Origin of the sequence: Halocynthiibacter sp. C4, from assembly GCF_028823805.1 — a bacterium.
Lineage (GTDB): Bacteria > Pseudomonadota > Alphaproteobacteria > Rhodobacterales > Rhodobacteraceae > Falsihalocynthiibacter > Falsihalocynthiibacter halioticoli.
In genome coordinates, this window is the sequence record NZ_JAPEIE010000002.1 from 850,383 (window position 1) to 964,450 (window position 114,068).

Below are 114,068 nucleotides of genomic sequence, written 5' to 3' on the forward strand. Positions count from 1 at the left end.
GACGCCATGGCGGAATGCGGGAATTTCCAAGCGTCCCTCGATCAGGAATTCCGCGAGAAACAGCCCGAAGCCTTTGCCGCGAAACCCGCGCTGTACCAGATTGGCGGCGTTGCCAACTCGACCATGATCCCGCTTTTGAACGCAGGCACAATCCGCCCGCTTGATGATCTTGTTGCGAAGTATGGCCAACACCTTGCTCCGAACCAACTCATCAAAGTTGACGGCAAGACATACGCAATCGCGATGATGGTGAACCTTCAACATCTGATGTACCGCGAAGATATCCTGAACGATCTCGGGATTGAGGTTCCAACAACATACGCCGAAATGATCGAAGCTGCGAAGAAGATCAAAGAAGCGGGCGTGGTAGATTACCCGATTGGCGGCACCTTCAAGACAGGCTGGAACCTCGGCGAAGAATTCATCAACAACTACCTTGGTGAAGGTGGCGAGTTCTTTACTGACGGAAACATGCCTAACATCAACAATGAGAAAGGCGTTGCTGCTCTCGAGGTTATGAAGGCACTCACAGAGTACATGGACCCAGAGTACCTCGTGTCGGACTCGACCTATGTTCAGCAGCAGTTCCAGCAAGGCAAGATTGCCATGGCGAACCTTTGGGCCAGCCGTGCCGCCGCGATGGATGATGAAGCCGAGAGCCAAGTTGTTGGCAAGGTCGTGATGGCCGCAGCGCCGATGGGTTCGGTGCGTCCAGCGTCTTCGCTATGGTGGGATGGCGTCGTTTTTGCCGCCAACATGACCGATGAAGAAGCCGAAGCAGCATTTCAGGTTGCCATGGAGGGCATGGACACAGAGATGGTCCAAGCCAACAACGATGCCGCTGTGTGGCTGATCGATGGCTTCACTGCTGGTCCGCTGGCCAAAGGCGCCTATCAAACCGCACAAGCTGGCACCGCGCCATACCCTGGCTCTGGCCCGATGGGCATCATGCACACGGTTCTGGGCAATGGCATCTCCGACTATCTGACAGGCGCCAAAGATGCAGCGACAACTCTCTCTGACATCGAAGCTGCCTACATCACTGCCGCCAAAGAATCTGGTCTGGTGGAATAACACTCCCTGTCGGGGGGAGGTTTCGGCCCTCCCCCGGCTTTAACGAAACTTTAGGATCACCAGAAAGGCAGAGCCATGAATTTCAAGACTTTCGCAGCTTTCGTCGGGCCCTCTGTCATTATGATGATCCTTTTCATCGCCTTCCCTCTCGCAAGCGTCCTGAAGCAAAGCTTCTATAATACCAAGCCGATTTACGAGACAGTCGAGGTTGAATCCTGCTCTCCGGGATTCCCCGACCAGATCTGCGTCACCGAAAAGAAATCCGTCCCGAAGTTGGACGACGAAGGCAATATTATTGAAACAACCGAATTCGTCGGGTTGCAAAGCTACTCCAATGTTCTTGAACTCGAACGCGCATGGAACGCGGTAAAGACCGATGGTTTGATTGCGCTTCAGTCGATTGATTTCTGGAAAGCCCTTCGTTTCACACTCACCTTTACGCTTATCACCCTGCCGCTCGTTCTGGCGGGTGGGCTTGGCATTGCATTAATGATCAACAATGCAACGAGCGCGATTAAAGGCCCTGTCATTTTTCTCTCGCTCCTGCCGTTTATCATTACGCCGGTCATTGGCGCGCTGAGCATCAACTGGCTCTTTCGTGGAGACGGCATTCTGACCGCGTTCATCGAGTGGTACCTCGGACGCGATGTATCCCTATTTGCGCAGGCTTGGACCATCGAACTATTGATGATGCTCTATCGGGTCTGGCACGTTGCACCGTTCGCGGGGATCGTCTTCTATGCAGGGCTTCAGACAGTCAATACAGACGCTCTTGAAAGCGCCGTTATTGATGGTGCGAGCCGTTGGCAGCGTTTGAAATACGTCGTCATTCCGCACCTCACGCCACTTATCGTTTTTGTATCGATGATCCACCTGATGGATTCCTATCGAGTATTCGAAGAGGTCGTTGGCTTCTCTAGTCAGGGATACGTGATCAGCTTGCAGTGGCTCACCTATGATTTCCTCGTGCCGGACCAAGCGGGCAACCGCTCCGTAAGCCGCGCATCGGCCTCCGCGATGATTACAATGATCGGGATTGCCATACTTCTGGTGCCGCTACTCCGCCGCACATGGAACGACCACAAAGGAGGCCACTAAGATGTCATCACGCGCGCTTCGTCAGCCACTGGCCCTAAGAATTACCTCCGCGACCTTCCTTGCCGTTTGGTGCCTTGTTGCTGCCTTCCCGATCTTCTGGATCATGGTGATGAGCTTCAAATCGCCAGTCGATGCATTCTCGTCGAACCCGCTGAATGTGATATTCGGGCCAAGTACCAGAGCAGGCGGCAACGGGCTTTCGCTGCTTGATATTATCTTCGGCATCATCGTGATCTGGGCCACCGTGCGGATCGCGACCAAGAAGCTGCCAGGTATGGTCGAAGCCTATTCTCCAGCGGGGCAAAAATGGGTCGGTTGGGTGATCGGCGGGCTTGCGTTGGTTCTGGGCTTCCTCGTGACGTTCTTTGCTATTCTTCCCGCAATCCTTGACGTTCTTAACCCGATGCTCGGGCCGCTCGGACGCGATATTATTGGCCTTACAACCGAACATTACAAAACGGTCTGGGTGGAACGCGGATTCTCAAATAACTTCAAGAATTCGATGATCGTGACAACCGGGGTTGTTGTCGTCTCGCTTACGTTCGGAACGCTTGCAGGATATGGCCTCGCGCGCTCCGGCTCACGTTTGGCCTTTGCCATCCTCATTACAGCGCTGATTTTCCGCGCCCTTCCGCACTCTGTATTGGTGGCGGGCTATCTTCCCGTATTCATCAGCTCCTCAGAATGGCTTGCGCCGATCCTTGGTGAAAACGCCCCGACCCTCTACGGCAAACCATTCGCGGTTATTGCGGTTTTGGTGGCCATCAACCAACCCTTCACCATCTGGATGCTGCGTTCGTTCTTCCAGAACATTCCGGCCGAGCTTGACGAAGCCGCGCGCGTTGACGGATGCAGCCATTTTCAGGCCTTCCGCCGTGTGATTATGCCGGTGATGTGGCCGGGTGTGATTACAACCGGGCTGTTTTCTTTCCTGCTCGGCTATAACGATTTCCTCGTGACGTCGCTTTTGCTTGATGCGCAAAACCAAACCATGGTGCCCGCAATCGCAGGCATGTTCAGCCGCGAAACAACCACCACCGATCAGGTTGTGGCGGTTGCGGCGGCGGTTTCGATTACCGCTCCACTGTTCTTCCTTGTGATGCTGTTCCAGCGTCAGATCGTCAGCGGCCTGACCGCAGGCGCCGTGAAAGGGTGATCAGATGAGCCGCGTTGCCCGACATAGCGCCCTGTCACGGCATCCCGCGTTAAACCGGATGCCACGGGATTTTCTGCTCGGTGATCTTCTCCCCGCAGAATTCCAAGGAACATTGACAGGAGAAGAGTGATGAAAGGTTCCCGCCCCGAACAAGCGGTGCTGACCCGAGACACGGACTTGAGCAAAACAGACGAAACCCGCCGCGTCATCGAGAGTATGGTCGACGGGTTGAACGATCACCGCATCAACGACATCGGCGAGTTTTTCGCTGACGGTTTTCGATGGATGGGCAATCAAGGTTGCGGCACGAAAACAGGCCTGCAAGAGTTTCAGGACAATTGGCAACGCCCCTTTCAGGCGGCGTTTTCCGACAAGACCTGTATCGACGAAGCCCGCCTCTACATGGGCGAATGGGCCGCCGCATTCGGACGACAAGAGGCCACCCATTCCGGCACGTTTATGGGCATCGCGCCCACAGGCAAGCGCGTTGAAATCCGCTACATGGATTTCTGGAAAGTCGTGGACGGCAAAATTGTCGACAACTGGGTGAACGTGGATTTCGCACATGTCGCCGCACAACTCGGCGTGGATTTTTTTAACGGAGAAGGCTGGGAAGCCTATGACCGGGGTGAACGTCTTGCCCCACGGCCCAACCAGCAAGGATAAAGCTATGACAATCACACACCTCAAAAACGGCAAACCCGCTGCAGACCGCGCCGAAGATGACGCGAAAACCGCAGAGGTTGTGGCCGCGACTTTGAAGGACATCGAAACGCGCGGCGACGTTGCGGTACGCGAGTTGGCCAACAAATTCGACGGCTATGACCGAGAGAGCTACCGTCTAACGCAAGATGAGATTGAAGCGCTAATTGCCAAGGTAAGCCCGCGTGATTTGGAGGACATCAAGTTCGCTCAAGAGCAGGTTGTGAATTTCGCTCAGGCGCAGCGCGACAGCATGAAAGATATCGAAGTCGAGACTCTTCCCGGCGTAATCCTTGGCCACAAGAATATTCCGGTGCAATCTGTTGGCTGTTATGTGCCGGGCGGTAAATTCCCGATGGTCGCCAGCGCGCATATGTCGGTGGCAACAGCCAAGGTCGCAGGTGTTCCGCGGATCATCGCCTGCACCCCGCCCTTCAACGGCGAACCAAATCCGGCAGTTATCGCGGCTATGCATTTGGGCGGTGCGGATGAAATCTATGTGCTTGGCGGCATTCAGGCCGTTGGTGCCATGGCGCTCGGCACGGAAAGCATCGCCCCTGTGCATCTGTTGGTCGGTCCGGGCAACGCCTTTGTCGCCGAGGCCAAACGGCAGCTTTTCGGCCGCGTCGGGATCGACCTTTTCGCAGGTCCGACCGAAACTATGGTGATTGCCGATGAGACCGTTGACGCAGAGATGTGTGCCACCGACCTGCTGGGTCAGGCAGAGCATGGATACAACTCCCCTGCTGTTCTCGTTACCAATTCACGCAAACTCGCTGAAGAGACATTAGCCGAGATCGACCGCATCCTTGAAATTCTCCCAACTGCCGGCACCGCACGTGTTAGCTGGGAGGACTATGGCGAAGTGATCCTTTGCGACACGTATGAAGAGATGCTCGAAGTTGCAGATGATATTGCATCAGAGCATGTCCAAGTGATGACCGACCGCGACGACTGGTTCCTTGAAAACATGACCTGCTACGGCGCCCTGTTCCTTGGCCCGCGCACCAATGTGGCCAATGGCGACAAGGTGATCGGCACCAATCATACGCTCCCCACCAAAAAGGCAGGTCGCTACACCGGCGGGCTCTGGGTTGGTAAATACCTTAAAACACACAGCTACCAGAAGGTCATAACCGACAAGGCCGCCGCCGAGATTGGCGCCTATGGTTCTCGGCTCTGTATGCTTGAAGGGTTCGTCGGCCACGCTGAGCAATGCAACCTTCGCGTTCGACGCTATGGCGGTGTGAACGTAGCTTATGGCGAAGGCGCACCGCATCAGGACACATCAAATTAATATTGCAACCGGAAGGCCATGCGTGCTTCCGAACTATACGAGACACCTAAAATGGATGTTCAAACCAAGAACAAAGACCTGATCGCGCCAATTCGCGCCGCGATGTATGATTTTAACGAAGCCGATGTGCGCAAGGCGCTCGCCAATGCATCAGCGCCTGACGCAATCTTCCATCTCTGCTTTCCCTTTGGCGACAGCGTCGGCGGTGACGCATTCTATGACACCGCCTACCGAGACTTATTGAATGCGTGGCCAGACCTTGAGCGGCGCGATTACATCGTCATGGCTGGCCCAGACGAAGATGGCGCGGAGTGGGTAGGATGTGGTGGATACTACACCGGAACCTTCGAGGCGCCTTGGCTTGATATCCCCCCGACCGGTCATCAGGTCCATATGCGTTTTCACGAATTCTTCCGTGTCGAAAACGGCAAGATCGTCGAATTTCAAGCGTTGTGGGACATTCCCGAAGTCATGATGCAAGCAAATGCTTGGCCACTTGCCCCATCTCTTGGGCGCGAATGGCATATTCCGGGACCCGCAACAAACGATGGCATCGTGCAAGGCCCGTATGACATGGGAAAAGGGACCCAAGCGCGTCAGCACATCATCGATATGCTCGAACACATGAAACGCCATCCAAGCGAGGGCGGCCCGGAAGTCATGGAGATGGAGCGGTTCTGGCACGAAAAGATGAGCTGGTATGGCCCTTCTGGTATCGGAACAGGGCGCGGCATTCGGGGCTTCCGCAACTGGCACCAAATCCCGTTTCTGTCCGGCATGCCGGATCGTGGTCAATATGTGGACGAGATCGATTATCATTTCTTTGGCGATGGCGACTACGCTGCCGTCACTGGCTGGCCGGACATGATCCAAACCGTCACTCACGGCGGCTGGCTCGGCATTGCCCCCTCGGGCAAGAAAATCACCATGCGCAGTCTGGATTTCTGGCGCATCGAAAACGGGAAAATCCGCGAGAATTGGGTGTTGGTTGATCTATTGGATGCGTATCATCAACTCGGTGTGGACGTGTTTGCACGTCTGCGAGAGTTCAACAAGGTGCGGCACATGCAGCGCCTGAATATCCCAGATGGAATGAGTTGATGCAGCAATTGCCCAAGACCCCTTCGTTTCGCCTTGATGGCAAACGCGCCCTCGTCGCAGGAGCCAGCGCCGGAATCGGCCTTGCTTGTGCTGCGGCTCTTGGTGAAGCGGGGGCCGAAGTCACCCTCGCCGCGCGGCGCTTAGAAACGCTTGAGGCTTTGGTCGAGAAAATGACGAACGCAGGCATGAAGGCGCATGCGCTGCCGCTTGATGTCTCCGATATTGAAAGCACGGGAGCCGCGATTGAGGAGAGCGGCCCATTTGACATCCTCGTCAACTCCGCTGGATTAGCCCGCCACAGCCCCGCGGTCGACACAACAGAAGCGGATTTTGACGCGGTCGCTGACCTCAACATTAAAGGCGCGTATTTCCTCACACAAGCCGTTGCAAAAGGGCTGATCAAGGCCGGAAAACCCGGCAGCCTTATCAACATATCCTCGCAGATGGCCCATGTGGGCGGGCTTGATCGCGCTGTTTACTGCGCAACGAAACACGCGGTTGAGGGGTTTACCAAATCCATGGCCATCGAGTGGGGCAAGGCGGGCATTCGGGTCAACACGATCTGTCCGACGTTCATTCTGACCGACTTAACGCGCACCACATTTGAGCAGCCCGAAAAACGAGCGTGGATCGAGGACAAGATCAAGCTCAACCGCGTTGGTGAGGTAGAAGACATCATGGGCGCCGTGCAGTTTCTCGCGTCTGATGCCTCAAGCCTTGTGACCGGCACGTCGCTCATGATCGATGGAGGATGGACAGCAGAATGAGCAAAGTCACCTCCTCCCAAGTCGCAGAGCGCGCAGGCGTCAGCCAATCCGCAGTTAGTCGCGTGTTTACGCCTGGCGCGTCGGCCTCCAAACGGACCGTTGAAAAGGTCAAGAAAGCCGCCGAGGAGCTTGGCTATCGCCCAAACTCACTTGCCCGCGCGATGGTTTCAGGCAAGAGCCGTATCATTGGCCTTGTCGTCGCGTATCTGGAAAACCACTTCTACCCTGAGGCGCTAGAAAAACTGTCAAATGCACTTCAGGAACAAGGATATCACGTTCTGATTTTCATGGCGTCAAACAATGCCGAGAACATCAACTCTGTGGTCGAGGAAATTCTTGATTATCAAGTCGATGGCATCATCACGGCTTCTGTTGCCATGTCATCGGAATTGACCAAACGGTGCCGCAATGCAGGCATTCCGATTGTCCTTTTCAACCGCTCGCAAGATGGGCCAGACCTCTCTTCCGTGGCATCGAATAATGTTGAGGGCGGGCGCAAAGTTGCGGAATTCCTGATTGCTGGGGGACACCGTAAAATTGGCTATATCGCAGGGTGGGAAGGCGCATCGACCCAGCGCGACCGTGAAACAGGGTTCTGTGCGGGATTGGCCGCGCACGGTCTTTCGCTATTCGCCCGCGCTGACGGCGATTTCAAATCAGAAAAAGCCGCCGAAGCCGCCCGCAATATGTGCCTAGGCGAAGATCGCCCAGACGCCATTTTCGTTTGTAACGACCACATGGCTTTTGCGGTTATGGATGTGCTGCGTTTTGAGCTTGGATTGTCTGTTCCCGGCGATGTTTCGGTTGTTGGATACGACGATGTTCCGATTGCCGCGTGGCCTGCCTACAGCCTCACAACGGTCCGCCAGCCTGCAAACCGAATGGTTTCAGAAACCGTCGAGTTATTGCTCGCCGAGATCGACGCAACGGGGCAAGGACCACAGAAAATAGAGATTGACGGGCCGCTCATCGTGCGCGGTTCGGCGCGTGTACCGGAAGGATGGAGCACATGAAGGGATTTGACAGCAAGTTCAAGGACTTTCCCGACTATATCATCGGGATAACCAAGGAGATTTGGGAAGATCGCGGCATCGCTACGCTGCATGACTACTACGCACCGGATATCATTGTCCGGTCGCCAGCCTCTGTTGTCGTCGGCAATCAAGATGTGATCGGTGCAACGATGGCGACGCTTGCGGAATTTCCCGATAGAACGCTGCTTGGCGAGGATGTGATTTGGTCCGGCACTCCAGAAGAAGGAATGCTCTCTTCGCACCGCCTTTTGTCGACAGCAACGCATCTGGGCGACGGGGTATATGGCAAGGCTACAGGCAAAACGCTGACGTATCGGATCATCGCTGATTGCCATGCTATCAATAACCAGATCAACGACGAATGGCTCATTCGAGATCAGGGCGCAATCGTTGCGCAAATGGGATGGGCCCCCAAGGATTTTGCACGCGATTTGATTACGCGCGAAGGTGGACCTGAGAAATGCGTAAAGCCTTTCACCCCCGCCAACGACAAGCCCGGCCCTTATAAAGGCAAAGGGAATGACAACGAATGGGGCGCTAAATACGCGGACATTCTCAACCGTATCATGAATGCAGACATGTCGGTCATTGAGCGCGAATACGACCGCGCCGTGCAATCGGAATACCTCGGCGGCATGACGGGGCATAGCTGGGGGCCAGTTGATCGCTTCTGGATGGGGTTACGTGCCTCATTCCCGAACGCAAAGTTCACCATCGAGCACCAAATCGGTCGGGACGACCCGATGATGCCGCCGCGCGCTGCGTTGCGCTGGACACTCCATGGCAAGCATGACGGCTGGGGCGTGTTTGGTGCGCCGACCGGGGCCGATGTTTATATCCTTGGTGCGAGCCATGCCGAGTTTGGCCCTTGGGGGCTGCGCCGCGAATACACACTGTTTGATGAAACCGCCGTCTGGAAGCAGATCCTGCTTCAAACAGGAGAGCTTTAAGGTGCTTGCGCGCGCGCCATATCTAGACGCAAGTCAGGGCAGCCGAAGGTTCCATGCCTTTCGCGCTTCGCGTCGCGCGCGACGCCTGAACAATCGTCCGCCCGGCCTTCTGGTTTGACCCGCTCAAATCAGAACCAATAGGAGACAAAACAATGACAACTATTCAAGACCGCATCGTACGTTATGGCGATCTGCGCCCCTGTAAAACAGCCTTTATCGACGCCCACACACCAGGTTCCGATCAAAAGGAAAACTTCACCATTATTGGCGGCGGCGTCAGCGAAAGCCCCGATCAACACGTTCACATCACCGACCAAATCGGCTTCAACATCGGCGCTGCAGGTCAGCCGCCCAAATGCCGAAACTCGCTTCATTCCCATACAACGGCAGAGGTATTCTTTGTTCTCAAGGGCCGCTGGCGGTTCTTCTGGGGCCGCTATGGAACTGCGGGTGAATTCGTGGCCGAGGAAGGCGACATTTTCAACATTCCAACCGGCATTTTCCGCGGGTTCGAGAACATCGGAACCGACTACGGAATGATCATGGCCGTCCTCGGCGGAGATGACGCGGGCGGCGGCGTAACTTGGGCGCCACAAGTTATCGAAGACGCCAGCAACCACGGGCTTGTGCTCGGCGAGAACGGCACACTGTACGACACTAAAAAGGGCGAGACATTACCCCAAGGCGTAAACCCGATGCCGCTTTTGACGGAAGAAGAGCTGAAGGCATTTCCCGAAGTTCCTGTTGATGGCGTAATCCGTGATTATGTCGCGCGGTATTGGGACCTGATGGCGCTTGCAGGCAAGCAGCCCGCCAAGGTGATCGGCGAGGATGCATTGCTCAAGGACAAGCCGGGTTTTGAAATTGACTTCTTATCCCGAGGCTCAATTCCAGACGAGATGCACAGCCATGACAAACCAACAGTTTTGATGCCAATGCGCGGACACTGGAAGCTCCGGTGGCAGGGTGGCGAAACTGTTCTGAACCCTGGCGATACGTGTCTGATTAACCCGGGAGAAGAACACGCACTCGCCCCATCGATGACTGGCGAAGCGAGCCTTTACCGCGTTCGCACCACCGATGACCCCGCCGGCCTGACCTGGACCGGCAGCTAACCTCAAGAGGAGCCCATTATGACCCGTATCAAAACAACCCATGTGGGCTCCTTGCCGCGCACGCAGGATGTCGTCGATTTTATTTTCGCCCGCGAGAATTGCGAGCCCTTCGATACAGATGCCTTTGACACCTGCATGTCGCAGGCCGTTTCCGAAACGGTTCGCAAGCAGGTCGAGGCTGGAATTGATATCGTCTCTGACGGCGAGACATCCAAGATATCCTACGCCACCTATGTCAAAGATCGCTACACCGGCTTTGACGGTGACAGCCCGCGCAATCCGCCAGCGGACCTCAAGATGTTCCCCGGATTCCTGAAGCGGTTGGCCGATGATGGCGGAACTCCGCAATACGCACGCCCTATGTGCGTTGGCGAGGTGCGTTCCAAAGGTCAGGGCGAACTTGAGAAAGACATCGCCAATCTCAAAGCCGCAATGAAAGAGCATGGAGCGGAGCGCGGATTTATGAATGCCGCAAGCCCCGGGGTGATCTCTCTGTTCCTGCAGAACGATTACTACAAGTCGCGCGAGGCTTATCTTGCGGCTCTAGCTGATGCGATGAAGGCCGAATACGAAACCATCGTGGCTTCAGGGCTTGATCTGCAACTGGACTGCCCTGATCTGGCCTTGTCGCGACATATGCTCTTTACCGATTTGAGCGACGACGAGTTTATCAAGGTTGCCGATATGCATGTCGAAGCGCTCAATCATGCGCTGTCTGATGTGCCTGCAGAAAAGGTACGCGTGCACATCTGCTGGGGCAATTACGAAGGGCCACATTGCTGCGATATTCCGATGGCCAAGATGTTTGATACCTTGATGAGCACCAAATCACGCTACGTGCTGTTTGAAACTTCAAATCCGCGCCATGGTCATGAATGGACCACGTTCCGTGACCGTCGCGGTGATATTCCTGACGATAAAGTCCTCGTGCCAGGCGTTGTCGACACAACCACCAATTTCGTTGAGCACCCCGAACTCGTCGCAGAGCGCATCGGTCGGTTTGCCGATATCGTTGGCGCAGAGCGGGTCATTGCTGGAAGCGACTGTGGGTTTGGGACATTTGCAGGCTTTGGTGCCATTGATCCGGACATTGCCTATGCCAAGCTCGCGGCACTATCGGAGGGGGCTGCGCTGGTTAAATGACACCGCTTGTGATGCTCCCTGGTATGATGTGTGATGCGCGGCTTTTTGCGCCGCAGTTTGCCGCGTTTTCCGGTCAACGTATGGTGGCCTGCGCGCCACTTGTTGAACGCGCCACCGTCGAGGGGCTTGCACGCGATATTCTGGCCAACGCCCCACCCCGATTTGCCCTAGCTGGGCTATCAATGGGCGGGATCGTGGCCATGGAGGTTCTGCGGCAAGAGGGCGAGCGTGTTGAACGCATAGCGCTTCTCGACACCAACCCGCTTGCCGAGCTTGAAGAGGTCAAGGCGCGCCGTTTTCCCCAGATGACGGCGGTGCGCGACGGTGGGCTCGCAACCGTAATGCGCGACGAAATGAAGCCCAACTATCTAAGCTCCGGCCCGCGTCGCTATGAAACGCTCGATCTCTGCATGGATATGGCTCTTGATCTGGGGCCGCATGTTTTCCTGACCCAATCGCGCGCTTTGATGGACCGGCCAGACCAAACAGAAACATTGCGTAACGCCAAGATTCCCGCGCTCGTTCTCTGCGGACGAGAAGATATCCTCTGCCCTCCAGAACGACACGAAATGATGGCGGATCTGATCGAGGGCGCGCATCTGGAAATTATAGATAACGCGGGGCATTTGCCCACGCTTGAACAACCCGAAAAAACCAACGCGGCACTGGCCCGTTGGCTGGAGGCATAATGAACGACACTCTTTTAAAGCTGCTTAAGCAGGTCGATACCCCTACAGTTTGCAACGCCATTGAGGTCGCTCAAGGCAAACGCGGCTTTAATGATTTCACGCGCAGTACAATGTTGGCGTCACATCCGGATGCTCCCGCGATGGTCGGCTATGCGCGCACCGCACGAATTGCCGCAGTTGCTCCGCCCACTGAAGCGCCAGAGGTGATAAAAGCGCGGCGCATGGACTATTATCGCCACATGTCAGAAGGTCCGCGCCCCGCCATTGCCGTGGTTGAAGACGTGGATTTCCCGCATTGCATCGGCGCCTTCTGGGGCGAGATAAACACCACCGTCCACAAGGGGCTCGGCCTATCCGGAACGCTTACAAACGGGGTTATGCGCGACCTTGGGGATGTGCCTGATGGATACCCAGTTGTTGCAGGATCCATCGGTCCGAGCCATGGATTTGTCCACGTCAAAGATATCGGGCAGCCAGTAACAATCTTTGGGATGCGCGTTGCCGATGGCGATCTGGTTCACGCAGACAGACATGGCGCACTGGTGATCCCACCAGAAGTAACTCCCGAATTGGAAGCTGCAATTCGCAAGTTGCTCGACACAGAAAACCTCATCCTTGAACCCGCGCGCAAAGAGGGTTTTGACTTCGAAGCCTTCGAAGCCGCATGGGCAGAATTCGAAGCCGCTAGAACTTAGGCAGCCGCTTCAATACCTTGCGATTACTTGATGGTACCAACAAATCTAGCGCCGCTTGTATTGATCAATGTAAGTTGCCGTTGTTGACGACATACAAATCATACCGCAGTTGCGAATAACCGATACAGCGAAGACCGTTATCATAGAACTTCTACTCCGGCACATCCCAACGATCCGTGCCCGCAAAATACACTTACTGGCTCACACGCGCCCCAGGCCCTGGTTCGGCATTCGGAGGACATTTCCCGAGGATAATCATACCAAGCACTTCGTCCTGAGTTACGTCATCTTTTTTGGCTGCCCCCACCACTTGCCCGTTCTTCATCACGACGAGTCTATCGGCAAGATCAAACACATCGTGCATATCGTGGCTGATGAGGAAGATGCCGATACCTTTGGCTTTGAGTTCGCGGATCAACTCGCCAACCATCGCGGTTTCATGCGGGCCAAGCGCGGCGGTTGGCTCGTCCATAATCAAAACGCGCGCCTCAAAGTGGATCGCGCGGGCGATTGCAATCGTTTGGCGTTGTCCACCAGACAGATCACGACACGGGGTGTTCAGGTTGGTAAAACGCGGGTTTAGCTGATTGATAACCTTGGCTGCATGGTCGCGCATTTGCGCGCTGTCCATAATCTTGAACGGCCCAACCCTCCACGCGATTTCACGCCCCAAGAACAGGTTGGCCGATGCATCGAGATTGTCCGCAAGCGCCAAGGTCTGGTGGATGGTTTCGATGCCCAAGTCGAAAGCCTCTGCCGGAGAGGATAGCTCTGCTGGATTGCCGTCAACCAACACGGAGCCCGTATCTCGACGATAGGCTCCTGCGAGCATTTTCATCAGAGTTGATTTACCCGCACCGTTGTGCCCTAAAACAGCAACAACCTCGCCTGGATAGAGATCGACATCTACATCTTCAACAGCATGGACTCCGCCGAAAGCCTTGGACACGCCGCGCATTTCAATAAGTGGCTTCATGATTGTGCCCTCCTCACTCTTCGCCCGACAGATATTTATCCGCCAGAACAGCAACCATCAGGACAAGGCCAATAGCGACCATCCGCTGCGAACTCGAAGCGCCAATCAGCACCATTCCGCTTTCGAGGCTCTGAATGATCAACGCCCCAACAACCGCACCCGCAATTGTTCCGCGACCACCAGAGAGGGACGCCCCCCCGATCACCGCAGCCGCGATGGCCGAAAGTTCCAACAATTCGCCAGTGCTTGACGTTCCGGCGTTCAGGCGCGCCGTGGTCACTACAGCGGCAATCGCACAGAGAACCCCCATCGCAATAAAGACCTTGAGCACGGTGCGACGTGTTGGAATGCCGTTAAGCCGCGCAGCTTCGATATTGCCACCTATAGCAAAAATGTAACGGCCGAAGGTGGTGAAGCGGGTAACGAACTCCATGAACAGCACGACCGATAGAAGCACAAGTGCAGGAACCGGAATGCCGCGCCCGATATCGCTCCGAGGTTTCATATAGGAGTTCATCGTGGCAACGAATGCGGCAGCAACTACGAATACAGCAAAGAAGCGCAGCAGTTTGGTGCGAACGGTCGAGTCAAACCCAAGCCGCATCTGGCGGCGATGGACTAAAATTTCGCCAAGACCGTAAAGCACCATGATAATCGCGAACAACGCCCAACTCGGTCCGACGCCGAGCGCGCCATCAATACCGCCGCCAAACAGCCGATAAACGGGATCAAACGGCGCAAGGGTTTTGCCCTGAGCAACTTCGAAGGCCGCGCCGCGAAAGATAAGCAAGCCACCAAGCGTCACAACAAAAGAGGGCACGCCGAAATAAGCAATCCAGACGCCGTGCCACGCACCAATCAAGGCGCCAAGCCCGATGCCGATAGCAACCGTGAGCGGCCAGTTCCATGCTGCATCTTGTGGGAAAATCTCGATCTGGAGCATCGCGATGACCATCCCGACACAGCCCAAGACGGACCCAACAGAGAGGTCAATATTGCGGGTCACAATGACCAGCGTCATACCGCATGCCAGAATGGCGACCACGCTGGTCTGAACAACGAGGTTATAAAGGTTCCGCGCCGAGAGGAACAAACCTCCTGACAAGAAATGGAACGTCACGGCAATAACGACGAGCAGACCAACAAGCGACAACGTACGAACGTTGAACCCGCGGTTGTTTGTCGGTTCTGCCAACGATGGCGGCTCTAGGGTCTCGGTGGTCATGGCGTTTCCCAAAATTCAGAACGGACCGGCCCAAAGGCCGACCCAATGGGTTTAGTTACATGCAGCAGGTGCGTTTTCCGTAACGCCAGCGCAGAGGTCTTCTTTGGAGATCCAGTCGGCATCAACCACCACATCGAGGTTCTCGTGGGTGATCGTTACCGGCGCGAGAACCGATGCGTTTTGCGCCGTCCCTTTGGGGCCTTTGTCCCAAACAACAGAGCCTTCAATATCTTCGGGCGCCGTGCCTTTGGCCAGTTCAAGCGCAACTTTCGCGCCAAGACGGCCAAGATCGCGGGCGTCCTTCCACGCGGTCACGGTTTGCGTGCCGAGCGCGATGCGGTTAAGCGCCGCGATGTCCCCATCCTGACCAGACACAGGAATGCCCTCTAGGCCAACGGATGTAAGCGCAGCAACAACGCCGCCCGCAGTACCGTCATTCGACGCAAGAACGGCATCTACTTTGTCGTTTACAGCGGTGAGGATATTTTCCATATTTTTCTGCGCGTTATCCGGCACCCAGCCATCGGTCCATTGCTCGCCAACAATTGTGATATCGCCGTTTGCGATAAGTGGATCGATAATCTCTTTCTGGCCCGTCAGAACATAGTGGGCGTATTGGTCTGTTGGGCTGCCTTTGATAATAACGTAATCGCCTTTGGGCTGCGCACGGACAAGCTCACGCGCCTGAATGCGGCCCACTTCGACAGGGTCGAACGCGACATAGTAAACGCCCGGATACTCGATTTGACGTTCATAGGCGATAACCGGAACACCCTCGGCAAGCGCGCGTTCAACTGATGGGATAATCGCCTCGGAATCCCAAGCAACGATGAGCAAAACATCAACGCCACGTGCCAACAAACCGTCGATATCGGATGCCTGACGCTCGTTAGAACTCTGGGCGTCTGCGGTTACCAATTCCGCTCCGGCTTCCTCAAGTCCGGCGCGCAGTCCGCTTTCGTCGATTTTCCAGCGCTCTTCCTGATAGTTGGCCCAGCTCATGCCCACCGTGATATCCGCGCCAGCGCAGGCGCAGTCATCAACGCACTCAGGCTCAAACCAGCCAAGAGGCTCATTACAGATCTTCTCTTCATCTTCTCTCTCCCTATTGTTGGGGCGGATTTTCCACCCCGATTGGCATTAGGCGCCGGGATTGTCGTCCACAGTGCCTGCAACGTATTGATCAAGATCGATTATTGCCCCCGTCATCATCGCCGCGTCCGAAGAGGCGAGGAACGAGATGAGGGCGGCGGGGTCTTGGGGCATCAACAAACGCCCGAAGGGTTGTTTTGCCCCGAGAGTGTCGGCCCAGTCCTCCGGCAGGCCATGCACCTTGGTTTGCACCTCTTGTTCGGCGGGCGTCCATGTCCAGCCGAGATTGATGCCAAAAACATGCAGACCATCACGCTTGAGCGTATTTGCAGCGCCCTTGGTCAGCCCTGCTAGCGCAGCCTTCGAAGAGGAATACGCCAAAAGGAAGGGCGGGCCGCCATAGGCAAGCATGGAGCAAATATTCACGATTACACCACCACGCCGCATTACGGGCGCAACGGTCTGCATTAGGAAAAACGGTGCACGCACATTGAGCGCAAAGATGCGATCAAAGGCATCGGGCGTTGTATCAGACAAGCCACCGCGTTCGGTTGTGCCCGCCGCATTCACCAAAATATCGACCGTGCCGAGCTTTTGAACCGCTGCGCCGATCTGGCTGGTTACGGTATCGATGTCGCGCAGGTCGATGCTTAGGCTCTGTGCCTCTGCGCCGTCGCTTTCAAGTTTGGCGGCAAGCGCATCAAGCGGTTCTGATTGCCAATCGATCAACAAAAACCGCTTCACGCCATCTTGCTTGAGCCGAAGCACTGCCGCCTCGCCGATGCCTTGCGCGGCTCCTGTTACGATCGCTGTTTTCGGATGTGTCATGTTCTGAGCCTCCTCACCCTACGAACCGTGGTTCGGCAATGCCGTGCGTATTCAAACCGTCGATCACGAATACAGCGCCACGCAGCGGGCCATCGCCGGGATATTTCGGCAGTGGCGGTTCGGCCATCGAAGTCACGAAAAGACGGTCAAGATCAGCACCGCCGAAGTTCAGGCTGGTGATTTTACAAACGGGCATTTCAATAATGCGATCAACCGAACCATCCGGCGCGTAACGGAAAATCCTCCCGTCAAAAACGCTTGCCGACCAAATAAAGCCTTCTGCATCAACAGTTGCTCCATCGGGGGCGCCGCCGCGTGACTTATCCATCTCGACAAAAACGCGCTTGTTGATGGCCTCGCCTGTTTCGACGTTATAATCGTAGGCGTAAATCTCGCTCTGGAAGCTGTCCGCGAAATACAACGTTGTGCCGTCAGGCGACCAACAAGGGCCGTTGGAGCAGATTATTCCGTCATCCAGCTTGCGAAGAGACATGTCCGAGCCAAGCTGCCAGAGCATGCCCGTCGGGTTCTCTTCGCCCGTATCCATTGAGCCACAAACAAACCGGCCAGCGGGATCAACCTTGCCGTCATTCAACCTGTTTTGCGCGGCATCTGGTTCAGGGTTGGCGATGAACGTTAGCTCCCCGCTGTCTAGCTCGAGCCAGTGAAATCCGTCGCGCAGCGCAACAAGCAAACGGTCTTCGCGCGCAAGTGCAATCGAGCCAATCTCCGACGGCATGATCCAAGACGTTATGTTTGCGCCGTTTCCGTCTATCCGAAAATCCGCTTACCCAGCCCATCTATGAAATAGAGGCGCTGCGCCTCGGCATCCCACAGGGGGCTTTCACCAAGAAGCGGTTTCACATCTGCGAAAACGGAAATCTGCATCAGAAGTTAACCTCCGATGCACCTTTAAGCCCAAGGTTATCGCGCGCTTCATCAGGAGTTGCCATTTCGGCTCCAACACCAGCGAGGATTTGGCCAACAAGCTCTACCTGCTGTGCGGATGACGTGGCCTTCTCACCCGGTCCAGCCCAGAGCGAGTCCTCTAGACCAACGCGAATGTGCCCTCCCATCGCCGCTGACATGGCCGCGATGCGCAACTGGTTGGCTCCAGCTCCCAAGACCGACCATTCATATCGGTCGCCCAAAAGCCGATCCGCAGTGCGGCGCATCATTTGAACGTCCTCGGGATGTCCGCCGATCCCCCCAAGGAGGCCGAAAACCGACTGTACAAAAAGCGTGCCTTCGATCCCTTTTCGCGCAGCCATATGTTGCAACGAATAGAGATGGCTTATGTCATAGCACTCGAACTCAAAGCGTGTGCCATTCTTGAGGCCGCCACCAAGAATATATTCTATATCGCCGAAGGTGTTCTTAAAGATCACATCCTTCGAATTCTCCAAATGCGCGCGCTCCCAGTCATGCTCAAACTCGGAGAACCGGTCGAGCATCGGATAGAGCCCGAAATTCATCGACCCCATATTGAGCGACGCCAGCTCAGGCTTATAGTGAAGCGCTGGCGCAGCGCGTTCGGAGACATCCATAAAAGGGCTGCCGCCTGTCGTTACATTAATGACGGCTCCGGTTTCCTTAAGCGCAGGCAAAATGCGCGAAAACGCCTCGACAGATTGATCTGGCCGACCTGTTTCCGGATCACGCGCGTGAACATGCAGAATGCTCGCCCCAGCGTCGGCCGCGCGGCGCCCTTCCGCGATGATCTCATCGGGGGTGACAGGCAGATGCGGCGACATAGACGGCGTATGAATCGCGCCAGTCAATGCACAGCTAATGATAACTTTTCTTGGCTTAGCCATGTATCTTGGTTCCTCTGTTCGTCCAGAACGCCGCAAGCTCAGCAAGCCTGTCGTCGCGCCAGTTCTGGCGGTCTTGTAAATCTTTGGCGGGGAGTTCGTTTCGACGCGATGCCACAAGCTGCTCAGCTACGGGCCCGTTCCAGTCGTAACGCGCGGGGCGTTCGCGTCCGATTGCGCGGTAAGCCTCTCCGTAGCGGTCAAAGAACTCGGCTATGCCACCGGGCGCATTCAAATCGATGGTTTCAAACGGCCCCATAAAGGACCAGCGCCGCGAAAGCCCGGCGCTCATTGCGCGGTCAACATCGGCTGGATCGGCAATCCCTTCAGCAACCAGCTTGACGGCCTCATCAAGCAAAGCCCCCTGAAGGCGGTTCATGATAAACCCTTCGGCTTCGTGCCGCGCCACCACTGGCGTTTGGCCAATCGACTGCATGAGGGCCGCAACTTGCTGAACAATCGCGGTATCGGTGTCCGCCGAAGGGACAATCTCGACGGCGGGGATCAGGTGAGGCGGATTAAGCGGGTGCGCAACAAGACAGCGCGACTTGCCCGCAGTATTCCGCGCGATCTCAGACGGTAAAATCGCAGAGGTCGAACTGGCAATCGGCACACCGGAGCGCGCTAAAGCATCGATTTCTTGGGTAAGCGCCTGTTTGACCGAGAGGCGTTCCGGGCCATTCTCCTGAATATAGTCGGCTGGCGCCACTGCATCTGCCAAAGTCTCAGTGGCAACAATTGCCTCAAGGATTTCAGATTGGGATCTGCTACCAAGCAGCCCTTTTTCGTCGAGTCCAACGAGTTGCTGCGCAATTTCAGAAATCGCCGCGTCGGCCACTCCGGAGGCAGCATCAAACAAACGAACCGAAATGCCAGCACGCGCAAAACATATCGCCCAAGATCGGCCGACAATTCCCGCTCCTATGATCGCAACAACACCTGTCACAGCTCCTCCTCAGTTGATGGCATGATCAGAGGAAACGTTTACACATGTCAACGAATTTTCTCTAACACCTGAAGAGGCGGCCACTTCAAAGCCCTTAAATCGACTGATCAAAACCATATATTTAGCATAAAAATAAGGGAAATAGTTGGGAGTTACTTGGTGCGCCACAATCACTTGCGCACCAACTCGCAATTGTAAACGTTTCCAATATGATTTACATATCGATAGCCAAATACGGGCGAATCGTACGGCGCAGACTTTGATCACTTGACTTGTTCTGCCGCGCCGTTTCTTTTGCCTAAACAGGAGGACGTATGGGAGCATCCAGCGACGACAAATCGAGAAATCCACGCCAGTCAGAATCTGGTACGGTTTCTATACGTGATGTCGCCAAGCGGGCGGGCGTTTCGATTGCCAGCGTTTCGCGTGCACTCAACTCCGGCTCAGGCAGCGTATCAAAAGCAACGCAGGAGAAAGTTGCGGCGGCGGCGCAAGCGCTCAACTATCGCCCGAACCAGGCAGGACGCGCTTTAAGATCGCAGTCGACCAACACCTATGCGCTGATAAATTCAAACATCCAAAACAACTTTTATGCCGCAATTGCTTGGGAGCTGGAGCGCCTTCTCTCTGCCGAAAAGTCCGCGCTTCTTGTCTATACGTCAAATGAAGATGCCGAGACGCAAGACCGCTGCATTGAAGACATTCGATCACGGCAGGTTTCCGGTGTTTTCTTTCTCTGCGCCGTAGATAGCCCAGGCTTGACCACTCTGACGAAGAACGACCCCGTTGTGTTTATCAACCGCCGACTTCGGTCCTGCCCTGAGATTTCGTTCGTCGGCATTGATGACGAAGCCGCCGCCCGCGCGCAGATGCGGTCTGGCGCACGAAGAGACCTTCGCAACATTGCAATCATTCACGGGCCAGAAAGTTCCGATACAAGCGCAAGGCGGCTGCGTGGTATGCTTGACGCCGCGCGTGATGCGGGTGCGAATATCGCGCCGAATGCCATAAAAGAAGCCCGCCTGTCGATGGAAAGCGGCTATGATTGCGCAGGCCCACTATTGGATGACAAGAATCTTGATGCGATTTTTTGCGGCAACGACCAGATCGCATATGGCGTTTACCGGCGCTGCTTGGAGCGCGGCATTGCCGTTCCGGATCAACTTCGGATTTACGGGTTTGATGACAACCCAATGAACGAATGGCTCGCCCCGTGGCTCAACACCGTGCGCGTTCCACATGTCGAGCTTGCCCGCACTGCCGTGGAGCAAATGCAGACTCTGACCGGCAATGGCGCGGCGCGCGAAATTCTTTTGCCGTACGAGCTCATCCAACGCGCCTAGCGCTCGCTTTCAAGTCATTCCAATAGCCTAGAGCCATCTTTCTGGTACCTGTTTCGTCCCTTCGCATTAGCGGAATTCGGGCATTCGAAAAATCATGTGAAGAAACTTATTGCATAGTGCATGCAATATTCGTAAGCAAAAGGCATACCCACTCAATCAGGACTACGAGATGCGCTTTCGCCAAATACACCTCGACTTTCACACCGCCCCTCAAATTACAGATATCGGTTCACAGTTTGATCCTGCCGACTTCGCCAAGGCGTTCAGTGATGCGAAGGTGGATTCGGTAAATGTTTTCTCCAAATGCCACCACGGATATTCCTATCACCCGACCAAAGTCGGCGAGATGCACCCCCATTTGGACAGCGACCTGATGGGCGCGCAAATCGAAGCATTGCAAGGCGTCGGGATCAAAACACCGGTTTATCTCTCTGCGATCTGGGACGAACTCGCTGCGCAACGCCACCCTGAATGGCGCGTCGTCGCACCGGATTTCAGCCGCCCGCTTCAGTTCCCGGGTGACAACAAACACGAAGGTGTTTGGAAGTATCTGGACCTGTCATCGCCCTACACTGACTACCTCTGCGCCCAAATCGACGAAGCCGTCACTCACTACCCACAGATGGATGGATTGTGGATCGATATCTGCTTCCAGAAGCCATCGGTTTCGGTTTGGGCGCAGCAAGGGATGGAGGCCGAAGGTCTAGACTGGACCGACGCCGAACATCGCGACCAATTTGCCGAACTGACGTCCATGCGGTTCTTTGAGCGCGTGAAAGCCATTGCCGACAAAGGCGATGTGCCGCTGTTCTTTAACCTTGGTCACATCCGCCGCGGGCGCTCTGAGGTTCTGCGCAAATACTTTAGCCACATCGAGATCGAGAGCCTGCCCACTGGACAATGGGGCTATGAGCACTTCCCCGTCTCCGCACGTTATGTCGAGCCTTTGGGCATGCCATTCCTCGGAATGACAGGCAAATTCCACCATATGTGGGGCGAAATGGGCGGATATAAAAAGCCTGAAGCGCTTGTGTATGAATGCGGCGCAATGCTGGCGCAGGGCGCGCGGATTTGCATCGGCGATCACCTGAACCCGTCTGGCAGCGTCGACCACTCAACCTATAAAATCATCGGTGAAGCCTATGACCATGTAGAGGCTTGTGAGCCTTGGGCGATCGGCAGCACCAACAAAGCAGAAATCGGTGTGATCTCGCACGAGGCAGTTGGTCACCCACTGTTCTCTGACGTCCCAAGCCACCACAGCAATGTGGATGATGGGACCGTGCGCGCGCTTCTGGAAAACCGCTTTACGTTCGATCTGTTGGATGACGATGCTGATTTCTCACCCTATCGCCTGATCATCCTGCCCGATGCGATCCCTGTTTCAGAAGACCTGAAAACGCGGCTCGATGCCTTTATCGCAAACGGTGGACGCCTATTATTGACCGGCGCGAGCGGCATTTCGGACGACGGCATGCTATACCCTGCTGGCGCAACGCACCACGGAGTTTCCAAATTCACGGGCGGCGATTATGCGCTTCCAATCGAAAGCCTGCGTGCCGAGTTTGTGAATGATCCGATGTTTATGTATCAAGCGCCGCAGCTTTTGGCCGCGGACGATGCGAAAAGCCTCGGAACACTGTTCAACCCGTACTTTAACCGCGAAAAACAATACTTTAGCGGCCACCTACACACACCAGCACGGCCGGAGCCAAGCGGGTTTGTATTTGGTGCGAGCGATGGCGCGGTGACGCGTTTGGCGCATCCCGTATTCTCGATCTATCACCAAACAGGTGCCGTTGCGCTCTTGCAGATTATCGGCAACGTCGTGCGGCAGGCGCTTGGCCAACCACAGATGATCCAGACATCTCTTCCAACTGCGGGGCGTGCGACACTGCGCGCGCAAGACGGGCGCGATGTACTGCATATGCTGTTCGCAACACCGGTCCAGCGCGGCAACCTGCGCGGCGATGCGATCCAACCCATTCAGGACATCATCCCGCTGCATGACATCGAAGTCGACGTCGAAGCAGACGATATCTCCGCTGTTAAAATCGTACCGGAGGGTCGCGAGCTTCCATTCGAGGCCAAAGACGGTCGCGTGAAATTCACTGTGCCTGTCCTAAAGGGGCATGCCATGATCGAGTTGACCCGCGCCTAACCACGGCAATACGGTCAAATCAAACACCCGCTGGCCTCCACTCCAGCGGGTGTTTTTTATGTCGCGATACCAAACAAAAAAGGGCAGCACGGATGCTGCCCCCTCATTTTAGTAAATTCTTTTCAGTAACTTAGATTTCTGCGCCGTAGGAAGCATTCTTCTGAATGGCGTCCCAGTCCCAAGCGATGCCGAGCCCGGCTTCATCTGATGGATAAGCGCGCCCATCTTTCATTGTAATGCCGTGCTCTGTGATCAGATCAAGCTGCGGAATATACTCAAGCCACTGTGCGTTGTTGATCCCGCATACGAGCGGCAAATGCAGCTCCATGAGGAAGTGCGGACAGACCACAACGCCATGTGCTTCCGCCAATGCAGCAACCTTGAGCCACGGTGTGATCCCGCCAATCCGCGCAACATCAACCTGAATGATGCTGGCCGCGCCATGCACCAGATATTCCTTGAATTGGCTAAGGGAATAGATGCTCTCACCAACAGCAATCGGAACCGATGTCGAACGCGCAAGTTCGGCGTGAGCCGTGACGTTATCGGCCTTGAGGGGTTCCTCGAACCAAGCGATGCCCTGCTCTTCGAGCATTTTCGCACGGCGAATGGATTCCGAGAGCGAGAAGGACTGGTTCGCGTCGGTCATGATGTCGAAATTATCACCTACGGCCTCACGCACAGCAGCCAGACGCTTGGCATCTGTTGCCACATGGGGATGGCCGACTTTGTATTTAGCCCCGCCGAATCCTGCGGCTTGTTTCGCCAGCGCATCCTCGACCAAAGCAGGCGTTTCAATCTGAAGCCAACCGCCCTCTGTCGAGTAAACAGGAATGCTTTCGCGCGCGCCACCAACAGCTTTCCACAGTGGCAACTTCGCGCGTTTACACGCCATATCCCAAAGCGCTGTGTCTACTGCAGCCAGCGCGAGCGATGTGATCGCCCCGACCGAAGTCGCGTGCGTTTGAAGCAGAAGTTCGTGCCAAATTCCGCCGATTCGCTCGGGGTCTTTGCCAATGAGCGCTGGCGCGAAACTCTTCTCAAGAAGCGCCACAACCGAGGGGCCGCCGGTACCGATGGTATAGCAGTATCCGGTTCCGCAGACACCGTCGCTGTCGGTGATCGTAACCAGCGGAGTTTCCTGACAAGTAAAGGTTTGAATGGCATCTTCGCGCAGTGTTTTTGGCGCAAGATTCACCATCGTTATCTCGACACGTTCGATTTTGGGCATAGTTCGTTTCCAGGCATCTAAATTCAAAGCTGCTGATCCAAATTTTCTGGCATCAGCTCATTTATGCTTATTGCATGCAATATGCATATTAGTCTATCCTGTTTTTGCCAGACAACACTACAGGATCAAAAAAATGCCCAATACTTTCGGGGCCACCCCCCAAGTCGATCAATTTATGGACATGCGCTACGGCCTCTTCCTTCATTGGAACCCGTCAAGCGTTGCAGGACACGAAATCAGCTGGTCGCGTGAAGGCGATAAGCCCGAAATCTACCTGAAAACCCGTGGTCGCGATGTATCCCCGCGCGTGATGATTCCCGCCGAGCTATATGATTCGCTCTACAAGTATTTCGACGCTCGTGATTTCGACGCGCCCGCTCTAGTGGCCAAAGCACAGGACTGGGGTTTCAAATACATTTACCTCACCACCAAACACCACGACGGCTTTTCGAACTTCGATACTGCGCACAACACCTACAAGGTGACTGCGCCCGAATGCCCCGCCGGTCGTGATCTGACCAAAGAGCTCGCGGATGCCTGCCACGAAGCGGGTATGGCGTTTGCTGTTTATTATTCACAGCCTGACTGGCACCACCCCGATTACCGGACCGAAAATCACCAAAACTACATCGACTATCTGCACGCGCAGGTCGAAGAGCTTTGCACCAAATACGGGAAGATCGCGGCATGGTGGTTTGATGGCCTTGGTGGAGAAGGCAACGTAACAGGTCGCGCAGCGCCAGAGCCGTTTTACAAGCCACACGACCCAACCCTCTGGGACGCTGAAAACCTCATCAAAAAGATGCGCAAATGGCAGCCTGACATGGTTATCAATGACCGTTGTGCTATGCCCTGCGATTTTTATACACCAGAGCAGCGCGTTGGGGACTACAACCCTGATGAGGCATGGGAAGCCACAATCACGCTTGGTGACCAGTGGGCCTATTCCTTTAACGAAGTCGTCAAAACACCCGAAACATGCATCAACAATATCGTTGATTGCGCCACTGGCGGCGGCAACTTTGTTCTGAACATCGGCCCAGATCGGCACGGCATTGTTCCCCCCGAACAAGAACGCGTGCTCAACACCGTTGGCGACTGGATGAAGAAATACGGTCACACAATCTATGGCACACGCGGCGGCCCATACCCACGCTGGACATGGGGCGGATCGACCCACACGGGGACAACCGTTTACCTTCACGTGAAGCGTTGGCCGGAAAAAGGCGACCTTCTGGAGCTTCATCTTGGCGGCTGTAACGTCAAGTCTGTTGAGATGGTAACACCCGGCACCGTGAACTGGTCGGTTGAAGGTGAATATCTCCACCTTGTTTTGCCGTTGAAATATCAAGACGGGCTGGACAATATCGTCAAGCTGGAGTTTGATAAGCTCCCAGTATTTAAGGGTTAAATTCATGTCAAATCGTTCCGAAAAGGCCGAAACCTATGCACCCACGCGGCGCAACCAAATGGTATTCGACACCCTTTGCGAAGCGATCAAAGACGGCACATTACCCAAGGGGCTTGTCCTCACACAAAGCAGCATCGGGCGCTTTTTCGGCGTAAGCCGCGCGCCCGCTGCCGATGCGCTGGAACGCATGGAAAAAGCTGGCCTGATCAGCCGTTTTGACGGCCGTGGGTTTATGGTCGGAAATGGCCGAGACAAACCGATCCGAATGGAAATGGACCAGACAGACCTCAAAAGCCCTGTCGACAAGGGAGAGGTGCTGGTCAACCGTTCTTGGCGCGACACACTCTATCCAACTGTTGAAATCACCGTTGCCGGCTGTGTGCGTTATGGCACGTTTTCGATCGGCAGCACCGCGCTGGCCGAGCACTATGGTTTCTCACGCACAACATCCCATGAAATGCTAAGCCGCCTGGAACGGGTCGGCTTGATCGAGCAAGGCGCAAACGGCCGTTGGCGCGCCCCGGCTCTCACGTCCAAAGACGTTAGCGATTATTACCAGATCCGCCGCCTGCTTGAGCCTGTTGCGCTCGTTGAAGCGGCAAAAGAGCTTGGGCCCGATGTTGTTGGCCCAGCGTTCGAATTTGTTGACCGCCTTCTGCAAAGTGGCGTCCGCCCAAAGAAAGAAGACATTACAACGCTTGAAGACGATCTTCACGGCAAGCTGGTCTTGGGCTGTCCCAACCGCCACATGAGCGAGACGCTCTATCGAAGCCAGCTCCTCTTGCTTGCTCCGCACAGCGTCACCGATCGTTACCTACGTCGCAACGAGATGAACCGCCTGATCAGCGACCACTACCGCGTCTTGCTTCCTCTGAGCGAAGGGCGGCTTGATGAGGCCGCGGACATGATGCGCGCGCACCTTGTACAGGCGGAGCGTGCTACGTTGGAGTATTTCGAAGAAGAGCCAACGCCACCAGAGGGGCTCATTCCGCCCTATATGAAGCGGATCTCCTAACTCACAAAGTTCGAAACACACAAAAACGGCGCCCATTTGGAGCGCCGTTTTTTGTTTTGTCTGACTGTCACCCAAAAGAATGGCCCCCTTCCAAAAAAGGGGGCCAGTTAGGGGAGGTAATTCTATTTTCCCATTCCAGCAAAGGCGCGCACAAAGTGCTTCTGGGCCAGGACGTAGATCACGAGAAGCGGCACCATCATCAGGTTCACGACTGCGAGAATTTTGGGCCAGTCGCTGCTGTATTCGCCTTGGAACTGCATAATGCCATTGGTCCAGAGACGGCGCTCCTCACCGCTAGTGGCAATAGAGGCCCACAGGAACTCGTTCCAAACGCTCACGGTCTGAAAGATCACGACACTCAACACCGCAGGAGCAGAAAGCGGAAGGACCACGCTAAACAGGATGCGCCAAGGAGAACACCCATCCAGCCGCGCAGCCTCTTCCAACTCCTCGGGGAAATCGAGGAAGAACGAATACAAGATCACCACAGAGAACGGGATACCAATCGCGATATGCGGCAAGATTAGGCCCGCAAAGGTGTTGAGCATGCCGAAGTCATCCACAATCCGATAAAGCGGGATCAAGATAGAGTGGATCGGAATCGCATAGGTCAAAACGATCAAGAGATAGATCGTTTTACGGCCGATAAACACACGCCGCGCCAGCGCATAGGCGGCCATGATCGACACGATCACCATCGGCACCACAGAACCAATCGTCACCACCAGCGAGTTCCAGATGTAATGCTGGAAGCCGCTTTCAAAGATGTTGAAATAGTTCTGCCATTGGATGCTGTCTGGCAAACCGAGTGGCGAAAGGAACACCTCGCGGCGGGTTTTGACCGAGGCCAACATAACCCAAACGATCGGAACCAGAACCACCACGCAGTAAGACACGAGGATAACATAGGGCACGTTCCGGCGGAGCCAGCGCACGACAGGGTGGCTCTTGTGGCTTGCGCGAACAACGGCGCGGTCGGTGTGTGTGACTGCTGACATGGGTTATTTCCGTTTGCGTGACGTGAGGACCTGAAGGGATCCGAATAAGATTGCGACGATGAGCACGACCACTGACATACCGGCGGCATAGTTTGGTCGGAACAGTGTAAATGCGCTCTCGACGATGTAGGTACCAAGGACCTGTGTCGTGTTACCTGGGCCACCGCGGGTCAGGACATAGACGATCTCGAAGGTTTTGAACGACCCAACAATCACGATGAGCGAACAGAGGATCAGCGCGCCCTTAACGCCGGGCAATGTGATGTGAAAGAACGTCTGGATCGCAGAGGAGCCATCTAGGCGCGCAGCTTCATAGAGGTCGCGCGGGATCGCCTGCATCGAGGCCAACATGATTGTCATCATGAAACCGATGTAGTTCCACGCACCAACAGCAACGATTGAGTAGAACGCGAGGTCGGGGTTTCCAAGGAAACCTTGGGACGGCAATTTGATACCGACAGTATTCGCCAGCTGACGCACCATACCGAAGTTCGGTTCAAGTAGCATGGACCACACCACACCAATCGCAACGGGCGCAATCACAAGCGGCGCAAAGATAATTGTCCGCATCGTTGTGGAGAACCGACGCACGCCACGGTCAAGTAGAGCAGCGAAGATCGTCCCTATCCCGACCTGAAACACTAGGTTGCAGAGGATGAACAACAGGTTGTTTTTCATCGCGATCCAGAACACAGGATCGCCAACCATCTCGCGGTAATTTGCAAGGCCGACAAAGTCACCGCCACGGTTGGGCGAGGCATAAAGCGACGTGAAAATGGCTTCGACTGCGGGCCAGACAATGAAGATTGAAAACAGCAACAACGCGGGCAAAACCATCACGAGGTCGAAGTAGGTTCCGTGTACTTTGCGGTTATAAATCATCATCGTATTCCGAATTGGGGAATTGGGATAAGTGGCGGCGCATAAAGGGATACTGCGCCGCCTGTTTACGCGATTACATCCGCGACTTTGCTTCCAAAGCCTGAGTACGCACGCGTTCCATGAACTCTTCTGGTGTGACCGTTCCGGCAACCAGATCCTGACCCGACTTGAGGATCACATCGCTTACCGAAGTCTCAACGATAGTGTTGAGTGGTGGCACCGATACGTTTGCCTGAGCAACACGGTTCAGCAGGTCAACCGACTCTTTCGGAAGGTCACCTTCTTTGAGCGCTGTTGCGTTCGCAGAGAGCTGACCTGCAAGACGCGCCTGAAGGGCGTGCATCTCTGGGCTCAGCAACCAGCTGAGGAACTTGAGAGTCGCCTCACGCTCTTCTGTCGCTGCAGAGACCTGATACCCCTGAACACCAACGAGCGCACCAGTTTGGTCTCCTGCTCCGCCTTCAACTTTCGGGAACGGGAATGCAGAGTATTTGCCTTCGAACCCTTCGGAGTTGAAGATCGGCGGGCACCAGCTTCCGCAGAATGTCATCGCCGCAAGCTCTGTAGCGAACATTGTGCGAGACACGCCAGGATCAACCGAGTTGATACCATCGTTGAAGCAGCCTTCGGTTTCCAAACGTTTGAAATCTTTCAACGCGTTCAGGTAACCCGGATGCGCCCAAAGGTTTTCTTCGTCGTTGGTCAGGTGCCAGTCACCTTGCATCGTCTCCAGATCAACATGACGCTGGAACAAGATGGTCAGGTAGTGGTTGATCGTCCAGCTTTCCGATGCACCGAAAGAAACGGGCGTCATCAACGGATCGATTTCGCGGATCTGGTGACACATGCCAATCAGCTCGTCGATTGTTTCTGGAGCTGTTAGATTGTTTTCCTCAAAGAACGCATCGTTCTTCCAGAAGTACTTTGTGTACAGCTGGCCAGGCGCGCCATAAAGACCATCTTTATAGCGGAACTGGTCCACAACGCCTGCGGGCGCTTCGCCCCAAGCATCGCCACGCTCATAGCTATCGAGGATATTCTCGGCAACGCCGCTATCCACGAAATCATTTGCAAAGGAACCAGCCCAAACAAAGTAAAGATCGGGCGGAGAGTTAGACTCAAGCATCACTTTGATGCCAGTCTTATATGGCTCGTTTGCAACCCAGCTATAGTCGATCTTGATGTCTGGGTTTTGCTCTTCGAACAGGCGGATCGCTTCCTTGTTAAAGGCTTCGCGCTCTGCGCCCATTCCTTGGAAAACAACTGTTGTTTCCGCAGTGGCCACATTGGCCAGCAACGCAGACATAGCGATGCCCGTTGCGTATAGTCCGTTCTTAATCATGAGTTCCTCCTCCGTTGAACGTGATGTTATTTCGTGTTGTTGATGCGTTTGCCCGAGGCGCGGTCAAAGAGGTGACAGCGCGACAGGTCGAATTGCAGGTCGATAGCTTCGCCCACCTTAAGTGCTCGTGGTTTCAGCATTTTTGCGATCCACTCGCTTCCGGCGAAGGGGAAGAATACAAGCGTCTCGCCCCCCAAAGGTTCAGATAGGTTGACGGTCCCCTTGCTGTTCCAAGGCTCGTTAACTTCCATACCGTGCCCACTTAGAACAATGTCATCGGGACGCAGGCCGAATGTCACCTTGTCACCAGCAGAGAGGCCCTCGAACCGCGCGAGATTGACAGGGAGCTTGGTGCCATCCTCAAGAACAAGGCCGCCATCGGCAACCTCAGCAGGCGTGAGGTTCATGGGCGGAGAGCCGATGAAGGACGCCACGAATTCAGATTCGGGGTGGTTATACACCTCGTCAGGCGCACCGGCCTGTTCGATATGTCCGCCACGCATAATGACAATACGATCCGCCAAGGTCATCGCCTCGACCTGATCGTGCGTCACGTAAACAGTTGTCGCGCCGACCTCTTGGTGAATGCGCTTAATCTCTGTGCGCATCTGGGTGCGCAGCTTGGCGTCGAGGTTGGACAGCGGCTCGTCAAACAAGAATACATCCGGACGACGCACAATCGCACGCCCCATCGCAACGCGCTGGCGCTGACCGCCCGAAAGATCCGCAGGGCGGCGATCAAGGTATTCTTCAAGGTGCAGAATACGCGCAGCCTCTTTGACGCGCGCATCAATCTCGGCTTTCGGCTTACCTGCCACCCGAAGCGCGAACGACATGTTCTTGGCAACCGACATATGCGGATAAAGCGCGTAGGATTGGAACACCATCGCGATACCACGGTCCGCAGGGTCAAGATCGTTGATCACTTGATCATCAATCGAGATGGTCCCGCCCGTAATATCTTCGAGTCCGGCCAGCATACGAAGGGTCGTCGACTTGCCGCATCCCGAAGGACCAACAAGCGCCACAAACTCCTTGTCACGCACATCAAGATCAATGTCGTGAATGACCTGTGCAGAGCCATAACTTTTTCTCAGAGCATCAATTTTGACTCGAGCCATGTTCGTTCCATCCGTCGTTTCGATGCTCGCTAGGTTTCCATAAATGATTACTGTATGCAATATGCATTTTTGTTGAAATCGACATTTTTTTCGATTATTCAACAAAAACAAGGCACAGGTCGCTTCGTCATATATGAATAGATAATTCTTATTTGCATTATGTATTGACCCAATATCCTGCCCCCTCTACCGTCCGGCCAAAAGGAAGGCACATGGCCCAGCAAAAGAAGCTCGAAGACCCAGTAAAATATCGCGCTCCGGCCCTTGAGAAAGGGTTGGACATTATTGAGTTGCTGGCCGCGCACGAGAGCGGAATGACGCAATCCGCAATCGCGAAATCGCTCGATAAATCACAGGGCGAAATTTACCGGATGCTCTCGACTTTGGTGCGCCGCGGCTATGTCTCGCGTGTTGCAAAAGACCAATATTCGTTGAGCTTGAAGCTATTTTCCACGGCCCAGCAGCACGCACCAATCGAGCGTGTTCTGGAGGTTGCGCAGCCTCTTATGCGGCAGTTCGCGCGCAGCATTCGCCAGTCCTGTCATATCGTCATGGAGAACGACGCAGCGATCGTTGTGATTCTCTCTGTAGAGGCACCTGGCAATTGGGGTTTGATGATTCGAACCGGCGCTGTGCTTGGGCTCTGGAACTCGGGCGCAGGTCGTGTTCTTGCGGCCTTCAGAAGCGAGGCCGAGCGCGAGGAGCTTATCAGCGGGCATGCGCCGGTATCTGGCGAACCGCCCCTCGACCGCGACAAGTTCCTAACCGAAGTCGCAGAGGTCAAACGACGCGGCCACTATAACAAGAAATCCGAAACGCTCTATGGCGTGACCAACCTGACATACCCGATATTCGACCCATCGGGGAATGCTATTGCCGCCCTAACCTGCCCTTATCTTGAGCGCGTTGACGGCCACAAAGCCGCCTCGCGCAAAGACGCCGCACGCGAAATCTCAAAGATCGCTGAAGAACTCAGCGCCTATTTCCGTGGCGAACACTTAACCGGAATGGAAACCAAATGACCAAACTTTCTCTCCCTGAACGCACATTAGCCAGCGGCGCCCTCAGCTTGCCAGTCCTCGGTTTTGGCGGCGCTCCGCTTGGTGGTCTGTTGCAAGCGAACGACAATACCGCAGCACGTGAAATGATGGCCCGAACACGTGACGTTGGCTATCGCTATTACGATACCGCGCCATTTTACGGCTTTGGCCGCTCGGAACGTATGGTCGGCGATGCCATTCGCGATACAGACTATATCCTCTCAACCAAAGTCGGGCGGCTTATGAAACCAGGTCTCCCTGCGGATGCAGGCGCGCTTGGCTGGCCTGATGCGCTGCCCTTCCATCAGGTGTTTGACTATGGATATGACGCCATTATGCGCTCGTTCGAAGATAGCCTTCAGCGCCTTGGTCTTGATCGGATCGATATGTTGTTGGTGCATGACATTGGTGAAATGACCCACGGCGAAGACAATGCTCGCCATTTCAAAGACCTCGAAGAGGGCGGTTATCGCGCGCTCGACGAATTGCGCAAGAACGGTCAGATCAAAGCAATCGGCATCGGTGTGAACGAAACGAAGGTCTGCCGCGATTGCCTCAAGATTGGTGATTGGGATGCGTTTCTCCTCGCGGGTCGCTACACCCTTCTGGAACAAGGTTCTTTGGACGATCTGCTTCCCGAATGTGAGGAAGCGAAAACCTCAATCATCCTCGGTGGCCCATATAACTCCGGCATTCTTGCTGGCGGTGATACATGGAATTATGGCGCGGCCCCTAAAGATATTGTCGCCCGCGTAAAGCGCCTAAAGGCCACCGCACAGGACCACGGCGTCCCGCTCGCTGCAGCAGCGCTTCAGTTCCCGCTCGCGCATCCACTTGTGGCGTCCGTAATCCCTGGCCTGCGCAATACAGCTGAACTCGACCAGACTCTCGAATGGGCCTTTACCGAAATTCCAGAAGCATTCTGGTCTGATCTCCGTGCGCAAGGCTTGCTTCACGAGCAAGCCCCAACGCCCACTTCAACGCCATACAAAAAGGGATAGATATGCGGATTGATGCACACCAGCATTTCTGGGCACTCGCCCGTGGCGACTATGATTGGCTCACGCCGGAGTTGGCGGATATCTATCGGGATTTTCTTCCGGCCGATCTCGCACCAATGCTTGAGAAAGCAAAAATAGACGGAACAATCGCAGTTCAAGCTGCACCAACAGTGGCCGAAACAGAGTACCTTCTGGAGTTGGCTGCAACCCACGAATTGATCAGCGGCATTGTCGGCTGGATTGATTTTGAGGCCGAAGACGCAATCGCTACGCTTGGGAGACTCGCCCGCGACCCGCATCTTGTAGGTGTTCGGCCGATGATCCAAAGCATTCCGGACCCTGACTGGATGCTAAACGAGCAATTCACATCTGTGTTTGACGCGCTTCAGGCTCACAATCTTGCCTTTGACGCGCTGACCTTCCCGATCCATCTCGACAACCTACACACGCTTCTCACGCGCCACAGCGGACTGACTTGTGTGATCGACCACGCCTCTAAACCGCAAATCCGCAACGCGGAATTCGACGGTTGGGCCAACGGCATGGCCAAGATCGCCAACGACACCACCGCCTATTGTAAATTGTCGGGCCTCGCCACCGAGTCCGATGATCGTTGGTCGTTTGAAGCGGTGAAGCCCTTTGTGGACCACCTACTCGAAACATTCGGACCATCGCGCCTCATCTGGGGAAGCGACTGGCCGGTCTGCACGCTGGCCACGACCTATCAGGAATGGGTCGGAATGACAGAACAGTTTCTGGCCTCGCTCTCTGAAGAGGAGCGAGCCGCGATTATGGGTGGCAACGCCCAACGCGCCTACAAATTAAAGGACAAATCATGACAAAACTCTCCCTTCCCGACGGTATTTGGCTCGGGCGAATCGAACGCACGGGTATTGGCCCAGCCATCGTGACGCTTCGCGACGGCCAACTCTTTGACATCACCAGCAAAGAAGCCCCGACCGTGCGTGATATTCTCGAACGCCAGGACGCTGCCGCCTATGTGAAATCCGCCAAAGGCTCGCTAGTTGGCTCTTTGGATGACGATCACTCATGGCTCGCACCCTGCGATTTGCAATCTGTCAAAGCATGCGGCGTGACCTTTGCCGGCTCTATGGTTGAGCGCGTGATCGAAGAGCAGGCCGCAGGCGACGCTTCTAAAGCACAAGACATCCGCGCTCGGATCGGCGCGCGAATTGGCGACAGCCTTTCAAACATCACGCCCGGATCGGAAGAAGCCGAAGCTGTGAAGCAGGCCTTGATTGCCGAAGGGTTGTGGAGCCAGTATCTCGAAGTTGGTATCGGCCCAGACGCAGAAGTGTTTTCAAAGGCGCAGGTCCTCTCCTCGGTCGGCCATGGCGCAGATATCGGGCTACACCCCATCTCAAACTGGAACAACCCGGAACCAGAAGTCGTGCTTGCCGTGAATTCTCGGGGCGAGATTAAAGGCGCAACGCTCGGCAATGACGTGAACCTGCGCGATGTCGAAGGTCGCTCCGCGCTCTTGCTTTCCAAGGCAAAGGACAATAACGCATCCTGCTCCATCGGCCCGATGATCCGCCTCTTTGACGATAGCTTCACGCTCGACAACGTTCGTAATGCCGAAGTTGACCTGCGTGTTGAGGGCGAGGATGGCTTCCTGCTCGAAGGCCATTCTTCGATGAACCAGATCAGCCGCGATCCCGCAAATCTTGTCAAACAGACAATCGGACGGCACCACCAATACCCCGACGGCTTCATGCTGTTCCTCGGCACGCTCTTTGCTCCGACCCAAGACCGCGACACACCCGGTGGTGGTTTCACCCACAAAATCGGCGACGTCGTGACAATCTCTTGTGATGATCTTGGAGCGCTCACCAACACGGTGAAACTCTCGACCGAATGCCCCGAGTGGACATTCGGCGCCCGCGCACTCATGACCAACCTCGCAAGACGCGGGTTACTTTAACTCATAGATTGGTGTGGGCGGGGTTCAATTTAACTTCGCCCGCGCTAAAAAACACTGCTAGCAGCAGTCCAGAGTTCACAGCTTCGTGATGATTTGATCCATAGCGAATTCGTCCGCGTATTAACCTTCGTTAACACATTTTGGAGGATATTATGAAAATCATCGCACTTACCGCCGCTTCGCTCATCGCGCTTGCACTCCCTGCCACTGCTGCAGAAGTTCAAACTAAATCCGGCAAAACTGTTTGGACAGTTGATAGCCTGAGCCCACCCGCCGGAACAAACAATGGCGGAAAAGGCAAGACAGACAAGGCCAGCAAAGGCTTGGTCAACGCCGTAACAAAAGGCGGTCTTGTTCTTAAGTAAGTTTCAGTTCCCGTCTTTTCGAACAAGCAAAACTGACCCAAAGAATACACTAAGGGCCCCTGTGAATTTCGCAGGGGCCCTTTCTTATTCTTTCAGATCTTATTCCGGATGGAAACAGGCGACGCCATGCGCATCGCCCTCAAGCGCGGGGCGGCCTGTGCGGCACTCCTCGGTTGCTTTCCAACAGCGCGGCGCGAATGCGCATCCGGGAAGGTTATCAAGCGGGGAAGGCAATTCGCCTTCAAGCTTAATGCGCTCCTTCGTGGCTGTAGGATCGGCTCGCGGCGTGGTTGAGAGCAGGGCCTTGGTATAAGGGTGCTTTGGCGCGGCAAAGATTTCCTCTTTGCTTGCGCGCTCAACAGCACGCCCCAGATACATCACGATCACCTCATCGGCGAAATGCTTCACAACCGAAAGGTCGTGCGAGATGAACAGATACGCCAACCCAAGGCGCTCTTGCAGTTCCACCAGAAGGTTAAGAATTTGGCTCTGGATGGAAACGTCGAGCGCGGAAACAGGCTCGTCGAGCACAACGACGCGCGGCTCAAGCATCAGCGCGCGCGCGATCGAAATCCGCTGACGCTGTCCACCGGAGAACATATGCGGGTAGCGGTCGTAATGTTCCGCACGTAGCCCCACCAATTCGATCATTTCCCGCGCCTTGGCTTCGCGTTCCTGCTTGGACATATCAGGACGATTGATGATCAGAGGCTCCTGAAGGATGTAACCGACTTTCTGACGCGGGTTGAGAGAGCCATATGGATCTTGAAACACGATCTGGACCGAACTTCGAAGCGAGGCCCAATTGTCAGGCGTCACATTGTTATCGTCGATCTCAAGCGTGCCTTCCGTCGGCTCTTCAATCATCGTAATGAGCCGCGCGAGCGTGGACTTACCGCAGCCGGACTCGCCCACAACCGCAAGAGTTTTGCCAGGACTAAGTTCAAAATCAACGCCCGAAAGCGCGCGCACGATTTTGCCTTTACTCAGAAGTCCGCCGCCCACTTCATAGTGACGGGCCAGCCCCTTTGCCTTTACAATCGGAGCATTCATGAGACACCTCTTTGTTCTTTTTCAAGTGGGAAGTGGCAAAGCGCACGGCCAAACTCGTCACCACTTGGGACAGGTGGCGTTGTGTGACACTTCTCTTGAGCGTAAGCGCAACGTGGCGCGAACAAACATCCTTTGGGCCGATCAAATTGTCCTGGAACAACGCCGGGAATGGTTGGCAGAAGCTTGCTCGTTGCCCGTTCCGGAAGCGCGTTCAACAGCGCAGATGTGTAAGGGTGATACGGATGCTCAAACAGGTCGCGAACTGGCTGTTCCTCGGCCCGTTGGCCCGCGTATTGCACGCTCACGCGCTCGGCGGTTTCAGCCACAACACCCATGTCATGCGTGATCAGCACAAGGCCCATCCCCGTTTCGTCACGAAGGGAAACCAGCAGATCAAGAATTTGCGCCTGAATAGTCACGTCGAGCGCTGTTGTCGGCTCGTCCGCGATCAGGAGTTTGGGCTTACAGGCGATCGCCATCGCAATCATAACACGCTGGTTCATCCCGCCAGACATCTGGTGCGGGTACACATTCAAACGGCTTTCCGGCGCGGGGATCCCCACATGCTCAAACAGCTCAATTGCGCGTTTGTGACGATCCGCACGGTTTAGCCCCATATGCAACCGCAGTGCTTCCTTGATCTGGAAACCAACTGTGAAACAAGGGTTGAGCGAGGACATTGGCTCCTGAAAGATCATGGCAAGGTCTTTGCCGATAATCTTGCGCCGCGCACGCGGGGTGATGCTACGAAGATCAATGCCCTCGAAGCTCAACTCGTCCGCGGTGATTGTTGCAGTCCACGGCAAGAGGCCCATAAGCGCCAGCATAGACACGGATTTGCCCGAGCCGCTTTCGCCAACAATTGCCATGACTTCGCCCTTCTCGACGGTCATATCAACGCTATCAACCGCGCGGAACTGGCCAGAGGCCGTTGCGAAATCGACCGAGAGGTTTCGGATTTTCAGCAGGCTCATATCATCAGCTCCGCTTGAGTTTCGGATCAAGAGCGTCGCGCAAGCCGTCGCCCATCAGGTTGATCGCCAGAACAGTGACGAGAATTGCAAGGCCCGGGAAGGTCACAACCCACCACGCCCTCAGGATGAATTCACGTGCTTCAGCGAGCATAGTGCCCCACTCTGGTGTAGGCGGTTGCGCACCCATTCCAAGGAAACCAAGCGCCGCCGCATCAAGGATCGCTGTCGAGAAGCTAAGCGCGCCCTGAACAATAATTGGTGCGAGACAGTTCGGAAGCACGGTTATGAACATCAGCCGCGATTTTCCGGCCCCAGCAACACGCGCGGAGGTCACGTAGTCCTTTTGCCGCTCTGCCAAAACAGACGCCCGCGTTAGGCGCACATAGTGAGGCTGAAACACAATCGCAATCGCGATCATCGCATTGGTCAGCGACGGCCCAAGGATCGCCACCAGCACAAGCGCAAGAAGGAGCGACGGGAAAGCGAGGATAATGTCCATCACACGCATGATGATGGTATCGATGATCTTGGGCGCAAAGCCCGAGAGCAGACCGATGATAATCCCACCCGACGCCGCAACAGACACAACGACGATCCCAACAAAGAAGGAATAGCGCGCTCCGTTGATGAGCCGCGAAAGCATATCACGGCCAAGCGGGTCAGTTCCAAGCGGGAACGCCCAGCTTCCGCCCTCCTGCCAAAACGGCGGTTGCAGGATATGGTCACGGAACTGCTCTGTCGGGTCATAGGGTGCGATCAGCGGGCCAAAGACCGCCAAAAATGCAAACCCAAGAAACACCCACATGCCGATAACAGCACCGCGGTTTTCGCTGAAATAGTACCAGAATTCACGCAGGGCACTCGGACGAATCTCCTTGACCTCCGCGGGTTCGGTGGTGTTGGCCACTTGATCTGTCATGACCGCCTCCGGATTTTAGGGTTGATCGCGCCATAGAGCAGATCAACAGTCAGGTTTACGATCATCACAATGACCGCGATCATCAACAGGCCGCCTTGCACAACGGGGTAGTCGCGGCGGAAGATGCTATCTACCATCCACTTACCAATACCCGGCCAGCTAAAGATGGTTTCGGTAAGAATAGCGCCAGCAAGCAGCGTACCAACACTCAGGCCGATCACTGTAACAACGGGGATCAACGCATTGCGCAGCGCGTGAAGGCCGTTAATCCGCGCAGGCGCGAGGCCCTTTGCGCGGGCGGTCCGGATGTAATCCTCGCCGAGAACCTCAAGCATGGCTGAACGCGTTTGGCGCGCAATCACCGCTAGCGGGATGGTACCAAGCACAATGGTTGGCAACACAAGATGATGCACCGCCGAAGCAAACGCGCCTTTCTGACCGGACAGCAAACTGTCGATCAGCATAAAGCCCGTCACATCGTCAAAGAAGAACATCAAGCTGATGCGTCCGGAAACCGGCGTCCAGCCAAGGTTGCCGGAGAAGACGATAATAAGCAGCAACGCCCACCAGAAGATTGGCATCGAATACCCGATGAGCGCAGACGACATTAGAGCACGATCAAAGAATTTGCCGCGGTTCACAGCTGCGATAACACCCGCCGGAAGGCCGAGCACAATCGCAAAGATCATCGCACAGATCGAAAGCTCAAGCGTAGCAGGGAATAGGGCAAAGAATTCGTCCCACACTGGCTTTTTGGTGATGAACGATTCACCAAGATCGCCTTGCAGCACGCCCGTCAGATAGCTCCAGTATTGCTCGATCACGGGCTTATCAAAGCCCAGCTTCACGACCATTTCCTGATAGCGTTCTTCGGTCATTCCGCGCTCACCGGCCATAACAATGATCGGATCGCCAGGAAGCACCCTGATGAACATAAACGAAATAAGGGTCACGCCGATAAACGTCGGAACGAACGTGGCCAATTTACTCAGTAAGAATCGTAGCATTAGCGCCCCACGATGGTCAGAGTTTTGGGGAAGGAGGTCAGAGACCTGCATCCGGTTTCGGTTACAAGCACGTCATCCTCGATGCGAACACCAAAGTTGTCGAGTTGATAGAGGCCAGGCTCGTTGGTCCAGACCATGCCTTCGCGCATGACCTCCGTATTGCCGCGCATGATATAAGGTGCCTCGTGAACCTCGCGACCCAGACCGTGGCCTGTTTTGGTGCGGATACGGTCCGCAAAAGGCGACGCCTCAAGCACACCGGTCACGGCATCATCAATGTCATGCGCCGTCACGCCTGGCTTGGTGACGTCAAAACCCTTGAGGTTGGCGGCAAGCACAGTTTCGTAAACTGCACGCCCCTCATCGCTCACGTCCCCAACGAAGAATGTGCGGGTGATGTCGGCGGCAAATCCGTTCTTGCGCGCTCCAAAGTCAAAGAGCAGAGCATCACCTTTCTTAACGCGGTAGTCCGTGCGGGCCTTTGCGTGCGGGCGGGCGGTGTTATCACCAGCGGCAACAATCGGCGTAAAGGCTTGATCGTCTGCACTTTCGGCAAACAAGGCCTGCACCAGCGCCTGTTCAATTTGTTTTTCTGTTTGGCCGATTTCAACGCCTTCGAGAACGCGGGCCAAAGCGCGTTCGGAGATATCAATCGCAACCTGAAGCGCGGCGATATCTTCTTCGGTTTTGATAACTCGAAGGCCCGAGATTGCCTTTTCCCCGTCAATGATCTCAAGATCCGGCTGCGCCTTTTTCAGAGCGTCTGATACGAAAAACCGCATCACCTGCCCTTCGACGGCAAGGGAGCGAATGTTGAGATGCTTGGTCAACGCGGAAAACGCCGCGTGATATCCATCCTGATCTCGCCAATCAAAAACCTCGCCCTCAAAACCGACAAGCGCCCAGCTTCCCAACTCTAGGTTCGGAACAAGCGCGGCCGCGGGGCCGTTCGCCGGAATAACTGCGAGAAACGGTCGCTCATGCGACATGAATGGCTTTTTGAATGCGCGGTTGAAATTCGGTCCTGGCACAAGGGCCACCGCATCAACAGACAGGTCGCGCGCAACCTGACGGTAATCGGACAAAGACGACATCGGAACCTCTTAACGAGAAACAGCAAAAGCCGGAGCCGCGCCTTTGAAAGGGCGGCCCCGGCGATTTCAAGAGAGTGATTACTCTACGCTTACGCCATAGAAGATGTGGCCACCGAGTGGGTGTACTTTGTAGCCTTTAACTTCGTTGCGCATTGGCATGTAAACAACCGAGTGAGCGATTGTTGCCCAAGGAGCTTGCTCTTTGAAGATAACCTGTGCTTCTTCATAAAGTTTAGCACGCTCGGCCTGATCTGTGACCTGCTTGGCCTTGAGAATCAGCTCTTCGAATGGCTCGTGGCACCACTGTGCACGGTTGGACGCTTCAACACCGTCACAGCCCAAAAGAACTGCGAGGAAGTTGTCAGGATCGCCGTTGTCACCAGTCCAGCCGAGAAGAACAGCGCCGTCACGGTTGAGGTCTTTGGAGCGGTCAAGATACTCGCCCCACTCGTAGGATACGATCTCTACATCAACACCGATCTTGCTGAAATCTTCTTGGATCAGCTCGGCCATACGACGTGCGTTCGGGTTGTAAGGACGCTGAACAGGCATCGCCCAAACCTTCATGCTCAGATCAGTTACGCCTTCAGCTTCAAGCATCGCTTTTGCAGCTTCTGGATCGTAAGCATCGTCAACGATTGCGTCGTTGTAGCCCCACATTGTTGGTGGGATCGGGTTCTTAGCAACTTCGCCGGACCCTTGGAAAACAACGTCGATGATCGCGTTTTTGTCAATCGCCATGTTCAGGGCCTTGCGGACCTTCGGATTGTCAAACGGAGCCATTGTTGTGTTGTAAGCCAAATAGCCAACGTTCAGACCCTCTTGCTCCATCATGGTGATGTCGCCATCTGCTTGCATCGCTTCGATGTCAGCTGGGTTCGGATATGGCATGATGTGGCATTCGCCAGCCTTCAGCTTCTGGTAACGAACAGAGGCATCCGGTGTGATCGCGAAGATCAGGTTTTCAACATCAGCAGGCTCTTTCCAGTACTCGGCATTCGCCGCATAACGGATAACCGCGTCTTTTTGGTAAGCCACGAATTTGAACGGACCAGTACCAATTGGCGCTGTGTTCATTTTTTCTGGTGTGCCAGCGTCAAGCATTGCCTGACCGTATTCAGCCGAAACGATCGAAGCAAAGTCCATTGCGAGGTTTGCAACAAACGGCGCTTCTGGCTTGGTCAGGGTAACTTTGATTGTGTAGTCGTCGATTTTCTCGATGGACTCTACAAGATCTGGCATACCCATCGCTTGGTAGTATTCCCAAGTACCGCCGGAGTAGCTGTTGTATGGGTGATTTTCATCGCCCTGACGCTGGAACGAGAAGATCACGTCATCTGCGTTGAAGTCACGTGTTGGCGTGAAGTCTTCGTTGGAGTGGAACTTAACGCCCTTACGGAGTTTGAATGTATACTCCAGACCGTCTTCGCTCGCCTCTACGCTTTCGGCAAGGCCAGGAACAACGTTGGTTGTGCCGGTTTCGAATTCCAGCAGGCGGTTATAGATCGGGTGCGAGGATGCATCAAAGGTTGTACCCGCTGTAAACAGCGCAGGGTCAAAACCTTCAGGCGAACCTTCCGAGCAGTAAACCAGATTGCTGGCGAATGCTGTTGACGCGGAAAGCGCCAATGCAGCGGTAGCCATGGTCAAGGTTGATTTCATGATTATCTCCCAAATGGATCCGTTCGTTTTTTTCAGATGCTTCAGAGCGCCCCTCCCGTCGAACGGTCACGTTAAAATGCACGGGCGGGTCTGAATTCTAGATTTTGGATACAATATCCATATTCAGAATCTACAGTCAAGCACTCCTAGGGTAACACAACTCGGCCAACAAGAGCCAAAAACCATGCTCGATTGACGCAGGTGAAAAGTCCCTTTGTTCATAGGGAGTTAACCGATGCATGCCATCAAAATTTTTTCCTGCCAATTCGCAGAAACGCAAAATCTCATTCCGCAGATTAGATATGTTGACGAAAAATCACAGCGATTCCGGCCTGACGTAGGGTAAATTTCCGGGGGCAAAACCACAGAATCGGACGGGCATTTAAGCGCAGATTCGGGGCGTTACGACCACTCCCCTTTGGTTCGCCAAGTGCACTCGAAAGCAAGCAGCATATCGCCCTGCAAAATCACAAAACCTCTATTTCACAACAAGTTAAGGACAGAAAAGCGTTTGCAATTCCTCTTTCTTGGCTTCGCCGTAAATTTTATATTGGATTTTGGATACAATCTGCACTATTAGAATTTCCACAACAAAAATTAGGGAGTTCTCAATGTATAAAAAACTTGCCGCAATCGCGGCCATCGCAACGCTTTCGACGGGCCCTGCCCTCGCTGACACTCTGGATGACGTCGTAGATCGCGGCACGCTGCGATGCGGTGTGGTCCTCGATTTCCCGCCTATCGGATACCGCGACGCCAACAACGAACCCGCGGGTTTCGACGTGGATTATTGTAACGATCTGGCCGAGGCTCTTGAGGTCGAAGCTGAGGTTCTCCCTGTGACATGGGCCGAGCGCCTGCCCGTTATTGTGACCGGTCGCGCTGATGTTGTTTTTGGCGCAACCTCTGACAGCCTCGCCCGCGCCCGTACCGTCGGCTTTACCATTCCTTACGCGATTTACTATGCGCAAGGCGTCGTAAACAAAGACAGCGGCATCGAAAGCTTTGAGGATATTCGCGGCAAACGCGTCGCCGCCGCTATTGGTACGGTTCCTGAACAGGAATGGCTCAAGATCGCGGCTGAGTGGGGCGAAGAGAAGAACTATCAGGGGTATCAGTCCGAGAACGAAGTGTTCCTCGCTGTCGCACAAGGCAAGGCTGATATCGGCATCACCACAAACACCGCCATTCTCCCGATTACCCAGCAATATGACTCGGTTGTCGCTGGCCCACGCATGCCTTGGACCACCGATTACACCTCGGTCGTTGGCAAACGCGAAGACGTTACCTGGCTCAACTATCTCAACCTATTCGTCACCCATCAGGTTCGCTCTGGTCGCTACGACGAACTGTGGGGGAAATATGTTGGTGGTGACGCACCTGAACTCCGCATCCCAGGCGTGATGTACTAAGCCCGCCACTCACGGAAACGCTCCTGCCCAGACTGAGGGCAGGAGCAACGGAAACCGAAATTATGTTTGATTACAACTTCCATTGGCGGCCCGTTATGAAGAGCCTGCCTGACCTGCTTGACGCAGCATTCCTGACGCTACAGGTGGCTGTATTGGCAATGGTTCTAGGCATCATCATCGGGCTCTGCCTTGCGCTTATTCGCATGCATATGAAGGGGCCCATTCGCTGGCTCGCCAGTTGTTGGGTCGAGCTTGCCCGCAACACCCCCGCGCTGTTTCAGCTCTTCTTCTTCGGGTTTGGTCTCGGCGCATTTGGCCTTCACCTCTCGCCTTACATGATCGTGCTTGCGGGGCTAACTTTTAACTGCGCAGGCTATCTGGCCGAAAATTTCCGTGGCGGGTTTAACGCGGTGCCTGACACCCAGCTCCGCGCATCCCGCAGCCTCGGTATGACCGCATGGCAGGCCTATACCCGCATTGTTATCCCACAGGTCTTTCGCATCGTTTATCACCCGATCACCAATCAGATGGTCTGGGCGGTACTTATGTCATCCCTCGGAATGCTTGTTGGCTTTCGCGAACTCTCTGGTGAGACGCAGTTTTTTGCCAGTCGGACGTTCCGCATTTTTGAATACTTCGCCGTCACGGCGGTCATCTACTACGTGATCGTCAAGCTCATCCTCATCGCCTCGCGCCTCTTGGCCACACGGCTCTTTCGGTACTAGGGGGCTGTCATGGAACCAACAATTAGCTTCTTCAGCGGGTTTACCCCGAACGATCTTCTGTTTCTTGGCGAAGCGGCGCTCCGGACTCTGTGGATATCGGTTTTGTCCATCACAATCGGAACCGCGCTCGGCGTGCTCTTTGGCTGGGTGCTCTATGAAGGCAAGCTTGCGGCCACTTTAACGGTCGCTCCGGTGCTGGATATTTTCCGCTCTGTACCGCTCATTATCCAACTGGTGTTGTTTTATAACTTCGCACCAATTGTCGGGCTGAACCTTGATCCTTTTGCATCCGGCGTGGTGATCCTCACGATCTATACCGCGTCTTTGGTGGCCAATGTGGCACGCGGCGGGATCGAGGCGGTCGAGACACCGATGCGCCGCGCTGCCCGCAGCCTTGGCATGACCTATTGGCAAGACCTGCGCTACGTGGTGTTTCCGATTGGCGGCCGCGCGGTTTTCCCAGCTTGGGTTGGCGTGGCACTTGGGGTCATGAAAGACAGCGCGCTTGTCTCGGTTCTTGGCTATGTCGAACTGCTCAAGGCCAGCCAAATTCTGATCACCCGAACACAGGAACCCTTCCTGATCCTTACAATTGCGGGCGCCTTCTATTTCGCGCTCAGCTATCCAATTTCGCGCTATGCCGCGTCGCTTGAAAGAAAGTGGGCCCAATGATCGAAATCCATGATTTGCACAAGTACTTCGGCACTTTGCACGTGCTCAAAGGTATCGACCTCAACGTCGAAAAGGGCGAAGTCCTCTCTGTGATCGGGGCGTCTGGCTCTGGGAAATCAACGCTGCTTTACTGCATCAATGGGCTTGAGCCCGTACAGCAAGGCCGTGTTGTCGTTGACGGCACCGATGTCCACGCCAAAGGCACGGATATCAACAAATTACGGCAGCGCCTTGGGATGGTATTTCAGCAATGGAACAGCTTTCCGCACCTCACCGCGCTGGAAAATGTCGCCCTTGCCCCCAAGATCGTGAAAGGCAAATCCAAGGCCGAAGCGCGCGAGATCGCGGCCCAACAGCTAAGACACGTGGGCCTTGGCGAGAAGCTGGACGTCTACCCCTCCGCCCTCTCCGGCGGGCAGCAGCAGCGTCTCGCCATTGCGCGCGCTCTGGCGATGGAGCCTGAATACATGCTATTTGATGAGGCAACCTCCGCGCTGGACCCTGAGCTTGTGGGCGAGGTGCTTGAAACCATGCGTATGCTTGCCGAAGAAGGGATGACCATGATTTGCGTCACACATGAAATGGGCTTTGCCCGCGACGTATCGGATCGGGTCGCCTTTTTCCATCAAGGTGTGATGGAAGAGATCGGACCGCCGGAACAGATATTCAGCAACGCCCAATCCGAACACACCCGCAAATTCCTCGCCAATGTTCGCTAGAAACGTACTGGCCGAATAGAAAGAAAGACCATGACCAAAAATATCTTCACTGGCACGATGCCGGCCCTCATGACCCCATGCAAAGCTGACCGCACGCCTGATTACGACGCCCTCGTGCGCAAAGGAAAAGAGATGATCGACGCGGGCATGTCCGCGGTTGTCTATTGCGGCTCCATGGGGGACTGGCCCCTTCTTACCGACGAAGAGCGCATGGAAGGCGTTGAGCGGCTGGTAAAGGCTGGCGTCCCCGTTGTTGTCGGTACGGGCGCGATCAATTCGAAGTCCGCAGTTGCCCATGCTGCCCACGCCCAAAAGGTTGGTGCTGTTGGCCTTATGGTCATTCCTCGCGTGCTGTCGCGCGGTTCCTCGATTGACGCGCAGCGCAATCACTTCAAAGCAATCCTGACAGCCGCGCCGGATGTGCCCGCTATCATCTACAACAGCCCAGTCTATGGCTTCGCCACCCGCGCAGACCTGTTCCTTGCGCTGCGCGCGGAGCATCCAAACCTCATCGGCTTCAAAGAATTCGGCGGCAAAAGCGACCTGCGCTATGCGGCGGAGCATATCACCTCCAAAGACGATCAGGTCACGCTCATGGTTGGCGTTGATACCGAGGTTTATCACGGCTTCGTCAACTGCGGCGCGACCGGCTCGATTACTGGTATCGGTACCGCCCTGCCCAAAGAGGCTCTGTTGCTCGCAGCGCTTTCACAAAAAGCCGCTGCAGGTCATGCCGAAGCTCGTATGCGCGCCCGTGAATTGGAAGAAGCCTTTGGCGTTCTGGCCAGTTTTGACGAGGGAACAGACCTTGTTCTGTATTACAAATACTTGCTCGTCCTGAATGGCGAAGAGGAATACCGTCTCCACTTCAACGAAACTGACGAACTTACTGACGCCCAGCGCAACTATTGCGAGCAGCAGTACACTCTGTTCCGCACATGGTTTGCCGATTGGTCCAAGCAAGGCGGAGTCATCGCTGAATGCATGTCATAGACAGCCATACTGGCGGAGAACCTACACGGGTTATTCTGGATGACGGCCCCGACCTTGGGAACGGGCCGCTTGCAGAGCGCGCGCAACGTTTGGCGCGCGATCATGCTGAATTTTATCAATCGGTGATGTGCGAACCGCGCGGACAGCCCGCAATGGTTGGCGCTCTTGTGGTAGAGCCGGTGGATCCAAGCTGCGTGACGGGCGTAATCTATTTTGACGCGGGCGCGGTGCTTGGCATGTGTGGTCACGGCACGATCGGCCTGACGGTAACGCTTGCGCATCTCGGGCGGATCGGCCTTGGCCGCCACAAAATTGAAACCCCAGCTGGCATTGTCGAAGTGGAGCTTTCCGATCCGAATACAGTAACTGTGACCAATATCGAGAGCCGCCGTATTCACAAGGATGTAACGCTTGATGTTCCGGAACTTGGCCCGATCACTGGCGATGTTGCCTATGGCGGCAACTGGTTCTTTATCGTTGATCCGGCCCCCCTACCCGTTCATCCAGAGAATATTCGCGCCCTCACTGACACCGCAATCGCCATACGCACCGCCGCCATTACTGCGGGGATTGGTGGTGAGAACGGCGAACCGATTGATCATGTGATCTTTCAGGACACACCCGACGACCCGACCATCCATAGCCGAAATTTCGTACTCTGCCCTGACGACACATATGATCGCTCACCTTGTGGGACAGGAAGCTCTGCGCGGCTGGCTTGTTTAGCGGCTGATGAAGCGCTCGCGCCTGAAGAAGAGATCATCCAAGAAAGCGTGATCGGCAGCGCGTATCGGCTCTCCTATACCGCGGGAAACTCAGGCGGCGTAATCCCCCGCCTGACGGGGCAAGCATATGTTATGGCAGAATCCCGTTTACTGTTTGATGTAAAAGACCCATTCAAAAACGGAATTCCATCGGCTCCGGTCAATCCGATCGACGGCTAAGGCGACCGCAAAAAGAGGCAGGCTATGAACAGCGAGATCATCGTCATTGGCGCCGGGATAATCGGTATCTCCGCCGCGCTTGAACTTCGACAACGTGGCTTTGACGTTTGCGTCGTAGATCGCGAAGGTGTTGCGGCGGAAGCCTCGCAAGGTAACGCAGGCGCCTTTGCATTCTCTGATTTTGAACCCCTCGCCACGCCCGGTATCATGCTCAAGGCACCCAAATGGTTGCTTGATCCAACTGGCCCGCTCTCTATACCGCCCGCTTATGCCACGAAGATCGCGCCTTGGATGTGGCGCTTTGCTATGGCGAGCAACAAGCGGCAGTACGACAGGGCTGTTTCGGCTCACGCGAGCCTTATGGCCCTGTCGCGCGAGGCGTTGAAGCGTCAAATTGAAACCACAAATGGCGCAGATTTCATCCTACCCAAAGGCGAGCTGCAACTGCACGAAAGCGAAGCCGAATATCGCGCGGCACTTCGTGTTTGGGAGGCGCGGAGCACGCATGGCGTCACCTATACCAAGCTTGAAAGCCCCGATGCGATTGCCGAAGTCCAGCCGGGACTAAGCCCGCGCTTTACCCATGGGGTATTCACCCCAGATTGGCTCGGCGTAACGGATCCGAAGCTCTGGACAGAGCATCTCGCAAAGGCCTTCATCAACGCGGGCGGTCGCATCGCGCGCGCAGAAGTTCGCTCCGTAGAGCACAGCAGCGAAGGCGTTTCCCTCACAACTTCGAGCGAGAAATTACAGGCCAGGCAAGTTGTCATTGCCTCTGGCGCATGGTCCCATTTCCTTACCCGCACGCTGGGAGACCGTTTGCCACTTGAAACCGAGCGCGGCTACAACACAACACTTCCTGCTGGCGCGTTTGACCTAAAGACGCAGATTACGTTCTCTGCCCACGGCTTCGTTGCAAGCAAGATCGGCGAAGGCATTCGCGTTGGTGGCGCTGTGGAGCTCGGCGGCCTCAAACTTGCGCCAAACTATAAGCGCGCTGAAGTCCTTCTGGACAAAGCCAAACAGTTCATGCCCGCACTAGATACCGAGGGCGGCAAACAGTGGATGGGTTTTCGCCCTTCTATGCCCGATAGCCTTCCCGTCATTGGCACCGCACCAAAAACACCAAATGTGCATTACGCCTTCGGACATGGGCATCTCGGCTTAACCCAATCCGCGGGAACAGCCGAACTCATTGCCGATATGGTTGAGCGCAAATCTTCCAAGATTTCTTTAGAGCCGTTCGCGCCCAATCGCTTTTAATCCACGCCAAGAAAGACCCCGCAATGCGCAGCAGCAAGACAATTCATGTGATTTCGGCCCATGCCGAAGGCGAAGTTGGCGACGTTATTGTTGGCGGCGTTACCCCACCACCAGGTGAAACGATCTGGAATCAACGGAGCTTCATCGCCAATGACGGAGTTCTACGCAACTTCGTTCTGAACGAGCCGCGTGGTGGCGTATTTCGCCATGTGAACCTACTGGTGCCACCCAAACATCCAGACGCCGACGCGGCCTTCATAATCATGGAGCCAGAAGACACACCCCCAATGTCCGGCTCGAATTCGATTTGCGTTTCAACGGTGCTGCTTGATGGCGGGATAATCCCAATGCAAGAGCCCGAAACCCACCTAACACTCGAAGCACCGGGCGGACTGGTTCGAGTGCGCGCACTCTGCAAGAACGGCAAGGCCGAGCGCATTTTCGTACAAAACCTCCCCAGCTTTGCCGACAAAATCGAGGTGCCGCTTGAAGTTGACGGACTTGGTACAATCACCGTCGATACGGCCTATGGCGGAGACAGCTTTGTTGTTGTGAACGCGGAGGCGCTTGGCTTTGAGATCGTCGAAAGAGAGGCGAAGGAGATTGCAAAACTGGGCGTCAAAATCACCGATGCCGCCAACGAACAACTTGGCTTCACCCACCCCGAAAACTCGGATTGGGATCACATCTCTTTCTGCGCGTTCTGCGGCCCTGTTAGCAAAACAGAAACTGGATTAACCGGAAAATCTGCCGTTGCAATCCAACCAGGCAAAGTCGATCGATCCCCAACAGGAACAGCCGTTTCTGCGCGGATGGCACTGATGGCGGCAAAAGGGCAACTGCAGCAAGGGCAGACTTTCGAGGCCGTCTCAATCATCGGTTCAAGGTTTACGGGCCAAATTGTGGGCCCCGCCAAAGTCGGAGGCCGCGACGCAATTGTTCCGGAAATTTGCGGGCGCGGCTGGATTACTGGCACCCACCAACACATGCTTGACCCAAGCGATCCGTGGCCCGAAGGCTATCAGCTCTCGGATACTTGGGGCGCGTGATCTAAGCAGTTAGATTACGCAAATCGTCCAGCAACGCGGCAGGCACTTCGACATAGCCGCGCTCTTGGTTACGTTTACGCGCTTCAAACCGCCGTTGCGACGGGAGCCGCGCGCCCTGATCCACGATATCCGCGAAAAGTCGCTCTGCACGCGCGTCGTTTGCTGCTGCTTTGCCGCCACTGAATTGCTCTGGATCAAACGCCAGAATGATTTGCCCATGATAAGGCGCGCCGCCCTTCCCCTCAGCAAACTCCATGCTTTCCATGCTGGTCAGATCGTCGATCAACGGTCCCGCAAGCAGCTCGATCATGATCGAAAGGGCAGAGCCCTTGTAGCTCCCAAAGGTTAACATCGCTCCATCAAGCGCCGCCTGTGGGTCTGTTGTTGGCGCTCCGTTTGCGTCTACCGCGACACCCTCTGGAAGCGGCTTACCCGCGCGTTTGTAAAGCTCGATCTCTCCGCGAGCAAAGGCGCTCGTGGCGAAGTCGAATGTGAAAGGAGACTTCCCAGACCGCGGCCACGAAAACGCCAGCGGGTTTGTCCCAAGCGTGCCGCGCGTTCCGCCAGCCGGCGCAACCCAAGAGTGGCTCGGCACCATAGACATGCCCGCCAATCCAACCGCTGAAAGCTGTTCGACTTCCGGCCAAAGCGCCGAAAAGTGGAAGCAATTATTAACGGCCATCGCCGCAATCCCAAATTTCTGCGTTTTGGTGATCAAGTGCGGCATCGCCTTCTCGACCGCGAGCAGAGACATCGCGCCCCGCGCATCAACCCGCACGATTGCGTTGTCTGACTCCGCTAAAACAGGCTCTGCATTGCCGTCTATTTTACCGGCTTTCATTGTTTCATGACACATGAACAAACGAAACAGCCCGTGCGACTGACAATCATCCAGTTGGCACGTATACAGCATATCCGCAATCGCCGAGGCATGGTTGCGGCCGTATCCGACTTTCTCCAGAATTTCTGTGGAAATTTCCCGAATATCATTCAGGTTGATCCGAACCGTATCTGCCATTTGTGTCTCCGCCCTTGCATTTATGGATACTGGATACAATAATCCGGCAACGACAGGCAATCGCCTTAACAGCAAAAAAGTCGCCATTTCAGTTGGAAAATCAGCGCTGAGGCGGTATTTGTATCCAAAATTCAAGACGAGGGAGAAGACCCAATGGCCGGAAAGCGCTCCGTATCCAAGCAAAGCCTGCCGGAGCAGATTGCGAACGACCTTCGGGAACGGATCCTAAGCGGGGAAATGGCAGAAGGCGAGCCGATCCGGCAAGAGGCCCTAGCCGAAGAGTATGACGTTTCGCGCATGCCGATCCGCGAGGCGCTGAAGCGGCTGAATGCGGAAGGCTTGATTCAATGGGCCAATAACCGTGGCGGCACCGTTACCAAACACTCTCTTGAAGAAATCGGCGAGATATTTGATTTGCGCATTCTGATCGAAGTGGATCTGTTTCGCCGTGCGATCCCATCAATGACAAAAGAGGATTTCGACGATTGCGATCAAATCCTGACCCAGATGGAAACCTCGTATGACGAAGATGATGTCGCTCGCTGGGGAACGCTTAATCACGCCTATCACACCGCGCTATATGCAGCAGCAGATCGTGGCCTGACAACAGAATTGCTTGACCGGATCAACGTTCAATCCGACCGCTATATCCGCCTGCACCTTAGCGTGATGAAACAGCGCGAACCTGCAAAAGCCGAACATCGGCAGCTTTTGGAATTCGCGCGAAATGGCCAAATTGAAGAGGGCTGCGCGCTCCTCTCTGCTCATATCGGGCGCACCAAGGACCAACTCCTCGAAATGATCGAGGCAAAACGCACCGCAGAAGAATAAGCGAATTTCAGAATGAACGCGCAACAGAGGATAAGTTCGCTCTGCGGTCCATTTTGATCACGATCCATAAGAGGCAAAATACAACATGGTAAATTCTAAGGCCCAGAGCTGGTCATTTGAATGGGATCGCGGGCGCGGCGAAGTTGCGGCACTTGGTGGTATGCTTGGCCCAGTGAAGTTCTCGCTGGCGGATGGGCGCATTGTTCAGCCCTTCGCGATTGCGCCATGGGGCGATGAGCCCGACGCTCCAGCGGATATGCCCGGAATTTTGCGGCGTTTGCGGGGGGAGTGGCCATGCGTGCCTTTTGGAATGACTACGCCACCAGATAACCTTGTAAACGGCTGGGAACCGGCAGCGGACATAAACACCGAATTTCACAAAGACCCCCACGGTGTTTCCTCAAACGTCGACTGGAGCCTGCGCAAGCATTTCGGCACTGGCGTTGAAATTGAAGTTAGCTACCCATCTAATCATCCCGTGGAAAAGCTTGTTCGTCGCATCGAGGGCCGCAAAGGCGAGGCCGCCTTAGACATAACGCTCGAAATCTACATGAAAAAAGAAGCAAGCCTGCCAATCGGATTGCATCCCGTTTTCGCACTCCCGCGGATGCCCGGCGCGGCGCGTCTTGATATTCCGTCTGCAAAGAGCGGGCATATCTATCCAACCGAGGTTGAACCGAATGTTTCAAAACTCTTGCCTGGCGGGGTTTCAACCGACCTAACCGCAATGCCCACTGCAGATGGTGACGCAATCGACATTACCGCCCTGCCTTTCGCCTATCAAACCGAGGAATTGGTGCAGGTTGCCGTTACTGAAGGGTTTGCGAAGCTGGCCAATACAGATGAGGAATATTCCGTCGACCTAAACTGGAACGCAGCGCATTACCCGTTCTGTCTTCTTTGGATGTCAAATGGAGGCCGCGGCTTCGCTCCGTGGAACAACCGCCACTATGCCCTTGGGATCGAGCCGGTTGCCTCTGTCTTTGACCTTGGCCCCAGCCATAGCTGCAACCCCGATTCCGCGTTGGCCAAGCACGGCCCTACTTCGCAACGCCTCACGCCGTCCGAACCATTCCGCACGGCGTATTCCATTTCGGTTTCGCCGAGCTAGCCCTCGACGCGCCGTTTCCATTCAGAGGCGTAAGTTTGCAAACGATCAAGAGCAGCGCCGCTTGGCTTTTGCACAGGAGCGGTGTTTGTTCTGCCCTTAACAGGCAACAACATCGCCGCACCGACGCTTGTTCCTGTTGCGGAGGATGCCGTTTCAATCCCGCCGCTGCGCAAGACAGAAAGCATCGCAAGATAGTCTTGGTTGCGTGCGAACGGCCCTTCGATGATCGTCGGTCCAGCGCCGCCAGCCAGTTCAAGGCATGTGTGCGTCATTAGCGCAAGATAGAGCGACAACGCATAAATGCGCGCGCCGTCCGTTTCGGGCGGGTTGATCCACTCGGCGGTACGGCCCGCAAACGGGCCACTGTTATCAACAACTGCAGGAAGCAGCATCGTACCAGCGTCATGAACCGCATCGCGGTCCGCATCCGTTGGAACCGCGTCAGACCCATCACGGATGAGCTCGAACTCGCGCCCTCCCATGAACCGTGCGGATGGAACCGGAGACCCAAAGGCATTCACATTCACCAACGAATCCCGCTCAGGATCAAGGTTTTGCGCCGACCCACCAATTGCAAGGCACACGACCCACGTTCCTGTTGAAACCACACAGAACTGCCCCTGCTGTTTACGCAGATGGGGCACAAGAGAGGCGTTGCTGTCGTGGATGCCACACGCAACCGGCGTGTCTTGCGGAATGCCCGTTGCCGCCGATACTTCGGGCAAAAGAGGGCCAAGAATATCAGATGATTTTTGTGCGGGCGCGATCTTGTCGGCGATGCCAAGGTGCTCCGCCAGCGCAGAAGCTTCGCCTGTCCACGGGTTCCAGAGATCAGTATGACACCCGAGCGAGGTTACATCACAAGCCCAGCGCCCCGTGAGCCGCTGCCCCCAATATTGCGGATAGGTTATGACATGTGCGGTGCGGTCTTTTAAGGCTGGGTCTTGGTGAAACAGCCAATGAATTTGCGCCCCGACGTTCAATCCGCCAGGCAGTCGCGCAGAGCCAGTCTCGGCAAACGGCGGGCGCAGCGCGTTGTATTCCTCAGCCACTCCATCCGGCCCATCGTGTTCATAATCCAGCATTGGCGTTGCCAGATCACCTGCTTCATCGAGCAGAACAATCGACGCCCCATGCGTTGTGATCGAGATCGCATCAATCCCGTATTCAGCATGGAAGGCTTTGAGCTGCTCAAGGAAAAACTTCCAATGACGCTCAAGATCGAAATGCGGATAAGGCGGACCTGCGAGAACCGTATTGGGCTGGGTCACGACCGCTATCTCGTTCAGGGTTTGCCCATCAACGAGCGCCAGTTTCGCGTTGGTTTTGCCCACATCGATAACGGCGATATGTTCGGGGTGCGCGAGGGGCTGTGTCATGCCAGATGAAAGACCTTTTCCAAATCCGTAACTACGGGGCTGTTGTCAGGGTTGCTTTCCATGATGTCCGCCATATGCGCCCACCATTTCTTCATAACGGGGTGATTGGGAAGATCGTCCATCCCGTGATCACCGCTCCGCCACAGGACACCGAAAAGCTGCCGCGTTTGTGGATGATAGTGAATAGAATAGTCCTCGATACCCGCGTCTTTCAGAAGATCGACCAACTCTGGCCAGATTTCGTCATGGCGCCGGCGATATTCGTCGAGTTTACCCTCGTGAAGGGTCATGCAGAAAGCAACTTTTTCCATGCCTAACCTCAAGATTTGCGCCGCATCGCCCAAAGGCGCGGCAATGCAATTACTCCGATTAACAACAGGCCGATAAAGATCGACATCACAATCCCCGGCACATTGAGCAGCCCAAGTCCGAAGGTCACGAGGCCCATAACGAAGGCCGCAATCACAACACCGGGAATAGAGCCAGAGCCACCGAGGATATTAACGCCACCAAGCACAACCATCGTGACGATCTCCAGCTCCATACCGGAGGCGATTGAAGGCCGAGTCGAGCCAAGCCGCGAGGTCAAGCAAACTGCCGCAAGGCCAGACATAAGGCCCGTCAGCAAGAACAGGATCATCTTAACCCGATCCACACGGATACCAGAGAACAGCGCGCCTGTTGGGTTATTACCAATCGCGTAAACCATGCGCCCGAAATTGGTTTTATGAAGCACTACGCCAAAGATTACCGCGAGGATAGCAAAGATCACGAACTCGACGGTGATGACCCAGAAGACATAGCCCTGCCCGAACCACGAGAAGCTCTCGGGATAGCCACGGAAGGCTCCGTCGCCAAGGATGATGTAACTGATCCCGCGAAACAGGCTCATCGTACCGATGGTCACAACGATCGACGGCAAGCCAAGTTTGGTTACAAGCGCACCATTAAACGCGCCACAAAGCAAACCCGTACCCAGCCCAACCAGCACAAGAACTGGCGTCCCTGCGCCCATCTCCATCGCGACACCCATCGCCGTAGAAGCAAGCGCAATAATCGCCGCAACAGAGAGGTCAATCTCGCCAGAGATGATGAGCAGCGCCATAGCAAAGGCGATCATCGCCTTTTCGGTAAAGTTGAATGTCGCGTCCGACAGGTTCCACGCATTGAGAAAGTACGGAGACGCAAGCGAGTTGAAGATAAAGATGCCAATCCCAACCGCGAGGAGAAGGCTTTCCCAGCTTACGAGTTTCGCCTGAAGAGGAGAGCGCAGCCGGTCTGGGATGTGACGGGGTGTGTTTTCAGCAAGGCTCATTGTGCATGCTCCGCAGATTTAAGGATAACACGGCCTTTCGAGCGGCCAGATTTTGCGTTGAACGCAACGGCGATGATGATCGCAGCGCCAGAGATCGCGAGCTGCCAGAACGGTGAAACATCGACGACCGGAAGCGCGTTTTTGACGACGCCAAGAAAGAGCGCGCCAAGCAACGTGCCAACAACGGTTCCTGCGCCCCCTGCAATAGAAACGCCGCCAATCACACAGGCCGCCACAACATCAAGCTCAAAGCCGCCCGCGATATCAACATAGGCCACCGAATACCGAGCAACCCAGAGGTAGCCAGTCAGACCAGCCAACATTCCAGAGATCACAAAGGCTTTGAATTGGGTCTTACCCACATCAATACCCGTATAGACCGCCGCATGAGGGTTGCCGCCAACAGCATAAACCGCGCGGCCAAGTGTAGTTCGCGCCATGACAACCATCATGACAATCGCAATCACAACGCCTATCCAGCCAAGCACCGGCATGCCGAGGAATTCGGCGCGCGGGAACCCTGTAAAGGTCGGGCTCATCTCGTGGGCGTTGATCCACTTTCCTTCAGTCAGAAGGAAGATCACGCCACGGAAAATTGTCATCGTACCAAGCGTTACAACGATTGGCGGAATGTTAAGTTTCCAGACCAGAATACCGTTGATCGCACCAAGGGCAGACCCCATCACAAGCGCAATCACAAGAATAACTGCCACGGGAAGATCGGGCGCGGCCACGTTGATCATGGCGCAGACCATACCTGTAAGCGCAAGGTTCGCGGCCACTGAAAGATCAATACAGCGGGTAAGAATAACCACCATCTGACCCATCGCGAGGATCATGAGAGGCGTTGTATCGGTGAACACCGCAACGAGATTTCCCGGAGCAACAAAGCCCGGAAACCGCGTTGCGATCAGAGCCACGAGGGCAAAGATGGCGCCAAATAGTATGGCTTCGCGAGATTTGAGCGCGCTCATGCTGCATCTCCTGTTGATTTGATGCCAACGGCGTGGCGAACAAGGGTTTCCGGCTTCATGTCATCCCCTTCAAGCTCGGCGACCATCCGGCCCTCTCGCATCACGATCACACGATCGGACATACCAAGAATTTCAGGAATTTCAGAACTGACCATAATGACCGAAAGCCCCTCGGATGCGAGCTCGGACATGAAGTCATGAACAGCGGCCTTAGAGCCAATATCAATCCCCTTAGTCGGTTCATCCAAAATGATGACACGCGGTTTCGTTGCCAGCCATTTGGCAATCACGACCTTCTGTTGGTTTCCGCCAGAGAGCGCACCCACGTTGGTATCAAGTGACGCCGCCCGAAGGTCGAGCCGCTCGGTATATTCGCGTGCCAGAGCGAATTCATTGGCCAGTTGAATAAAGCCATCGCGCGACGTTTTCTTCAGCGACGGAAGCGTCACGTTCTGGAAGATCGGCATATCAAGGATTGCGCCCTGTTTGCCGCGATCTTCGGGAACGTAAACGATACCCGCATCGATCGCCTCGGCCGGAGAGCGGATCACCCGCACATCGCCATTGATATTCACTGCGCCTTTGGACGGGCGGGTGATACCGATAAGCGACTGCATAAATTCTGAACGACCCGCGCCAACAAGCCCGTAGAACCCGAGGATTTCGCCTTTGCGGAGCGTAAAGTTGATGTCTTCAAACTCTGTTGGGTGGCTATAGCCAGCAACAGTAAGAACTTCTTCGCCAATTTCGGCTTCACGCTTGGGGAATAGCTGCTCAACCGCGCGGCCAACCATCATCTGCACCAAGTCAGCCTCTTTAACGTCTTTCATAAGACCCGCACCAACATATTGCCCATCGCGGAACACAGTGTAGCGATCCGCAATACGGAAAATCTCGTCGAACTTGTGCGAGATAAAGAGGATCGCTTTACCCTGCGCTTTCAACGTATCGACCAATTCGTAAAGTTCTTCGATCTCGGTCTGGCTGAGCGCGGCGGTTGGCTCGTCCATTATCACGACCTGCGCCTCGACCGACAGCGCGCGAGAAATCGCAACAAGATGTCGGGAAGCAATACCTAGGTCTTTTAGTTTCACATGAGCGTCGATCTTGGCGCCGATGGAATTAAGAATTTCGGTTGTCCGGTCAAACATCGCCTTCTTGTCGATGAGGCCGAACTTGTTTTTGGGGGCATGGCCGATAAAGACGTTTTCGGCAACGCTCAACTCGTCAAACAAAACCGTTTCCTGATGGATCGCCGTAACGCCCGCATCCGCTGCATCCTGCGGCGTGGTAAAGCGAACCGGCGCGCCATTCAAAAGAATGCTGCCGCCATCAGGCTGGTAAATCCCAGTCAGGGTTTTCACCACAGTCGATTTACCCGCACCGTTTTCGCCGATGAGCGCCGTGACTTCACCTGCGTAAAGCTCCAGCTCTACGCCATCCAGCGCTTTGACACCCGGAAAAGACTTGGTGATGCCGTCAAGCTTCAGAACGGCTCCGCCCTGCGTTTTGACATCTGGTTTTTGTGTAAGGTCTTGCATGAACACATCCCCGTAGCGGCTCGCATTGAGCAGCTTGTTCGTTTGGGCAGTGGGGCGGCGAAATGCTACGCCGCCCCTGCCAATCGATTTAAGTAATCAGAATATCTTAGAAGATATCCTTGAAGTCATCGATGTTGCTGGAGTCGTATACAAACGGATCGGCCATCGCGGCGGCGTTTGTGTCGTCCAGCGTGATGGTACCCATGCGACCAATGGAGATTTCCGCACCTGGCTCGGCTGTTGCTGCTTCAGTTGCAAGCTGGTGAGCAAGCATTGTTGCAGAGTAACCGAGATCAATCGGGTTCCAGATTGCGAAGGACTTGGACGCACCGCTTTCGATCGCACCCGCCATTTCAGACGGCAGACCGAGACCAGTTACGTTGACTTCGCCGATCTTGCCAGCATCAGCAACGGCTTGTGCTGCCGCAACGATACCAACAGAAGTTGGCGCGATGATCGCATCAAGATCCGGGTGGGATTGCATAAGGCCAGTGGCCTCACGATAGGATTTATCGGCAAGGTCATCACCGTAAACAGTCGCAACAACTTCGATGCCAGGGTAATCGCCCATGACCTTGTTCATCTCTTCGATCCAGACGTTCTGGTTTGTCGAAGTTGTAGTCGCCGAAAGAACAGCAACTTCACCACCATCAGGCAGGTGATCAGCAGCGAGTTTGATGATCATGTTGCCGATGAGTGGGTTCGATGACGGGTTAAGGTGCGCCTGACGGCCATCCTCTGCAACGCCAGAGTCCCAAGACACAACAGTGATGCCGCGCTGCATGGCTTTCTTAAGTGTCGGCACAAGAGCGTCAGTGTCGTTGGCGGAGATTGCAATCGCATCAACGTTCTGCGCGATCAGCGAGTTGATCACTTCGATCTGGCCTTCGGCAGTTGTGTCGGTTGGACCAGTGTAAATGATCTCTACACCGCCAAGCTCTTCGGCAGCTTCTTCAGCGCCTTTCGCAGCAGCCTCAAAGAAGCCGATGCCAAGAGCCTTTACAACAAGCGCAATGCGCATGTCTTCGGCGGATGCGGGGCCTGCAAACAAACCTGCAGCAACGGCCGCAGATGCGAGAAGTTTGGTTAGTTTCATTGGATTTCCTCCCTTTGGTTCCAAAACATTTGCAGCTCCGCTTTCATGTCGGTGATTACGAAGCCACCTCTTCTTTCGAGGCGCCAACTGGCACCACGATCAGTTCGATGTCTGCCGATTCCACCATTGCGGCGTCACGGTCGCTGATACCTTCATCGGTAATCAGCACATCAATCTTATTCAGCGGGCACAGCACGAGGCTGGAGCGCGCTTTGAATTTGCTTGAGTCGACCAAAAGCACGAGCTCATCGGCCTGCCCGATCAGCTTTTGCTCGGCCTGAATGATCAGCGGGTCCGCTTCCATCACGCCAAGTGGCCCAACGCCCTGTGCGCCCATAAACATTCGGCGCGCATAGAAATTGCGGGTCACGTCATTATCGAACGGCGAAAGCACAATCTTTTGCTCCCGATAGATCACCCCGCCTGACATCAAGACGGTGTTTTTCGAGTTCTGGAGAAGGTGCTCGGCAATCGGAAAAGAGTTGGTAAAAACCTGAAAGCGCTTGGTTGTCAGGGGGTGCACCATCTGGAAAGTCGACGTACCGCCATTGATAATGATCGGCTCACCTTCGTCGCACAACTCGACTGCCTTGCGGGCGATTGCTTGCTTTTGCGCGATATTGATCGTTTCATTCACTGCAAAAGGACGACCTGCCAAACCAAGGAATTGATTTGGATGTAACGCCTCTGCTCCGCCACGCACGCGGCGCAGCTTCTTGGCTTTATGCAAAGCAGAAATATCGCGCCGCACTGTCGCCTCGGACGCTCCAGTCATGCTGCACAGCTCCAAAACCGTCGCAACCGGACGGTCCTGTACCGCGGACAGAATGATCCTATGGCGTTCCTTTTCGTGCATTCTTCTCCTCCTGTTGACAGCAACGGTGCCGCAGATGACACACGCATGTCAATCACTAATTGTCATTTTCTTTCATTTATGCCCAAATTTGATCGTTTATGACTATTTATGATTGACATCTTGTCGCAACACGCTCAGTCTCTGACCAAATTTGACCAGACTATCCACGGATCGGGAGGAGATCACAATGACCACCGAAACAACCCAGCTAGCTTCGCTCTGGGATGACGCGAAAGCCGCGAATATGAGCGAGCCAGAAAAGCTTCTGTATCGCTCAAACCTGCTTGGCTCTGACAAGCGCGTAACCAACTATGGTGGTGGCAACACCTCAGCTAAGGTTTTTCAAGCTGATCCGCTTTCCGGCGAAGAAGTCGAAGTACTTTGGGTCAAAGGCTCCGGCGGCGACGTTGGCTCGATCAAAATGGACGGTTTTTCAACACTGTACATGGACAAACTCCGCGCCCTTAAAGGCAAGTATCGCGGCGTTGAATTTGAAGACGAAATGGTCGGCTACCTGCCCCATTGTACGTTCAACCTGAACCCGCGCGCGGCCTCAATCGATACGCCGCTGCACGCTTATGTTCCCAAAGCGCACGTCGATCACATGCACCCTGATGCGATCATCGCGATTGCGGCCTCCAAAGACAGCAAGGCCATGACCAAAGAGATTTTTGGTGACGATATCGGCTGGCTGCCTTGGAAAAAACCGGGCTACGAATTGGGTCTGTGGCTGGAGAAATTCTGCCTAGAGAATCCCGACGCAAAAGGCGTTGTTCTCGAATCACACGGGCTGTTCACATGGGATGACGACGCCAAGACCTGTTACGAGCTGACGCTTGAGATCATCAACAAAGCCATCGCTTACTTCGAAGAGAAAACTGCTGATGTGCCCGCTTTCGGTGGTGCAGTTCACGAAAGTCTTGAAACGAAAGCCCGTCGCGAAGTTGCAGCGAAGCTGATGCCCGCGATTCGTGGTTTTGTTTCCGGTCAGCAGCACATGGTCGGCAACTTTGTAGACTCCGACGCTGTTCTGGAATTCGTGAACGCTAAAGATATGCCTGCCCTCGCGGCACTCGGCACGTCCTGCCCCGATCACTTCCTCCGCACCAAGATTTGCCCGCTGGTTGTTGATTTCGACCCGGCAAAAAACAACATCGACGAAGTGCTTGAAGGTCTCGAAGCTCAGATCGCCAAGTATCGCGAAGGCTACGCGGCATATTACGATCGCTGCAAACACGACGACAGCCCCGCTCTGCGCGACCCGAATGCAGTTGTTTACCTCATTCCTGGCGTGGGCATGATCACCTTCGCCAAGGATCGCGCAACCGCGCGGATTTCGGGCGAGTTCTATGTCAACGCGATCAATGTGATGCGTGGCGCTTCCGCTGTCTCCGAGTACTGCGGCCTTCCCGAACAAGAAGCTTTCGACATCGAATACTGGCTACTTGAAGAAGCCAAGCTCCAGCGGATGCCGAAACCCAAGAGCCTCGCTGGCCAAGTTGCGCTTGTAACTGGTGGTGCTGGCGGCATTGGTTCGGCCACTGCTGAACGCTATCTCTCCGAAGGGGCCTGCGTGATGCTGGCCGACATCAACGAGGATAGCCTCAAGGCAACCTACGACAACCTAACCTCGCGCTATGGCAAAGATGTTGTACGCACCGTTGTCATGAACGTTACCGACGAGGACGCTGTTGCCGCGGCTTACGCCTACACGGCGGTTGAATTTGGCGGCGTCGACATTCTGGTTTCCAATGCAGGCATCGCCTCTTCTGCACCTGTTGAAGAGACAACGCTCGACCTTTGGAACAAGAACATGGATATCCTCTCCACAGGTTACTTCCTCGTGTCGCGTGAAGCGTTCAAGATGATGCGCGTTCAGGATATGGGCGGCTCTGTTGTGTTTGTTGCATCGAAAAACGGTCTCGCAGCCTCGCCGAATGCTGCGGCCTATTGCACAGCCAAAGCATCTGAAATCCACCTTGCCCGCTGCCTCGCGCTTGAGGGTGCAGAGGCTGGGATCCGCGTTAACGTTGTAAACCCTGATGCGGTTCTGCGCGGCTCTAAAATCTGGGAAGGTGAGTGGCTTGACCAACGTGCCGGTACATATGGAACCGACAAAGAGGGCCTTGAGGAGATGTACCGCAACCGCTCCATGCTGAAGCGTTCTGTTCTTCCTGAAGACATTGCCGAGGCGGCCTATTTCTTTGCCTCCGACAAATCGGCAAAATCGACAGGCAACATCGTGAATGTCGACGCAGGCAACGTTCAGGCCTTTACACGCTAAACTATCCCCTCGTGCGGCGTCAGGCTCTGGCGCCCGCGAGGTTTCGGGAGGACATTATGCTAGACAAATCTATTATCGAGGCCGAAAACGCCAAACGCGCCGCGGACCTTGAAACAGACTTCAACCAACTTGCCGAGCGGCTTGACCGCAAGGGCATTGATATCAACGCCATCGTAAAGCGCGCGCAAGGCTTCGGCGTTGCGGTACCATCCTGGGGAACCGGCACGGGCGGAACCCGCTTTGCCCGCTTTCCCGGTGAAGGCGAGCCCGCCAATATCTTCGACAAGCTCGACGATTGCGGTGTGATCCATACGCTCACGTGCGCCGCGCCGTCGGTTTCATTGCACATCCCATGGGACAAGGCCGATCCTGCAGACCTTAAGGCAAAAGCTGACGAATACGGCCTTTCCTTTGACGCGATGAACTCCAACACCTTTCAGGACCAGCCAGATCAGGCACAGTCCTATAAATACGGTTCACTCAGCCACACCAACGAAGAAACTCGTGCGCAGGCGGTCGAGCACAATCTTGAATGCATAGAGATCGGCAAGGCTATCGGTTCCAAGGCGCTGACAGTCTGGATCGGCGATGGCGCGAACTTCCCTGGCCAAACCCATATGGGACGTCAGTTCGAGCGCTATCTCGATTCGATGAAGGCGATTTACAAAGGTCTCCCAGATGATTGGCGGATCTTCTCGGAACACAAAATCTATGAGCCCGCCTTTTATTCTACCGTTGTTCAGGATTGGGGCACCTCGCTACTGACAGCGCAAGAGCTTGGCGAGAAAGCAATGTGTCTCGTTGATCTTGGCCACCACGCGCCGAATGTAAACATCGAGATGATCGTCTCGCGCCTAATCCATGCAGGTAAGCTCGGCGGCTTCCACTTCAACGACAGCAAGTATGGCGATGACGATCTTGATAGCGGCACGATTGACCCCTACCGCCTCTTCCTCGTCTGGAACGAGTTGGTCGATGCCGAAAACACTCCTGGCCTCGACCTCGCGCATATGATCGATCAGTCGCACAATGTGACTGACCCGATTGAAAGCCTGATGGTGTCGTCTATCGAAATCCAACGCGCCTTCGTTCAGGCCTCCTTGGTGGATCGTAAAGCGCTTGCCGGATACCAGTCCGACAACGATGCGCTTATGGCTTCGGCAACCCTGCGTGCGGCCTTCCGCACAGATGTTGATCCGATCCTTGCCAAAGCACGCGAATTGTCTGGTGGTGCGATTCACCCCATCGAGACTTACCGCGCCTCTGGCTATCGCGCCGAAGTTGCCGCAAAACGGCCAAAAGCTGACGGCTCGGGCGGCGGTATCGTCTAACACGGGACCTTCACTCACCGAACACGAACAAACTCGGAGCCAATCAAATGGCTTCGGGTTTTTCGTTTGTTGAGAACGATCGCTCGATCTGTAAATCTAACTGCTTGAGGGGGCGTCAAAACTGCCAGCTTCTGATGGGCAACACCTAGCCCTCCAACAACGCTGCCTGGAACAAGATGCCTTCGCACTTCCCTGATCGCCACATGGAAGCCTACCTCGATTACGACGAGCCGACCTGCGTTACGATCCTGAATGGAACGGCGAAATCCTCGCGCGTATGCCCGCTGGTCGCTGGGGAGTCCTTGATGACATCGCTGGCACCACAGTTTCGCTCGCCTTTCCAGCGGCGGATGACATCCACGAGGCGATCCAGAACGCCAAAGATGGCTTGCTCGCCCGATAGGAGCGTGATGAATAACGCCCCTGCCAAAACGCGGGCGAGGAACCCATTTCAATTGCAAAAATCGGGTAGGCGAATTCTCGGCCCAGAGCCGCCAGCAAGAAAATTCTGCCCTGCCGCAAAAATCAGTGTAAACCCACTTGACGCCCAAAGCGGACGGGCCTAAACACCCCCACGGTTTGGCGGAGTAGCTCAGGTGGTTAGAGCAGCGGAATCATAATCCGCGTGTCGGGGGTTCAAGTCCCTCCTCCGCTACCAAATCCCAAAAGTTTGAATGCATCGGCTCCGCACTCTGGCGGCTTTTGCCGCGCTGCTATGTCACCGCTTCCATTTCACAGTATTTCGCGATGTTCCAAACTTCGCGCGTCAGAGCATCTTCGAGCGCAGCAACCGCATCAAATACATCAACATAGCGCAGGTAGCACGGCGCGAAGCCGAAGCGCATTACATCAGGCGCGCGGAAATCGCCAACCACGCCTTTCTCGATCATCGCTTTGACAACAGGGTAGCCATTCTCAAACGCATATGAAACTTGGCTGCCACGGATCGCATCCTCGCGTGGCGAAATCGGACGCATCACGTTGCAAATCTCTGATTGCGCCACGAGGTCCATGAACAAGCCAGTAAGCTTCTGGCTCTTGGCGCGGGCGTCTTTGATGTCAAACGTGTCAAACACATCCAGCGCGGTCTCAACTCCGGTCATCGACAAAATCGGCTGTGTTCCACAAAGGAAACGCCGAATGCCGCTTGTGGGGCGATATGCTGTTTCGAACGCGAATGGCGCCGCGTGGCCCCACCACCCCGAAAGCGGCTGAGTCGTTCTTTCTTGATGACGCGTCGCCACATAGATATAGGCGGGCGCTCCTGGGCCTGCATTGAGGTATTTGTACGTGCACCCCACGGCGAAATCTGCGCCGATCCGGTCAAGCTCCATTGGTATGACACCCGCAGAGTGGCACAGGTCCCAGATCACCATCGCACCAGCGTCGTGGGCGAGCTTTGTAATCCGCTCCATATCATGCAGCGCACCGGTTTTGTAATCCACGTTCGACAGAAGAACAGCGGCGACATCGCCATCGATCAACTCGGCAATATCATCGCCATCACGGCCCAACAGCCGCGAGGAATACGCATTCCCCTGCCCCGCTAACGCGCCCTCGATCATATAAAGGTCAGTCGGAAAGCTCGCAGTCTCCGAAACGATCACCTTGCGATCCGGCCGAGCTGCCATAGCTGCGTGCAGCGCTTTATAAATGTTGATTGAGGTGGAATCACAAACGACGATCTGCCCTTCCGCTGCGCCGATCAACCGCCCGAGCCGATCGCCAAGCCGTTCGGGCATCGTGAACCATTCAGCTTTTCCCCAGCTTCGGATCAAATCAACACCCCACTCTTGCTCAACAGCCTTCGCAATCCGTGCCGGAGCCGCCTTTGGCAATGCGCCAAGCGAGTTGCCATCGAGATAAATCTCTCCCTCTGGCAGGGTAAACAAATCACGTACGGCCGCCATTGGGTCTGTGGCGTCCATTTTCTCACAATCGCTACGGGTAATCATGTGCGTCTCCTGATCTCGCTATTGCAGACCTTCATAAATCTTATAAAATTTCTTGCAAGAGGAAATATTTTATAAGATATTCGCCGCAAACAGGAGACTTGCCCCATGAGTCTGTCAAACGCAGATCGTGTTTACCAAGAGATCAGACAGCAAATTCTTCGCGGAACATTGCCCGCCGGAATGCCTCTGCGCGCAGCGACTCTAGCGCGCGAGAACGGTTGGGGACTCACTCCGATCCGTGAAGCGCTCACGCGGTTACAGGCCGAGCGCCTCGTACAGATGGCGCATAACAGCGGGTTCGCAGTTGCCGCGATGTCCGACGAGGGTCTCACCGATCTGAGCCAAAGCCGCCTTTTGATCGAAAGCGAACTACTCACCAAGTCCATTGAAACGGGCGGCGAGGAGTGGGAAGGGCGCATCGTTGCCGCCTTCTACCAGTTCCAACGTATTGAAACCCCAAATCTGAGGACCGATGACGCCGAATTCACCAATTGGGAGACCCGCCACGCCGCATTTCATGCCGCGCTTTTGTCGGGCTGCGCATCAGACTGGCTTCACCATCTCAACGCCCAACTCGGCGCACACCTTCAGATGTATCAACGCAATATCATGAGCGGCCTCCGCCAGATTGCGGAAACCGCGCCCGAAATTGCCGACAAGGTAAACGGCTTGCTCACTGAAGCCACGGGCGTTGCGGACCACGAGACCCTGATGACATCCGTGCTTGACCGCGATACGACTGCAGCCCTCCCAGCGCTCGCACAACACTCCCAAAAATCCATGGAATGCTACACCGAGATGCAAAAACTCCTTGTGCAGCACCCAAGCAAGAAGAAAGCCCGCGCATGAGCAAGCCACCGAAAAAAGACCGTATCCTTGAGCGTGGCGTTGAAGAAACGCTCGTTACCGACTTCAGCGAGAAGAAGCGCAGCAGCTATGGCGATTTTCTAAATCTCGACACGCTTTTGAACATTCAGGACACGTTTCAAGACCCTGCGCAGCCCGATGAATTGCTCTTTGTGATCATTCACCAAGCAAGCGAACTGTGGCTCAAACTGATGCACCACCAGATCGTTGTAATGCGCGATCACCTGCGCAACGACCGTTTTGGCCCTGCGATCAAGAACGTGGCGCGGATAAAGTCCATTCAGAAGCAACTCATCGCCTCTTGGGAAACTCTGCTTACGATGACGCCTTCGGATTACATGCTGTTCCGTGACGCGCTTGGCAACAGCTCCGGCTTTCAAAGCTATGGCTATCGCCGCATTGAGTTCATCCTCGGCAACAAAGATCGCGCGACCATGGGCGTTCACAAACACGATGCCGCCGTGACCGAAATGCTGGAGCGCGAAATTCGTGAGCCATCGGTCTATGACGAAGTTATCCGCCTGCTCGCGCGGCAGGGATTTGAGGTTCCTGAAGAATTGTTAGAACGCGATTTTAGTGAACCTTATGGTGGTGACGCGCGGATCGTGGCGATCTGGAAAGAAGTATACCTCAACACCGACGATCACTGGGATCTCTATTGCCTTGCTGAAGCGCTGATGGACATCGAGACTTTATTCCAACGCTGGCGGTTTGATCATGCTTCCGCCGTAGAGCGGGTGATCGGGATGCAGCACGGAACGGGCGGCTCGTCTGGGGTGGCTTTCCTCAAGCGCGCGTTAAACCTGCGCTTTTTCCATGATCTTTATGATGTTCGGTCGGAGTTGTTTTACCCGAAGGATCAAACACCCAAATAGCGGTCTGTGATTTCAGGGGTTAGTGCATTTGGCGCGCCGTTCCACACGGTTTCGCCCCGCGCCATGACCACGATTTTATCCGCCACAGCAGAGATTTCCTTAAGCGTTTTATCGACGATCAAAAACGATAGCCCGGACTCGCGCTTGAGGGTCGAGATTGCGTTCCAGATGTCTTGCCGCACCAATGGGGCCAGCCCTTCGGTGGCCTCATCAAGCACCATCAATCTCGGGTTTGTCATCAACGCGCGGCCAATCGCCAACATTTGTTGTTCACCGCCCGAAAGCGACCCCGCGGATTGTTTGCACCGCTCAAGCAGGCGTGGGAAAATTTCACCAACGCGCGCGATATCCCAATGCCCTTTACGAGCCGCAGCCAACAGGTTTTCTTCAACCGATAGCGAGCGGAAACACCGCCGCCCTTCTGGTACGAGCCCGATCCCAAGTCGCGCGGCCTTGTGAGACGGCAAGGCACGAAGGTCCTTCCCATCAAAAGCAATCTCACCGCCCGCAGCGGGCAACATTTGAAGGATCACCTTAATCGTCGTGCTCTTGCCCATGCCGTTGCGGCCCATCAAGGCAACAAGCGCGCCTTGCTCCACATCAAGATCGACACATGAAAGTGCCTGTGACTGGCCATAAAACGCACTTACATTCCGCAGTGACAAAAGGCTCATGCATCCTCTCCTAAATAAGCCTCGCGCACGGCGGCATCCGCACGGATTTCATCGACTGTCCCTGTTGCAATCACCTTGCCATAGACCAAAACGCTTATGCGGTCCGCGAGCGCAAAAACCGCATCCATATCGTGTTCCACCAGCAGGATCGGCGCGTCATGGCGCAACTCGCTTAGGATTGGCGTTAGGTCTTTGGTCCCGCTTGCACCAAGCCCCGCCATTGGTTCGTCCATCACGAAGAGCTTGGGTTGCAAGGTAAGCGCGACGGCGATTTCAAGCTGGCGGCGCTGGCCGTGGCTTAGGTCGGCGGTGCGTTTATCCGCGAACTTCAGCATATCCACGCGCGCAAGAGCTTCCTCTGCACGCGCAACAAGCGCAGCGTCTTTTAACACCGGCCTAAAAAACCGAAACGGCGCGCCATGACCGCCAAGCGCCCCTAATACTGCGTTTTGTAAAACGGTATCTTCCATCGCAAGTGACGAAATCTGGAAGGTTCGGCCAAGCCCCATGCGCGCACACTCGGCAACGGATAACGGGGTGACGTTCTGGCCATCAAACCAAATCTCCCCCGTGTCAGGACGAAGCGCGCCGCAGATTTGTTGGATCAACGTCGATTTACCAGCACCGTTCGGACCGATCAGAGCGTGAATTTCACCAGACCGCACATCAAGCGTAATGTCGTTTGATGCCCGAAGAGCGCCAAAGCGTTTCGAAAGGCCGTGCACAGAGAGAAGCGGATCAGACATTGGCTTTCCTCCATGAACACAACAGGCCGATCACCCCGCCACGCGCAAACAGCACGACCAAGAGCAGAAGCGCTCCGAGGTAGATATGCCAGTAATCCGAAACACCGCCGAGCAGATGTTCGAGCGTGATAAAGATCGCAGCGCCAACCACAGGCCCAAACAACCGTGCCACGCCACCAAGAATTACAAAAACCATGATCTCGCCACTGGTTTGCCACGAGAACATGGTCGGGCTAACGAAACGGTTAAGATCGGCAAAGAGCGCGCCAGCCAGCCCTGTTATCATGCCCGAGATCACGAACCCAACAAGCCGGATACGAAATGGAGCAATGCCCACAGCTTCGACTCGCGTGGCCTGTTGGCGCGTCGCATTGAGCGCAAGCCCAAATGGCGAACGCACCAGAGCAGCGGAAAACCCGAGCGCCAACCCCAGCACCGTAAAACAAATCAAAAAGAACTGGATCGGGTCGAGCGTATTTAGCCCAGGGAAGGAATTGCGCACATAGATCGGCAAGCCATCCTCGCCACCATAGGCGGGCCAACTAACGGTGAAATAGAAAAACATCTGGCCGAAAGCGAGCGTAATCATAATGAAGTAAACGCCAGAGGTTCGAAGCGACAAGAACCCGATCACGAGCGCAGCAAGACCTGACATCAGTAGAGCCGCAAGCCATATCACCGGCATTGATTTCGTCCCTTCAATTAGGAACGGCCACTCCATAAGGGGGCTATAATCCTGCGCGTGGCTGGCGAGAATACCCATTGCATAGCCGCCGATCCCGAAGAACACAGCATGACCAAGGCTCACCATCCCTCCCAATCCAAGCGCAATGTTCAGCCCAACTCCAGCCAACGCCAGAATGGCAATCCGTGTGGCGAGGGTAATGATAAAGGGCGCATCCGCGACCCACGCCCAAAGTGGAACCGCCAGCAAAACAGCAATTACTATGGCGTTGATATAGGCTTCGCGGCTCATGTTGATGCTCCGTAAAGGCCGGTTGGTTTAACCACAAGGATCAGCGCCATCAGGATATAAATCGCCATTGTCGCAAGCGCGGTTCCGGTTGCTGTCGCGGCTGCATTGTCCATGAACAACTTGAAGAACGAAGGCAGCAAAACCCCGCCAAGCGTATCGGTCAGCCCGACGAGAATAGAGCCGACAAGCGCGCCCTTGATAGAGCCAATTCCCCCGATCACGATCACCACAAAAGCAAGGATCAAAACAGGCTCCCCCATTCCCACCTGCACCGATTGGATCGCGCCGACGAGTGCGCCGGCAAATCCTGCGAGCGCCGCACCGAGGGCGAAAACGATCGTATAAAGACGCGAAATATCGATGCCGAGCGCGGCGATCATCTCACGGTCATTCTCGCCAGCGCGGATTTGAATTCCGAGGCGCGTTTTGTTGATTAACAAGAACAGCCCCAGCGCCACAGCAAGGCCAATGCCGATCAAAACTAAACGGTAAAGCGAATACTGGATACCACCTGGCAGCGTAACGGGGCCGGATAGAGCCTCTGGAATGTTGAGGAACAGCGGGAAAGACCCGAAAATCCAACGCGTCCCTTCAGAGAAGATCAGAATAAGCGCGAAGGTTGCCAGAACCTGATCGAGATGGTCACGATTATAGAGCCTTCGGATCACCACAACCTCAACGATTGCACCCGCCGCCGCTGCCGCAGCCAAGCTGGCCATAAGCGCGAGGAAGAAAGACCCCGTCGCCGCTGCAACCGCGGCCGCAGCGAAGGCCCCGACCATGTAAAGAGATCCATGCGCAAGATTGATGAGGCCCATGACCCCGAAAACGAGCGTTAGCCCTGCAGCCGTCAAAAACAGCATGACGCCAAATTGCAACCCGTTCAAAATCTGCTCTATCAACAGGATAGCGCTCACATACCCCTCCACGACGTGTTTTACGCTTTGTGACGCCCGCGCCTGCGGAAATCCAGAGGGCAAGATCGGCAACAGCGCAACTGCATGAAAACGGCCACAGTTCGGCGCGGCAATTTCGCGCTTGAACCACCCGCCTTTCTCCTGTTCAGTTTCGGCAACCTCGGCCCATTGGAGTTCCCCATGTCGCAAAAGCTCAACACCCCCGAAAACGCCCGCGCACGTTTGGCCAAACCGGAATGGTCGGATCTGTTTCTTCTAGAGGATCAGCTAGAGGAAGAAGAGCTCTTGATCCGTGACACAGCCCATGCGTTTTGTCAGGATCGCCTCGCTTCACGGGTGTTGATGGCCAACCGCAACGAAACTTTCGACCGTGAGATCTTCAACGAGATGGGAGAACTCGGCTTGCTTGGCTCTACCATTCCCGAAGAATTCGGCGGTGTAGATGCAAGCTATACCTCTTACGGGCTCGTCGCGCGCGAGGTTGAGCGCGTTGACTCGGGCTATCGCTCGGCCATGTCGGTGCAATCGAGCCTCGTGATTCATCCTATCTTTGCATATGGCGCCGATGAGCAGCGCGCAAAATTCCTGCCAAAGCTAACAAGCGGCGAGTATGTTGGGTGCTTTGGATTGACGGAACCTGATGTCGGCTCTGATCCGGCGGGGATGCTCACACGCGCCAAGCCTGTCGATGGCGGGTATATGCTTTCGGGCGCCAAAAACTGGATCACCAACTCACCGATTGCCGATGTGTTCATCATCTGGGCCAAGTCCGACGCGCATGACGGAAAGATTAAGGGCTTCATCCTTGAGAAAGGCATGAAGGGTTTAAGCGCGCCAAAGATCGAAGGGAAATTCTCGCTCCGTGCATCTGTCACGGGAATGATCCATATGGACGAGGTGTTTGTACCCGAAGACAACCTCTTGCCCTATGCCGAAGGGCTTGCAGGGCCGTTTGGCTGTCTTAATCGTGCACGCTATGGCATTGCGTGGGGAGCGATGGGCGCGGCGGAATTCTGTTGGCATGCGGCGCGCGACTACACGCTCGAGCGCAAACAATTCGGCAAACCTCTCGCCGCCACACAACTTGTTCAGAAAAAGCTCGCCGATATGCAAACAGAGATTTCCCTTGGCCTCCAAGGTTGTTTGCGGATGGGGCGTTTGATGGACAGCGGTAAGGTCTCGTCTGATCTGATTAGCTTGATGAAGCGCAACAACTGCGGCAAGGCGCTCGACATTGCCCGAACCGCCCGCGATATGCACGGCGGTAATGGAGTGAGCGACGAATACGGCGTAATCCGGCACGTGATGAACCTTGAAGCGGTCAATACCTATGAAGGAACCCACGATATCCACGCCCTCATCCTCGGGCGCGGACAAACCGGGCTACAGGCTTTCCAATAATCGAGCCGCGGGCACAAAAAAGCCGGCGATACCGCCGGCCAAATTATCTCATGCAATTTGTCGTCTGTTAAAACATTCCTGAAAGAGCCCGGCCCCAAACGGGCCAGACTCTCCGGGAGGAACTAGAACCGAAGGCGCGTGCCGCCAAAGACTGCGACGCCATCGTAGTAATCTGTCGTTTCGCGATCGTATGTGAACTTTCGGGCAATGAACCAAAGCTGCTGATAACCAAGGTTTTGCACAACAGCAGCGCCGACCGAGCCGGAATTGTCGCCATCCTCTGAAATGCTATTGCCTGCATAATAATCAAGCGAGAAGGCCGTAGAGCCAATATCAAAGAAATCGGTTTCCCAACCAACCTTCGTGTATCCGTAGGTCCCTGTGAGGCCGTCCTCTGAGTTTGTACCCGCCGCAAGCGTAAGACTCAGGCCAGAGTCCAGATGAAGGCCGGAAATCGATCCTGAAAACACGTCGCGCTTGGTGTCTAGGTTGTGGCCATACCCGATTCCGCCATTGATCAGGTATCCATTGCGTTCTTGCGCATAGTAGCCCGCGATATCAATCAGGCCCTGTTTTTGACGGTCTGGATCATCGGAAAGGAGGTCTTGACCATAAGAAACGCCACCACGGAAGCCGTTGTATTCTGGTGTATCGTAACGCAACCTTACCCGCCGGCCGAGACCGTTGAAGTGATCAGTCGCTTCACCCACACTTTCGTCAGAGAGGATGCCATCTTTTTGGCGGAACAAACTCGCACCTGCGGAGTCAGCCGTCGCCGCACCGGCAATTGTGCCTGTTCCTGATACGTCTTGGCCAGCAATCCCATCCGAAGCCATCGAGCCTTGGCCAAGCCAAACGCGACCGTATTCATCATTGGAGAACCGTATTTCAATTTTCCGAATGTTCGCCTTGGTGATTTCGGTGCTGCCGCCATCTGGGTTGATTTGGCTCACGTTGGACGTGGACTTCGGATTGTACTGAAACTCCATGTTGCCCATTGTCGTCCATCCGGTGCTGCCGGCTTGGCCATTATAGAACACGCCGATCCGCGTGCTGGAGTTGTCATTATCTACGAGGCCATAGTTCGTGTTTACTTCGCCGTCGTCGAACGAGAGGATACCAACGTTAAGCTGTCCATATGCTTTCCAAGGGCTTTCAGTTTCCACCTCTTGCGCGACAACAGCGCCTGCACTGAGCGACAGCGAAAGGCCCGCTACGATATTGAAAATGAAGTCTTTGCGCTCTTTGGCAACGGGCATAAATAATTCTTTCGCTCTTATTTGGCATCTTCGAAACTAAAGCACTATTCACTCTTCGAATCTGTAAAAAGGCAGAACTAATAGCCCCATGTTATCCGTTTTTCGACGAATCGGATAGGCGTAGCTTTCAGTTCACATTAAAGTGAGAAAACACACAACTGATTAATAAATAACTCAAAAAACGCGCCTCACAGACGCCTCTAACCCTCTGTGACACAGTTGCAATAGCCAACAACCCTCTTGCAATTGCGAAAAATACCTTCTAGCCCATCGCTATCCGTCGGGGTGCCCATTGGGCTGAGAGGTGCTTGCACTGACCCGTCGAACCTGATCCGGACAATACCGGCGTAGGGAACGGGTAAGCACCGCGCAACATGCGCAATCTGTGCCGTTTTTCTTGCCGTAAGTCCCCGAAACGAGTGACTTTGATGCAAGACAAAACAACGCCCCCTATTGCTCTGACTATTGCAGGATCGGATTCCGGCGGCGGCGCGGGAATTCAAGCAGACCTCAAGGCTTTTTCGGCAAACGAGGTTTACGGAACGAGCGTCATTACCGCCGTCACTGCGCAGAACACTTGCGCCGTTACTGCGGTTCACGAGATTCCCGCAGATGTCGTTGCTGCACAAATTCGCGCGGTTCTGGATGACATGGACGTGGGCGCGATCAAGCTCGGAATGCTGTTCTCGCCCGAGATCATTCATGCCGTGGCCGATGCTCTTCGCGGCTTTGACGGGCCGCTTGTGGTTGATCCGGTGATGATCGCGAAATCCGGCGACAGGTTGTTGCAATCCGAAGCGCTGGCCGCGCTCAAGGAGCTACTCCTTCCGCGCGCGGATGTTCTTACGCCGAACCTACCTGAAGCGGCGGTGTTGCTCGGAACCGAAGAGGCCAACTGCCCCCAAGAGACTCTCGCACAGGCCGAAGCACTAACCAAACTGGGGCCAAAATCCGTTTTGCTGAAAGGTGGGCATGGCAAAGGTGAAATCTGTGAAGACATTCTACTTTCACCAACTGGCAACCAAACATTAGCCGCCGCACGCGTTCATACTCAAAACACCCACGGCACGGGGTGTACCTATGCCGCGACGATTGCGGCGAACCTCGCCAAGGGCCTCCCGCTCAACGATGCCGTGAAACAAGCGCATGGCTATCTTCAGAAAGCCATCCTTGCCGGCGCGGACTTGTCGATCGGCAAAGGTCACGGACCGGTTCATCACTTCGCTCAGGTTTGGGCGCAATGACGGAAGTTACAGTAATAGGCGCCGGAGTTGTTGGGCTCTGCGTTGCGCGGCAGCTTGTTGATCGAGGCGCAACTGTGCGCGTAATAGACAGCGGCGGTGAGGCAGGAGAGCAAAGCTGCTCTTGGTGGGCTGGCGGCATGCTGGCGCCATTTTGCGAGGGCGAAAGCGCTGAAGAGCCCGTTGTGCGGCACGGCGAGGAGGCCTTGGGGTGGTGGCAGGAGAAAACCAACGCCGTTGAAACTGGTGGCTCGCTCGTTGTCTCCGCGCAGCGTGATCGGGCAGATATGAAGCAATTCGCGCGCCGAACGAAAAACCACCGCACCTTGAACCGCGCTGAGATCGAAGCGATGGAACCGGAACTTCCCGACGGCATCCAGCAAGCGCTCTACTTTGAAACCGAAGCCAATCTTGCCCCGCGTGAGGCATTGTCAGCTTTGAAAACGGGCCTCGAGCGCGACGGCGTTAGCTTTGAAACGGGTTGGGCCGATCCAGAAGCTCTGGCGCGCGACGGGATGACCATTGATTGCCGTGGCCTCGCGGCCGCTAATGCCTTTCCGGATTTGCGCGGTGTCAAAGGCGAGATGCTGATCGTCCACGCGCCAGATGTGACCCTCAAACGCACCATCCGGTTATTGCACCCGCGCATCCCGATTTACGTCGTCCCGCGCGAAGGGAGTGAATACATGATCGGCGCCACGATGATCGAAAGCAAAGACAGCAACCGCGCCTCCGTGCGTTCGGTTCTGGAGCTGCTCAGCGCGGCCTATGCGCTCAATCCAGCGTTTGGCGAAGCGGAGATCGTTGAGATTGGTGTCGCCAGCCGCCCTGCCTTTCCCAACAACCTGCCGCGCATTACGCGAAACGGCAATCTTATCCGCGTGAACGGTCTTTATCGCCACGGATTCCTACTCTCGCCAGCGCTTGGCGGTATGGTGGCCGACCTCGTTTTCAACAAGAACACCCGACCGGAGTTTCTCTATGACTATTCTGATTAACGGCGAAGCCACGCCCTTTGATGGCGCAACGCTCGCTGATGCGCTCAATGCAAACGGATATGCCGACACGGTTGTTGCGACTGCGGTGAATGGAACGTTTGTCCCGGCGGAGGCGCGTTCTGACTTTGCGATCAAAGCAGGGGACCAAATCGAAGTTCTTGCGCCGATGCAGGGGGGCTAAGGATGCTATCGGTTTACGGAACAGAGCTTTCTTCGCGCCTTATGCTTGGCACGGCGCAATACCCCTCTCCGGCAATCCTTGCGGATGCTTTTGCAAAGAGCAACGCCGGGATCGCCACTGTCTCCCTGCGTCGTGAAAGCGGACAAGATCGCGCAGGACAGGATTTCTGGTCTCTGATACAGTCGCTCGGCGTTCAAATCCTGCCGAATACTGCTGGCTGTCATACGGTGAAAGAAGCCGTCACAACCGCCCATATGGCGCGTGAGGTGTTTGGAACCAAATGGATCAAGCTCGAAGTCATCGGCGAAGAAGACACACTACAACCTGATGTCTTCGGCCTTGTCGAAGCAGCGCGCATTCTATCTGAGGATGGGTTTCAGGTTTTTCCCTACACCACCGACGACCTTGTGGTTGCCGATCGCCTTCTTAACGCAGGATGCGCGGTTTTGATGCCGTGGGGAGCGCCGATCGGCTCTGGCCTTGGGTTAAACAACATCTTCGGATTGCGGGCCATGCGGGCACATTTTCCCGATGTGCCGTTGGTCATTGATGCGGGTCTTGGCCTTCCGTCACAGGCAGCGCAGGCGATGGAAATGGGATTTGACGCTGTCCTGCTGAATACAGCAGTTGCCAAAGCTGGCTCCCCTGCGGAGATGGCCCATGCCTTTGCCCTAGCGCTTGAGGCCGGACGCGCCGCTTACCTCGCCGACCCGATGGAACCACGTGACATGGCCGCGCCCTCAACCCCTGTTATTGGCAAGGCATTTCTCTCATGAGCATTCCTCGTTTTTATCCGATCTTCGATAGCTCTGACTGGATCGAACGGCTTGTTCCGCGCGGAATTAAGCTGGTTCAGCTGCGGATCAAAGACGCCGACACAAACCAAATCCGTGCTGAGATCCGGCAAGCGAAGAAAGTTTGCGCCGCTCATGGCTGCACGCTGGTTGTGAACGACTATTGGAAATTCGCCATAGAAGAAGGTTGTGACTTCATCCACCTCGGGCAAGAAGACCTTGATACTGCCGATGTACCTGCCATCCGCCGCGCGGGTCTTCGCCTTGGCCTAAGCACACACGACCGCGCCGAACTTGACCGCGCCTTGGCCCTGACACCTGATTATATCGCGCTTGGCCCAGTGTACCCGACCATTCTCAAGAAAATGAAATGGCACGCTCAAGGGCTTGAGCGACTAAGCAAATGGAAAACCCGTATCGGAGATTGCCCACTCGTCGCGATTGGCGGCATGACCGTTGATCGCGCAGCGGGCGCATTCGAAGCGCGGGCAGACTGCGTTTCAGTGGTTACTGACATTACGCTCAACGAAAACCCCGAAGCGCGCGTTGATCAGTGGCTCGCCGCCTGTGAGGCGAAAGGATGAGCCGTTACCAGCGCCAGATACAATTGCCAGAGATTGGCGCGGACGGTCAGGAGCAACTTGCCGCCGCGCATGCGGTGGTCATTGGTGCGGGCGGGCTTGGTGCGCCGGTGCTGCAATATCTCGTGGGCGCAGGGGTTGGCAAAATCACCGTGGTTGATGATGATCACATTGCTCAAAGCAATCTGCACCGCCAGACCCTATTCCGCGAAACAGACGTCGGGAAACCCAAGGCCCAAGCGGCCGCCGCAACCCTCGCTGGCCTTAACCCAGATTGCGAGATCATCGCCGTACAATGCGCGCTTTCCTGTGACAATGTTCAAACCCTGCTCCGCGATGCCACGGTTGTGTTGGACTGCGCCGATAGTTTCGCCGCGAGTTACATACTTTCTGACCATTGCTTTACTGAAGGGATTCCCCTGTTTTCCGCATCAGTCTTGGCATTCGCGGGGTACGCGGGCGGGTTTTGTGGCGGCACGCCGAGCCTGCGCGCCGTTTTTCCTGATCTTCCTACACAGGCCGCGAGCTGTGAATCCGCAGGCGTCCTTGGCCCTGTTGTGGGAATGATCGGCAGCCTTCAGGCGACTATGGCGCTGAACTACCTTCTCGGCCTTTCGCCCTCTCCGCTTGGTCAGTTGGTGCAATTTGATGCCAAAACCTACAGAACCTCTGGATTTCGCTTCGATGGCGCTCCCGAACCCGAAGGGCCAAAGCTCTGCTTCATCGCCCCCAGTATGATTGCGCCGGGTGACATGCTGGTCGACTTGCGTGGTGTCGAAGAGGCGCCCAACCTTTTTCACCCATCTGCGAAACGCATTTTGCCAGAGAACATCACGACAATACCGCACCCAATTGAAACGCGCGTCGTTCTTGCCTGCCGCTCAGGCCTGCGCGCGTGGCGTGCGGCCAAAACCCTACGCGAAAACGGGCATCAAAACCTCGCGCTTGTTGCCCTTGGAACCACAGACCCGAAAACGGAAAATTAATATGAAAAAGCTCTCTCTCCTCGCCGCATTCTCCCTTGCGCAACCTGCCTTTGCTGCTGACGAAATAACGGTCTTGCTCGATTGGTTTGTAAACCCTGACCACGGTCCGATTATCATTGCACAGGAAAAAGGTTACTTCGCCGATGCAGGGCTTGAGGTCGAGGTGATTGCGCCCGCCGACCCGTCTGACCCACCCAAGCTTGTGGCCGCTGGTAAAGCCGATCTCGCTATTTCCTATCAGCCGCAACTTCACCTCCAAATCCACGAGGGGCTGCCACTTAAACGCGTCGGCACATTGGTTGCCACACCGCTAAACTGCCTCCTTGTCCTTGAAGATGGGCCGATCAAATCTCCCGCCGACCTCGCGGGCAAGAAAATCGGCTTCTCTGTTGCTGGCGTCGAAGAGGCCATGCTGACTGCAATTCTGGAGAACCACGGCGTTGCATTTGATGAGATCGAGCTCGTGAATGTGAACTGGTCGCTATCCCCCTCGCTCATGAGCGGTCAGGTGGATGCGGTCATCGGTGCGTTCCGAAATTTCGAACTGAACCAGATGGAAATCGAACGCGTTGACGGCAAGTGTTTCTACGTCGAGGAAGAGGGGCTCCCCCCGTATGACGAGTTGATCTATGTGGCCAAGTCCGACGAGATTGATGCCGATAAAATCACGCGCTTCCTACAGGCCACTGAGTTGGCAACCCAGTTCATCGTGAACCACCCAGAAGAAAGCTGGGAGATTTTCGCCAGCACCTCGCCGGAGCTTCAGGACGAATTGAATGAGCGCGCATGGGCAGACACGATCCCGCGTTTCGCCCTCCGTCCGTCTGCGTTTTCGGCGGGTCGCTATTCCGCGTTCGAGGCGTTTCTCGTCGACGCAGGCTTGGCGCCGTCAGCGAACCCAGTAGACGTCATCGCCGTTGATGTGACCAAGCCATGAGCGCCGCACCTGACTATGGCGAGACCTTTGCGCATTGGCGTAGCGGCGCGGGTGAAGCATGGACGGCATATACCGATCATGCCTTCGTGCGCGGGCTGCGCGATGGCACCCTGCCCCGCGCGGCATTCCTGCATTATCTGGTGCAGGATTACGTCTTCCTTGTGCATTTCTCGCGCGCATGGGCGCTTGGCGTTGTGAAATCCGAAACCATGAAAGAGCTGCGCAACTGTGCGGCTACGGTAGACGGCTTGGTAAACACCGAGATGGCGCTGCACATCGAAGTTTGCGCGCAGGAAGGCATTCGCGAAGCCGAACTGTTTGCCGCGACTGAAGAGCCCGAGAATCTCGCCTATACGCGTTATGTGATTGATGCAGGACTATCTGGCGACTTCCTCGACCTTATGGCAGCCCTCGCCCCTTGTGTCTTGGGGTACGGCGAAATCGGACACAAGCTAGGCTCCGCAGTTCGCGACCAAGCTCACCCATATGCCGAGTGGATCAACACTTATGCGGGCGAAGAGTACCAATCTGTTTGTCGCGATGTCGGCGCGATGCTGGATCAATCCGTCGCAAACCGCATTGGAGGTCTACCACAAAACTCGCCGCGTTGGGGTAAACTGCAAAGCCGCTTCACCACTGCATGTCGGCTTGAAGCGGGCTTCTGGGGCATGGGATTGCGGGGCAGATGATCACACCGCCTGCGATCCATTTTACTGGCAAAGTGCAATTCAGTGGCAAGCCCTTGTTTGGCCCCGTGGATATCACATGCCCTGCGGGCCAACGGACCAGCATCCTTGGCCCCTCGGGCGTAGGCAAAACAACGTTGCTGCGGCTTTTGCTCGGCCTAGATACAGGGGCGCAGCATGACGGAAAGATCTCGGCCAGTGATGGCGCACCCCTTGCAGGTCGTATCGCCTACATGGCGCAGAGTGATCTGTTGTTTCCGTGGCTTTCGCTGCTCGAGAACGTGGTAACTGGCGCGCGCTTGCGGAATGAAACGCCCGATCTGGACCGCGCGCATGAGGTGATCGCGCAGGTCGGTCTGGCGGGGCACGAACACAAAAAACCACGCGCGCTCTCTGGTGGAATGCGCCAACGCGCCGCGCTTGCGCGCACGCTGATGGAAAACCGTCCCATCGTAATGCTGGACGAACCGCTCTCAGCACTTGACGCCTGCACGCGCGCAGAAATGCAAGAGCTACTTGATCGCGCTCTTCGTGGCAAAACCGTTATCATGGTGACGCATGATCCAGCAGAGGCCTGCCGCCTATCGGACCAGATAATCGTGATGTCACGCGGCGGCGCAGAGCTTTGGGCTGACACAGCGTCATCTGATCTCCTCATGACTCATATGCGCGGACTTGCAGCATGATCGCGCTTCGTTTGCTCATCACGCTTTGCATCGGGCTTACCATTTGGCAGGTCACGGTCTGGCTTACTGGGGTGCCACCTTTCATCCTACCCTCACCACTCCGCGTCGCCACTGCTGCGTTTGATAACGCCAGCCTCATCGCGTCTCACGCGGGCATCACTGCGCTTGAGGTTCTGCTCGGCCTGCTCGCCGGAACGGCTCTTGGGATCGCGACGGCGGTGGCAATGACCTATTCCAAACGGTTCCATGAGCTTTTCTTCCCCCTGCTCGTTTTTACGCAAGCTGTTCCCGTATTCGCACTCGCACCAATCCTGACGCTCTGGTTTGGCTATGGCATGGGCTCTAAAGTCGCGATGGCGGTGTTGATTATCTATTTTCCTGTCACATCGGCCTTTCGCGATGGGCTTGCAGAAACAGACCCAGCACTGCTTGATCTTGCGCAGACTTTGGGCGCGAAACCCTTGCCGACGCTTCTTCGCCTTCGGCTTCCGGCGGCACTTCCATCCCTCGCCAGTGGATTGCGGCTCGCGGCTGTCTATGCGCCGATTGGGGCTGTTATTGGGGAATGGGTCGGGGCCTCTCGGGGGCTGGGGTATTTGATGCTCTTGGCGAACGGTCGCGCCAAAACAGATTTGATGTTTGCCAGCTTGATAGTTCTCGCGCTCGGGGCGATCCTATTGCGCATAGCGGTGAACAGTATCGCCGTGCGAATGGAGGCTTATGCGCGCGGAATAGCCGCTTCTGGGTAAATCCATATTGCGCCACCGCGCCCAAACCGCCATTCTCTACGAAATTGATCTAAGAAGGTTCCTTTCGGGATATTCCAAAGCCATGTTCAAAACGCCCCTATCCGCACTCGCCCTCGCAACAATCTCGGCGGCCATGAGCCCCAGTGTTCAAGCGCAGGGCATCGTGGATTCTGTTCCGTATCTCACAGTGCGCAACGTGAATCCGAACGAGTCCCCCAAGAAATACTACGGCAAAACACGTGGCCCCCTCAGCGCTGGATTTTGCGATGTCACCCGCTCAGAGAACAGCTTTTTGAAGCCACTGGCAGAGATCGCACCGTTTTATATTCCAGAGGATGATGTCGAGCTTTCAACCATCCGATTGTTCGAGATGGACCAAGTGATCGAAACCCTCAAAGAGACAACCGGCGCGCGCAACCCGCTCCTTTACACGCATGGCTACTACATGAACTTCGAGCGCAGCTGTAAGCGCGCTGTACATCTTCAGCGGAATGTTGGCCTTGAAGGGAAAGTCATGCTGTTCAGCTGGCCCTCTGCCGGAGATATTCTGAACTACACCGAAGATGTTTCCGATGTTGAGTGGAGCAGCTATGAATATGAGCGCACTGTGCGCCGGCTTGTTGAAGAATTCGGCGAGGGGCGTGTTGACCTTGCCTCTCATAGCCTCGGTGGACGCGCGCTTTTCAATGCATTGCGAAGCATGGCGCATGAACGTATCGGGATGCCGCCGCTCCTTAATAATGTGATCTTATTGGCGCCCGACGTAGACGCAGAGCTATTTGCGCTTTACCTCGACCAAATTCGCCCGTTGGCCAATCGAATTACGCTCTATGCAACGGATACAGACCGCCCGCTTTCCTTGTCACGAAGTGTAAACGGTTACCCACGGCTTGGCGAACTGGGGCCGCACCTTAACCGAATGGATGGAATTGAGATCATCGACATTTCTGAATTGTCGCTGCAATCAGTTTCGGGCCATGTGTACCATCTTTATAACCCAGAAGTTGGAAGAGACCTCTCCCAACTCCTGAACGAAGGCAAAAGTGCCGCCTCGCGTTCAGGGCTGGAACAGGTCTCTACAACGATGTGGAAACTTCGTGCCGACGTGAAGCCTTAGCGGCCCATCCAACCACCATCGACCGTCAAGACAGTGCCGTGAACATAGTTCGCGGCATCAGACGCAAGGAACACTGCAGGTCCTGAGAAATCTTCCGGTGTGCCCCAGCGTGCAGCGGGAATACGCTCAAGGATGGAGCGCGAGCGATCGGCATCATCCTGAAGGGCTTGGGTGTTATCCGTCGCAATATATCCAGGAGCGATAGCGTTTACGTTGACGCCTTTAGACGCCCATTCGTTGGCCAGAGCCTTGGTAAGCTGCGCTATGCCGCCTTTGGATGCGGCATAGCCCGGAACCGTGATGCCACCTTGGAACGACAGCAGCGACGCCGTGAAGATGATCTTGCCCGATCCGCGTTCGACCATACCTTTGCCGATTTCGCGCGACAAAACGAACTGTGCGTTGAGGTTAACTTCAATCACCTCGTCCCACATCTCGTCCGGATGTTCGGCCGCTGGTGCGCGCTTGATGGTTCCTGCGTTATTCACGAGAATGTCGATCACCGGATTCTCGGCCTGAACCTTATCTGCAAATGCCTTGACGGACGCGCGATCAGAAAAATCGCATTGATATGCGGTGAATTTGCGGCCAAGCGCCGTGACCGCTTTTTCAATGTCGCTGCCGGATGCTTCAAGGCTCGCGCTTACGCCGATAATGTCGGCGCCAGCTTCGGCGAGGGCTTTGGCCATACCCATTCCGATACCGCGCTTACAGCCGGAAACGAGGGCAACTTTTCCGGAGAGATCAAAGAGAGAAGTGTTTTGCATGTCTAGACTTTCTCGTCAGAAGTGGCAGGCGCCACAATTAAGGTTAACCCGAACGCACAGCGAAGCGCAGAACGGGCAAATTTACATGGGCCTTTCAGGCGGCAGTCCGGCGCGGAATTGACTTTCCGCGCCGGTGTTCGCCAGAAGTTAGTTCGTCGCCTAGCGGTACAAGGTTGTTGGCAACCACATAGACAGCGACGGAATGAAGGTCAGCATCAGAAGCACAGCGACCAGCGGAATGAGGAACGGTGCCGTCGCAACCACACAGCGTTCAAACGGAACGTCCGACACCTTGGCCAATACGTAAAGCACCATGCCAACCGGCGGCGTCAGCAGACCGATCATCAGGTTAAGGATCAGGATAATCCCGAAGTGCACCGGATCAACGCCCACCGTGATCGCTACAGGCAGAAGCACAGGCGTCAGGATTGTGATGGCTGCGATGGTTTCCATGAAACAGCCAACAATCAGCACAACCAGCATCATGATGAGAAGGATCGCAGTTTTGTTCTCGGTAAAGCCAAGAAGCTCCGTCGCAAACATTTGAGCCACCTGATTTGCCGTCAAGATCCAAGCAAAGATGGTGCTGGCGGCAACGATCATCATGATCGACGCAGTTGTCTCTACGGTGTCCATCGAAACGCGCAAGATGCGTTTGAATGTCAGGGTGCGATAGACAACCAAACCGAGGAACATCGAGTAAACCACAGCGGCAATCGCGGCCTCTGTTGGCGTGAAGATACCAAAGAGAATACCGCCAACGATGATAATCGGCGTGAACAGCGGGAAGATCGCCTGCACGAATGCACGGGCAAATACGCTGATGCTGAACCGCTCATCACGAGGGTAGTTGCGGACCTTGGCATAGAAACCGACCATAACCATGAGCGAGAACGCCATAAGCATGCCCGGAATAAGACCAGCGGCAAACAACTGACCGATCGAAGTGTCGGCGATGACGCCATAAACAACAAGCGGCAGCGATGGTGGAATGATTGGCCCGATGGTCGAGCTTGCGGCCGTAATGCCAACGGAGAAATCTGTGTCATAGCCCGCTTCGCGCATGGCTTTGATCTCGATATTGCCGAGGCCACCCGCATCTGCAACAGCCGCACCAGACATACCGGCAAATACCACGCTCGCGCCCACATTTACGTGACCAAGCCCACCATACATCCAACCAACACCCGCACGGGCAAAAGCAAAGATTTTGGTGGTGATACCTGCGGTGTTCATCAGGTGGCCCGCCATAATAAAGAACGGAACCGCGATAAGAGGGAAACTGTTAATCCCGTTCACCATGTTATGCAGCACAACAACCGGTGGCAGGCCATCAAGCAGGACGAACACAAGAGAGGAAACCCCGAGCGCAACGGCAACGGGCGCCCCTGCGATCAAAAGGAAAAACAGGATGACGAAAAGAAGGACTAGGGTCATTTGTTACTCGAAATTTCTTCGTGAATCTCATGCAACGCATGTTCTTCGATTTCGCGGAGGACGTCGTCGGGCGACTGGCGGATTTTGCGGATTAGCCAGTACAGCGAATAGACCGTCATGATCGCTAGAGCGATGGCAATAGCGTAGTAGAGAATGTTCTTTGGGATCGCGATCGACGCCATTTTGGTTCGCGTCTTTGCCGCAAGTATCCAGCCAAGATAGGCAAGGTATCCGTAGAACACCATCGACAGAGCTTCCATCGCAACGGCGAGGTATTTACCCGCGCGTGGGCTCAGATATCGATAGAAAAACTCAAGGAAGATATGCGTGCCTTTCCGCGTGACCGAAATGGCCCCGAAATAAGCAACGATAATCAAAACATATCGGGCGATTTCCTCGGTCCACGCGAGGCTGTCATTCAGCACATAGCGGGTGAAGAACTGGATAAACACGATAGCCGATAGCCCCCAAAGGGCAATAAGGCCGGGAATATCCATGAGCCCGAAATCCGATACATCGACTTCGTTATCGGCAAATGTGATCTCAGGGCGCGCGGGTTGCGCGTCCTGAGGGTCTTTTTCAGATTGATCCATTTCCGGAGTCAACTTTAAACCTGATTACAGTTCGCCGAGGCGCTTGAAGTGATCCATGGTGTAAGGCACACCGTCACCTGTTAGCATTGGCAGTACAGCATCTTGGAATGGTTTTTTGTCAACAACATTCACTGCAATGCCCTGCTCTTCGAACCAGGAAACGAGGTCCTCTTCGGACTGACGGATTTCTTCGGAAGCCTTGAGCGCAGCAGCGTCGAGTACTTCGCGCAGAACAGCTTCGTCATCACCAACGCGTGCCAAAGCATCGTCAGACGCAATTGTAAGCAGCGAGTTCAGGATGTGACCTGTGAGGTTAATGTTGCTTTGAACCTCATAGAACTTCTTGAACTTGATGGTTGGAAGTGGGTTTTCCTGTGCATCAACCACACCCTGCTGAAGGGCAAGATACACTTCGGAGAACGCCATAGGTGTTGGGTTTGCGCCAACTGCGTTCGGGAACATCAGCATCAGCGGCGAGTTAGGCACGCGGATTTTGAGACCTTCCATGTCAGCCGGTGCGAGGATCGGTTTGTTCGATGTAACGTGTCGCTGACCGTAGTAAACAAGGCCAAGAACCTGGTTGCCTGTGGCGTCATGGTAACCCTCGGACAGCTCAGCGAAGAGGTCCGAACCACGATACGACAGCCAGTGGTCGTAATCGCGCATGATGAACGGGTAATCCGAAATCGCGATCGGACCATAGTAACGCTCAACAAAGCTTGGGCCAGTATAGATGATGTCTACGGAACCAAGACCAAGGCCTTCGTTGATTTCAACTTCTTTACCGAGCGAGGATGCAGGGAAAACCTGAATCTCAACACGGCCATCTGTGCGTGACTTGATTTCGTCAGCGGCCCAGAGAGCAACCTGATGATAGGACGAGCCCTCTTCGTAAACGTGTGCCCACTTGAGAGTCTCAGCGGCAAATGCAGCCGTTCCCGAAGCCAGCGCGAATACGCCCGCTGCTAAAGCTGCTTTAAAATTTGTGAATTTCATAATTTCCTCCCTTGATCCCGATTCTTCGGGGTTACTCAATAACGTCATGCCAAAATGCAAAATTTGACGGCTATCGCAATATCTAATATACAAGTTAAAACCGTCAGGCAAGTGTCGATTACAAACACGGCTTGGTACGGCGGGGAGGAGTAGGAGCTACAATGCAATGATGGATGGGTCCAAACCAAAGGTCTCGACCAAGTCGAAGCGACGGCAACGCGCACCCAATGCGCCCCCGACAGGCGAGGCAATGTTTGCCCAACGCCCAGTGAAATCACTCGCTGAAACTTTGTATCAAGACCTGCACAAATCCATCGTGGCAATGGATATCCTGCCAGGAACTCCGCTTTCCGAAAACGAGATCGCCGCCGCCATGGGCGTGAGCCGCACGCCGGTCCGCGAAGCGATTCTACGTCTATCCGATGAAAAACTGGTCGAGGTGGTTCCGAAATCCGGCACATTTGTTGCACGGATTCCCGTATCAGCTCTGCCAGCAGCGCAAATCGCTCGTCGCGCGCTTGAGATTGAAACCACCTGCGCCGCGGCTCGACGTGCAACCAAAAAAGATATCGTCGCGTTGCGCGATATTATCTCTCGGCAATATGCAATCGTAGAAACGGGTGACAACAGCGACTATCACGTGGTGGACGATGAGCTTCACGCTAAGATTGCTGAAATTGCCCGCCTCGGGAGCCTCTGGGACATGGTGCAGCAGGTAAAAACCCAAATTGACCGCTGCCGCAAACTTACGCTCCATGACCCGGGCCGCAAAAGCTTTGTGACAGTGCAGCATGAAAAAGTCGTGGACGCGATCGAAGCAGGCGACGAGGAGCTCGCGAGCCAACGTATGTGGGATCACATCATGGGGCTACAGCTTGACCTGCCTTCAATGGTTCAAGAATACCCCAACTATTTCATTCCGGACATGGATCTAACGGCAACCTAACTACGTTTCCGTGCGTGGCTCGCGGCGCTCAACGAGATAGAGGTGATCGCAGACCAGAACCGTTTCGTCGCGCTGGTTTGTAATCTTGATCGCCTCATGCACGATGCCATGCGTAAGGCGGCGTGGATGGTCTTTTTTCTCGGAGATCGTAGCGGTGACTGTGATGGTATCATCAATGAAAACCGGTTTGATAAATCGCATTTTGTCATAGCCATAAGACATTGCGCGCGGGTTGATCGTTGTGGCTGTCATCCCGATCCCGACAGAGAAAATCAACGTACCATGCGCGATTCGCTGTTTGAAATCTTGCGTGGCACACCATTCTTTATCCATATGGTGGGGAAAGAAATCGCCTGTCTGCCCTGCGTGCGTCACGATATCGGATTCGGTAATTGTTCGACCGAACGTGGTGCGGGAGAATCCAATCTCATAGTCTTCGTAATATTCCTCGACGATCATGTTTCGTCCCTTTTCTGTATCTCGGCCAAACTAGAGCGCATAATGGCTCCTCTCTGTGAAACTATCTTTTATATATAAAATGTCAATTCATCCGGCGGAAAATTCGGCCCCTAATCCCTTGTTGCGACCCCCCGCGATCCGCCGTAAAACTTCGCGGACACCTTGAGCCGAGGAGACATCCGTGACCAATCCGAAATCCCCCGCAACGCTGCACCTATCGGTTGAAAACCAGACGTTGGAGGGGGTTGCACAGGTTCCCGGCTCAAAATCCATCACCAACCGCGCGCTTTTGCTCGCCGCGCTGTCCAAAGGAGAAACAACCCTGAGCGGCTGCCTTGTAAGCCACGACACGCTTCTGATGGCCGAGGCCCTGCGCCAGTTCGGGGTTGAAGTTTCCGAGGTGAACCCAGAAAGCGTGACAGTTAAGAGCGACGGAACGTTAAAGCCGCCAGCCGCGCCGATTTTCGTTGGCAACGCCGGAACAACAGCACGGTTCCTTACAGCAGCGGCGTGTCTGGCCGATGGCACAACGGTCATTGATGGCGACGAAGACATGCAGCGCCGCCCAATTCAGCCGCTCATCACCGCGCTTAACGAGCTTGGCTTTACTGCCGAAAGCGCAACGGGTTGCCCACCAGTCACAGTCACCGGCGGCGCAAAAGAAATAGCAGCGAAGGTCGGCGTGGATGCGGGCCTTTCGACGCAATATATTTCTGCCCTCATGATGATGGCACCGAAGCTCGCTAATGGGTTGCGCATCGAGCTAAAGAACGCTGGTTCGCTTGACGGTGCCGGATACCTTGATGTCACAACCCGCATAATGGCGGAGTTCGGTGTTAACGTTGCCGAAGAGGGCGCGGGCTGGAATGTTCCGGATGGAGTATATGCCTCCCCGACCTATGCGGTTGAGCCGGATTACTCCGCATGCACCTATTTCTGGGCCGCAGATGCGCTTTCGGCCAAGACGATTACGATCGGCAACTCCAAAGAAGGCGAAACAGCCCAACCCGACGCCAAGGCGCTTGATGTGATCCGTATGTTCCCAAACATGCCCGCAATTGTCGACGGCTCGCAAATGCAGGACGCTATTCCGACTTTGGCTGTTTTGGCGGCCTTTAACGAAACGCCAGTTCGCTTTGTCGGCCTTAAAAACCTTCGGGTAAAAGAATGTGATCGCGTCGAAGCCCTTCGCGAAGGTCTGGTGCGGATCAACGCGAACCTTGCCACCGTCGATGGAGACGACCTACTGGTGAACGGCTCGCCCTATCTGGTTTCTGACAATCCAACCACGCAAATTCGGACGTTCAACGATCATCGCATCGCCATGTGTTTTGCGCTCGCCGCAATTCGCATCGACGGGATCATTATCGAAAACCCGGATTGCGTACAGAAAACCTTCCCGAACTACTGGGACGAAATGGCCAAAGTCGGAATGGTTTCAGAACTTACTGACTAACGAAAAAAGGCGCCACAATCGGGCGCCTTTTCTAATTTCAGACCCGTTCAGTTCAGGTCACACGCGGGAACAGCGCGACAACCTCGCCAAAGGTTCCACCCTCTTCCAAACGATCCAACTCAGGGGACCAAACGCCCTCTTCAACCGGTGCCGCGAGAATGGCGAGCGCCTTATCCGCAGAGGTTGGAATGATCTGGCGGAAAGCTTCAAGCAAGACCCGCAGGCTATCGAGCGTGACATAAAGTACGGTCTGCGCACGGTCAGCAGTTTCAGGGTCTTTGATCAATTTCCAAGGCGCCTGAGCGGTGAAATAGTTGTTCAACTCATCCGCAGCCTGCACCAGAGCCTCTGTCCGCGCTGGAATATCGGTTAGGGCAAACACCTCTGCAAATCCTTGCGCAGCCTTAAGCGCAATCGCTCGTGCGGCTTCGTCCTCTGCGGTCAACGTGCCTTTGGTCGGGATTTTCCCGTCAAAGCGATCAACCGAGAATTTCGCCGCCCGCGAAAGCAAGTTCCCGACCTTATTGCCAAGCTCGCCATTATACGCGCCCTGAATAAGCTCTACCGAAATCTGGCTGTCATTCTCTGCACGCATGTGGCGCGCGAGATAGTAGCGCAGCGCATCGGCGCCGAACTTCTCAACGATTTCGAGCGGATCAACCACGTTTCCCAGCGATTTTGACATTTTCACACCGCCGGAACCAAGCCAATGCCCGTGCACCGAAATCCGTTTGGGTAGCGTTTCCCCCATACCCATCAGGATAATCGGCCAGTAAACGCCGTGGGTTTTGAGGATGTCTTTACCGATCACATGCTCAACTTCAGACCAATAGTCTTGGTAATCGTTCCCTGGCCAGCCAAGGTTGGTCAGGTAGTTGATGAGCGCGTCGAACCAAACATAAGTCACGAAATCCTCGTCAAACGGCAGTGTCACACCAAGCGACACACGGCTTTTGGGCCGCGAAATACAAAGATCCTCAAGCGGTTCGGCGAGCATGTTTTTCAACTCGGACAAGAATTTCGGCGGCTGCACGAAATCAGGGTTCGCCTCGATATGATCCAGAAGCCGCTGACGGAACGGCTCTAGCGGGAAGAAATAGTTCTTCTCGTCGATCTCCTCGACATCCATATTCGGGTGGTCAACGCAGCGCCCTTCGTCGTTCAGGTCAGACTCTGTTTTGAACTGCTCACAGCCTTTGCAATAGATGCCGGTATATTGCTTCTCGATGATAAGGCCCGCGTCCATGAACTTCTGCTCCATGGCGGCAACCTGCTCCTTGTGGAACGGGCGGGTGGTGCGCACGAAGTAGTCGTAATCCACATCCAGAAGGTCAAAAGCCTTCTTGAACTCGCTGCTGCGCAGATCAAGATACTCCATCACGTCCATGCCGAGCTTCTCGGCGCTTTCCTGATTTTTCTGCCCGTGCTCATCACAGCCGGTTGAAAGGCGTGTATCCACACCGTTGGCCTTGCGGTTACGGGTCATGATGTCACACATCACCGTAGTATGCGCGTGCCCAAGATGCGGCGCGGCATTCACATAGTAAATCGGCGTGGTAATGTAGCTTTTTGTCATCATCTCAACCCTATTTTCCTGCACCCGCCGCTGCGGGGCTTGGTTGTGCCTGTCTTATACAAGCTAATCAAAGAGGCAACACCGAAAACCGGAATTGCCCCTTTGCGGGCCGAGTTTAGCGCAGTTTTCAGCCCTTACAGGCGGTCATCCCTTCGGCCAAGTTCTGAAGAACGCCGGAATAGAGCGTACCATCGAGCGGTTGCTCCACACCAAGTGGATCAACAACAATAACCGTCGCATCACCCTTGGCAAAGACTGCATCAATCAGTTTCTGGCGCCCGCCAACCTCCGTGAGAATGCAGGTAATGCCGTGGTCGGCAATGTGCTCTGCCAGTTCCGAGATATGCGTCGGGCCAGGTTCGGCAGCGTCAGAGAACGAGATCGCACCAAGCGCGGTCTGTCCGAAGCGTGCCTCGAAATATTGGAATGCATCGTGGTTCACAACAAAATTGACGTCGTCCAGCGCCTCGAAACTGCCAGAGATTTCGGCCTCTAGAGACACTAGCGCCTCTTGCGATTTGGCCGCATTTGCGCGGTAGGCCTCGGCATTTTCAGGATCGAACGCGGCGAGTTCTTCGGCAATAAAGCCAAGCCAAACAACTGCGTTTTGCGGGTCGAGCCAGCTGTGGGGGTCGTGATCTCCATGATCGTGGTCATGCTCGTCTTCGTGGGCGTGATCATCATCTGCATGATCATCGTGCGCATGCTCTTCCTCGTGGTCATGGTCGTCATGACCATCATCATGCTCTTCGTGGTCCTCATGATCATGGTCATGGTCGTCGTGGTCGTGATGATCGTCCTCAAGCTCCTCTGCAAAGTCGAAACCATCGCGGTTTGGCAAAAGCGTTGTGCCGTCAACTTCCGAAAGGAATGCAAACTTGCCTTCGGGCCCTAGCGCTTCTTTCGCCCCTTCAATCCAAGGCGTCAGCCCTTCATCGAGCGCAAAGACATGTGTCGCCTCTTGCAAAGCTCGCGCATTAGAGGGGCGCATAGAATAGTGATGCGGCGAAGCATTGGCGGGCACAAGCAATTGCGGTTCTCCCACTCCGTCCATGACCTGCGCAACAAGGCTATAGACAGGCGCAATATCGACGACGACCCGCGGTGTTTCTGCTGTCGCTGCGGTTGCCGCAAGGCCGCCGAGCGCCAAAATGAACGAACGCTTCACATTGAACTCCAGTTTGATTCGGAAAATTTTCGCTAGACTTATCTGTGATAATATAACATATCAAGCCCCAACAAGGAGGCCCCATGGCGCATATCGGATTCGAAACCCACGATCATAAAACATGCATTCGCAAAGGCGTTGCAGAGGTCGATGCTCTCTGTAAGGACCGCAAGCTCCAGTTCACGCCCGTACGCAAACGCGTGCTTGAGATATTGCTTACCGAACACCGTGCGGTCGGGGCGTATGAAATCCTCGACACCCTGCGAAAGGAAGACATGGGAAGCCAGCCGCCTGTAGCTTATCGGGCGCTTGATTTTCTTGTGTCTAACGGGTTTGCCCACAAAATCGAACGGCTCAACGCCTTTGCGGCCTGCATGCACCCCGGCGAAAATCATTCACCGGCATTCCTCATATGCAGAACTTGCGACAGCGTCGCCGAAACCCAGTGCGAGCCAATCCTGATAGATGCCGCTGCTGAAACTGGATTTATCGTCGAGCGCACCGTGGTTGAAGCACTGGGCACTTGCCCGAAATGCAACAACGAGGCATCCGCGTGAGGCTCATAGAAACCAGCGGCCTTACCGTACGCTATGGCCGCAAGGACGCTTTGGTTGATGTTGATTTTCATATCGATCGCGGCGAGATCGTAACGCTCGTTGGCCCCAACGGTTCGGGAAAATCGTCGCTCGTGCGGGCACTGGTAGGAGCGATTCCACCGGCCAAAGGCAGCGTGAAGCGCAAAAACGGCCTACGCATCGGATACGTCCCGCAGAAACTCCATATTGATCCAACGCTGCCGATTTCGGTGAAGCGCTTTCTTGGCCTACCCAAACGAAAGCCTAGCGCCACAATTGAAGCCGCACTTGCGAGCGCCGATGTCGCCCATATTGGCGACTCGCAAATGACAAACCTCTCCGGCGGACAGTTTCAACGGGTTCTCTTGGCGCGGGCGCTACTGGAAAATCCAGACCTGTTGCTGCTTGACGAGGCCACTCAAGGATTAGACCAGCCAGGGGCCGCCGCCTTTTATCGCAAGATCGAAGACGTGCGCACGGAACTCGGCTGCGCAGTTTTGATGGTCAGCCATGATCTACATGTGGTGATGAGCGCTTCAGATCGCGTTGTTTGTGTAAACGGGCATGTTTGTTGCCACGGCACCCCTGATATCGTGGCCTCTGCGCCAGAATACCGAGCGCTTTTTGGCTCTGGAACCGGTGGTGCGCTGGCGCTTTATCGCCATCAACATACCCATAGCCACGATGACGGCTGCGATCATGATCACGATCACAGCCACGCAAACTCCGCAGAGAAAGAGGGCGCCGATGCTTGACGATTTCATGATGCGCGCGCTTTTGGCGGGCTTGGGCGTTGTCATTGCTGCTGCGCCGCTTGGTTGTTTCGTCGTCTGGAGACGCATGGCCTATTTCAGCGACGCGACCTCACACGCCTCGATCCTTGGGGTGGCCTTGGCACTTGGCTTTTCTGTTCCGATATTTGGCAGCGTTCTTGTCGTGGCGCTTTTGGTGGCGCTCCTTGTCTGGTTTGCCAGCGATAAGGGTCACTCGGTCGATACGATGCTTGGCGTCGTCGCCCATTCCGCGCTTGCCTTCGGGCTCGTAGCGGTGGCCTTCATCGATGGTGTGCGCATTGATCTTATGGCCTATCTCTTTGGCGAAATCCTTGCCGTGAGCAAAACAGACCTCCTCTGGATTTGGGGCGGAGCACTGTTGGTGCTGGCGCTTTTGGCATGGCGGTGGTCCGCACTGCTGACCGCAACGCTCAACCGTGATCTGGCCTACGCGAGCGGCATCGACCCAAGGCGCGAACAACTTATCTTAACCATCGCCTTAGCGCTTGTTGTGGCTGTCGCCATCAAGGTTGTGGGGGCGCTTCTTATCGGGGCTATGCTAATCATTCCCGCCGCCGCAGCGCGCCCTTTGACCAAGACTCCAGAGCTAATGGCCGTCGGAGCAACACTGATTGGCGCCGCCTCCATGGCAGTAGGATTGCGCGTTGCATTTATTTATGACACCCCCGCCGGACCAACAATTGTGTGTACTGCCGCGCTCTTTTTCCTCATTTCAAACGGCATTTCTTGGGCGCGGCAAGCGGCATAAAAACCCGCGCTAAGAGACACTTGCTCCTAAACGCATGCCTCCTCCACTTACGTAATAACTTCGCAATGCTCTGACTGTTGATCTAAGTCAATACTGCCAGAGCATTGCTTCTTTAGAGTGTGCGCGACTCTAATTCGTTATGTGATATATGTTTGCGCACCCTAAATTCTCCACGACCATGGTCGTCCGGCTGGACGGTCGGAGAATTGCGGCTTTCGCGCATATGCTCCTTATCACGACCCTCGCGTTGTTCATTTCTCTTGCCAACAGTGGCATGGCAATGGGGCGATCCACTTCCTTTATAGAGATTTGCGCAGACGGCGGGACGCAGCTGATTGCCCTTGAAGCCGATGAAACAGAGCCGAACGCCGAATGTATCCACTGCTCGGTCTGTATGCTCAATGCATCAAGCCCAATCCTCGACACCGCACAGCACTTCGACATCTCATTTAACACCATGCCCACTCAAAGCGTCGCGTTAAATGCGCGTGACATTTGCGTGCTTAAACCTGCCTTGCAACATCCAAGCCGTGCGCCGCCAGTGCAGCCATTCAAAAGAGATTTCCATGCCTGATTGTTCTGCCACTCTATTATCTCCCCTACCCCGCGTCCAAAGCCTATTCCAACGGGCACGCGCGGCGAGTCTTACCGCTCTCTTTTGCCTTGCATTTGTATTGGCCAGCGTGTTGGCCTCCACTGCACAAGCGCAATCAATCCTCGAAAAATTCATTACCGACATTCCCGCGTCCGAGTTTATCGAAGGCGCGACCGCCTATGGTGAAATCCGCGACGACGTGCCGGTGGCCCCGATCCTTAATGGCAGCGATCTCCTTGGGTACGCCTACATAACCTCTGATTTCGTTTCGACCACGGGGTACTCGGGCAAGCCCATCCACGTGATGGTCGCGATTGACCCTGATGCCAAAATCCTTCGCGCCGAACTTGTGAAACATTCCGAGCCGATTGTTCTGATCGGGATACCGGATTCCAAGATCAAGGCGCTTACTGAATCCTACAAAGGCATTGATATCGTCGCAGAGGCGGCGGCTGGTGGATCGGCCCATGATCTCGAGATCATATCCGGCGCAACCGTGACCATCATGATCATCGACGACTCGATTGTGCGCTCCGGCCTAAAGGTATCGCGCGCGCTTGGATTGGGCGGCCTTGCAAATGATGACGCCGAGAGCGGCCCGACTCACGTGCTCAATATGGATGAACGTAGCATCAACGACTGGGCAACAATGTCGGGCGACGGCACGATCCGCAGACTGACAATCGACGTTGGCCAGATTAACGCCGCGTTTGAAGCAACCGGCGATCCGCGCGTCTTGAAATATGCCGAAAAGGGCGATCCAGAAGACACCTATATCGACATGCATACCGCCCTTGTTTCGGCGCCGAGCATTGGCCTGAGTCTGATGGGCCCAAACGAATACGGCAACCTTGAGGATTGGCTCGAAGAGGGCGAGGAGGCCATCCTGATCGTTGGGCGTGGAATCTATTCTTTCAAGGGCTCCGGTTTTGTGCGCGGTGGTATTTTTGACCGCATCCAACTTATTCAAGGCGATATTTCGGTGCGCTTCCATGACCGACAGCATCGCCGCCTCGGAAGTATTGCCGCACCAGATGCGCCAAGTTTCACCGAGCTTGATGTTTTCAAAATTCCGGCTGATGCAGGGTTTGACCCAACAAAACCATGGCGCATTCAGCTTTTGGCCCAGCGCGCCGTTGGCCCGGTCGAGAAATCTTTCCTGACCTATGATCTAGGGTACATCATCCCCGATCAATACCTCACACCGCTCGCGCCCCCTGCCCCCGCTGTCGAAATCAGCACTCCTGACGACGATCAGGCCGCTCGCGCGGAATTGTGGCAACGTATCTGGAAATCCAAGACGCTGGAAATCGGCATCCTTGTTGGCATGCTCGTTGTTCTGACCGGTGTGTTCTTTTTCCAAACCCAAGCAACCCGCAATGCGCGCGCCTTCTACTGGTTCCGCATGGGCTTTCTTGTGGTCACGCTGGTATTCCTTGGCTGGTCGCAGAACGCACAACTCTCTGTCGTGAACTTGATGGCGCTCGGACAATCGCTTGTGACTGGGTTTACTTGGGATGCCTTCCTGATGGACCCGCTGGTGTTTATCCTCTGGACGTCGGTTGCGGTGACTCTTCTCTTCTGGGGACGTGGCGGTTTTTGCGGCTGGCTCTGCCCCTTCGGGGCGTTGCAGGAACTCTCGAACCAGATCGCGCGGTTCTTCAAAGTGCCGCAGTGGACCCTTCCTTGGGGGCTGCATGAGCGGCTCTGGCCAATCAAATATATCATCTTCCTCGGGCTATTCGGCGTTTCGATCGTGTCGATCCCGCTCGCCGAACAGCTGGCAGAGGTCGAACCTTTCAAAACCTCAATCATCCTTAAGTTTGTGCGCAGCTGGCCATACGTTCTGTTCGCCACAGTCATCCTTGGGCTCGGGCTCTTCGTCGAACGGTTCTACTGCCGCTACCTCTGCCCGCTTGGCGCGGCTCTCGCCATTCCGGGACGTCTGCGGATGTTTGACTGGCTCAAGCGCTACAAGGAATGCGGCAATCCCTGTCAGACCTGCGCAAACGAATGCTTTGTTCAGGCGATCCATCCGACAGGTGAAATCAACCCGAATGAATGCCTGTCCTGCCTGCACTGTCAGGTTCTGTATCAGGACGACCAGAAATGCCCCGTCGTCATCAAAAAAGTGAAACGACGCGCAAAAATGGCCAAAGGTTCCGCCGCTGACGGCGAAACACTGGGCCGTTTCCCAGACCACCCAAACACACTCGCAAGTAAGGGAGAAAACCATGTCTAAAGACAATGAAGTAAAAGAAGGCGTCTCACGTCGCGACGTCCTGACCGGCCCACTGAGAGGTGCGGTTGCTGCTGGTGCAGTCGCCGCTGTCGGCGGGGTTGCACTTACACCCCAACAAGCAAAAGCAGCTGGCGGCGAAGTCGCTCCTGGCGAGCTTGACGAATACTATGGCTTCTGGTCCTCGGGCCAGACAGGCGAGCTTCGTATTATGGGCTTCCCGTCCATGCGCGAACTGATGCGTGTGCCTGTGTTCAACCGTTGTTCGGCAACCGGTTGGGGCCAAACCAACGAGTCGCTCAAAATCATGACCGAAGGCCTTTTGCCGGAAACCAAAGAGTTTCTCGCAAAACGCGGCATGAAAACCTATGACAACGGCGATTTGCACCACCCGCATATGTCCTTCACTGACGGCACATATGATGGCCGCTACCTCTTTATGAACGACAAGGCCAACACGCGCGTGGCACGTGTACGCTGTGACGTGATGAAGTGCGACAAGATCATCGAGATCCCCAACGCCAAGGCGATCCACGGTCTGCGTCCGCAAAAATTCCCACGCACAGGGTATGTCTTTGCCAACGGCGAAGATGAAACACCGCTAATCAATGACGGCAGCATTCTCGACGATCCATCGCAATACGTGAACATCTTCACAGCGATCGACGGCGACACAATGGAAATCGCGTGGCAGGTGATGGTCTCGGGCAACCTCGACAACACCGACTGTGATTATCAGGGTAAATATGCCTACTCCACTTCGTACAACTCGGAAATGGGTATGAACCTCGCCGAGATGACAGAGAACGAAATGGACCACGTTGTTGTCTTTAACCTCGCCGAGATCGAAGCGGGTATCGAAGCGGGCGATTATCAGGAAGTTAAAGGTGTGAAGGTGATTGACGGGCGCAAAGGCTCGAACAAGAACTACACACGTTATATTCCGATTCCCAACTCGCCCCACGGCATCAACACAGCACCGGACGGCAAGCACGTTTGTATCAACGGGAAGCTCTCGCCCACCGTGTCGATCATGGATGTGACAAAGCTCGACGCCTTGTTTGAAAGCGACGTTGATCCGCGCTCTTGCATCGTTGGTGAACCAGAACTGGGTCTTGGCCCGCTTCACACCGCGTTCGACGGTCAGGGCAACGCCTTCACCACTTTGTTCCTCGATAGTCAGATCGTAAAATGGAACATCGACAAAGCCATCGCTGCCTTTAATGGCGAAGAGGCCGACCCGATCATTTCCAAAGTGGACGTGCATTATCAGCCCGGCCACAACTCGACTTCGATGGGCGAGACCAAAGAGGCCGATGGCAAATGGCTGATCTCGATGAACAAGTTCTCCAAAGACCGCTTTATCAACGTTGGTCCGTTGAAGCCGGAGAACGAGCAGTTGATCGACATTTCCACCGACCAAATGGAAGTGGTTCACGATGGGCCGACATTTGCCGAGCCACATGACTCGATCATTGTGCGGGCCGACATCGTCAATCCCGTCAATGTATGGGATCGGAACGACGTAACTTGGGAAGACGCCCGCAAACAAGCCGAAGCCGATGGCGTCGTCCTTGAAGATGGTGCCGAGGAGCCGATCCGCGATGGCAACAAGGTGCGTCTCTATATGACCAGCCAAGCGCCGATGTTCAGCCACGAGAAGTTCACCGTCAAACAGGGCGACGAGGTTACAATCTTCGTAACCAACCTTGATGATGTGGATGACGTGACCCACGGCTTCTGCCTTGGCAATTATGGCATCGCATTCGAGATCGGACCAATGGCCACCGCCTCGATCACCTTCACAGCCGACCGTCCAGGCGTTCACTGGTTCTATTGCCAGTGGTTCTGTCACGCGCTCCACATGGAGATGCGCGGCCGGATGCTCGTAGAGCCAACAGGCGCATAAATCATGCGTTGGTCCCTGCTCATATCGCTCTTGTTTGCGTCGCCTCTTTGGGCGGCCGACTGGGACGTGCCAAATGAAGCAGGGGCCATCGCCCGAACACTGGCGCAGGCGGCGAATGGAGACACTCTCCGCCTGAGCTCAGGAACATATTTTGAAACCCTCGTACTTGACCGGCCCGTTACAATCGACGGCATGGGCAAGGCCACAATAGATGGCCAAGGTGAAGGCAGCGTTATTACCGTCACTGGCGCTGATGTTACCATTCGCGGTTTAACCGTAATCGGCTCCGGCTCTGACCACCAGGAAATCGATAGCGGCATTCAGCTCAAGAAAACAGCCCGCGCTGTGATCGTTGAAAACAACTCCATTCTCGGCAACCTCTACGGCGTGGACATTCACGGCGCCAAAGACAGCATCGTGCGAAACAACCGTATCGAGGGCCGCCAAGACCGCCACATGAACTCTCGCGGCAACGGCGTTTACGTTTGGAATGCGCCAGGTGCGGTGGTCGAAGGCAACGATATCCGCTACGGGCGCGACGGGATATTCGTGAACACCTCGAAAAAGAACCGCTTCTCTGGCAACCGGTTCCGTGATTTGCGGTTTGCAGTTCACTACATGCACGCCCACGACAGCATCGTTTCCGACAATATCTCTCTCGGGAACCATCTCGGTTACGCGATCATGTATTCAAACTCGGTCGAGATTGTCGGCAATCTCTCCGTGGGCGATCGCGACCATGGCATTATGATGAATTACACAAACAAGAGCATCGTAAAGGACAACACCATCCTGGAAACGGGCGATAAGTGCACATTCATCTATAACGCCCACAAGAACAGCTTTAGCGGCAATCGGTTTGAGGGGTGTGGCATTGGCATCCACTTCACCGCCGGCTCCGAACGGAATGATATCTTCGAGAACGGCTTTATCAACAACCGCACACAGGTCAAATATGTCGGCTCGAAATGGGTTGAATGGAGTCTGGAAGGGCGCGGAAACTATTGGTCAGACGGCAGCGCCTTTGATCTTGATGGCAACGGCATCGCCGATGCTGCCTATCGCCCAAATGACGTTATGGACCATGTGCTCTGGAGCCAACCCGCTGCGAAATCCTTGCTTGGTTCGCCCGCGGTGCAACTCATCCGCTGGTCGCAATCGGCATTCCCCGCGCTGCTGCCCGGCGGGGTAATCGACAAGAGCCCGCTGATGGCGCCGCCTACCCCTGAAATACCTTCATGGAAAGAACGCTCATGACCCCGCTTCGCATTCAAAATGTCAGCAAAACCTATGGCGACTTCCGCTCCGTTGACGATGTCTCGCTGATGGTAAACCAAGGAGAGCGCGTGGCGTTGCTAGGCCAGAACGGCGCGGGCAAAACAACGCTAATGCGGATGATCCTCGGCCTCACGAAGCCTAGCGGCGGCAAACTCGAAGTGCTTGGCGGCGGTGCTGGATCACGCGCCGCACGTGCGCAAATCGGGTTCCTGCCGGAAAGTGTAGCGTTTCACGGCGCGCTAACCGGAAGGGAGCAGCTTCGCCACTTTGCACGTCTTAAATCCGTTTCGACAAAACAAGCCGACGACTTGCTTGAGCGGGTCGGGCTCTATGAGGCTGCTGATCGGAAAATCCGCACCTACTCTAAAGGGATGCGCCAGCGGGTCGGACTTGCACAGGCGCTTCTGGGAACGCCCAAACTCGCACTTCTAGACGAGCCGACAAGCGGGCTTGATCCGATTTCGCGCCATGAGTTCTACGACATCGTCGAGGAGCTTTCACAAGCAGGAACGGCGATCCTGCTGTCTTCGCACGCCCTAACCGAGCTTGAGACCAGAACAGATCGGATCGCCATTATGAACAAGGGCAAGCTTCTGGCTGACAGCAGCTTGCGCGACCTGCGGGAAACAGCGCGCCTACCGATCCGTATTGATATCCTCACGATCGCGCACGAGGCAGATCGCGTTGCCGCTGAAATCGGCGGCGAGCGTATCAATGGCCGTTCCGTTACCTTGACCTGCCAGCAAGAAGACAAGCTCAAGCTGGTCAATCGGATTTCTGCGTTTGGGTCGATTATCGAAGATGTCGAAATGACACCGGCCAGCCTCGAAGACCTGTATCGTCACTACAGCCTTTCAGCACAGGAGGCATCGTAATGTTTACTTTACATGTCGCTCGCCTTGAACTGCTCATCGCGCGTCGCAACCTTTGGGTTGCAACTTCAATTTTGCTGATGACCCTGTTTGCCGCTGTCCTGACCCTCGCCGGCTCCGCGCCCAGCGGAACGTTAAACGTTAGCCCGATCACCATCGCGGCCGGTTCAATAACCACGCTATCGGTCTATCTCGTGCCGCTGATCGGCTTGCTCCTCTCGTTTGACGCAATCGCTGGTGAAACCGAACGCGGGACACTGGCACTCAACCTTACCTACCCGCTGTCGCGTGCCGAACTGTTGCTCGGGAAATTCCTTGCGCATTTCGCGGTATTGGCCGCAGCAATTGCATCTGGATTGCTGGTCTCGGCGCTTCTGGTCATCTGGTCGCACGGCTTGAACGGACTTGATTTTACACCCCTCCTCCGTCTCTTTTTCACGGCGCTCGCTCTGGGCGCGGCTTTCCTTGGTATCGGTTACGCAATCTCCTCAAGCGTACGCCAACCGTCTGTTGCCTCGGGGCTGGCGATCTTTGTGTGGCTGGTTTGTGTGGTGCTCTATGACTTGGGTTTGCTGGGCGCGCTCGTCGCTGACGATGGTGGGTATTTCACCAAGAGTGTGTTTCCGTGGATGCTCGTTGCGAACCCCGCTGATGCGTTCCGCCTCCTCAACACGCCGGACGCTGCTGTGTCAGTGCTAACAACTGGTGTTGGCGCGGCGGGCATGGCGACAAGCACGGTCGGGCAGCTTATCTCAATTCTAGGCTGGCCCGTGCTTGCTTTGGCGATCGCTTGGACCCGCCTGCGGAGGATCGAGCCATGAGAGCCGCTATCGCACTTGCATCGTTTCTTGCACTTGCCGCGTGCAAGGAAAACTCGGCCAACCTCGCCCTCCCCGATCCGCTCGAACTCACCGAGGACGCCGCAGGCCATTATTGTCAGATGTTCATCCTCGAACATGAAGGCCCAAAAGCACAAGTATTCCTTGCGGGAATGGACAACCCGCTCTGGTTTAGCCAAGTCCGCGATGGCTTGGCCTATCTGCTGTCGCCTGAACAAGATGGCGAGGTGCGCGTGCTCTATGTAAACGATATGGCGCTGGCCAACAGCTGGAGCGATCCGGGCACGAACAACTGGATAAATGCCAATGACGCCTTCTATGTCTTGGGATCTGATGCAATCGGCGGCATGGGTGCGCCCGAAGTCGTTCCCTTTGCCCGAGAAGCCGATGCCATGGCATTTGCAAAAACACGCGGCGGCAGGGTCGCCGCACTAACAGATATTCCCGTTGCCGAGGTTCTCGCGCCCGTCGAATTCAACTCTGCCGATCAGGAGCCAGACACATGATTACACGTCGCCGCATGCTTTCCATCCTCGCTGGTGCCACGGCCCTTCCTTTGGCTGGTACAGCAACCGCCAACACCCAGACATGGCGCGGGGTCGCCCTTGGTGCCGAGGCGCGGATCGTGCTGGATCACCCTAAGGCGGAGACGCTCTTGCCGCTTGCGGTTTCTGAAATCCATCGACTTGAGCACATCTTCAGCCTCTATCAGAACGACAGCGAGCTTTCCCGCTTAAACAGGCAAGGCATGCTCACATCTCCCTCGCAAGAGATGGTGGAGTTGCTTTCAATCGTGGGACGCGTGCATACCCAGACAAAAGGGGCTTTTGATCCGACAATCCAGCCTCTTTGGGCGCTCTATGCACAGTCGTACGCCAAGGGTGCTGCACCGACTGAAGCCGAAATTCAGACGGCCAAATCGATCACCGGATGGAACAACATTCGCTTCGACAGCGCGCAGGTTGCGTTCAACCAACAAGGCATGGCGCTAACGCTGAACGGCATCGCGCAGGGCTACATCGCTGATAAGGTCGCGGCACTCCTTCGTGCAAACGGCGTGCACGAAGCCTTGGTGAACACAGGTGAGATCGTGGGGCTTGGCGATTGGCCTGTTCAGACACCCGCTGAACGCCTCGCGCTCTCCAATCAGGCCGTCGCAACATCCGCAATCCGAGGTACAGGGTTTGACCAAGCAGGCAAAGTCGGCCACATCCTCGACCCGCGCACCGGATTGCCAGCAACCGAAAACAACACCGTTTCGGTCGTAAGCCAGTCCGCCGCGATTGCAGATGGGCTTTCAACCGGTTTTTGCATCCTGCCACGCGATAAGGTCGAAGCCGCCATGCGCAATATGCCAGACGGATCGCGGGTTATCTTTGGCTAGCGCGCAAGCGCGATCGTCGTACCGTTTTCCTTCGTGAACTCTCGCGGCGCAGTCGGACCCAGTACCTCGACAATCCGCTCAAACGGACGACAAAGTACCGTGCCATTATCTGTGGTCACGAACGGGCGCTCGACCATTTTGGGATGTTCAACCATCGCATCAAGGATTGCGCTTTCCGAAACATCCTCTGCAAGAAGACCAAGCTCCTCTGCGGGAGTGCCGCGCGTACGCATGGCATCGCGGGCAGTAATTCCAGCGGCCTCAAAAAGCGCCTCGAGCTGCGAGCGAGTCCAGCCGACTTTTAGGTACAAAACCACCTCGGGCTCTTCGCCAGCTTCTTGCAAAAGTTTGAGTGCGTTTCGCGACGTGCTGCACGCTGGATTATGATAAATCTTTGTTGCCATCTATGGCCTCCATTTGATGCGCAGGGCGGATCAGCCAACAAAAGTTAAAGGCCGCAAAAATCGCGCCGAAAAACTTAGTTACCCAGAATTCCGAAATATCTGCAGGCTGAACACCTGCGAATGTATCGGAAAATCCGCGCGCAATGGCAATAGCCCTGCCGACGGCCAGCGGGGTGCTAATTGTTGCGCCCTTAAACCTTTGAGACTGCGGGAAGCGTACTGCGAAAACGTGCTTCGTCTAGGATTGCGCCGCAGTTGCTGCTTCACGAATGGCTCGGATATTGTCGCCATAAGGCGCAGGGTCAGCAACGCTTCCCCCGCCGAATACGGCCGAGCCAGCAACCAGAACATCCGCACCGGCAGCAGCCACAAGTGGCGCGGTTACCGGCGTTACGCCTCCGTCGATCTCAATATGGATTGGGCGATCACCAATCTTGGCGCGCAAGGCCTCGACCTTGGCAATCTGGCTTTGAATAAACTTCTGACCGCCGAAACCGGGATTGACTGTCATCACACAGATCAGATCGACCATATCCAACAGATAATCCACAGCCTCAACCGGAGTCCCAGGATTAAGCGCCAACCCCGCCTTTGCCCCTGCGCCGCGAATAGCTTGGAGCGTGCGGTGAATGTGCGGGCCGGCCTCGGCATGTGCAGTGATGATATCCGCGCCAGATGCGGCAAACGCTTCGATATATGGATCAACCGGCGCAATCATCAGGTGAACATCCATCACACCCTTGATATGCGGACGAATTGCTTTGCACGTCTCTGGGCCAAAGGTGATGTTGGGCACGAAATGCCCATCCATCACATCCACATGGATCCAGTCCGCGCCCTGCGCTTCGACGGCCTCGATCTCTGCGCCGAAGTTGGCGAAATCGGAGGCAAGGATGGATGGGGCGATTTTTATGCTGCGGTCAAAGCTCATGTCTGTCTCCGTGGGCTAGGCGGTTTGGCAAGTCTCTCGCCCTCTGTTAGCGCGGTTTGCCTCTCTTGGGAACAGGGCGCAGCACACAATACTTGACCAAATGGTCAAACTTGCAATAGCACAGAAACCATGAGACGCTTTGCGCCTGCCAATATCGGAGTTCCACATGGAAAACCAATCCACCGCTACCGCCAGTTCCGACACCAAGTCTGCTTCGCAACTGCCTCAACTCCATGAACCGCGTAACGCCGGTATGGAGCTTGATATGGATTGGGTTGCCGCCGCACAGGCCAACACATCCGCCATTGAACGCCGCGCAAAAACACTTCCAGGACGGCGCTCGGTCAAGAAGGAGTATCAGGCCGCGTGGCTCCTGAAGGCGATCACCATGATCGACCTCACAACACTTTCGGGCGACGACACATGGGGACGCGTGCGCCGCCTATGTGCCAAAGCTGCCCATCCGGTGCGGCAGGACATTCTCGACGCGCTCGACATGCCGCCAATCACAACAGGCGCAGTTTGTGTTTATCACGATATGGTCGAAACCGCGGTCAAGGCACTTGATGGCACTGGCATTCCCGTTGCCGCTGTTTCCACGGGCTTTCCCGCGGGTCTCTCGCCGCTCCCTCTACGACTTCAGGAAATCCGCGAGAGCGTTCACGCAGGTGCCAAGGAGATTGATATCGTCATTTCTCGCCGCCACGCCCTAACCGGAAACTGGCAGGCAATCTATGACGAGATGCGCGCCATGCGTGAATCCTGTGGTGACGCTCATGTTAAGGCGATTTTGGCCACAGGCGAGCTCGGCACGCTGCGCAACGTCGCAAAAGCAAGCCTTGTGTGTATGATGGCAGGCGCTGATTTCATCAAAACCTCAACGGGGAAAGAGCCGGTGAATGCCACTCTGCCCGTAAGCCTTGTGATGATCCGCGCCATCCGCGCCTATCACGCGCGTACAGGTTTCCGTGTCGGGTACAAACCTGCGGGCGGGATTTCCAAAGCCAAGGATGCCCTCACTTACCTTGCCCTCATCAAAGACGAACTCGGAGACCGCTGGCTCCAGCCAGACCTCTTCCGCTTCGGCGCAAGCTCGCTTTTGGGCGACATCGAACGACAACTCGAACATCAGGTCACCGGCCGCTACTCTGCCGATTACCGCCACGCGATTGGATAGATTATGACCGTAAACGTGAAAGAGGTTTTTGACTCCATGACATATGGCCCCGCGCCCGAAAGCAGCGCCGAGGCCATGGCGTGGATCAAAGAAAAAGACGGGAAATTCGGCCATTTCATCAATGGTGAGTTCACCGCCCCTACCAAAGGCTTCGCCACGCGCAATCCAGCAACAGGCGAAGAGCTCGCGATAATTTCGCAAGCAGGTAAAGCCGAGGTGAACAAAGCCGTTTCTGCTGCCCGCGCGGCCTTCCCGAAATGGTCCAAGACCAAGGGGCATGAGCGCGCCAAGGTACTTTATGCGCTTGCCCGACTTTTACAGAAACACGCGCGCCTCTTTGCTGTTCTGGAAACACTCGACAACGGGAAACCGATCCGCGAAAGCCGCGATATCGACATCCCGCTTGTCGCGAGGCATTTCTATTTCCACGCTGGCATGGCGCAACTCATGGAAAGCGAACTGCCCGATGCAGAGGCAATCGGCGTTTGTGGGCAGGTTATCCCGTGGAACTTCCCGCTTTTAATGCTCGCGTGGAAAATCGCGCCCGCCATCGCAACCGGCAATACCGTTGTGTTGAAACCAGCGGAGTATACCTCGCTCACTGCGCTGCTCTTTGCTGAAATCTGTGTCGAAGCTGGTGTACCGAAGGGCGTTATCAACATCGTAACCGGCGACGGGAAAACGGGCGAAGCCATTGTCACGCATGAGGACGTGGACAAAGTTGCCTTTACCGGCAGCACCTCGGTTGGCCGCAAAATCCGCGAGGCCACCGCAGGACAAGGCAAATCCCTCACGCTCGAACTGGGCGGCAAATCGCCTTACATCGTGTTCGAGGATGCCGATGTCGACAGTGCCATTGAGGGGCTTGTCGATGCGATCTGGTTCAATCAAGGGCAAGTCTGTTGTGCAGGGTCACGCCTCTTGGTGCAGGAAGGTATTGCAGAAGAATTCTATGCCCGCTTGCGCAAACGGATGGCCAGCCTTCGCATCGGCGATCCACTTGATAAATGCATCGACGTAGGTGCAATCGTTGATCCGGTACAGCTGGAAACCATCACCAATCTGGTCAAAACCCATGGCGGTGATGGCGAGGTCTATCACGCTCCTTGCGACATGCCTGTCGAAGGTTGTTTCTATCCACCAACATTGATTACCGACCTGCACAGCGCATCGCCGCTCATGCAGGAGGAAATCTTCGGGCCTGTCCTCTGTGCCACAACGTTCCGCACACCGTCTGAGGCTGTGCAGCTTGCCAATAACACGCGCTATGGATTGGCCGCCACGCTCTGGACGGAGAACATAAACCTCGCACTTGATATCGCGCCAAAACTGGTTGCGGGCGTTGTTTGGGTCAATGCAACCAACCTCTTTGATGCGGCCGCCGGATTTGGCGGACGTCGCGAAAGCGGTATGGGGCGCGAAGGCGGCTGGGAGGGGCTTGCTGCCTATACAAAACCCAAAACCACAGCGAAAAAACTTGCACCAGTCGCTCCGATTGCCGCGCCGAAATCTCCGGTTGTCGATGGGCTTGATCGTACTGCAAAATTCTATATCGGCGGGAAACAAGCGCGCCCCGACGGCGGCTACTCGCAACCTGTCTATGGGCCGAAAGGCCACCTTTTGGGGCACGTCGGCATCGGTAATCGTAAGGATATCCGCAACGCGGTCGAAGCTGCGCACAAAGCCGCTGGCTGGGCCAAGACAACGGGGCACCTGCGTGCGCAGATCCTTTACTACATCGCCGAGAACCTTTCGGCGCGTGCCGTGGAATTTGCCGCGCGGCTCGACGAGATGCAGCCCAAAAGCAAGAAACATAATGGCAAAGCCGAGGTTGAAGCCACGATTTCTCGTTTGTTCACCTATGCGGCATGGGCCGACAAATACGACGGTCAGGCCCACGGGGTTCCGATCCGTGGCGTTGCATTGGCGATGAAAGAACCGGTTGGCGTGATCGGCGCCCTGTGTCCGGATGAGGCGCCGCTTCTTGGCGCGATTTCAGTGATGGCGCCTGCGATCGCAATGGGCAACACCGCAATCCTTTGCGCAAGCCAAGCCTTCCCCCTTGCCGCGACCGATTTCTATCAGGTACTCGAGACATCTGATGTTCCTGCAGGTGTGGTGAATATCGTGACAGGCGACCATGCTGACCTTGGGAAAACGCTGGCCGATCACATGGATGTAGATGCGGTGTGGAGTTTCTCCTCTACGCCCGATTTGACGGCCACCCTGGAGGCGGCATCGGCATCAAACCTCAAGCGCACATGGCTTAACCAAGGCCACGCGCGCGACTGGTTCGGCAAAGATGGCGAAGGCCGCGAGTTCCTTGGGCACGCAACCGAGGTCAAGAATATCTGGGTGCCTTACGGAGAGTAGGCAAGACGGCGAATAATCAGGGTTTGCGGCGTGTCAGCCGCGCCCACCAGCTTCGCGCCTGATCTTTGGCGGCGTCAGCGCGCTGATCCACGGCCTCAATCGTATTGTTGGCATCATCCAGCAAAGGGTCAATCTTGCGCTCCTTGAACTGCACCCAAACCCGCCAGAGCCAAAACACAAACGCCACACAGAGCAATAGAATGATAATGCTCATCCACGGAATGAGCCGCACATCCGGCCCCTCAACCACCTTGAACTTGATGGCATTCGGATAGATCGACAGGAATTCGCTGCGCCAACCATAATGTGTTATCGCAACCCAAACTGGTGCATCGCGGGTCGAAACAAGGTCGGCAGCCTCTGCGTGCATGTTGGAACTGTCGATTTTAAAGTAGGGCGGCCAGCCGAATAACCCAGTATCCTCATTGCGGAAAACCTTGACCTTTCCGCTCTCGAAAACCGTATTGATAAGCCGCAGATCGCGGTTGGCTTGAGGGGAATTTCCGCTATCCGGCTCGGCATAGAAAAACCGGTTCGCCCCTGACAAATCGGTGCGAATGACTTCAGTTCCCGTAATCCGAACGATGTCACGCTTTGGAAGATTGTAACTAAAAAACGCAACAACAAGCGCCGCAAGAAGCACCCAGAAAGTTATTTTTACGTAGCGCATGACGCCCTCAGTTAAAATTTATAAAATACATCACAGCAACATAGAGCAGAAGCGGCACGATATACACAAGCAACAGCAGTTTACGCAGCGGCGACTTCCGATACTCTTTCATGCCCGCTTCAACATAGGCATCGCGATCGCCGGATTGCACCTCTTGGTCAAATTCTTTTTCCAGTTCTTCGCGGCGAAGCGAGAATACATACCAACGCATAATGAAGTAGATCACCGTCAGGACAGCAAAACCAAGAAGCGACGCCCTTAGAAATGAAAACAGCATTTTAATATCGCCTTTCTAGCAAGCCGCTAGGCTAAAATCGCGCGCAAAAGGGGATGCCGCGCGTCCAAGAGCCCGTCGATCACATCGAAATGGTGCTTGCCCTCCTCAATTTCGCAAACCGTGTCAGGCCAAGCCTCCGAAAGCCAACGCGCCTGATCAAGAAACGCCGGGCGCTCTTCCGCGCCAACCCACACAGTCACGGGGGCAGGATGAGATTTATTGCGCAGTATTGGGCTTTCACTTGCGGCCTCTGCTTCTGTCAGGTGTAGGTCATCATTCAGGTCCGCTTTCATCAGCGGCCTTAAATCCGACAATGGCGATATGGGCACAACATTTGTAATCCGCTTGGCCACCTCTTCGCTCACACCATCATCGCACAACATCCGCGCCACAAGGTGGCCGCCCGCAGAATGACCCGCCAGAACAATCGGGCCATCAATCATCGTAGCTGCCTTCTCGATCGCAACTTTAATGTTCGCAGTGATGTCGGAAATCGTGACCTCTGGTGCCAAAGGATAGCCAGGCATCGCAACGGCCCAGCCCTCGGCCAATGCGCCCCTTGCAAAATGTGACCATGTGGAGCGGTCAAACGCCCGCCAATACCCACCATGCACAAAGACAAACAGCCCCTTCGCCTCTCCTTCCGGCCAGAATAGATCAAGCTGCGCGCGCGGATGATCACCATAGCGAACACCAATTTCAGCGCGCCCTGCTTTGCTCAACTCCTCGCGAAATGTCGCTGCCTGCGCCTCCCATTTGGGCGGATAAGACGCGGCATTCTCAATATATTTCGCGTTGGCATAGGCGTCGCTTGTGTCCATGAAAGGCTCCCGTTTTCTAGCGATCTAACTCTGCGTGTGGGCGCGGCGGGATGCAAGCAATTCCGCGCGCGATACGCTCTGTAGATTTTTTTCACGCGATACCAAGGATTGACCCACGGCGCGCGTCATACTTTATGTGATGTTGATGGAAACCGATGACGAAACACTTGCGCTCGCCGCTGCGAACGGAGACGGCGAGGCATTTGGCTTGCTGCTTCGACGGCACTACGACAGGCTTTTTGGTCTGTGCTGCCGCCTTGCCGGCAACACAACCGAAGCCGAAGACCTGACGCAGGACATTTGCGCGGCGCTTCCCGCCAAGCTCGCGAACTTCCGAGGCGACGCAAAGTTCACAACTTGGCTCTATCGTGTGGCCATCAACGCATCACATGATCGACGCCGGCGCCGCGCCACCCATGCCCGCGCCGCGAACAACTGGGGCGATTGGGAACTGAACCGCGTGGCAGAAAACGAAGAAGCCGCACAACAATCAGATTGGCTCGCAACGGCGATCTCCAAATTGCCAGTAGAGCTTCGTGATACAGTGATCCTTATCCTCGGCGAAGAACTGACACAGGCGCAGGCTGGCGAAATTCTATCCGTTTCCGAAGGCACAATCGCGTGGCGGATGTCTGAAGTGAAGAAACACCTGCGCGCATACCACCAAAAGGAGGGCTATCCATGAGCGATGATCTCAAGGCCCTAAAGGCACTCTTGCAAGACACACCCGCCCCTGACGCGGAGAAAAAGCACGAGAATATAGCGCTGGCGGAAAAAAACTTTGCCGATCTCCAAGGATCGCGCGATGGCGTGCGTCCTACTTCTGAGACCAAGCCCAAGAGGGGCTGGTTAAACACAGGAGTAAGAGCATTGCTGAATTCCCTCACCACACGCGGCGCGTTGGCCGCAACCACATCTGTAGCAACCCTCGGACTGGTGGTTTTCGTACTGTTGCCCCAAGGCGGCTCGGACGGTTTCTTACCCAAAAAAGCGAAGGCCCCCGCAGATGTTTCCACCGCAATCGCAACCGAAGAAATGGCGGCCGAGAGCGAGCCAACTTTGCAGTACCTCAAAGCGCCAAAAGAAGGGCAGCTTGAAATTCTCGAGCAAGTTCAACCCGCGCCACGGGCCTCGGTCGCTGCTGACCGCATGATGGCAACCGGCGGCGCAAATGGTCAAATTCGCCCTATCCATCCGATTGCGAACTTCGAAGACCACAACATTTCGCGCCCGATGCCGGAATTTGACGCTGACGACGAAACATACGCGAACGAAGCGCCAAACCCGCTCAAGGTGACACGCGAAGAGCCAGTTTCAACGTTTTCGATCGATGTTGATACAGCGTCTTATTCGATTATCCGTTCCTCGCTCACCAACGGCTATCTCCCTGATCCAGAGGCGGTGCGTATAGAGGAAATGATCAACTATTTCCCCTATGACTACCCAGCACCCGCTGGCGACATGCCGTTTCAGCAAACAGTTACAATGATCGAAACGCCGTGGAACCCAGATACGAGCCTTGTGCATATCGGAATCCAAGGCGAAATGCCTGTGGTCGAAAACCGCCCACCACTCAACCTTGTTTTCCTTGTGGACACCTCTGGCTCAATGAACCAGCCGGATAAACTCCCACTCTTGAAACAGAGCTTCCGCCTCATGCTCGGTCAATTGCGGCCAGAAGATCAGGTTGCAATCGTTGCCTATGCGGGAAGCGCGGGCGAAGTTCTTGCGCCAACCGCTGCAAGTGAGTCTTCCAAAATTCTCGCCGCGCTAGACCAACTTGAATCTGCTGGCGGCACCGCCGGTGAGGCTGGTTTGGAACAGGCCTATGCAATTGCCGAGACAATGCAAAAAGATGGCGAAGTTTCGCGGGTCTTGCTGGCCACTGATGGGGATTTCAACGTGGGCATCAGCGATCCAGATGCACTTGAAAGCTTCATCAAAACAAAACGCGACTCTGGCACTTACCTGTCGGTACTTGGCTTCGGGCGCGGCAATCTGAATGATGCCACGATGCAAGCCCTCGCCCAACATGGCAACGGACAGGCCGCTTACATCGACACACTCGCAGAAGCACAGAAATCGCTCGTCGATCAACTTACTGGCGCGCTTTACCCTATTGCGAATGATGTGAAAATTCAGGTGGAATTCAACCCCGCAACAGTCGCGGAATACCGCCTGATCGGATATGAGACCCGCATCCTCAACCGCGAAGATTTCAACAACGACAAAGTAGATGCCGGAGACATCGGCGCAGGCCATTCTGTGACCGCGATCTATGAAATCACACCTGTTGGCTCACCCGCGGTAAAGGTTGATACGCTTCGGTATAGCGACGAAAGCGCCGCCGAATTCGCGCCGAGCGATGAAATGGGTTTCCTCAAATTGCGCTTCAAACTCCCTGGCGAGACGACAAGCGAATTGCTGGAAACTCCGATCAACCGCAACGAGGTTAACGGAAATGATGACGTCCGTTTCTCCGCCGCGATCGCAGGTTTCGGCCAGCTTCTTCGCGATGATACCTATCTTGGTGATTGGGGCTGGGACGAGGCGATTGCGCTGGCCAATGGCGCCAAGGGTCAGGACGAGTTTGGCTACCGCGCCGAAGCCGTAACCCTCATGCGTCTCGCCAAATCTCTGCAAGGCAAATAACAAAATACCCGCCGGAGGCACTTGGCTTCCGGCGGGCTTTCACATCAACTCTGGCTTTCACACGTCCGAGACAGACGGCGGCGGCCTTACTCGTTACAAGTTCTCAAACGCCGCAGCGTATTAGTTCACCGGTTTTGCTTCGATCTTGGGTGACTCTTTCACACCAGAACTCGCAATTTCAATGCGACGCGGTTTAAGCGCTTCAGGGACTTCACGCTTCAGGTCGATCGACAGCATACCGTTCTCATGGTTGGCCGCAGTGACATGCACATGCTCTGCCAATTGGAAACGCCGCTCAAATGCGCGGGTTGCGATACCACGGTGCAGGTATTTCACTTCGGAATCATCGGCTTCTTTCTTGGCTGTCACGACAAGCTCGTTGGCACGAAGCTCTACAGTCAGCTCCTCCGATGAAAATCCTGCAACAGCGATCGACACACGCCACGCGTCATCAGCGGTTTTCTCGATATTGTATGGGGGGTAGCTTTGGCGCGTCTGGTCTGTTGTGCTGACGCGATCCATAAGATCAGCGATTTGGTCAAAGCCAACAGTTGCGCGATAAAGCGGTGTAAGGTCAAAGTTTCTCATGGTCATTCTCCTATTGAGCAACAACGTTAAGGCCTTCCCTCATGGGACAGGCGGTTACAGAGCCCGACTTCGGCACTCCGGTACACTCAATTTGGGAAATGGATTTCTGCGTTTCAAGGGGGTGTAAACGCAGTTTTTCGACTAGGGCCGCACAAATTTCGCGCCAGTTGATTGCTTGAAGCCCTCGCGAACCCCATTGCGCATGATCGGCGCGCCGCGTTTAAAAACACTTGGCGCAGCGGCCATCTCTTCCATCAGCACATCAAGCGGTTTTTCGAGCGATGTCCCAAGCGCAACCTGACGCCCGCCCGCTTCCGCGCGCGCAGACACGACCGAAACAATTTCCGGCACACCGTTCACATAGCTAAAGATTGGCGCGCCGGACGCTCCGAAATCAACGTCACAGGACAAAACAAGCGTTTCAAGCCGCAATGCAAGCACATGGCATTCCCGCTGAAGGCTTGGGCTGTCGGCACGGTCATGCGCATAAGAAACCACATCAACCGCCGCACCCTTCTTTGGGTGAACCGAAGTGGTAAACGGCACGATATTCTGATTTCGGATCGGCTGCGAAAGCCGAAGCAGCGCCACATCATTCCGCACGCGGATGGCTGGGTTCTTGGAAACATATTTGTAATCCGGGTGCTTCACCGCATGTGCAACCCAACGATACGCAGACGCCCGACCATTGCGCCACCCCGCGAGGAACTCGATGGTGCGCGGATCAATCGGCTGGCGGGTCACCTTATCAAACAGGCAATGCGCTGCCGTAAGAACAAGGTCTGGCGCAATCAGCGTTCCGGTACACATAGCCGTTTTGTTGATGTTGAGCCGCCCAACGGCTTCCCAACCACGCCCGTCATCACCAGTTTGAAGGCTCACAAGTTCATTGGCCTGCGCAGGCGCAAACCCGAATACCAAGAACAAAATCACCAACAACCGACGCATTTGACCTCCAATTAATAGTGGTCTAGTGGCGAGTTAAGGCAGGAATATGACCAAGCCTACCTCAATGATGGCGGTTTTGGTCCTTCGCTCAAAGATGGGGGTTTTGGCCCGCCTGTGGCCCAATCCAGCAACTCCACCGTATGAACAATCGGCGCACCTGCCGCATCACCGATTTGCATCATACAACCGAT

At 55.2% G+C, this 114,068-nt stretch carries 113 protein-coding genes, 1 tRNA gene and 1 riboswitch (2 of these 115 cut by a window edge); of the genes, 66 read left to right on the forward strand and 48 right to left on the reverse strand.

The window, feature by feature from the left end:
- From OU789_RS11355 to OU789_RS11415, 13 genes are all read left to right on the forward strand, one after another.
- On the forward strand, positions 1–1,074 hold the 3' portion of the coding sequence (locus OU789_RS11355) for an ABC transporter substrate-binding protein (protein ID WP_274655711.1). Its footprint begins 132 nt before the window's first position; only the last 1,074 of its 1,206 coding nucleotides appear in the window; the start codon falls outside the window, past its left edge; the stop codon is at positions 1,072–1,074.
- Between the two features lie 75 nt (positions 1,075–1,149).
- Positions 1,150–2,172 carry a carbohydrate ABC transporter permease gene (locus OU789_RS11360; RefSeq protein ID WP_263952355.1) on the forward strand — a complete coding sequence of 341 codons (1,023 nt, stop codon included), beginning with the start codon at positions 1,150–1,152 and terminating at the stop codon, positions 2,170–2,172.
- A gap of 1 nt (position 2,173) precedes the next feature.
- A complete protein-coding gene (locus OU789_RS11365) occupies positions 2,174–3,328 on the forward strand; it encodes a carbohydrate ABC transporter permease (RefSeq protein ID WP_274655712.1) in 1,155 nt (384 codons plus the stop codon).
- 129 nt (positions 3,329–3,457) lie between these two features.
- Positions 3,458–3,994 (forward strand): ester cyclase, encoded by a 537-nt coding sequence (locus tag OU789_RS11370; RefSeq protein WP_274655713.1) that lies wholly within the window; start codon positions 3,458–3,460, stop codon positions 3,992–3,994.
- A gap of 4 nt (positions 3,995–3,998) precedes the next feature.
- Positions 3,999–5,327 (forward strand): histidinol dehydrogenase, encoded by a 1,329-nt coding sequence (gene hisD, locus OU789_RS11375; protein WP_274655714.1) that lies wholly within the window; start codon positions 3,999–4,001, stop codon positions 5,325–5,327.
- Between the two features lie 18 nt (positions 5,328–5,345).
- Positions 5,346–6,428, forward strand: coding sequence for an ester cyclase (locus OU789_RS11380; protein WP_274655715.1), 1,083 nt, complete (start codon positions 5,346–5,348; stop codon positions 6,426–6,428).
- Entirely contained in the window at positions 6,428–7,195 is a 768-nt protein-coding gene (locus tag OU789_RS11385; RefSeq protein WP_274655716.1) for an SDR family NAD(P)-dependent oxidoreductase, read from the forward strand. Before OU789_RS11380 ends, OU789_RS11385 begins: the two co-directional genes overlap by 1 nt.
- Positions 7,192–8,208: a LacI family DNA-binding transcriptional regulator gene (locus OU789_RS11390; RefSeq protein WP_274655717.1), complete on the forward strand. Its 1,017-nt coding sequence runs from the start codon at positions 7,192–7,194 to the stop codon at positions 8,206–8,208. Before OU789_RS11385 ends, OU789_RS11390 begins: the two co-directional genes overlap by 4 nt.
- Positions 8,205–9,179: a nuclear transport factor 2 family protein gene (locus OU789_RS11395; RefSeq protein WP_274655718.1), complete on the forward strand. Its 975-nt coding sequence runs from the start codon at positions 8,205–8,207 to the stop codon at positions 9,177–9,179. Before OU789_RS11390 ends, OU789_RS11395 begins: the two co-directional genes overlap by 4 nt.
- 152 nt (positions 9,180–9,331) lie before the next feature.
- The gene (locus OU789_RS11400; protein WP_274655719.1) at positions 9,332–10,294 is read left to right on the forward strand and encodes a cupin domain-containing protein; all 963 of its coding nucleotides are present in this window, start codon (positions 9,332–9,334) and stop codon (positions 10,292–10,294) included.
- A gap of 18 nt (positions 10,295–10,312) precedes the next feature.
- On the forward strand, positions 10,313–11,437 hold the full coding sequence (locus tag OU789_RS11405; RefSeq protein WP_274655720.1) for a cobalamin-independent methionine synthase II family protein: 1,125 nt from the start codon (positions 10,313–10,315) through the stop codon (positions 11,435–11,437).
- On the forward strand, positions 11,434–12,126 hold the full coding sequence (locus OU789_RS11410) for an alpha/beta fold hydrolase (protein WP_274655721.1): 693 nt from the start codon (positions 11,434–11,436) through the stop codon (positions 12,124–12,126). Before OU789_RS11405 ends, OU789_RS11410 begins: the two co-directional genes overlap by 4 nt.
- Positions 12,126–12,821, forward strand: coding sequence for an RraA family protein (locus OU789_RS11415; protein WP_274655722.1), 696 nt, complete (start codon positions 12,126–12,128; stop codon positions 12,819–12,821). Before OU789_RS11410 ends, OU789_RS11415 begins: the two co-directional genes overlap by 1 nt.
- Positions 12,822–13,014: 193 nt before the next feature.
- On the opposite strand, the gene OU789_RS11420 is transcribed toward OU789_RS11415, so the two are convergent.
- From OU789_RS11420 to OU789_RS11450, 7 genes are all read right to left on the reverse strand, one after another.
- Complete coding sequence (locus OU789_RS11420) at positions 13,015–13,797, reverse strand: ATP-binding cassette domain-containing protein (RefSeq protein ID WP_274655723.1); 783 nt, start codon at positions 13,795–13,797, stop codon at positions 13,015–13,017.
- A gap of 13 nt (positions 13,798–13,810) precedes the next feature.
- Complete coding sequence (locus OU789_RS11425; RefSeq protein ID WP_274655724.1) at positions 13,811–15,022, reverse strand: sugar ABC transporter permease; 1,212 nt, start codon at positions 15,020–15,022, stop codon at positions 13,811–13,813.
- A gap of 51 nt (positions 15,023–15,073) precedes the next feature.
- On the reverse strand, positions 15,074–16,024 hold the full coding sequence (locus tag OU789_RS11430; RefSeq protein ID WP_342453580.1) for a substrate-binding domain-containing protein: 951 nt from the start codon (positions 16,022–16,024) through the stop codon (positions 15,074–15,076).
- A 138-nt stretch (positions 16,025–16,162) separates the two neighbouring features.
- Positions 16,163–16,942 (reverse strand): oxidoreductase, encoded by a 780-nt coding sequence (locus OU789_RS11435; RefSeq protein ID WP_274655725.1) that lies wholly within the window; start codon positions 16,940–16,942, stop codon positions 16,163–16,165.
- A gap of 13 nt (positions 16,943–16,955) precedes the next feature.
- On the reverse strand, positions 16,956–17,681 hold the full coding sequence (locus tag OU789_RS11440) for an SMP-30/gluconolactonase/LRE family protein (RefSeq protein WP_274655726.1): 726 nt from the start codon (positions 17,679–17,681) through the stop codon (positions 16,956–16,958).
- A 148-nt stretch (positions 17,682–17,829) separates the two neighbouring features.
- Positions 17,830–18,759 (reverse strand): 3-keto-5-aminohexanoate cleavage protein, encoded by a 930-nt coding sequence (locus OU789_RS11445; RefSeq protein ID WP_274655727.1) that lies wholly within the window; start codon positions 18,757–18,759, stop codon positions 17,830–17,832.
- Positions 18,752–19,702, reverse strand: coding sequence for a 3-hydroxyacyl-CoA dehydrogenase (locus OU789_RS11450; protein WP_274655728.1), 951 nt, complete (start codon positions 19,700–19,702; stop codon positions 18,752–18,754). Before OU789_RS11450 ends, OU789_RS11445 begins: the two co-directional genes overlap by 8 nt.
- A gap of 314 nt (positions 19,703–20,016) precedes the next feature.
- On the opposite strand from OU789_RS11450, the gene OU789_RS11455 reads away from it, so the two are divergent.
- Together OU789_RS11455 and OU789_RS11460 are read left to right on the forward strand one after the other, a co-directional pair.
- Positions 20,017–21,045, forward strand: coding sequence for a LacI family DNA-binding transcriptional regulator (locus OU789_RS11455; protein WP_274655729.1), 1,029 nt, complete (start codon positions 20,017–20,019; stop codon positions 21,043–21,045).
- Positions 21,046–21,214: 169 nt separating this feature from the next.
- Complete coding sequence (locus OU789_RS11460) at positions 21,215–23,206, forward strand: alpha-amylase family protein (protein WP_274655730.1); 1,992 nt, start codon at positions 21,215–21,217, stop codon at positions 23,204–23,206.
- A gap of 130 nt (positions 23,207–23,336) precedes the next feature.
- Here the strand turns inward: OU789_RS11460 and OU789_RS11465 are convergent, their stop codons facing one another.
- Positions 23,337–24,437, reverse strand: coding sequence for a mandelate racemase/muconate lactonizing enzyme family protein (locus tag OU789_RS11465; protein ID WP_263952335.1), 1,101 nt, complete (start codon positions 24,435–24,437; stop codon positions 23,337–23,339).
- A gap of 133 nt (positions 24,438–24,570) precedes the next feature.
- On the opposite strand from OU789_RS11465, the gene OU789_RS11470 reads away from it, so the two are divergent.
- Together OU789_RS11470 and OU789_RS11475 are read left to right on the forward strand one after the other, a co-directional pair.
- Positions 24,571–25,848, forward strand: a complete 1,278-nt coding sequence (locus tag OU789_RS11470; RefSeq protein WP_274655731.1) for an alpha-L-fucosidase — start codon at positions 24,571–24,573, stop codon at positions 25,846–25,848.
- A 4-nt stretch (positions 25,849–25,852) separates the two neighbouring features.
- Positions 25,853–26,863, forward strand: coding sequence for a GntR family transcriptional regulator (locus OU789_RS11475; protein WP_274655732.1), 1,011 nt, complete (start codon positions 25,853–25,855; stop codon positions 26,861–26,863).
- 122 nt (positions 26,864–26,985) lie between these two features.
- On the opposite strand, the gene OU789_RS11480 is transcribed toward OU789_RS11475, so the two are convergent.
- The 4 genes from OU789_RS11480 to OU789_RS11495 form a co-directional block, all read right to left on the reverse strand.
- Positions 26,986–27,861, reverse strand: a complete 876-nt coding sequence (locus tag OU789_RS11480; protein ID WP_274655733.1) for a carbohydrate ABC transporter permease — start codon at positions 27,859–27,861, stop codon at positions 26,986–26,988.
- A 3-nt stretch (positions 27,862–27,864) separates the two neighbouring features.
- A complete protein-coding gene (locus tag OU789_RS11485) occupies positions 27,865–28,743 on the reverse strand; it encodes a carbohydrate ABC transporter permease (protein ID WP_274655734.1) in 879 nt (292 codons plus the stop codon).
- Positions 28,744–28,816: 73 nt separating this feature from the next.
- Positions 28,817–30,085: an ABC transporter substrate-binding protein gene (locus OU789_RS11490; RefSeq protein WP_274655735.1), complete on the reverse strand. Its 1,269-nt coding sequence runs from the start codon at positions 30,083–30,085 to the stop codon at positions 28,817–28,819.
- Between the two features lie 26 nt (positions 30,086–30,111).
- Positions 30,112–31,206 (reverse strand): ABC transporter ATP-binding protein, encoded by a 1,095-nt coding sequence (locus OU789_RS11495; protein WP_274655736.1) that lies wholly within the window; start codon positions 31,204–31,206, stop codon positions 30,112–30,114.
- A 212-nt stretch (positions 31,207–31,418) separates the two neighbouring features.
- On the opposite strand from OU789_RS11495, the gene OU789_RS11500 reads away from it, so the two are divergent.
- The 5 genes from OU789_RS11500 to OU789_RS11520 all read left to right on the forward strand — a co-directional run bounded on the left by OU789_RS11500 (position 31,419) and on the right by OU789_RS11520 (position 35,557).
- Entirely contained in the window at positions 31,419–32,228 is an 810-nt protein-coding gene (locus OU789_RS11500; protein WP_274655737.1) for an IclR family transcriptional regulator, read from the forward strand.
- Positions 32,225–33,247, forward strand: a complete 1,023-nt coding sequence (locus OU789_RS11505) for an aldo/keto reductase (RefSeq protein WP_274655738.1) — start codon at positions 32,225–32,227, stop codon at positions 33,245–33,247. Before OU789_RS11500 ends, OU789_RS11505 begins: the two co-directional genes overlap by 4 nt.
- Before the next feature lie 2 nt (positions 33,248–33,249).
- The gene (locus OU789_RS11510; RefSeq protein WP_274655739.1) at positions 33,250–34,086 is read left to right on the forward strand and encodes an amidohydrolase family protein; all 837 of its coding nucleotides are present in this window, start codon (positions 33,250–33,252) and stop codon (positions 34,084–34,086) included.
- A complete protein-coding gene (locus tag OU789_RS11515) occupies positions 34,083–35,192 on the forward strand; it encodes a fumarylacetoacetate hydrolase family protein (protein ID WP_274655740.1) in 1,110 nt (369 codons plus the stop codon). Before OU789_RS11510 ends, OU789_RS11515 begins: the two co-directional genes overlap by 4 nt.
- Positions 35,193–35,344: 152 nt before the next feature.
- The gene (locus OU789_RS11520) at positions 35,345–35,557 is read left to right on the forward strand and encodes a hypothetical protein (RefSeq protein WP_274655741.1); all 213 of its coding nucleotides are present in this window, start codon (positions 35,345–35,347) and stop codon (positions 35,555–35,557) included.
- Positions 35,558–35,656: 99 nt separating this feature from the next.
- Here OU789_RS11520 and OU789_RS11525 read toward each other — a convergent pair whose 3' ends face one another.
- The 6 genes from OU789_RS11525 to OU789_RS11550 form a co-directional block, all read right to left on the reverse strand.
- Positions 35,657–36,610 (reverse strand): ABC transporter ATP-binding protein, encoded by a 954-nt coding sequence (locus OU789_RS11525; RefSeq protein ID WP_263952323.1) that lies wholly within the window; start codon positions 36,608–36,610, stop codon positions 35,657–35,659.
- Positions 36,607–37,584: an ABC transporter ATP-binding protein gene (locus OU789_RS11530; RefSeq protein WP_263952322.1), complete on the reverse strand. Its 978-nt coding sequence runs from the start codon at positions 37,582–37,584 to the stop codon at positions 36,607–36,609. Before OU789_RS11530 ends, OU789_RS11525 begins: the two co-directional genes overlap by 4 nt.
- 4 nt (positions 37,585–37,588) lie before the next feature.
- Complete coding sequence (locus tag OU789_RS11535; RefSeq protein WP_263952321.1) at positions 37,589–38,503, reverse strand: ABC transporter permease subunit; 915 nt, start codon at positions 38,501–38,503, stop codon at positions 37,589–37,591.
- Complete coding sequence (locus OU789_RS11540) at positions 38,500–39,510, reverse strand: ABC transporter permease subunit (RefSeq protein ID WP_263952320.1); 1,011 nt, start codon at positions 39,508–39,510, stop codon at positions 38,500–38,502. The genes OU789_RS11535 and OU789_RS11540 overlap by 4 nt, the downstream gene beginning before the upstream one ends.
- The gene (locus tag OU789_RS11545) at positions 39,510–40,604 is read right to left on the reverse strand and encodes a M24 family metallopeptidase (protein WP_274655742.1); all 1,095 of its coding nucleotides are present in this window, start codon (positions 40,602–40,604) and stop codon (positions 39,510–39,512) included. Before OU789_RS11545 ends, OU789_RS11540 begins: the two co-directional genes overlap by 1 nt.
- Positions 40,605–40,682: 78 nt before the next feature.
- Positions 40,683–42,266 (reverse strand): ABC transporter substrate-binding protein, encoded by a 1,584-nt coding sequence (locus OU789_RS11550; protein ID WP_263952318.1) that lies wholly within the window; start codon positions 42,264–42,266, stop codon positions 40,683–40,685.
- A 611-nt stretch (positions 42,267–42,877) separates the two neighbouring features.
- Between OU789_RS11550 and OU789_RS11555 the strand changes: the two genes are divergently transcribed.
- The 8 genes from OU789_RS11555 (at position 42,878) to OU789_RS11590 (ending at position 50,043) form a co-directional block, all read left to right on the forward strand.
- A complete protein-coding gene (locus OU789_RS11555) occupies positions 42,878–43,678 on the forward strand; it encodes a transporter substrate-binding domain-containing protein (RefSeq protein WP_263952317.1) in 801 nt (266 codons plus the stop codon).
- Positions 43,679–43,740: 62 nt separating this feature from the next.
- Positions 43,741–44,403: an amino acid ABC transporter permease gene (locus OU789_RS11560; protein ID WP_263952316.1), complete on the forward strand. Its 663-nt coding sequence runs from the start codon at positions 43,741–43,743 to the stop codon at positions 44,401–44,403.
- 9 nt (positions 44,404–44,412) lie between these two features.
- Complete coding sequence (locus OU789_RS11565; protein ID WP_263952315.1) at positions 44,413–45,075, forward strand: amino acid ABC transporter permease; 663 nt, start codon at positions 44,413–44,415, stop codon at positions 45,073–45,075.
- Positions 45,072–45,794: an amino acid ABC transporter ATP-binding protein gene (locus OU789_RS11570; protein ID WP_274655743.1), complete on the forward strand. Its 723-nt coding sequence runs from the start codon at positions 45,072–45,074 to the stop codon at positions 45,792–45,794. Before OU789_RS11565 ends, OU789_RS11570 begins: the two co-directional genes overlap by 4 nt.
- A 30-nt stretch (positions 45,795–45,824) precedes the next feature.
- Entirely contained in the window at positions 45,825–46,787 is a 963-nt protein-coding gene (locus OU789_RS11575; protein ID WP_274655744.1) for a dihydrodipicolinate synthase family protein, read from the forward strand.
- A complete protein-coding gene (locus tag OU789_RS11580) occupies positions 46,775–47,731 on the forward strand; it encodes a 4-hydroxyproline epimerase (RefSeq protein WP_274655745.1) in 957 nt (318 codons plus the stop codon). The genes OU789_RS11575 and OU789_RS11580 overlap by 13 nt, the downstream gene beginning before the upstream one ends.
- A gap of 24 nt (positions 47,732–47,755) precedes the next feature.
- Positions 47,756–48,994: an NAD(P)/FAD-dependent oxidoreductase gene (locus tag OU789_RS11585; RefSeq protein WP_274655746.1), complete on the forward strand. Its 1,239-nt coding sequence runs from the start codon at positions 47,756–47,758 to the stop codon at positions 48,992–48,994.
- Positions 48,995–49,017: 23 nt separating this feature from the next.
- Positions 49,018–50,043 carry a trans-3-hydroxy-L-proline dehydratase gene (locus OU789_RS11590; protein WP_274655747.1) on the forward strand — a complete coding sequence of 342 codons (1,026 nt, stop codon included), beginning with the start codon at positions 49,018–49,020 and terminating at the stop codon, positions 50,041–50,043.
- A 1-nt stretch (position 50,044) separates the two neighbouring features.
- Here OU789_RS11590 and OU789_RS11595 read toward each other — a convergent pair whose 3' ends face one another.
- Positions 50,045–51,061, reverse strand: a complete 1,017-nt coding sequence (locus tag OU789_RS11595; protein WP_274655748.1) for an Ldh family oxidoreductase — start codon at positions 51,059–51,061, stop codon at positions 50,045–50,047.
- Between the two features lie 153 nt (positions 51,062–51,214).
- Here OU789_RS11595 and OU789_RS11600 point away from each other — a divergent pair, with 153 nt between their 5' ends.
- Both OU789_RS11600 and OU789_RS11605 read left to right on the forward strand, forming a co-directional pair.
- Positions 51,215–51,892, forward strand: coding sequence for a GntR family transcriptional regulator (locus tag OU789_RS11600; protein WP_274655749.1), 678 nt, complete (start codon positions 51,215–51,217; stop codon positions 51,890–51,892).
- Positions 51,893–51,977: 85 nt separating this feature from the next.
- Entirely contained in the window at positions 51,978–53,003 is a 1,026-nt protein-coding gene (locus OU789_RS11605; RefSeq protein ID WP_274655750.1) for a hypothetical protein, read from the forward strand.
- On the opposite strand, the gene OU789_RS11610 is transcribed toward OU789_RS11605, so the two are convergent.
- From OU789_RS11610 to OU789_RS11640, 7 genes are all read right to left on the reverse strand, one after another.
- Complete coding sequence (locus OU789_RS11610; RefSeq protein ID WP_274655751.1) at positions 53,000–54,382, reverse strand: FGGY-family carbohydrate kinase; 1,383 nt, start codon at positions 54,380–54,382, stop codon at positions 53,000–53,002. The genes OU789_RS11605 and OU789_RS11610 overlap by 4 nt on opposite strands.
- Positions 54,379–54,693: an L-rhamnose mutarotase gene (gene rhaM / locus OU789_RS11615; protein ID WP_263952305.1), complete on the reverse strand. Its 315-nt coding sequence runs from the start codon at positions 54,691–54,693 to the stop codon at positions 54,379–54,381. Before rhaM ends, OU789_RS11610 begins: the two co-directional genes overlap by 4 nt.
- Before the next feature lie 8 nt (positions 54,694–54,701).
- Positions 54,702–55,697, reverse strand: a complete 996-nt coding sequence (locus OU789_RS11620; RefSeq protein ID WP_263952304.1) for an ABC transporter permease — start codon at positions 55,695–55,697, stop codon at positions 54,702–54,704.
- Positions 55,694–56,671: an ABC transporter permease gene (locus OU789_RS11625; RefSeq protein ID WP_263952303.1), complete on the reverse strand. Its 978-nt coding sequence runs from the start codon at positions 56,669–56,671 to the stop codon at positions 55,694–55,696. The genes OU789_RS11620 and OU789_RS11625 overlap by 4 nt, the downstream gene beginning before the upstream one ends.
- Positions 56,668–58,212 carry a sugar ABC transporter ATP-binding protein gene (locus OU789_RS11630; RefSeq protein ID WP_274655752.1) on the reverse strand — a complete coding sequence of 515 codons (1,545 nt, stop codon included), beginning with the start codon at positions 58,210–58,212 and terminating at the stop codon, positions 56,668–56,670. Before OU789_RS11630 ends, OU789_RS11625 begins: the two co-directional genes overlap by 4 nt.
- Positions 58,213–58,318: 106 nt before the next feature.
- Positions 58,319–59,308, reverse strand: coding sequence for a rhamnose ABC transporter substrate-binding protein (gene rhaS, locus OU789_RS11635; protein WP_263952301.1), 990 nt, complete (start codon positions 59,306–59,308; stop codon positions 58,319–58,321).
- 55 nt (positions 59,309–59,363) lie between these two features.
- Entirely contained in the window at positions 59,364–60,164 is an 801-nt protein-coding gene (locus OU789_RS11640; protein WP_263952300.1) for a DeoR/GlpR family DNA-binding transcription regulator, read from the reverse strand.
- 187 nt (positions 60,165–60,351) lie between these two features.
- On the opposite strand from OU789_RS11640, the gene OU789_RS11645 reads away from it, so the two are divergent.
- Together OU789_RS11645 and rhaI are read left to right on the forward strand one after the other, a co-directional pair.
- Positions 60,352–62,448 carry a bifunctional rhamnulose-1-phosphate aldolase/short-chain dehydrogenase gene (locus OU789_RS11645; protein WP_274655753.1) on the forward strand — a complete coding sequence of 699 codons (2,097 nt, stop codon included), beginning with the start codon at positions 60,352–60,354 and terminating at the stop codon, positions 62,446–62,448.
- 56 nt (positions 62,449–62,504) lie between these two features.
- Entirely contained in the window at positions 62,505–63,779 is a 1,275-nt protein-coding gene (rhaI, locus tag OU789_RS11650) for an L-rhamnose catabolism isomerase (protein ID WP_274655754.1), read from the forward strand.
- Between the two features lie 220 nt (positions 63,780–63,999).
- Here rhaI and OU789_RS11655 read toward each other — a convergent pair whose 3' ends face one another.
- Entirely contained in the window at positions 64,000–64,209 is a 210-nt protein-coding gene (locus tag OU789_RS11655; protein WP_274655755.1) for a hypothetical protein, read from the reverse strand.
- Between the two features lie 151 nt (positions 64,210–64,360).
- On the opposite strand from OU789_RS11655, the gene OU789_RS11660 reads away from it, so the two are divergent.
- Positions 64,361–64,437, forward strand: a tRNA-Met gene (locus OU789_RS11660).
- Positions 64,438–64,492: 55 nt separating this feature from the next.
- On the opposite strand, the gene kynU is transcribed toward OU789_RS11660, so the two are convergent.
- Positions 64,493–65,734, reverse strand: a complete 1,242-nt coding sequence (gene kynU, locus OU789_RS11665) for a kynureninase (RefSeq protein ID WP_274655756.1) — start codon at positions 65,732–65,734, stop codon at positions 64,493–64,495.
- 105 nt (positions 65,735–65,839) lie between these two features.
- Here kynU and OU789_RS11670 point away from each other — a divergent pair, with 105 nt between their 5' ends.
- Together OU789_RS11670 and OU789_RS11675 are read left to right on the forward strand one after the other, a co-directional pair.
- Positions 65,840–66,583: a GntR family transcriptional regulator gene (locus tag OU789_RS11670; protein ID WP_274655757.1), complete on the forward strand. Its 744-nt coding sequence runs from the start codon at positions 65,840–65,842 to the stop codon at positions 66,581–66,583.
- Positions 66,580–67,476 (forward strand): tryptophan 2,3-dioxygenase, encoded by an 897-nt coding sequence (locus OU789_RS11675; protein WP_274655758.1) that lies wholly within the window; start codon positions 66,580–66,582, stop codon positions 67,474–67,476. The genes OU789_RS11670 and OU789_RS11675 overlap by 4 nt, the downstream gene beginning before the upstream one ends.
- On the opposite strand, the gene OU789_RS11680 is transcribed toward OU789_RS11675, so the two are convergent.
- The 4 genes from OU789_RS11680 to OU789_RS11695 are packed head-to-tail and all read right to left on the reverse strand — an operon-like array spanning position 67,461 to position 70,789.
- A complete protein-coding gene (locus tag OU789_RS11680) occupies positions 67,461–68,150 on the reverse strand; it encodes an ABC transporter ATP-binding protein (protein ID WP_274655759.1) in 690 nt (229 codons plus the stop codon). The two genes, OU789_RS11675 and OU789_RS11680, sit on opposite strands and share 16 nt — an antisense overlap.
- Positions 68,147–68,896, reverse strand: a complete 750-nt coding sequence (locus OU789_RS11685; RefSeq protein WP_274655760.1) for an ABC transporter ATP-binding protein — start codon at positions 68,894–68,896, stop codon at positions 68,147–68,149. Before OU789_RS11685 ends, OU789_RS11680 begins: the two co-directional genes overlap by 4 nt.
- Positions 68,889–69,872 carry a branched-chain amino acid ABC transporter permease gene (locus OU789_RS11690; RefSeq protein ID WP_274655761.1) on the reverse strand — a complete coding sequence of 328 codons (984 nt, stop codon included), beginning with the start codon at positions 69,870–69,872 and terminating at the stop codon, positions 68,889–68,891. The genes OU789_RS11685 and OU789_RS11690 overlap by 8 nt, the downstream gene beginning before the upstream one ends.
- Entirely contained in the window at positions 69,869–70,789 is a 921-nt protein-coding gene (locus tag OU789_RS11695; RefSeq protein ID WP_274656039.1) for a branched-chain amino acid ABC transporter permease, read from the reverse strand. Before OU789_RS11695 ends, OU789_RS11690 begins: the two co-directional genes overlap by 4 nt.
- Before the next feature lie 180 nt (positions 70,790–70,969).
- Between OU789_RS11695 and OU789_RS11700 the strand changes: the two genes are divergently transcribed.
- Positions 70,970–72,190, forward strand: coding sequence for an acyl-CoA dehydrogenase (locus OU789_RS11700; protein ID WP_274655762.1), 1,221 nt, complete (start codon positions 70,970–70,972; stop codon positions 72,188–72,190).
- 122 nt (positions 72,191–72,312) lie between these two features.
- Here the strand turns inward: OU789_RS11700 and OU789_RS11705 are convergent, their stop codons facing one another.
- Complete coding sequence (locus OU789_RS11705; protein WP_274655763.1) at positions 72,313–73,449, reverse strand: hypothetical protein; 1,137 nt, start codon at positions 73,447–73,449, stop codon at positions 72,313–72,315.
- Between the two features lie 271 nt (positions 73,450–73,720).
- Positions 73,721–73,820: riboswitch (TPP riboswitch) on the forward strand.
- Positions 73,821–73,877: 57 nt separating this feature from the next.
- Between OU789_RS11705 and thiD the strand changes: the two genes are divergently transcribed.
- The 11 genes from thiD to OU789_RS11760 all read left to right on the forward strand — a co-directional run bounded on the left by thiD (position 73,878) and on the right by OU789_RS11760 (position 82,405).
- A complete protein-coding gene (gene thiD, locus OU789_RS11710) occupies positions 73,878–74,693 on the forward strand; it encodes a bifunctional hydroxymethylpyrimidine kinase/phosphomethylpyrimidine kinase (RefSeq protein ID WP_274655764.1) in 816 nt (271 codons plus the stop codon).
- Positions 74,690–75,688, forward strand: a complete 999-nt coding sequence (locus OU789_RS11715; RefSeq protein ID WP_274655765.1) for an FAD-dependent oxidoreductase — start codon at positions 74,690–74,692, stop codon at positions 75,686–75,688. The genes thiD and OU789_RS11715 overlap by 4 nt, the downstream gene beginning before the upstream one ends.
- Positions 75,672–75,869 (forward strand): sulfur carrier protein ThiS, encoded by a 198-nt coding sequence (thiS, locus tag OU789_RS11720; RefSeq protein WP_274655766.1) that lies wholly within the window; start codon positions 75,672–75,674, stop codon positions 75,867–75,869. Before OU789_RS11715 ends, thiS begins: the two co-directional genes overlap by 17 nt.
- A gap of 2 nt (positions 75,870–75,871) precedes the next feature.
- Complete coding sequence (locus OU789_RS11725; RefSeq protein WP_274655767.1) at positions 75,872–76,645, forward strand: thiazole synthase; 774 nt, start codon at positions 75,872–75,874, stop codon at positions 76,643–76,645.
- Positions 76,642–77,247 (forward strand): thiamine phosphate synthase, encoded by a 606-nt coding sequence (locus OU789_RS11730; protein ID WP_274655768.1) that lies wholly within the window; start codon positions 76,642–76,644, stop codon positions 77,245–77,247. The genes OU789_RS11725 and OU789_RS11730 overlap by 4 nt, the downstream gene beginning before the upstream one ends.
- Entirely contained in the window at positions 77,244–78,230 is a 987-nt protein-coding gene (locus tag OU789_RS11735) for a HesA/MoeB/ThiF family protein (protein WP_274655769.1), read from the forward strand. The genes OU789_RS11730 and OU789_RS11735 overlap by 4 nt, the downstream gene beginning before the upstream one ends.
- Position 78,231: 1 nt before the next feature.
- The gene (locus tag OU789_RS11740) at positions 78,232–79,167 is read left to right on the forward strand and encodes an ABC transporter substrate-binding protein (protein WP_274655770.1); all 936 of its coding nucleotides are present in this window, start codon (positions 78,232–78,234) and stop codon (positions 79,165–79,167) included.
- Positions 79,164–79,856, forward strand: a complete 693-nt coding sequence (tenA, locus tag OU789_RS11745; protein WP_274655771.1) for a thiaminase II — start codon at positions 79,164–79,166, stop codon at positions 79,854–79,856. The genes OU789_RS11740 and tenA overlap by 4 nt, the downstream gene beginning before the upstream one ends.
- On the forward strand, positions 79,853–80,539 hold the full coding sequence (locus OU789_RS11750) for an ABC transporter ATP-binding protein (protein WP_274655772.1): 687 nt from the start codon (positions 79,853–79,855) through the stop codon (positions 80,537–80,539). The genes tenA and OU789_RS11750 overlap by 4 nt, the downstream gene beginning before the upstream one ends.
- The gene (locus OU789_RS11755; protein WP_274655773.1) at positions 80,536–81,288 is read left to right on the forward strand and encodes an ABC transporter permease; all 753 of its coding nucleotides are present in this window, start codon (positions 80,536–80,538) and stop codon (positions 81,286–81,288) included. Before OU789_RS11750 ends, OU789_RS11755 begins: the two co-directional genes overlap by 4 nt.
- An 82-nt stretch (positions 81,289–81,370) precedes the next feature.
- The gene (locus tag OU789_RS11760) at positions 81,371–82,405 is read left to right on the forward strand and encodes an alpha/beta hydrolase (RefSeq protein ID WP_274655774.1); all 1,035 of its coding nucleotides are present in this window, start codon (positions 81,371–81,373) and stop codon (positions 82,403–82,405) included.
- On the opposite strand, the gene OU789_RS11765 is transcribed toward OU789_RS11760, so the two are convergent.
- The 4 genes from OU789_RS11765 to OU789_RS11780 all read right to left on the reverse strand — a co-directional run bounded on the left by OU789_RS11765 (position 82,402) and on the right by OU789_RS11780 (position 86,198).
- Positions 82,402–83,172 carry an SDR family oxidoreductase gene (locus OU789_RS11765; RefSeq protein ID WP_274655775.1) on the reverse strand — a complete coding sequence of 257 codons (771 nt, stop codon included), beginning with the start codon at positions 83,170–83,172 and terminating at the stop codon, positions 82,402–82,404. The two genes, OU789_RS11760 and OU789_RS11765, sit on opposite strands and share 4 nt — an antisense overlap.
- Positions 83,173–83,331: 159 nt before the next feature.
- Positions 83,332–84,609 (reverse strand): TRAP transporter large permease, encoded by a 1,278-nt coding sequence (locus OU789_RS11770; protein WP_263952276.1) that lies wholly within the window; start codon positions 84,607–84,609, stop codon positions 83,332–83,334.
- Positions 84,606–85,202 (reverse strand): TRAP transporter small permease, encoded by a 597-nt coding sequence (locus OU789_RS11775; protein ID WP_263952275.1) that lies wholly within the window; start codon positions 85,200–85,202, stop codon positions 84,606–84,608. Before OU789_RS11775 ends, OU789_RS11770 begins: the two co-directional genes overlap by 4 nt.
- A 24-nt stretch (positions 85,203–85,226) precedes the next feature.
- Positions 85,227–86,198: a sialic acid TRAP transporter substrate-binding protein SiaP gene (locus OU789_RS11780; protein WP_274655776.1), complete on the reverse strand. Its 972-nt coding sequence runs from the start codon at positions 86,196–86,198 to the stop codon at positions 85,227–85,229.
- 250 nt (positions 86,199–86,448) lie between these two features.
- Here OU789_RS11780 and OU789_RS11785 point away from each other — a divergent pair, with 250 nt between their 5' ends.
- On the forward strand, positions 86,449–87,144 hold the full coding sequence (locus tag OU789_RS11785) for a GntR family transcriptional regulator (protein WP_274655777.1): 696 nt from the start codon (positions 86,449–86,451) through the stop codon (positions 87,142–87,144).
- Here the strand turns inward: OU789_RS11785 and OU789_RS11790 are convergent, their stop codons facing one another.
- Positions 87,145–87,603 carry a MaoC family dehydratase gene (locus tag OU789_RS11790; protein WP_274655778.1) on the reverse strand — a complete coding sequence of 153 codons (459 nt, stop codon included), beginning with the start codon at positions 87,601–87,603 and terminating at the stop codon, positions 87,145–87,147. It abuts the gene before it with no gap.
- Positions 87,604–87,784: 181 nt separating this feature from the next.
- On the opposite strand from OU789_RS11790, the gene OU789_RS11795 reads away from it, so the two are divergent.
- The gene (locus tag OU789_RS11795) at positions 87,785–89,059 is read left to right on the forward strand and encodes a 3-phosphoshikimate 1-carboxyvinyltransferase (RefSeq protein WP_274655779.1); all 1,275 of its coding nucleotides are present in this window, start codon (positions 87,785–87,787) and stop codon (positions 89,057–89,059) included.
- A 52-nt stretch (positions 89,060–89,111) separates the two neighbouring features.
- Here OU789_RS11795 and metG read toward each other — a convergent pair whose 3' ends face one another.
- Together metG and OU789_RS11805 are read right to left on the reverse strand one after the other, a co-directional pair.
- Positions 89,112–90,635, reverse strand: coding sequence for a methionine--tRNA ligase (gene metG, locus OU789_RS11800; RefSeq protein WP_274655780.1), 1,524 nt, complete (start codon positions 90,633–90,635; stop codon positions 89,112–89,114).
- A 127-nt stretch (positions 90,636–90,762) separates the two neighbouring features.
- A complete protein-coding gene (locus tag OU789_RS11805; protein ID WP_274655781.1) occupies positions 90,763–91,803 on the reverse strand; it encodes a zinc ABC transporter substrate-binding protein in 1,041 nt (346 codons plus the stop codon).
- 83 nt (positions 91,804–91,886) lie between these two features.
- Between OU789_RS11805 and OU789_RS11810 the strand changes: the two genes are divergently transcribed.
- The 11 genes from OU789_RS11810 to OU789_RS11860 all read left to right on the forward strand — a co-directional run bounded on the left by OU789_RS11810 (position 91,887) and on the right by OU789_RS11860 (position 103,036).
- Positions 91,887–92,360, forward strand: a complete 474-nt coding sequence (locus tag OU789_RS11810) for a transcriptional repressor (protein WP_263952269.1) — start codon at positions 91,887–91,889, stop codon at positions 92,358–92,360.
- Positions 92,357–93,133 carry an ATP-binding cassette domain-containing protein gene (locus OU789_RS11815; protein WP_274655782.1) on the forward strand — a complete coding sequence of 259 codons (777 nt, stop codon included), beginning with the start codon at positions 92,357–92,359 and terminating at the stop codon, positions 93,131–93,133. The genes OU789_RS11810 and OU789_RS11815 overlap by 4 nt, the downstream gene beginning before the upstream one ends.
- Positions 93,126–93,920 (forward strand): metal ABC transporter permease, encoded by a 795-nt coding sequence (locus tag OU789_RS11820; protein WP_274655783.1) that lies wholly within the window; start codon positions 93,126–93,128, stop codon positions 93,918–93,920. The genes OU789_RS11815 and OU789_RS11820 overlap by 8 nt, the downstream gene beginning before the upstream one ends.
- A gap of 223 nt (positions 93,921–94,143) precedes the next feature.
- Positions 94,144–94,494, forward strand: coding sequence for a hypothetical protein (locus OU789_RS11825; RefSeq protein WP_274655784.1), 351 nt, complete (start codon positions 94,144–94,146; stop codon positions 94,492–94,494).
- Positions 94,487–96,757 carry a NosR/NirI family protein gene (locus OU789_RS11830; protein ID WP_274655785.1) on the forward strand — a complete coding sequence of 757 codons (2,271 nt, stop codon included), beginning with the start codon at positions 94,487–94,489 and terminating at the stop codon, positions 96,755–96,757. Before OU789_RS11825 ends, OU789_RS11830 begins: the two co-directional genes overlap by 8 nt.
- Positions 96,750–98,663 (forward strand): TAT-dependent nitrous-oxide reductase, encoded by a 1,914-nt coding sequence (nosZ, locus tag OU789_RS11835; RefSeq protein WP_274655786.1) that lies wholly within the window; start codon positions 96,750–96,752, stop codon positions 98,661–98,663. Before OU789_RS11830 ends, nosZ begins: the two co-directional genes overlap by 8 nt.
- Positions 98,664–98,666: 3 nt before the next feature.
- Positions 98,667–99,920 (forward strand): nitrous oxide reductase family maturation protein NosD, encoded by a 1,254-nt coding sequence (locus OU789_RS11840; protein WP_274655787.1) that lies wholly within the window; start codon positions 98,667–98,669, stop codon positions 99,918–99,920.
- Positions 99,917–100,816, forward strand: coding sequence for an ABC transporter ATP-binding protein (locus tag OU789_RS11845; RefSeq protein ID WP_274655788.1), 900 nt, complete (start codon positions 99,917–99,919; stop codon positions 100,814–100,816). The genes OU789_RS11840 and OU789_RS11845 overlap by 4 nt, the downstream gene beginning before the upstream one ends.
- Positions 100,816–101,634 (forward strand): ABC transporter permease, encoded by an 819-nt coding sequence (locus OU789_RS11850; protein ID WP_274655789.1) that lies wholly within the window; start codon positions 100,816–100,818, stop codon positions 101,632–101,634. Before OU789_RS11845 ends, OU789_RS11850 begins: the two co-directional genes overlap by 1 nt.
- Positions 101,631–102,158: a nitrous oxide reductase accessory protein NosL gene (locus OU789_RS11855; RefSeq protein WP_274655790.1), complete on the forward strand. Its 528-nt coding sequence runs from the start codon at positions 101,631–101,633 to the stop codon at positions 102,156–102,158. Before OU789_RS11850 ends, OU789_RS11855 begins: the two co-directional genes overlap by 4 nt.
- Positions 102,155–103,036, forward strand: a complete 882-nt coding sequence (locus tag OU789_RS11860) for an FAD:protein FMN transferase (protein ID WP_274655791.1) — start codon at positions 102,155–102,157, stop codon at positions 103,034–103,036. Before OU789_RS11855 ends, OU789_RS11860 begins: the two co-directional genes overlap by 4 nt.
- On the opposite strand, the gene arsC is transcribed toward OU789_RS11860, so the two are convergent.
- Both arsC and rpe read right to left on the reverse strand, forming a co-directional pair.
- Entirely contained in the window at positions 103,033–103,440 is a 408-nt protein-coding gene (arsC, locus tag OU789_RS11865; protein WP_274655792.1) for an arsenate reductase (glutaredoxin), read from the reverse strand. The genes OU789_RS11860 and arsC overlap by 4 nt on opposite strands.
- Positions 103,441–103,678: 238 nt before the next feature.
- Positions 103,679–104,371, reverse strand: a complete 693-nt coding sequence (gene rpe, locus OU789_RS11870) for a ribulose-phosphate 3-epimerase (RefSeq protein WP_274655793.1) — start codon at positions 104,369–104,371, stop codon at positions 103,679–103,681.
- A gap of 166 nt (positions 104,372–104,537) precedes the next feature.
- On the opposite strand from rpe, the gene deoC reads away from it, so the two are divergent.
- Both deoC and OU789_RS11880 read left to right on the forward strand, forming a co-directional pair.
- The gene (deoC, locus tag OU789_RS11875; protein WP_274655794.1) at positions 104,538–105,548 is read left to right on the forward strand and encodes a deoxyribose-phosphate aldolase; all 1,011 of its coding nucleotides are present in this window, start codon (positions 104,538–104,540) and stop codon (positions 105,546–105,548) included.
- A gap of 3 nt (positions 105,549–105,551) precedes the next feature.
- Positions 105,552–107,921 carry an aldehyde dehydrogenase family protein gene (locus OU789_RS11880; RefSeq protein ID WP_274655795.1) on the forward strand — a complete coding sequence of 790 codons (2,370 nt, stop codon included), beginning with the start codon at positions 105,552–105,554 and terminating at the stop codon, positions 107,919–107,921.
- A 16-nt stretch (positions 107,922–107,937) separates the two neighbouring features.
- Here OU789_RS11880 and OU789_RS11885 read toward each other — a convergent pair whose 3' ends face one another.
- Genes OU789_RS11885 through OU789_RS11895 form a run of 3 tightly spaced genes read right to left on the reverse strand, consistent with a single transcriptional unit; the run spans position 107,938 to position 109,689 of the window.
- Complete coding sequence (locus tag OU789_RS11885; protein ID WP_263952254.1) at positions 107,938–108,591, reverse strand: DUF1523 family protein; 654 nt, start codon at positions 108,589–108,591, stop codon at positions 107,938–107,940.
- A gap of 7 nt (positions 108,592–108,598) precedes the next feature.
- Positions 108,599–108,868 carry a hypothetical protein gene (locus OU789_RS11890; RefSeq protein ID WP_263952253.1) on the reverse strand — a complete coding sequence of 90 codons (270 nt, stop codon included), beginning with the start codon at positions 108,866–108,868 and terminating at the stop codon, positions 108,599–108,601.
- 26 nt (positions 108,869–108,894) lie between these two features.
- On the reverse strand, positions 108,895–109,689 hold the full coding sequence (locus OU789_RS11895; RefSeq protein WP_274655796.1) for an alpha/beta hydrolase: 795 nt from the start codon (positions 109,687–109,689) through the stop codon (positions 108,895–108,897).
- A gap of 145 nt (positions 109,690–109,834) precedes the next feature.
- Here OU789_RS11895 and OU789_RS11900 point away from each other — a divergent pair, with 145 nt between their 5' ends.
- Both OU789_RS11900 and OU789_RS11905 read left to right on the forward strand, forming a co-directional pair.
- A complete protein-coding gene (locus OU789_RS11900; protein WP_274655797.1) occupies positions 109,835–110,374 on the forward strand; it encodes an RNA polymerase sigma factor in 540 nt (179 codons plus the stop codon).
- Positions 110,371–112,341 (forward strand): vWA domain-containing protein, encoded by a 1,971-nt coding sequence (locus OU789_RS11905; protein WP_274655798.1) that lies wholly within the window; start codon positions 110,371–110,373, stop codon positions 112,339–112,341. The genes OU789_RS11900 and OU789_RS11905 overlap by 4 nt, the downstream gene beginning before the upstream one ends.
- Positions 112,342–112,461: 120 nt before the next feature.
- On the opposite strand, the gene OU789_RS11910 is transcribed toward OU789_RS11905, so the two are convergent.
- The 3 genes from OU789_RS11910 to glcF form a co-directional block, all read right to left on the reverse strand.
- Entirely contained in the window at positions 112,462–112,929 is a 468-nt protein-coding gene (locus tag OU789_RS11910; RefSeq protein ID WP_263952249.1) for an Hsp20 family protein, read from the reverse strand.
- A gap of 141 nt (positions 112,930–113,070) precedes the next feature.
- Positions 113,071–113,877, reverse strand: coding sequence for a trypsin-like serine peptidase (locus OU789_RS11915; protein WP_274655799.1), 807 nt, complete (start codon positions 113,875–113,877; stop codon positions 113,071–113,073).
- Positions 113,878–113,933: 56 nt separating this feature from the next.
- Positions 113,934–114,068: the 3' end of a glycolate oxidase subunit GlcF gene (gene glcF / locus OU789_RS11920; RefSeq protein WP_274655800.1), read on the reverse strand. Its footprint extends 1,176 nt past the window's final position; the window shows 135 of its 1,311 coding nt (coding positions 1,177–1,311); its start codon lies beyond the right edge, outside the window — the gene reads right to left on this strand; it ends in the stop codon at positions 113,934–113,936.

Excerpts from the sequence above, each read along its gene's own strand:
- OU789_RS11360 (WP_263952355.1), top strand. The coding sequence starts at position 1,150 with ATGAATTTCAAGACTTTCGCAGCTTTCGTCGGGCCCTCTGTCATTATG.
- OU789_RS11365 (WP_274655712.1), top strand. The coding sequence starts at position 2,174 with ATGTCATCACGCGCGCTTCGTCAGCCACTGGCCCTAAGAATTACCTCC.
- OU789_RS11370 (WP_274655713.1), top strand. The coding sequence starts at position 3,458 with ATGAAAGGTTCCCGCCCCGAACAAGCGGTGCTGACCCGAGACACGGAC.
- hisD (WP_274655714.1), top strand. The coding sequence starts at position 3,999 with ATGACAATCACACACCTCAAAAACGGCAAACCCGCTGCAGACCGCGCC.
- OU789_RS11380 (WP_274655715.1), top strand. The coding sequence starts at position 5,346 with ATGCGTGCTTCCGAACTATACGAGACACCTAAAATGGATGTTCAAACC.
- OU789_RS11385 (WP_274655716.1), top strand. The coding sequence starts at position 6,428 with ATGCAGCAATTGCCCAAGACCCCTTCGTTTCGCCTTGATGGCAAACGC.
- OU789_RS11390 (WP_274655717.1), top strand. The coding sequence starts at position 7,192 with ATGAGCAAAGTCACCTCCTCCCAAGTCGCAGAGCGCGCAGGCGTCAGC.
- OU789_RS11395 (WP_274655718.1), top strand. The coding sequence starts at position 8,205 with ATGAAGGGATTTGACAGCAAGTTCAAGGACTTTCCCGACTATATCATC.
- OU789_RS11400 (WP_274655719.1), top strand. The coding sequence starts at position 9,332 with ATGACAACTATTCAAGACCGCATCGTACGTTATGGCGATCTGCGCCCC.
- OU789_RS11405 (WP_274655720.1), top strand. The coding sequence starts at position 10,313 with ATGACCCGTATCAAAACAACCCATGTGGGCTCCTTGCCGCGCACGCAG.
- OU789_RS11410 (WP_274655721.1), top strand. The coding sequence starts at position 11,434 with ATGACACCGCTTGTGATGCTCCCTGGTATGATGTGTGATGCGCGGCTT.
- OU789_RS11415 (WP_274655722.1), top strand. The coding sequence starts at position 12,126 with ATGAACGACACTCTTTTAAAGCTGCTTAAGCAGGTCGATACCCCTACA.
- OU789_RS11420 (WP_274655723.1), bottom strand. The coding sequence starts at position 13,797 with ATGAAGCCACTTATTGAAATGCGCGGCGTGTCCAAGGCTTTCGGCGGA.
- OU789_RS11425 (WP_274655724.1), bottom strand. The coding sequence starts at position 15,022 with ATGACCACCGAGACCCTAGAGCCGCCATCGTTGGCAGAACCGACAAAC.
- OU789_RS11430 (WP_342453580.1), bottom strand. The coding sequence starts at position 16,024 with ATGAGCTGGGCCAACTATCAGGAAGAGCGCTGGAAAATCGACGAAAGC.
- OU789_RS11435 (WP_274655725.1), bottom strand. The coding sequence starts at position 16,942 with ATGACACATCCGAAAACAGCGATCGTAACAGGAGCCGCGCAAGGCATC.
- OU789_RS11440 (WP_274655726.1), bottom strand. The coding sequence starts at position 17,681 with ATGCCGTCGGAGATTGGCTCGATTGCACTTGCGCGCGAAGACCGTTTG.
- OU789_RS11445 (WP_274655727.1), bottom strand. The coding sequence starts at position 18,759 with ATGGCTAAGCCAAGAAAAGTTATCATTAGCTGTGCATTGACTGGCGCG.
- OU789_RS11455 (WP_274655729.1), top strand. The coding sequence starts at position 20,017 with ATGGGAGCATCCAGCGACGACAAATCGAGAAATCCACGCCAGTCAGAA.
- OU789_RS11460 (WP_274655730.1), top strand. The coding sequence starts at position 21,215 with ATGCGCTTTCGCCAAATACACCTCGACTTTCACACCGCCCCTCAAATT.
- OU789_RS11465 (WP_263952335.1), bottom strand. The coding sequence starts at position 24,437 with ATGCCCAAAATCGAACGTGTCGAGATAACGATGGTGAATCTTGCGCCA.
- OU789_RS11470 (WP_274655731.1), top strand. The coding sequence starts at position 24,571 with ATGCCCAATACTTTCGGGGCCACCCCCCAAGTCGATCAATTTATGGAC.
- OU789_RS11475 (WP_274655732.1), top strand. The coding sequence starts at position 25,853 with ATGTCAAATCGTTCCGAAAAGGCCGAAACCTATGCACCCACGCGGCGC.
- OU789_RS11480 (WP_274655733.1), bottom strand. The coding sequence starts at position 27,861 with ATGTCAGCAGTCACACACACCGACCGCGCCGTTGTTCGCGCAAGCCAC.
- OU789_RS11485 (WP_274655734.1), bottom strand. The coding sequence starts at position 28,743 with ATGATTTATAACCGCAAAGTACACGGAACCTACTTCGACCTCGTGATG.
- OU789_RS11490 (WP_274655735.1), bottom strand. The coding sequence starts at position 30,085 with ATGATTAAGAACGGACTATACGCAACGGGCATCGCTATGTCTGCGTTG.
- OU789_RS11495 (WP_274655736.1), bottom strand. The coding sequence starts at position 31,206 with ATGGCTCGAGTCAAAATTGATGCTCTGAGAAAAAGTTATGGCTCTGCA.
- OU789_RS11500 (WP_274655737.1), top strand. The coding sequence starts at position 31,419 with ATGGCCCAGCAAAAGAAGCTCGAAGACCCAGTAAAATATCGCGCTCCG.
- OU789_RS11505 (WP_274655738.1), top strand. The coding sequence starts at position 32,225 with ATGACCAAACTTTCTCTCCCTGAACGCACATTAGCCAGCGGCGCCCTC.
- OU789_RS11510 (WP_274655739.1), top strand. The coding sequence starts at position 33,250 with ATGCGGATTGATGCACACCAGCATTTCTGGGCACTCGCCCGTGGCGAC.
- OU789_RS11515 (WP_274655740.1), top strand. The coding sequence starts at position 34,083 with ATGACAAAACTCTCCCTTCCCGACGGTATTTGGCTCGGGCGAATCGAA.
- OU789_RS11520 (WP_274655741.1), top strand. The coding sequence starts at position 35,345 with ATGAAAATCATCGCACTTACCGCCGCTTCGCTCATCGCGCTTGCACTC.
- OU789_RS11525 (WP_263952323.1), bottom strand. The coding sequence starts at position 36,610 with ATGAATGCTCCGATTGTAAAGGCAAAGGGGCTGGCCCGTCACTATGAA.
- OU789_RS11530 (WP_263952322.1), bottom strand. The coding sequence starts at position 37,584 with ATGAGCCTGCTGAAAATCCGAAACCTCTCGGTCGATTTCGCAACGGCC.
- OU789_RS11535 (WP_263952321.1), bottom strand. The coding sequence starts at position 38,503 with ATGACAGATCAAGTGGCCAACACCACCGAACCCGCGGAGGTCAAGGAG.
- OU789_RS11540 (WP_263952320.1), bottom strand. The coding sequence starts at position 39,510 with ATGCTACGATTCTTACTGAGTAAATTGGCCACGTTCGTTCCGACGTTT.
- OU789_RS11545 (WP_274655742.1), bottom strand. The coding sequence starts at position 40,604 with ATGTCGTCTTTGTCCGATTACCGTCAGGTTGCGCGCGACCTGTCTGTT.
- OU789_RS11550 (WP_263952318.1), bottom strand. The coding sequence starts at position 42,266 with ATGAAATCAACCTTGACCATGGCTACCGCTGCATTGGCGCTTTCCGCG.
- OU789_RS11555 (WP_263952317.1), top strand. The coding sequence starts at position 42,878 with ATGTATAAAAAACTTGCCGCAATCGCGGCCATCGCAACGCTTTCGACG.
- OU789_RS11560 (WP_263952316.1), top strand. The coding sequence starts at position 43,741 with ATGTTTGATTACAACTTCCATTGGCGGCCCGTTATGAAGAGCCTGCCT.
- OU789_RS11565 (WP_263952315.1), top strand. The coding sequence starts at position 44,413 with ATGGAACCAACAATTAGCTTCTTCAGCGGGTTTACCCCGAACGATCTT.
- OU789_RS11570 (WP_274655743.1), top strand. The coding sequence starts at position 45,072 with ATGATCGAAATCCATGATTTGCACAAGTACTTCGGCACTTTGCACGTG.
- OU789_RS11575 (WP_274655744.1), top strand. The coding sequence starts at position 45,825 with ATGACCAAAAATATCTTCACTGGCACGATGCCGGCCCTCATGACCCCA.
- OU789_RS11580 (WP_274655745.1), top strand. The coding sequence starts at position 46,775 with ATGCATGTCATAGACAGCCATACTGGCGGAGAACCTACACGGGTTATT.
- OU789_RS11585 (WP_274655746.1), top strand. The coding sequence starts at position 47,756 with ATGAACAGCGAGATCATCGTCATTGGCGCCGGGATAATCGGTATCTCC.
- OU789_RS11590 (WP_274655747.1), top strand. The coding sequence starts at position 49,018 with ATGCGCAGCAGCAAGACAATTCATGTGATTTCGGCCCATGCCGAAGGC.
- OU789_RS11595 (WP_274655748.1), bottom strand. The coding sequence starts at position 51,061 with ATGGCAGATACGGTTCGGATCAACCTGAATGATATTCGGGAAATTTCC.
- OU789_RS11600 (WP_274655749.1), top strand. The coding sequence starts at position 51,215 with ATGGCCGGAAAGCGCTCCGTATCCAAGCAAAGCCTGCCGGAGCAGATT.
- OU789_RS11605 (WP_274655750.1), top strand. The coding sequence starts at position 51,978 with ATGGTAAATTCTAAGGCCCAGAGCTGGTCATTTGAATGGGATCGCGGG.
- OU789_RS11610 (WP_274655751.1), bottom strand. The coding sequence starts at position 54,382 with ATGACACAGCCCCTCGCGCACCCCGAACATATCGCCGTTATCGATGTG.
- rhaM (WP_263952305.1), bottom strand. The coding sequence starts at position 54,693 with ATGGAAAAAGTTGCTTTCTGCATGACCCTTCACGAGGGTAAACTCGAC.
- OU789_RS11620 (WP_263952304.1), bottom strand. The coding sequence starts at position 55,697 with ATGAGCCTTGCTGAAAACACACCCCGTCACATCCCAGACCGGCTGCGC.
- OU789_RS11625 (WP_263952303.1), bottom strand. The coding sequence starts at position 56,671 with ATGAGCGCGCTCAAATCTCGCGAAGCCATACTATTTGGCGCCATCTTT.
- OU789_RS11630 (WP_274655752.1), bottom strand. The coding sequence starts at position 58,212 with ATGCAAGACCTTACACAAAAACCAGATGTCAAAACGCAGGGCGGAGCC.
- rhaS (WP_263952301.1), bottom strand. The coding sequence starts at position 59,308 with ATGAAACTAACCAAACTTCTCGCATCTGCGGCCGTTGCTGCAGGTTTG.
- OU789_RS11640 (WP_263952300.1), bottom strand. The coding sequence starts at position 60,164 with ATGCACGAAAAGGAACGCCATAGGATCATTCTGTCCGCGGTACAGGAC.
- OU789_RS11645 (WP_274655753.1), top strand. The coding sequence starts at position 60,352 with ATGACCACCGAAACAACCCAGCTAGCTTCGCTCTGGGATGACGCGAAA.
- rhaI (WP_274655754.1), top strand. The coding sequence starts at position 62,505 with ATGCTAGACAAATCTATTATCGAGGCCGAAAACGCCAAACGCGCCGCG.
- kynU (WP_274655756.1), bottom strand. The coding sequence starts at position 65,734 with ATGATTACCCGTAGCGATTGTGAGAAAATGGACGCCACAGACCCAATG.
- OU789_RS11670 (WP_274655757.1), top strand. The coding sequence starts at position 65,840 with ATGAGTCTGTCAAACGCAGATCGTGTTTACCAAGAGATCAGACAGCAA.
- OU789_RS11675 (WP_274655758.1), top strand. The coding sequence starts at position 66,580 with ATGAGCAAGCCACCGAAAAAAGACCGTATCCTTGAGCGTGGCGTTGAA.
- OU789_RS11680 (WP_274655759.1), bottom strand. The coding sequence starts at position 68,150 with ATGAGCCTTTTGTCACTGCGGAATGTAAGTGCGTTTTATGGCCAGTCA.
- OU789_RS11685 (WP_274655760.1), bottom strand. The coding sequence starts at position 68,896 with ATGTCTGATCCGCTTCTCTCTGTGCACGGCCTTTCGAAACGCTTTGGC.
- OU789_RS11690 (WP_274655761.1), bottom strand. The coding sequence starts at position 69,872 with ATGAGCCGCGAAGCCTATATCAACGCCATAGTAATTGCTGTTTTGCTG.
- OU789_RS11700 (WP_274655762.1), top strand. The coding sequence starts at position 70,970 with ATGTCGCAAAAGCTCAACACCCCCGAAAACGCCCGCGCACGTTTGGCC.
- OU789_RS11705 (WP_274655763.1), bottom strand. The coding sequence starts at position 73,449 with ATGCCCGTTGCCAAAGAGCGCAAAGACTTCATTTTCAATATCGTAGCG.
- thiD (WP_274655764.1), top strand. The coding sequence starts at position 73,878 with ATGCAAGACAAAACAACGCCCCCTATTGCTCTGACTATTGCAGGATCG.
- OU789_RS11715 (WP_274655765.1), top strand. The coding sequence starts at position 74,690 with ATGACGGAAGTTACAGTAATAGGCGCCGGAGTTGTTGGGCTCTGCGTT.
- thiS (WP_274655766.1), top strand. The coding sequence starts at position 75,672 with ATGACTATTCTGATTAACGGCGAAGCCACGCCCTTTGATGGCGCAACG.
- OU789_RS11725 (WP_274655767.1), top strand. The coding sequence starts at position 75,872 with ATGCTATCGGTTTACGGAACAGAGCTTTCTTCGCGCCTTATGCTTGGC.
- OU789_RS11730 (WP_274655768.1), top strand. The coding sequence starts at position 76,642 with ATGAGCATTCCTCGTTTTTATCCGATCTTCGATAGCTCTGACTGGATC.
- OU789_RS11735 (WP_274655769.1), top strand. The coding sequence starts at position 77,244 with ATGAGCCGTTACCAGCGCCAGATACAATTGCCAGAGATTGGCGCGGAC.
- OU789_RS11740 (WP_274655770.1), top strand. The coding sequence starts at position 78,232 with ATGAAAAAGCTCTCTCTCCTCGCCGCATTCTCCCTTGCGCAACCTGCC.
- tenA (WP_274655771.1), top strand. The coding sequence starts at position 79,164 with ATGAGCGCCGCACCTGACTATGGCGAGACCTTTGCGCATTGGCGTAGC.
- OU789_RS11750 (WP_274655772.1), top strand. The coding sequence starts at position 79,853 with ATGATCACACCGCCTGCGATCCATTTTACTGGCAAAGTGCAATTCAGT.
- OU789_RS11755 (WP_274655773.1), top strand. The coding sequence starts at position 80,536 with ATGATCGCGCTTCGTTTGCTCATCACGCTTTGCATCGGGCTTACCATT.
- OU789_RS11760 (WP_274655774.1), top strand. The coding sequence starts at position 81,371 with ATGTTCAAAACGCCCCTATCCGCACTCGCCCTCGCAACAATCTCGGCG.
- OU789_RS11765 (WP_274655775.1), bottom strand. The coding sequence starts at position 83,172 with ATGCAAAACACTTCTCTCTTTGATCTCTCCGGAAAAGTTGCCCTCGTT.
- OU789_RS11770 (WP_263952276.1), bottom strand. The coding sequence starts at position 84,609 with ATGACCCTAGTCCTTCTTTTCGTCATCCTGTTTTTCCTTTTGATCGCA.
- OU789_RS11775 (WP_263952275.1), bottom strand. The coding sequence starts at position 85,202 with ATGGATCAATCTGAAAAAGACCCTCAGGACGCGCAACCCGCGCGCCCT.
- OU789_RS11780 (WP_274655776.1), bottom strand. The coding sequence starts at position 86,198 with ATGAAATTCACAAATTTTAAAGCAGCTTTAGCAGCGGGCGTATTCGCG.
- OU789_RS11785 (WP_274655777.1), top strand. The coding sequence starts at position 86,449 with ATGTTTGCCCAACGCCCAGTGAAATCACTCGCTGAAACTTTGTATCAA.
- OU789_RS11790 (WP_274655778.1), bottom strand. The coding sequence starts at position 87,603 with ATGATCGTCGAGGAATATTACGAAGACTATGAGATTGGATTCTCCCGC.
- metG (WP_274655780.1), bottom strand. The coding sequence starts at position 90,635 with ATGACAAAAAGCTACATTACCACGCCGATTTACTATGTGAATGCCGCG.
- OU789_RS11810 (WP_263952269.1), top strand. The coding sequence starts at position 91,887 with ATGGCGCATATCGGATTCGAAACCCACGATCATAAAACATGCATTCGC.
- OU789_RS11820 (WP_274655783.1), top strand. The coding sequence starts at position 93,126 with ATGCTTGACGATTTCATGATGCGCGCGCTTTTGGCGGGCTTGGGCGTT.
- OU789_RS11825 (WP_274655784.1), top strand. The coding sequence starts at position 94,144 with ATGCTCCTTATCACGACCCTCGCGTTGTTCATTTCTCTTGCCAACAGT.
- OU789_RS11830 (WP_274655785.1), top strand. The coding sequence starts at position 94,487 with ATGCCTGATTGTTCTGCCACTCTATTATCTCCCCTACCCCGCGTCCAA.
- nosZ (WP_274655786.1), top strand. The coding sequence starts at position 96,750 with ATGTCTAAAGACAATGAAGTAAAAGAAGGCGTCTCACGTCGCGACGTC.
- OU789_RS11840 (WP_274655787.1), top strand. The coding sequence starts at position 98,667 with ATGCGTTGGTCCCTGCTCATATCGCTCTTGTTTGCGTCGCCTCTTTGG.
- OU789_RS11845 (WP_274655788.1), top strand. The coding sequence starts at position 99,917 with ATGACCCCGCTTCGCATTCAAAATGTCAGCAAAACCTATGGCGACTTC.
- OU789_RS11850 (WP_274655789.1), top strand. The coding sequence starts at position 100,816 with ATGTTTACTTTACATGTCGCTCGCCTTGAACTGCTCATCGCGCGTCGC.
- OU789_RS11855 (WP_274655790.1), top strand. The coding sequence starts at position 101,631 with ATGAGAGCCGCTATCGCACTTGCATCGTTTCTTGCACTTGCCGCGTGC.
- OU789_RS11860 (WP_274655791.1), top strand. The coding sequence starts at position 102,155 with ATGATTACACGTCGCCGCATGCTTTCCATCCTCGCTGGTGCCACGGCC.
- arsC (WP_274655792.1), bottom strand. The coding sequence starts at position 103,440 with ATGGCAACAAAGATTTATCATAATCCAGCGTGCAGCACGTCGCGAAAC.
- rpe (WP_274655793.1), bottom strand. The coding sequence starts at position 104,371 with ATGAGCTTTGACCGCAGCATAAAAATCGCCCCATCCATCCTTGCCTCC.
- deoC (WP_274655794.1), top strand. The coding sequence starts at position 104,538 with ATGGAAAACCAATCCACCGCTACCGCCAGTTCCGACACCAAGTCTGCT.
- OU789_RS11880 (WP_274655795.1), top strand. The coding sequence starts at position 105,552 with ATGACCGTAAACGTGAAAGAGGTTTTTGACTCCATGACATATGGCCCC.
- OU789_RS11885 (WP_263952254.1), bottom strand. The coding sequence starts at position 108,591 with ATGCGCTACGTAAAAATAACTTTCTGGGTGCTTCTTGCGGCGCTTGTT.
- OU789_RS11890 (WP_263952253.1), bottom strand. The coding sequence starts at position 108,868 with ATGCTGTTTTCATTTCTAAGGGCGTCGCTTCTTGGTTTTGCTGTCCTG.
- OU789_RS11895 (WP_274655796.1), bottom strand. The coding sequence starts at position 109,689 with ATGGACACAAGCGACGCCTATGCCAACGCGAAATATATTGAGAATGCC.
- OU789_RS11900 (WP_274655797.1), top strand. The coding sequence starts at position 109,835 with ATGGAAACCGATGACGAAACACTTGCGCTCGCCGCTGCGAACGGAGAC.
- OU789_RS11905 (WP_274655798.1), top strand. The coding sequence starts at position 110,371 with ATGAGCGATGATCTCAAGGCCCTAAAGGCACTCTTGCAAGACACACCC.
- OU789_RS11910 (WP_263952249.1), bottom strand. The coding sequence starts at position 112,929 with ATGAGAAACTTTGACCTTACACCGCTTTATCGCGCAACTGTTGGCTTT.
- OU789_RS11915 (WP_274655799.1), bottom strand. The coding sequence starts at position 113,877 with ATGCGTCGGTTGTTGGTGATTTTGTTCTTGGTATTCGGGTTTGCGCCT.